81 protein-coding genes, 1 tRNA gene and 1 pseudogene (1 of these 83 running past the window's edge) are annotated in these 88,921 nt (G+C 39.0%); 46 read left to right on the forward strand and 37 right to left on the reverse strand.

Annotation, left to right across the window (positions count from 1 at the left end):
* The 7 genes in view from ACWPKD_RS14330 to ACWPKD_RS14360 are tightly spaced (at most 48 nt apart) and all read left to right on the forward strand, a layout consistent with a single transcriptional unit that may run on beyond the window.
* Positions 1-111, forward strand: the 3' portion of a protein-coding gene (locus ACWPKD_RS14330; RefSeq protein WP_455413377.1) for a lysylphosphatidylglycerol synthase transmembrane domain-containing protein. It extends 804 nt beyond the left edge of the window; only the last 111 of its 915 coding nucleotides appear in the window; its start codon lies off the left edge, out of view; it ends in the stop codon at positions 109-111.
* 48 nt (positions 112-159) lie between these two features.
* Entirely contained in the window at positions 160-1,422 is a 1,263-nt protein-coding gene (locus tag ACWPKD_RS14335) for an alpha/beta hydrolase-fold protein (protein WP_455413378.1), read from the forward strand.
* Position 1,423: 1 nt separating this feature from the next.
* Positions 1,424-2,785 (forward strand): DNA repair protein RadA, encoded by a 1,362-nt coding sequence (radA, locus tag ACWPKD_RS14340; protein WP_455413379.1) that lies wholly within the window; start codon positions 1,424-1,426, stop codon positions 2,783-2,785.
* Positions 2,786-2,810: 25 nt separating this feature from the next.
* A complete protein-coding gene (locus tag ACWPKD_RS14345; RefSeq protein WP_455413380.1) occupies positions 2,811-3,155 on the forward strand; it encodes a hypothetical protein in 345 nt (114 codons plus the stop codon).
* Positions 3,127-3,591, forward strand: a complete 465-nt coding sequence (locus ACWPKD_RS14350; protein ID WP_455413381.1) for a gliding motility lipoprotein GldH family protein — start codon at positions 3,127-3,129, stop codon at positions 3,589-3,591. The genes ACWPKD_RS14345 and ACWPKD_RS14350 overlap by 29 nt, the downstream gene beginning before the upstream one ends.
* Before the next feature lie 7 nt (positions 3,592-3,598).
* The gene (locus tag ACWPKD_RS14355; protein WP_455413382.1) at positions 3,599-4,114 is read left to right on the forward strand and encodes a hypothetical protein; all 516 of its coding nucleotides are present in this window, start codon (positions 3,599-3,601) and stop codon (positions 4,112-4,114) included.
* 20 nt (positions 4,115-4,134) lie between these two features.
* Complete coding sequence (locus ACWPKD_RS14360) at positions 4,135-6,099, forward strand: transglycosylase domain-containing protein (protein WP_455413383.1); 1,965 nt, start codon at positions 4,135-4,137, stop codon at positions 6,097-6,099.
* A gap of 89 nt (positions 6,100-6,188) precedes the next feature.
* Here the strand turns inward: ACWPKD_RS14360 and ACWPKD_RS14365 are convergent, their stop codons facing one another.
* Positions 6,189-6,935 carry a LytR/AlgR family response regulator transcription factor gene (locus tag ACWPKD_RS14365; RefSeq protein ID WP_455413384.1) on the reverse strand — a complete coding sequence of 249 codons (747 nt, stop codon included), beginning with the start codon at positions 6,933-6,935 and terminating at the stop codon, positions 6,189-6,191.
* A 51-nt stretch (positions 6,936-6,986) separates the two neighbouring features.
* Entirely contained in the window at positions 6,987-8,825 is a 1,839-nt protein-coding gene (locus tag ACWPKD_RS14370) for a tetratricopeptide repeat-containing sensor histidine kinase (protein WP_455413385.1), read from the reverse strand.
* A 149-nt stretch (positions 8,826-8,974) separates the two neighbouring features.
* Here ACWPKD_RS14370 and ACWPKD_RS14375 point away from each other — a divergent pair, with 149 nt between their 5' ends.
* From ACWPKD_RS14375 to ACWPKD_RS14390, 4 genes are all read left to right on the forward strand, one after another.
* On the forward strand, positions 8,975-10,315 hold the full coding sequence (locus tag ACWPKD_RS14375) for a hypothetical protein (RefSeq protein ID WP_455413386.1): 1,341 nt from the start codon (positions 8,975-8,977) through the stop codon (positions 10,313-10,315).
* Positions 10,316-10,333: 18 nt separating this feature from the next.
* On the forward strand, positions 10,334-11,509 hold the full coding sequence (locus ACWPKD_RS14380) for a VWA domain-containing protein (protein ID WP_455413387.1): 1,176 nt from the start codon (positions 10,334-10,336) through the stop codon (positions 11,507-11,509).
* 81 nt (positions 11,510-11,590) lie between these two features.
* A complete protein-coding gene (locus ACWPKD_RS14385) occupies positions 11,591-12,970 on the forward strand; it encodes a PQQ-dependent sugar dehydrogenase (protein WP_455413388.1) in 1,380 nt (459 codons plus the stop codon).
* Positions 12,971-13,024: 54 nt separating this feature from the next.
* Positions 13,025-13,939: a hypothetical protein gene (locus tag ACWPKD_RS14390; protein ID WP_455413389.1), complete on the forward strand. Its 915-nt coding sequence runs from the start codon at positions 13,025-13,027 to the stop codon at positions 13,937-13,939.
* 4 nt (positions 13,940-13,943) lie between these two features.
* On the opposite strand, the gene ACWPKD_RS14395 is transcribed toward ACWPKD_RS14390, so the two are convergent.
* From ACWPKD_RS14395 to ACWPKD_RS14405, 3 genes are all read right to left on the reverse strand, one after another.
* Positions 13,944-14,981 carry an aldo/keto reductase gene (locus ACWPKD_RS14395; protein WP_455413390.1) on the reverse strand — a complete coding sequence of 346 codons (1,038 nt, stop codon included), beginning with the start codon at positions 14,979-14,981 and terminating at the stop codon, positions 13,944-13,946.
* A gap of 104 nt (positions 14,982-15,085) precedes the next feature.
* Complete coding sequence (locus ACWPKD_RS14400; RefSeq protein ID WP_455413391.1) at positions 15,086-16,051, reverse strand: OmpA family protein; 966 nt, start codon at positions 16,049-16,051, stop codon at positions 15,086-15,088.
* 70 nt (positions 16,052-16,121) lie between these two features.
* Positions 16,122-16,883, reverse strand: a complete 762-nt coding sequence (locus ACWPKD_RS14405; protein WP_455413392.1) for an exodeoxyribonuclease III — start codon at positions 16,881-16,883, stop codon at positions 16,122-16,124.
* A 193-nt stretch (positions 16,884-17,076) separates the two neighbouring features.
* Here ACWPKD_RS14405 and ACWPKD_RS14410 point away from each other — a divergent pair, with 193 nt between their 5' ends.
* Entirely contained in the window at positions 17,077-18,885 is a 1,809-nt protein-coding gene (locus ACWPKD_RS14410; protein ID WP_455413393.1) for a GNAT family N-acyltransferase, read from the forward strand.
* A 32-nt stretch (positions 18,886-18,917) separates the two neighbouring features.
* Complete coding sequence (locus tag ACWPKD_RS14415; RefSeq protein WP_455413394.1) at positions 18,918-19,283, forward strand: DUF805 domain-containing protein; 366 nt, start codon at positions 18,918-18,920, stop codon at positions 19,281-19,283.
* Between the two features lie 48 nt (positions 19,284-19,331).
* On the opposite strand, the gene ACWPKD_RS14420 is transcribed toward ACWPKD_RS14415, so the two are convergent.
* The 4 genes from ACWPKD_RS14420 to ACWPKD_RS14435 are packed head-to-tail and all read right to left on the reverse strand — an operon-like array spanning position 19,332 to position 20,899.
* Complete coding sequence (locus ACWPKD_RS14420) at positions 19,332-19,610, reverse strand: TM2 domain-containing protein (RefSeq protein WP_455413395.1); 279 nt, start codon at positions 19,608-19,610, stop codon at positions 19,332-19,334.
* Positions 19,611-19,634: 24 nt separating this feature from the next.
* Complete coding sequence (locus ACWPKD_RS14425; RefSeq protein WP_455413396.1) at positions 19,635-20,039, reverse strand: DUF805 domain-containing protein; 405 nt, start codon at positions 20,037-20,039, stop codon at positions 19,635-19,637.
* A 35-nt stretch (positions 20,040-20,074) separates the two neighbouring features.
* A complete protein-coding gene (locus ACWPKD_RS14430; RefSeq protein ID WP_455413397.1) occupies positions 20,075-20,473 on the reverse strand; it encodes a VOC family protein in 399 nt (132 codons plus the stop codon).
* Positions 20,474-20,497: 24 nt separating this feature from the next.
* A complete protein-coding gene (locus ACWPKD_RS14435; protein WP_455413398.1) occupies positions 20,498-20,899 on the reverse strand; it encodes a hypothetical protein in 402 nt (133 codons plus the stop codon).
* Between the two features lie 436 nt (positions 20,900-21,335).
* On the opposite strand from ACWPKD_RS14435, the gene ACWPKD_RS14440 reads away from it, so the two are divergent.
* On the forward strand, positions 21,336-21,827 hold the full coding sequence (locus ACWPKD_RS14440; RefSeq protein ID WP_455413399.1) for a TlpA family protein disulfide reductase: 492 nt from the start codon (positions 21,336-21,338) through the stop codon (positions 21,825-21,827).
* Between the two features lie 236 nt (positions 21,828-22,063).
* Here ACWPKD_RS14440 and ACWPKD_RS14445 read toward each other — a convergent pair whose 3' ends face one another.
* Entirely contained in the window at positions 22,064-22,441 is a 378-nt protein-coding gene (locus ACWPKD_RS14445) for a nuclear transport factor 2 family protein (protein WP_455413400.1), read from the reverse strand.
* 93 nt (positions 22,442-22,534) lie between these two features.
* Between ACWPKD_RS14445 and ACWPKD_RS14450 the strand changes: the two genes are divergently transcribed.
* The gene (locus ACWPKD_RS14450; protein WP_455413401.1) at positions 22,535-22,876 is read left to right on the forward strand and encodes a winged helix-turn-helix transcriptional regulator; all 342 of its coding nucleotides are present in this window, start codon (positions 22,535-22,537) and stop codon (positions 22,874-22,876) included.
* A gap of 234 nt (positions 22,877-23,110) precedes the next feature.
* Here the strand turns inward: ACWPKD_RS14450 and ACWPKD_RS14455 are convergent, their stop codons facing one another.
* The 4 genes from ACWPKD_RS14455 to ACWPKD_RS14470 all read right to left on the reverse strand — a co-directional run bounded on the left by ACWPKD_RS14455 (position 23,111) and on the right by ACWPKD_RS14470 (position 25,337).
* Entirely contained in the window at positions 23,111-23,755 is a 645-nt protein-coding gene (locus ACWPKD_RS14455; protein ID WP_455413402.1) for a cation transporter, read from the reverse strand.
* 688 nt (positions 23,756-24,443) lie between these two features.
* Positions 24,444-24,890: a hypothetical protein gene (locus ACWPKD_RS14460; protein WP_455413403.1), complete on the reverse strand. Its 447-nt coding sequence runs from the start codon at positions 24,888-24,890 to the stop codon at positions 24,444-24,446.
* Between the two features lie 188 nt (positions 24,891-25,078).
* On the reverse strand, positions 25,079-25,225 hold the full coding sequence (locus ACWPKD_RS14465; RefSeq protein ID WP_455413404.1) for a hypothetical protein: 147 nt from the start codon (positions 25,223-25,225) through the stop codon (positions 25,079-25,081).
* Complete coding sequence (locus ACWPKD_RS14470) at positions 25,212-25,337, reverse strand: hypothetical protein (RefSeq protein WP_455413405.1); 126 nt, start codon at positions 25,335-25,337, stop codon at positions 25,212-25,214. Before ACWPKD_RS14470 ends, ACWPKD_RS14465 begins: the two co-directional genes overlap by 14 nt.
* A gap of 375 nt (positions 25,338-25,712) precedes the next feature.
* On the opposite strand from ACWPKD_RS14470, the gene ACWPKD_RS14475 reads away from it, so the two are divergent.
* Positions 25,713-26,165, forward strand: coding sequence for an Hsp20/alpha crystallin family protein (locus ACWPKD_RS14475; RefSeq protein ID WP_455413406.1), 453 nt, complete (start codon positions 25,713-25,715; stop codon positions 26,163-26,165).
* Positions 26,166-26,462: 297 nt separating this feature from the next.
* Entirely contained in the window at positions 26,463-26,744 is a 282-nt protein-coding gene (locus ACWPKD_RS14480) for a hypothetical protein (RefSeq protein WP_455413407.1), read from the forward strand.
* Between the two features lie 344 nt (positions 26,745-27,088).
* Here ACWPKD_RS14480 and ACWPKD_RS14485 read toward each other — a convergent pair whose 3' ends face one another.
* The gene (locus ACWPKD_RS14485; RefSeq protein ID WP_455413408.1) at positions 27,089-27,418 is read right to left on the reverse strand and encodes a YegP family protein; all 330 of its coding nucleotides are present in this window, start codon (positions 27,416-27,418) and stop codon (positions 27,089-27,091) included.
* A gap of 199 nt (positions 27,419-27,617) precedes the next feature.
* On the opposite strand from ACWPKD_RS14485, the gene ACWPKD_RS14490 reads away from it, so the two are divergent.
* The 3 genes from ACWPKD_RS14490 to ACWPKD_RS14500 all read left to right on the forward strand — a co-directional run bounded on the left by ACWPKD_RS14490 (position 27,618) and on the right by ACWPKD_RS14500 (position 29,602).
* Complete coding sequence (locus ACWPKD_RS14490) at positions 27,618-28,010, forward strand: hypothetical protein (RefSeq protein WP_455413409.1); 393 nt, start codon at positions 27,618-27,620, stop codon at positions 28,008-28,010.
* Between the two features lie 71 nt (positions 28,011-28,081).
* On the forward strand, positions 28,082-28,384 hold the full coding sequence (locus tag ACWPKD_RS14495; protein ID WP_455413410.1) for a hypothetical protein: 303 nt from the start codon (positions 28,082-28,084) through the stop codon (positions 28,382-28,384).
* Positions 28,385-28,600: 216 nt separating this feature from the next.
* Positions 28,601-29,602, forward strand: a complete 1,002-nt coding sequence (locus ACWPKD_RS14500; RefSeq protein ID WP_455413411.1) for a hypothetical protein — start codon at positions 28,601-28,603, stop codon at positions 29,600-29,602.
* 181 nt (positions 29,603-29,783) lie between these two features.
* Here the strand turns inward: ACWPKD_RS14500 and ACWPKD_RS14505 are convergent, their stop codons facing one another.
* From ACWPKD_RS14505 to ACWPKD_RS14515, 3 genes are read right to left on the reverse strand one after another with little or no spacing between them, the layout of a single operon-like run.
* Positions 29,784-30,587, reverse strand: a complete 804-nt coding sequence (locus tag ACWPKD_RS14505; protein ID WP_455413412.1) for a helix-turn-helix domain-containing protein — start codon at positions 30,585-30,587, stop codon at positions 29,784-29,786.
* Positions 30,588-30,647: 60 nt separating this feature from the next.
* Positions 30,648-31,376: a glucose 1-dehydrogenase gene (locus tag ACWPKD_RS14510; protein WP_455413413.1), complete on the reverse strand. Its 729-nt coding sequence runs from the start codon at positions 31,374-31,376 to the stop codon at positions 30,648-30,650.
* A gap of 19 nt (positions 31,377-31,395) precedes the next feature.
* Complete coding sequence (locus tag ACWPKD_RS14515; protein ID WP_455413414.1) at positions 31,396-32,394, reverse strand: SDR family NAD(P)-dependent oxidoreductase; 999 nt, start codon at positions 32,392-32,394, stop codon at positions 31,396-31,398.
* A gap of 397 nt (positions 32,395-32,791) precedes the next feature.
* Between ACWPKD_RS14515 and ACWPKD_RS14520 the strand changes: the two genes are divergently transcribed.
* The 3 genes from ACWPKD_RS14520 (at position 32,792) to ACWPKD_RS14530 (ending at position 34,989) form a co-directional block, all read left to right on the forward strand.
* Complete coding sequence (locus ACWPKD_RS14520) at positions 32,792-33,760, forward strand: S41 family peptidase (RefSeq protein ID WP_455413415.1); 969 nt, start codon at positions 32,792-32,794, stop codon at positions 33,758-33,760.
* 9 nt (positions 33,761-33,769) lie between these two features.
* Positions 33,770-34,288 (forward strand): hypothetical protein, encoded by a 519-nt coding sequence (locus tag ACWPKD_RS14525; RefSeq protein ID WP_455413416.1) that lies wholly within the window; start codon positions 33,770-33,772, stop codon positions 34,286-34,288.
* 68 nt (positions 34,289-34,356) lie between these two features.
* Positions 34,357-34,989 carry a hypothetical protein gene (locus ACWPKD_RS14530; RefSeq protein ID WP_455413417.1) on the forward strand — a complete coding sequence of 211 codons (633 nt, stop codon included), beginning with the start codon at positions 34,357-34,359 and terminating at the stop codon, positions 34,987-34,989.
* A gap of 167 nt (positions 34,990-35,156) precedes the next feature.
* Here the strand turns inward: ACWPKD_RS14530 and ACWPKD_RS14535 are convergent, their stop codons facing one another.
* Genes ACWPKD_RS14535 through ACWPKD_RS14550 form a run of 4 tightly spaced genes read right to left on the reverse strand, consistent with a single transcriptional unit; the run spans position 35,157 to position 44,328 of the window.
* Positions 35,157-35,675: a hypothetical protein gene (locus tag ACWPKD_RS14535; RefSeq protein WP_455413418.1), complete on the reverse strand. Its 519-nt coding sequence runs from the start codon at positions 35,673-35,675 to the stop codon at positions 35,157-35,159.
* A 2-nt stretch (positions 35,676-35,677) separates the two neighbouring features.
* Positions 35,678-39,190, reverse strand: a complete 3,513-nt coding sequence (locus ACWPKD_RS14540; RefSeq protein ID WP_455413419.1) for a DUF6443 domain-containing protein — start codon at positions 39,188-39,190, stop codon at positions 35,678-35,680.
* Between the two features lie 13 nt (positions 39,191-39,203).
* Entirely contained in the window at positions 39,204-42,686 is a 3,483-nt protein-coding gene (locus ACWPKD_RS14545) for an RHS repeat domain-containing protein (RefSeq protein ID WP_455413420.1), read from the reverse strand.
* A 4-nt stretch (positions 42,687-42,690) separates the two neighbouring features.
* Positions 42,691-44,328 (reverse strand): T9SS type A sorting domain-containing protein, encoded by a 1,638-nt coding sequence (locus tag ACWPKD_RS14550; protein WP_455413421.1) that lies wholly within the window; start codon positions 44,326-44,328, stop codon positions 42,691-42,693.
* Positions 44,329-44,632: 304 nt separating this feature from the next.
* Between ACWPKD_RS14550 and ACWPKD_RS14555 the strand changes: the two genes are divergently transcribed.
* From ACWPKD_RS14555 to ACWPKD_RS14565, 3 genes are all read left to right on the forward strand, one after another.
* A complete protein-coding gene (locus tag ACWPKD_RS14555; protein ID WP_455413422.1) occupies positions 44,633-45,538 on the forward strand; it encodes a helix-turn-helix domain-containing protein in 906 nt (301 codons plus the stop codon).
* Positions 45,539-45,643: 105 nt separating this feature from the next.
* Positions 45,644-47,152, forward strand: a complete 1,509-nt coding sequence (locus tag ACWPKD_RS14560) for a MauE/DoxX family redox-associated membrane protein (RefSeq protein WP_455413423.1) — start codon at positions 45,644-45,646, stop codon at positions 47,150-47,152.
* A gap of 75 nt (positions 47,153-47,227) precedes the next feature.
* On the forward strand, positions 47,228-47,503 hold the full coding sequence (locus ACWPKD_RS14565; RefSeq protein ID WP_455413424.1) for a hypothetical protein: 276 nt from the start codon (positions 47,228-47,230) through the stop codon (positions 47,501-47,503).
* Between the two features lie 45 nt (positions 47,504-47,548).
* Here the strand turns inward: ACWPKD_RS14565 and ACWPKD_RS14570 are convergent, their stop codons facing one another.
* Genes ACWPKD_RS14570 through ACWPKD_RS14580 form a run of 3 tightly spaced genes read right to left on the reverse strand, consistent with a single transcriptional unit; the run spans position 47,549 to position 54,567 of the window.
* Positions 47,549-50,164 (reverse strand): prolyl oligopeptidase family serine peptidase, encoded by a 2,616-nt coding sequence (locus ACWPKD_RS14570; RefSeq protein ID WP_455413425.1) that lies wholly within the window; start codon positions 50,162-50,164, stop codon positions 47,549-47,551.
* Positions 50,164-51,585, reverse strand: a complete 1,422-nt coding sequence (locus tag ACWPKD_RS14575) for a RagB/SusD family nutrient uptake outer membrane protein (protein WP_455413426.1) — start codon at positions 51,583-51,585, stop codon at positions 50,164-50,166. The genes ACWPKD_RS14570 and ACWPKD_RS14575 overlap by 1 nt, the downstream gene beginning before the upstream one ends.
* A gap of 15 nt (positions 51,586-51,600) precedes the next feature.
* On the reverse strand, positions 51,601-54,567 hold the full coding sequence (locus tag ACWPKD_RS14580) for a SusC/RagA family TonB-linked outer membrane protein (RefSeq protein ID WP_455413427.1): 2,967 nt from the start codon (positions 54,565-54,567) through the stop codon (positions 51,601-51,603).
* A gap of 460 nt (positions 54,568-55,027) precedes the next feature.
* Between ACWPKD_RS14580 and ACWPKD_RS14585 the strand changes: the two genes are divergently transcribed.
* Positions 55,028-55,249, forward strand: a complete 222-nt coding sequence (locus tag ACWPKD_RS14585; protein ID WP_455413428.1) for a helix-turn-helix domain-containing protein — start codon at positions 55,028-55,030, stop codon at positions 55,247-55,249.
* A gap of 54 nt (positions 55,250-55,303) precedes the next feature.
* Complete coding sequence (locus tag ACWPKD_RS14590; protein ID WP_455413429.1) at positions 55,304-55,480, forward strand: hypothetical protein; 177 nt, start codon at positions 55,304-55,306, stop codon at positions 55,478-55,480.
* 318 nt (positions 55,481-55,798) lie between these two features.
* On the opposite strand, the gene ACWPKD_RS14595 is transcribed toward ACWPKD_RS14590, so the two are convergent.
* From ACWPKD_RS14595 to ACWPKD_RS14615, 5 genes and pseudogenes are all read right to left on the reverse strand, one after another.
* A complete protein-coding gene (locus ACWPKD_RS14595) occupies positions 55,799-56,479 on the reverse strand; it encodes a hypothetical protein (RefSeq protein WP_455413430.1) in 681 nt (226 codons plus the stop codon).
* Positions 56,472-57,173 carry a hypothetical protein gene (locus tag ACWPKD_RS14600; protein WP_455413431.1) on the reverse strand — a complete coding sequence of 234 codons (702 nt, stop codon included), beginning with the start codon at positions 57,171-57,173 and terminating at the stop codon, positions 56,472-56,474. Before ACWPKD_RS14600 ends, ACWPKD_RS14595 begins: the two co-directional genes overlap by 8 nt.
* Complete coding sequence (locus tag ACWPKD_RS14605; protein WP_455413432.1) at positions 57,173-59,689, reverse strand: ATP-binding protein; 2,517 nt, start codon at positions 59,687-59,689, stop codon at positions 57,173-57,175. Before ACWPKD_RS14605 ends, ACWPKD_RS14600 begins: the two co-directional genes overlap by 1 nt.
* Entirely contained in the window at positions 59,690-60,919 is a 1,230-nt protein-coding gene (locus ACWPKD_RS14610; protein ID WP_455413433.1) for a DNA cytosine methyltransferase, read from the reverse strand.
* Between the two features lie 95 nt (positions 60,920-61,014).
* Positions 61,015-61,407 (reverse strand): annotated as a pseudogene (locus ACWPKD_RS14615) (very short patch repair endonuclease); the annotation flags it as partial.
* 193 nt (positions 61,408-61,600) lie between these two features.
* Between ACWPKD_RS14615 and ACWPKD_RS14620 the strand changes: the two are divergent.
* The 5 genes from ACWPKD_RS14620 (at position 61,601) to ACWPKD_RS14640 (ending at position 66,249) form a co-directional block, all read left to right on the forward strand.
* The gene (locus ACWPKD_RS14620; protein ID WP_455413434.1) at positions 61,601-62,452 is read left to right on the forward strand and encodes a restriction endonuclease; all 852 of its coding nucleotides are present in this window, start codon (positions 61,601-61,603) and stop codon (positions 62,450-62,452) included.
* A gap of 472 nt (positions 62,453-62,924) precedes the next feature.
* Complete coding sequence (locus ACWPKD_RS14625; RefSeq protein WP_455413435.1) at positions 62,925-63,683, forward strand: hypothetical protein; 759 nt, start codon at positions 62,925-62,927, stop codon at positions 63,681-63,683.
* Positions 63,684-63,726: 43 nt separating this feature from the next.
* Positions 63,727-64,500 carry an Mbeg1-like protein gene (locus ACWPKD_RS14630; RefSeq protein WP_455413436.1) on the forward strand — a complete coding sequence of 258 codons (774 nt, stop codon included), beginning with the start codon at positions 63,727-63,729 and terminating at the stop codon, positions 64,498-64,500.
* Positions 64,501-64,697: 197 nt separating this feature from the next.
* Positions 64,698-65,225, forward strand: a complete 528-nt coding sequence (locus ACWPKD_RS14635; protein ID WP_455413437.1) for a murein L,D-transpeptidase catalytic domain family protein — start codon at positions 64,698-64,700, stop codon at positions 65,223-65,225.
* Positions 65,226-65,406: 181 nt separating this feature from the next.
* Positions 65,407-66,249, forward strand: coding sequence for an RteC domain-containing protein (locus ACWPKD_RS14640; RefSeq protein WP_455413438.1), 843 nt, complete (start codon positions 65,407-65,409; stop codon positions 66,247-66,249).
* Positions 66,250-66,301: 52 nt separating this feature from the next.
* On the opposite strand, the gene ACWPKD_RS14645 is transcribed toward ACWPKD_RS14640, so the two are convergent.
* Positions 66,302-66,982, reverse strand: a complete 681-nt coding sequence (locus ACWPKD_RS14645) for a hypothetical protein (protein WP_455413439.1) — start codon at positions 66,980-66,982, stop codon at positions 66,302-66,304.
* A gap of 444 nt (positions 66,983-67,426) precedes the next feature.
* Between ACWPKD_RS14645 and ACWPKD_RS14650 the strand changes: the two genes are divergently transcribed.
* The gene (locus tag ACWPKD_RS14650; RefSeq protein WP_455413440.1) at positions 67,427-69,073 is read left to right on the forward strand and encodes a helix-turn-helix domain-containing protein; all 1,647 of its coding nucleotides are present in this window, start codon (positions 67,427-67,429) and stop codon (positions 69,071-69,073) included.
* Positions 69,074-69,156: 83 nt separating this feature from the next.
* Positions 69,157-69,471 (forward strand): hypothetical protein, encoded by a 315-nt coding sequence (locus ACWPKD_RS14655; protein WP_455413441.1) that lies wholly within the window; start codon positions 69,157-69,159, stop codon positions 69,469-69,471.
* A 244-nt stretch (positions 69,472-69,715) separates the two neighbouring features.
* Here ACWPKD_RS14655 and ACWPKD_RS14660 read toward each other — a convergent pair whose 3' ends face one another.
* On the reverse strand, positions 69,716-69,991 hold the full coding sequence (locus tag ACWPKD_RS14660; RefSeq protein WP_455413442.1) for a hypothetical protein: 276 nt from the start codon (positions 69,989-69,991) through the stop codon (positions 69,716-69,718).
* A 24-nt stretch (positions 69,992-70,015) separates the two neighbouring features.
* Entirely contained in the window at positions 70,016-70,771 is a 756-nt protein-coding gene (locus ACWPKD_RS14665) for a hypothetical protein (RefSeq protein ID WP_455413443.1), read from the reverse strand.
* 259 nt (positions 70,772-71,030) lie between these two features.
* Between ACWPKD_RS14665 and ACWPKD_RS14670 the strand changes: the two genes are divergently transcribed.
* Entirely contained in the window at positions 71,031-71,234 is a 204-nt protein-coding gene (locus ACWPKD_RS14670) for a hypothetical protein (RefSeq protein WP_455413444.1), read from the forward strand.
* A gap of 250 nt (positions 71,235-71,484) precedes the next feature.
* Here ACWPKD_RS14670 and ACWPKD_RS14675 read toward each other — a convergent pair whose 3' ends face one another.
* Positions 71,485-71,853, reverse strand: a complete 369-nt coding sequence (locus ACWPKD_RS14675; protein ID WP_455413445.1) for a cupin domain-containing protein — start codon at positions 71,851-71,853, stop codon at positions 71,485-71,487.
* Positions 71,854-72,243: 390 nt separating this feature from the next.
* Between ACWPKD_RS14675 and ACWPKD_RS14680 the strand changes: the two genes are divergently transcribed.
* Positions 72,244-72,486, forward strand: coding sequence for a type II toxin-antitoxin system ParD family antitoxin (locus tag ACWPKD_RS14680; RefSeq protein WP_455413446.1), 243 nt, complete (start codon positions 72,244-72,246; stop codon positions 72,484-72,486).
* Positions 72,487-72,780: a type II toxin-antitoxin system RelE/ParE family toxin gene (locus ACWPKD_RS14685; RefSeq protein WP_455413447.1), complete on the forward strand. Its 294-nt coding sequence runs from the start codon at positions 72,487-72,489 to the stop codon at positions 72,778-72,780.
* A gap of 31 nt (positions 72,781-72,811) precedes the next feature.
* Here ACWPKD_RS14685 and ACWPKD_RS14690 read toward each other — a convergent pair whose 3' ends face one another.
* Positions 72,812-73,792 carry a 2-hydroxyacid dehydrogenase gene (locus ACWPKD_RS14690; protein WP_455413448.1) on the reverse strand — a complete coding sequence of 327 codons (981 nt, stop codon included), beginning with the start codon at positions 73,790-73,792 and terminating at the stop codon, positions 72,812-72,814.
* Between the two features lie 106 nt (positions 73,793-73,898).
* Here ACWPKD_RS14690 and chrA point away from each other — a divergent pair, with 106 nt between their 5' ends.
* From chrA to ACWPKD_RS14715, 5 genes are all read left to right on the forward strand, one after another.
* The gene (gene chrA / locus ACWPKD_RS14695; protein WP_455413459.1) at positions 73,899-75,002 is read left to right on the forward strand and encodes a chromate efflux transporter; all 1,104 of its coding nucleotides are present in this window, start codon (positions 73,899-73,901) and stop codon (positions 75,000-75,002) included.
* A 58-nt stretch (positions 75,003-75,060) separates the two neighbouring features.
* Positions 75,061-78,465 (forward strand): hypothetical protein, encoded by a 3,405-nt coding sequence (locus ACWPKD_RS14700; protein WP_455413449.1) that lies wholly within the window; start codon positions 75,061-75,063, stop codon positions 78,463-78,465.
* Positions 78,466-78,528: 63 nt separating this feature from the next.
* Entirely contained in the window at positions 78,529-79,065 is a 537-nt protein-coding gene (locus ACWPKD_RS14705) for a hypothetical protein (protein ID WP_455413450.1), read from the forward strand.
* Between the two features lie 106 nt (positions 79,066-79,171).
* Positions 79,172-82,435 carry a PAS domain S-box protein gene (locus tag ACWPKD_RS14710; protein WP_455413451.1) on the forward strand — a complete coding sequence of 1,088 codons (3,264 nt, stop codon included), beginning with the start codon at positions 79,172-79,174 and terminating at the stop codon, positions 82,433-82,435.
* Positions 82,436-82,446: 11 nt separating this feature from the next.
* Positions 82,447-82,839, forward strand: coding sequence for a response regulator (locus ACWPKD_RS14715; protein ID WP_455413452.1), 393 nt, complete (start codon positions 82,447-82,449; stop codon positions 82,837-82,839).
* Between the two features lie 51 nt (positions 82,840-82,890).
* On the opposite strand, the gene ACWPKD_RS14720 is transcribed toward ACWPKD_RS14715, so the two are convergent.
* Positions 82,891-82,967, reverse strand: a tRNA-Ala gene (locus ACWPKD_RS14720).
* A gap of 225 nt (positions 82,968-83,192) precedes the next feature.
* Here ACWPKD_RS14720 and ACWPKD_RS14725 point away from each other — a divergent pair.
* Both ACWPKD_RS14725 and ACWPKD_RS14730 read left to right on the forward strand, forming a co-directional pair.
* Complete coding sequence (locus ACWPKD_RS14725; RefSeq protein ID WP_455413453.1) at positions 83,193-86,672, forward strand: T9SS type B sorting domain-containing protein; 3,480 nt, start codon at positions 83,193-83,195, stop codon at positions 86,670-86,672.
* Between the two features lie 7 nt (positions 86,673-86,679).
* Complete coding sequence (locus ACWPKD_RS14730; RefSeq protein WP_455413454.1) at positions 86,680-87,444, forward strand: enoyl-CoA hydratase/isomerase family protein; 765 nt, start codon at positions 86,680-86,682, stop codon at positions 87,442-87,444.
* A 38-nt stretch (positions 87,445-87,482) separates the two neighbouring features.
* On the opposite strand, the gene ACWPKD_RS14735 is transcribed toward ACWPKD_RS14730, so the two are convergent.
* Positions 87,483-88,106 carry a 2OG-Fe(II) oxygenase gene (locus tag ACWPKD_RS14735; protein ID WP_455413455.1) on the reverse strand — a complete coding sequence of 208 codons (624 nt, stop codon included), beginning with the start codon at positions 88,104-88,106 and terminating at the stop codon, positions 87,483-87,485.
* A 77-nt stretch (positions 88,107-88,183) separates the two neighbouring features.
* Here ACWPKD_RS14735 and ACWPKD_RS14740 point away from each other — a divergent pair, with 77 nt between their 5' ends.
* Positions 88,184-88,636 (forward strand): 6-pyruvoyl trahydropterin synthase family protein, encoded by a 453-nt coding sequence (locus ACWPKD_RS14740; protein ID WP_455413456.1) that lies wholly within the window; start codon positions 88,184-88,186, stop codon positions 88,634-88,636.
* Positions 88,637-88,921: the final 285 nt, after the last annotated feature.

Consider the following 88,921-nt stretch of genomic DNA (forward strand, 5'->3'; position numbering starts at 1 on the left):
GAAGCCGGAACTGCTTTCGGATGGATTTTATGGTCCTCACAAACCGCTTTGGTATTTCTCTTAGGCGTACTTTCCTTTTTACTTTTACCGATACTGCAACGCAAAAAATAATTTACTATATTGCTGTTCTATTTTCAACAGCTAACTAAAGTAAATTATATGAAGACGAAATTACTGTTATTGTTCGCATTCTTAACCAGTTCAATGTTTGCACAGCGTTTCGACGAACCGTTCGAATCCCAGAAATTAAACGGTCCGCGTAACGTTACCATTGTACTTCCTCCTTCTTACGAAACCAATAAAGAAAAGAAATACCCGATTTTTGTGGTCTTGGACAACGAATACCTCTTGGATCCGGTGATGGGCGTGATGAAATACGGCGCCTATTGGGACGACCTTCCGGAAGTGATTCTTGTCGGAATCAACCAAAATGCGGCTAACGAGCGTGAATACGATTCCCAGTTCGACGAAAACGGCTTACCGACCGAGCAAGGGGCAAAATTTTTCGAATTCCTGGGTATTGAACTTTTACCGTATCTTGAGAAGAAATTCCGCGTGGCACCTTACCGTTTGATTGTTGGGCACGACTTGACCGCAGGTTTTCTGAACGCTTACTTATACAAAGACAACCCTGTGTTTAACGCCTATTTGTGCTTAAGTCCGGACTTACCGGCTGAGATGGAAACCCGTATCCCGGAGCGTTTGAAAATCATGCAGAAACCGATTTTCTTCTACCTGGCCACGGCAGACGGCGACCTGAAAAAAGACCGCGAGCGCATCAAAGTACTGGACGAAGGTGCTAAAATCGTAAAAACCGATTTCGTAAAATACAGCTTCGACGACTTCAAAAACTCTTCGCATTATTCCCTGGTTCCGAACGCTATCAACAGTGCTATTTACGCAATTTTCGACGGCTACCAACCCATTTCCATGAACGAATTCCAGGAAAAACTGGGCAAACTGGACAAAGGCCATACCCAATATCTTGTAGACAAATACACGGCTATTGAAAAGAAATTAGGCTTTATGCCGAAAATCCGTCTGAGTGATTTCAAAGCTATAGAAGCGGCGATCATGAAAAACAAAAACTACGAAGATTTCAAACCTTTATCGGATTTAGCCAAGAAACATTATCCGAAATCGATGTTGGCCAACTATCATTTAGCGATGATGTATGACAATACCGGAGAACCTTCCAAAGCACAAAAAGCCTTTATGGCAGCCTTCAACCAAGAGGCAATCCGCGACCTGACCAAAGACATGATGTTAGAACGTGCCGATGCCATCAAAGGACAACTGAAAAAAGGAAAAGACAACCGTAAAAAAGCAGAAGAAGAACTTCAGGAGCAACCTGCGGAAACGCCAACCGATGCACCGGCAGAAACCCCTGCAGAAACGCCAAAAGAAGAACCAAAACAGTAAAATGGCCAAAATAAAAACCTCCTTTTTTTGCCAGAGCTGCGGCACTCAGTTTGCCAAATGGCAAGGCCAATGCACTGCCTGCAAAGAATGGAACACCATAGTTGAAGAAATCATACAGAAAGAGGAAAAAGTCGCCTGGAAAACCGAAACATCAACGGTAAAAAAAGCGACCAAACCTTTACGGATAAAAGAAATCGATTCTGCTGAAGAAATCCGGTTGGACACCAAGGATGGGGAGCTCAACCGGGTTTTGGGGGGCGGATTGGTTCCCGGCTCACTTACCTTGTTAGGCGGAGAACCGGGCATTGGAAAAAGTACGCTGTTGCTTCAGATTTCTTTGAAATTACCCTACAAAACCCTTTACGTTTCGGGAGAAGAGAGCCAGAAACAGATTAAAATGCGTGCGGAAAGAATTACTTCCGACACCGACAATTGTTACATCTTAACCGAAACCAAAACCCAGAGCATTTTCCGTCAGATTGAGGAAATCCAGCCGGAAATCGTGATCATCGATTCCATACAGACACTACATACGGATTATATCGAATCGTCCGCCGGAAGCATTTCTCAAATCCGCGAATGTACCGCAGAACTGATCAAGTTTGCCAAGGAAACCAATGTTCCGGTGATCTTGATCGGGCATATCACCAAAGACGGCAACATCGCCGGACCTAAGATTCTGGAGCACATGGTCGATACCGTTTTACAATTCGAAGGCGACAGAAACCACGTGTACCGCATCTTGCGTTCACTTAAAAACCGGTTCGGCTCTACCGCCGAATTGGGGATTTACGAAATGCAGGGCTCCGGTCTGCGCGAAGTGGCCAATCCGTCCGAGATTTTGATTTCCCACAAAGACGAAGAACTTTCCGGAACCGCAATCGCCACAACTCTAGAAGGCATGCGACCGTTAATGATCGAAATACAGGCGTTGGTATCCACTGCCGTTTACGGAACACCGCAACGCAGCACAACAGGCTACAATGCTAAACGTCTGAACATGATTTTAGCCGTATTGGAAAAACGGGCCGGCTTCCGCTTGGGGGCAAAAGACGTATTTTTGAACGTTACCGGTGGTATTTCCGTAGACGACCCGGCTATTGATTTGGCGGTGGTGGGTGCTATTTTATCTTCCAACGAAGACATCCCGGTGGGTAAAGACGTTTGTTTTGCCGGCGAAGTAGGGCTTTCGGGCGAAATCCGTCCGGTGAACCGTGTGGAGCAACGCATACAGGAAGCGGAAAAATTAGGTTTTTCAACGATTTTTGTATCTAAATACAATAAGATTTCCCTAAAAAACACGTTAATAGAGATCAAAATGGTGGCGAAGATTGAAGACGTGGTGGAACAATTGTTCGGATAAAAATCAGAAGAAACAATAAAAGCGAATGATAAATAATATCGGTAAAATACTGTATGGCATCTGGTTTTTCTTTTATTCCTTTTTAGTCCTAAGCGAAATTTTCGTTTTGTCCACGCAGAGTCTGGGGGAAAGAAAACTGGGGATGCTTTTAGTTACTGCCTTGCTTTTACTGATTGGAATCGTTTTATTCCTGTCTACCGTTTTTATCGTAAAAGGGAAAATGCAACTGGCTTTTATCATTTCTTTCGTTGTTAGTCTCTTTTTTACTTATCTCTTTTATATCTATTTAAAAGAAAATGGAGCCATTAAAGAACATCCTTATTCTCTAAATCAATTTAGCCATGAAAGCAAAAGCAATTTTATTTCTTAGTTTACTATTTGTATCTGTAGCCTGCGACAAATCTTCCGTTTACAGTAAACTGGACACGGATTTTGAAAATAATCGCTGGACAACCGAAAATGTGAAAACGCATGAATTCACCATTGAAGATGCTTCCAAAACCTACAACCTGAACCTGAAATTCAGCCATGTATACGGTTATCCCTATGAAAGTGCGCCCTTGTTGATAAAAATAGTTGGCCCTGACGGAAAGGAAGAGCAATTACCGTTCAATCTGAAAATAAAAGACGCCAACGGTAAACAACTGGCCGATTGCAGCGGTGATTTTTGTGATTTAATCAGTCCGATCAAAGAAAACGTAAAACTTCTGAAAGGAAAGTATACCGTAACCCTTTCAAACGCGCTTAAAGGACCTTACTTACCCGATGTTCTTGGCGTGGGTCTCGAAGTGGAAGCTGTAAAATAAACGATAAATGAAATCCCAAGCCGATATCCTGCAGATCATCAACAGTTTTCACGAGCTGGGCGAAACGGCGCAGGCCTGCGAATTCCTGATTAAGGAATTCGGTTTGGAACATCCTAATTTTAAAGGTTTTGAATACCGTGAAGGCGCTAAACCGGATTTTATCCTGATGACTGCCGAAGGTGAAATAGGGCAGCCGCAAATCATCCGTATTCCGGAAAATGCCTTTGCTTTCCCTTTTGAAATGATCATGAACCTGATTGCCCACGAAATGGTACACGTGGTACAGAAATCCAAAGAACAGATGGTCCTGGACAAGAACGAACGCGAATGGCAGGCCTATTACGAAATGCTGTTCCACAAAATCTTTCCGCGGATACCGGAATGCTCCGATTTCCATAAAAAATTCTTTGCCGGGAAAGCCCTCGAGTACTACAAACGCATGGGCGAAGGCTCGGCACTGCAACAAAAATACGCGGAGCAGAAATTAGAAGTCGAAAATTTAGTAGCTTCGTTGCCACAATAACACAACAATTTTTAACTGGAATGAGAACCAAAAAGCAAAAGTTATTTCTGTTTCTGAAGGTATTCGGAGTGCTTTTAGTGCTGTTTTTCGGAGGCTTATATTACTTCCGTGATTCCCTGTTACAGCAATTAATTGCCAAAGCCGAGACCAAATTTCAAAACGATTACGACTGTACTTTTTCGGTAAAAAAGGCCAACTTTAACGGGATTTCCGAATTGGAAATGCACGACCTTGTCCTGGTGCCGAAAAACGCCGACACGCTTTTGGCTGTACAAAAAATAAAAACCAGTTACAACTTTCTGGAGTTACTTACCGGAGACCTTCAGTTGAAAAACCTGGAGATGAACAACGGTTTCATCCAGTTGGTCAAAAATAAAAACGGTCGTAATTTTGACGCCTTTCTCAAACGCGACGACGAAGAAAAATCGACCGAAAAACGCAATTACGCCAAACTCGCCTACCGCATTTTAAACCGGGTTTTAAACTTAGTGCCTTCAGAAATGCAGCTTGAAAATCTATCGCTCCGCATGGACGATATGGGCCGAAAAGTAACCTTGCACCTGAACGATTTGCGTCTGGAAGACCATCAGCTGCAATCGGCTATTCACGTGAAAACGAACACCTTTGCGCAGCACTGGAAAATCAGCGGTTTTGCCGATCCTCGGGAAAAGAAAGCCGATCTTAAGTTTTTCAGCAGCGATACCTCTAAGATCCAACTCCCATATATTGATGAGCGTTTCGGCTTAAAATCGAGCTTCGACAACATCCACGTGAAACTGGACAAACTCGAAATGGAAAGCGGCGAACTGCATATTGACGGTTTTACCTCCATCCAAAACTTCACGCTCAACCATCCGAAAATTGCCAGAAAAGACGTGGTGATTGCCAACGCGCGCTTCGACTACCGTTTCCTGCTAGGTAGTGATTTTATTGCCATCGACAGCAGCTCATCGGCACAACTGAACCACATAAAGATTAAGCCATTTGCCCAGTACAACACCGAAGAAGACACGATTTACAGGCTGAAAGTCGCTATTCCGAAGATGAAGGCCCAGGATTTTATCACCTCCTTGCCGAAGGGGCTTTTTACCCATTTTGAAGGCATGGAAGCAGACGGGCTTTTCGATTACCACCTCAACTTCGAATACAACAAAAACAAACCGGACCAACTGGTTTTCGACAGCAAGCTCAACAAAGAAAACCTGCGCATCACCAAATACGGGGAAGCGAATCTGGCGATGCTTAACGAACAGTTTACCTACCGCGCTATTGAAAACGGCGTCCCGCAACGGCCTATTTTGGTTGGATCTGCCAATCCGGATTACACGCCTTTGGATCAGATTTCACCGTATCTGGAAAAAGCAGTGCTGACCAACGAAGACCCTTCCTTTTTCCGTCACCGCGGGTTTATCAACGAAGCGTTTAAACAATCGATTGTAAAGAACATCCGTACCAGGAAATTTGCCCGTGGCGCGAGTACCATCAGCATGCAGTTGGTGAAAAACGTCTTTTTGACCCGTGAAAAAACCCTGTCCCGTAAACTCGAAGAAATCCTTTTGGTGTATATTTTGGAAAACAACCGCATTGCAAGCAAATCGCGCATGCTGGAAGTGTATTTCAACGTGATTGAATGGGGACCGAACGTGTATGGGATTGCCGAAGCTTCGCAATTTTACTTTCAGAAAAGACCAAGCGATTTAACGTTAAACGAATGTTTGTATCTGGCCTCCATTGTACCGAAGCCGAAGAAATTCATGTGGCAGTTTGACGATCAGGGGAACCAGAAACCGTATGCGCAAAAGAACCAGAAATACATCAAAAACCTGATGCTGCGCCGTGCTTTGATTACGGATCAGGACACTGTCGGGCAATCTGTTCCGATTTACATTTCGGGAAGGGCGCGTTCGTTTTTAAAACTGAGAACCGTTGTGGATTCTACCGCTACCGATTCCATAAGCTTTGATCCGGAGGAGTTTGATTTTTAAAGAAAGGAGAGGTTTTCGAGTCTCTTGAATGATCCGTTTAAATCCGCCAAAATCAGCATCATCCGCGTGCCATTTCTTACAACCCTTCTTTATTTAAAATTACGTAGAAACTCCTCTTTATACGTGGGCGATATTTCGATTTCCGCGCCGTCGTTCAGCATGATGTAACCACCTTTGTTATAGGATTTCACAAAGTTGATGTTGATGATGTGCGACTTGTGCACGCGCAAAAACGGAAACGGCAAAATCTCTGAAAAATGTTTCAGAAATCGGCAGACCATTTTTTTGCTGCCATCGGCTAAGTGCAAATCGGTAAAATTGCCGTTGCCTCTCAAACGGACGATATCTTCCATTTTTACCACTTCAAAGCCTTCCAGTGTTGGCAAAATAACCTGCTTTTTCTCGGGCTGGGTTTCGCGGAAATTCTCCACGATGATTTTGTTCCGGTTGAAAAGTTCGTTGTTCAGGATATGCTGCTGCACCTTGTTTACGGCTACAATCAGTTCTTCAATACTAATGGGCTTCAGCAGATAATATGCCGCACTCTGGTTCAAGGCTTTCAATGAATATTCTGAAAAAGCGGTAACGAAAATCGTCTCGAACTGCAAATCTTTACAGGCTTCCAACACGTCAAACGCATTCCCGAAAGGCATTTCCACATCCAAAAACACCAATTGCGGTGTTACTTCGTGCAATAACGGTACCGCTTCTTTGATGTTCTGTGCTTCGCCAATCAATTCCACCTGCGGGCAATACTTGCTAAGGTAGTTTTTGAGCACTTCGCGCGCGGCGGCTTCGTCTTCTACGATTACGGCTTTTATTTTTTGCAAAGTCATTTTTATTTATTTAAGAAACCGGACAGGTTTTAAAAACCTGTCCGGTTTACATCATACTTTATCAAGCAAAGGAAAAATCAGGATTACCAGTGTTCCGGTAGTGCCGCTGTTCTTTTCGGTGATGGAAAAATCGATATTCGTTTTGTATAATTCGTTCAAAAGGCTGATACGCTCTTTGGTATTGGTAACGCCTCTGGACTGATGGACTTTCTGGTTACGAGTTTTCAATGCAGCGCTTTCGGTCAGGCCGATGCCGTTATCATCCACAATTACTGAAACTTTCCCTCTGTTCAGTTCGAATTTCAGCAGCAGCAACCCTTTGGTTTCCCGGTAGCGCAAACCATGCCAGATCGCGTTTTCCAGATGCGGCTGGATGAGCATGTTCGGCACCAGAGTCGTTTCCGTATCCAGTGAATCATCGACCACAATCTGATACTCGAATTTGTCCTGAAAACGCAAATGCTCCAGATCCAGGTATTTTTTTAGTTGTTCAATTTCGTTGCTCAGGCTGATAAAATCCTTATTGGAATTTTCCATCATGTTCCGCATCAGGTGGGAATACGAGGTCAGGTATTTGTTGGCTTCCAGCTCTTTGTTCTGCGAAATGAACTGGTTCACGCTGTTCAGGCTGTTGAAGATAAAATGCGGGTTCATCTCACGGCGCAACGACTGCAACGCAATTTCCTTGTTCTTGGTTTTGATGGAATACAGCGCTTTTACAATCAAACCAACTAATAACAACAACAGTAGCAGTGAACCCATCAACACATAATTGAAGGTGTTTTTCTTGGCAATAAGCTCATCTTTCAATGCTTTTTCCTGCTCCAGCTGACGGATTTTCTCTTCGGTGACCTGAAACGCTTTCTCGTCAAGCAAAGAACTGTCGTTGCGGATGAGCTTGTCGAAATTCTGAAAGAAATCATCATACAGCGCAATACTCTCCTTGTCTTTGCCGTGTGTTTTATAATACTGTAGCAATTGCAGTAAGCTGTTTTTTACCTCATCCGTTTTGCCTTGCGCCAACGCCAACTGATACGCTTGTTGCAGGCACTGAATGGCTTTTTCCGGTTCGTTTTTCTTAAAATAAATGGTCGCGAGGGTTTGCAACTGTTTGATTTGCGTATCGAAATCGTTAGTGGTTTTCGCTTCGGCCAACAATTTTTCACTGATGCCCAACGCCTTGTCAAACTGATTGTCGGAGGCGTATACTTTCGCGATTTCCGTTTTCAGTTTGGTTACTTCTTCGGGTTGGTCTTTTACATAGGTAATCGCCTTTTCATAACTTTGAATGGCAATATTATTGTTTTTCTGCTGCAGGCTCATTTGCGCCTGCTGTACATAAGCATCGGCTACTTCTTCTTTTTTGGCCTCTTTTTCCAAAAGCTGGATGTTCGAATTGGAATAGCCCATTTGTGCTGCCGGGTTATCCGCGTTGCGCAAACGTTTGGCATCATTTAAATTTATTTGTTCGGAGTTTCTATCCGGGGCCACAGCTCCTGCCGCTTCATAATTCTGAATGGCCGAACTGATCTTGTTTTGCGATTCCTGCACTTTGGCCAGGCTTCGGGTCACTCTGGTCCTGTCGGAAGTTCGTTTTAGTTTAGTATAGGTTGCCAGTGCTTTTTTCAGGTATTCTTCCGCTTTTACTTTGTCGCCTTTTTCCAGGAACCCGTCCGCTACCTTCTCATAATTTTTGGCAATTTTCACCTCATCGTTCGCATCCAACGATACTTTCAGATCGTCTGCCGCTTTACTGATTTTAGAAGGTGCCGCTTTTTTACTTCTTACGGCATTAGCACTTGGCAGAATAGTATCCTGCTGTGCCGAAGCCTCAAAAGAGAAGTTCAGCAGTAAAAAAAGTAGCGTAAAAATGGCCTTTATCCGTGGCATAATAATAGGTTTCTATGTAAATGTAAAGTAAATATTTTAAAAACGGTTCCACAAGGTAATTCACCAAGTCAAAACCCGGTTTCACCCATTCTGTAAAAAACGTGCGGTTTCTCAGGATAATTTTGGGATAGAATCATAAACCAAAAATCATGAAAACGCAAAATTTAATCGCAGTCTTGAGCGCTTCTGTCTTGATTACAGGAGTGGCGTATACTTCCCTTTTCCCGGGTGAACCACAAACATTTCTTCCAACGAAACTAACAGTTGTCACTGAAAAACCGACTGTTGAAGAAAAACCGGTTGCCGAAGAAAAACCCTGTGTGTTTATGTCGGTGATGGGCGAACAATCCGTAACCGATTATGCTAAATACAAAAATGATTCCAAAACAGCAGCGACCATAGAAAAAGGAGAACGATGGCTGGCAGAAGCCCAAAACCAAGACGGCGGTTGGGGTGCCGGCTCGCACAGCAACCAAGGGGAAATGAACCCGCATGCGGTGGCTTCCGATCCGGCGACTACTGCAATGGCTTCCATGGCCTTGTACCGTATGGGGTATTCGATCGAAAAAGGAAAGTACAAAACCCAATTAAAAAATGCGTTGGATTTTTTGTTGTCCGAAATAGAAAAAAACAAAAACAACGAGTTCATCACCCAGGTGCGCGGCACACAGATCCAGACCAAATTAGGCCAAAATATTGATGCCGCTTTAACCCTGCAGTTCTTAAATCAAGTAGTACCTTCTTTATCTGACGGAAGCCTGAAAAAAAGAGTGGAAAATGCCATCCAGATCTGTGTGGACAAAGTGGAAAAATCCTATGATGCCAGCGGAAAAGTTTCCGGTGCGGGATGGGCAGGGGTACTGCAATCGTCTTTTGCCAATGCAGGACTGGAGCAGGCTTCCAAAAACAAGAACATCAAAGTAAGCAAAGATAAAATCGATGCTGCGCGAAACTATCAGAAAAGCAACTACAATGCGGATACCAAAACAGCCAAAACCGATGACGGCGCCGGGATCATGCTGTATGCGGTAAGCAGCTCGGTACGCGGCAGTGCCGGGGAAGCTAAAGAAGCCGAGGAAGTGTTCAAAAAAGCCAAAGCCGAGGGCAAAATCAGCCAACGCGCCGAAATGAACCGTGAAAATCTTGAGAGAATCGGCGTTACCCGTGAAAAAGCTGCGTCTTACGAAGTAGCGAGCAAAGTCTACAACGCTGCCAAAGTACAGGCGATGGACAATAACGTCATGAACGGTTTCGGGAACAACGGCGGCGAGGAATTCATGAGCTTTCTGCAAACCGGAGAATCCTTACTGGTCAAAAAAGACGACGACTGGAAACACTGGTACGACAACGTGAGCGGGAAAATCATCAAGATCCAGAACGAAAACGGCAGCTGGAACGGCCACCACTGCATCACCAGCCCGGTGTTCTGTACGGCAACCTGTTTACTGATTTTAACCATTGAAAACGATATCAAAACCCTTCAACAATAATCTAAAAAAATAAATACCATGCGAAACACATTCATCACCTCCGCCCTTTTTGCAACCGCTTTAACTTTTGCAAACTGTACGAACTTCAGTCACAAAGAACCTGCAACTGCCTTAACAGCCACACCGGTTATTGAAAAGCCGGTTAAAGTGGAGAACACCAAAATCCAGGTAGCCATTTTGCTGGACACTTCCAACAGTATGGACGGCTTGATCGAACAGGCGAAATCGCGTTTGTGGAACATCGTCAATACGCTAACAACTTTGAAATACCACGGTAAAACGCCGGATATTGAGATTGGTTTGTACGAATACGGGAACGACGGTTTATCACCGCAATCGAATTTCATCCGTCAAGTTGCCCCGTTAACTACCGATTTGGACCTGATTTCCGAAAAACTGTTCTCCTTAAGAACCAACGGCGGTTCAGAATATTGCGGGGCCGTAATTGCCGATGCCACCAAACAGCTGAACTGGGGCAATGACGCCTCTAACATGAAACTGGTATACATCGCCGGAAACGAGCCGTTCAACCAGGGCGGTATCAACTACAAAGAAGCGATAAGTGATGCCTTGAAAAAAGACATTTACATCAACACGATTTTCTGCGGGAATCAGGAAGAAGGCGTGCGTACGTTCTGGAAAGACGGTGCCGATGCCGGAAAAGGCAAATACTTCAACATCGATTCCAACAAAGCTGTGCTTTACATTGCCACGCCTTACGATGTGCGTATTTCGGAATGCAATACTAAAATCAACGACACCTATATCGGTTACGGCTACCTGGGAAATTCCAAAAAAATGAACCAGGTTGCACAAGATGCCAATGCACAAGGGGTTTCGGCAGCGAATTATGCGGAACGCGCGGTGAGTAAATCCAAAGCGGCCTACAAAAACGAGAGTTGGGATTTGGTAGACAAAGTTAAAGACGACAAAGGCGCGATTGAAAAGCTTAAAAAGGAAGAATTACCGAAAGAGCTGCAAAACAAATCGAAAGAAGAAATCAAAGTATATGTAGACAAGAAAGCCAAAGAGCGTGAAACCATTCAGAAGGAAATCGGCGAACTGGCCAAAAAACGTCAGGCGTTTATCGATGCGGAAATGAAAAAAACCAATGCACAGGATGATTTAGGCGGTGCAATCAATTCCTCTGTGATTACATTTGCGAAAACAAAAGGGTATACGGTTGAAAAATAAACTGCAAAAAAATCCTAACAAACTTCCCGGCCAAAGTGTCGGGTTTTTTTTATAATTTTATGACAACCAAATAATTACCCCATGAAATACTTTTCACTATTAATTGCTTTGGTTTTCATAAGTTGCGAAAGCCAATCCCAAACCGGAACAGTAGGTTTACAATCCTTTGCCACAGGTTTTGCTTCACCCGTTGAGATTACCCATTGCGGGGACAGCCGGCTGTTCATAGTGGAACAGGATGGCCTTATAAAAATCCTGAACGCCAATGGTTCTACCAACGCGACACCTTTCCTCAACATCACCACATTGACCAATCAGGGCGGGGAACGCGGTCTGTTGGGACTTGCCTTTCATCCCAACTATGCGGCCAACGGTTTTTTTTACATCAATTATACCCGTGTGAGCGATGGTGCCACGATTATTGCGCGGTATTCAGTCAACCCCGGCGATCCTAATCTTGCCAATCCTACGGGAACCATATTGCTGACCATTGCCCAACCGTTTGTCAACCACAACGGCGGTACGCTGAAATTCGGTCCGGACGGCTATCTGTACATCGGGATGGGAGACGGCGGAAGCGGCGGTGATCCGGGCAACCGGTCGCAAAACATCAATGAGTTGCTGGGCAAAATGCTCCGTATCGATGTCAACTCGGGCAGTCCGTACGGCATCCCAGCCAGCAATCCTTATGTGGGCGTGGCAGGTGCCGATGAAATCTGGGCCATTGGTTTGCGAAATCCCTGGAAATTCTCATTCGACCGGCAAAATGGCGATTTATGGATAGCTGATGTGGGGCAGAATTTATACGAAGAAGTCAACCGGGCAGGCAGTACCGAAGCCGGTCTGAACTACGGCTGGCGCTGTTATGAAGGCAATGCCGCTTATAACACTACGGGCTGTCCGGCGCAAAACACTATGAAATCCCCATTATTTATTACAACGCATGCCGATAGTTTTTGCTCCATTACCGGAGGCTATGTCTACCGTGGCACCCAATTTCCCAATTTTCAGGGCAAGTATTTCTTTTCGGATTATTGCAAGGCGCAGATTGGCATGAGCGACAACGCGGGCAATGTCACCTTTACCGGAACCTTTACGGGGAATAATTTTGTGAGTTTTGGGGAAGACAGCAGCGGAGAGTTGTATGTAGCTTCCATTAGCAATGGGGTGATTTACAAAATCGTTGACAGTTCGCTTGGCACGGTTAAACCGGAGGAAACGGCTTTTATGATCTATCCGAATCCGGCAAAATCAGAGGTGTTTATTCAAAATCCTGACGAAAACACTTATGCCACCGAAATTGAAATTTCAGACCTTAACGGGAAACGACTGCTTTCCAAAAAAACAGAAAACATGCCAATCCGTTCAATAGACACCGAAACTTTGGCTACCGGCCTGTATTTATTGAAAATAGGAACAAATCAAGAGACGTTTGCAATATTCAAAGTTTTAATACGTTAATTAAAAACAATTATATTTGTAAATAATCGACTACTAAAACAATCGTTCTCATCCATGAAAAAGAGCCTATCCCTGGTTTTACTGCTTGCAGCTGTAGTGTTTTCTTCTTTCAGATATGCTTCCCCAATTCAGGAGAAGGCAAATAAAACCGAATCCGTTAATTACATTCCCTATTATGTTAAGGTGAACGAGGCAAAGTCTTTGTATGAAGAAAAAAAATATGCTGAATGTTTTACTTTACTCGACAACTTGTTCAAGAAATATGAGCCTATAGAAACAACCTTCATAAGCGAAATGGATTTGTACTGCAAATTGGCGAACGAGCAGCAAAACTATTCAGCGATAAGACAAGTCCTGCCCATCATGATTAAAAAATACGGCAAACAGCCTTATATTTATGAGAAATACGGAGACATTTATGAAGGATATGGTGCAGGGTGGAAAGATATTATAGCGCATTCTTCCTATTCTGTCGAGGAATTGAACGCGATGTATAAGGAACACCTGTCCAAAATAAACTATACGCTGAAAGACTCCATTACGCAAATGATGAAAAGCGATATGGCGATCAGAAGACAAAACATTCCTTCAAAGTTAGATTCGGTAAACAAAGCCAATGGTAAAATGATGCAGCATATTTTAACGAAATATGGCTATCCCAGAGAATCATTAGTAGGCGGAATGGGATTGGAAAACCCGGTAAAACAAGTCTATTTTTCCGTGATGATGAAACACCTCGATTATGACTTGTGCCTTATCTTACAACCTTTGCTTTACGAGGAAATCAAAAAAGGGAAATGCCCTCCTCTTGTTTATGCCGGTATGCTGGATCATCTCAAAGTAGTGCGCAAAATCGCATCCCCATTTCCTTATTACGGATCCTATAATACTAATATCCCATTGGATTTATCTGGGGTTGATGCCGCAAGGTTATCCATAGGTTTACCTCCGCTAAAAAAAGGAAACTAACCGATTACGGCGCCGGATTCGGGATTTTCTCCTGGATTTTATTGATTTCCGCCAGCACCTCATCAGTCAAACGGACCTCGAAGGCATTGATGTTTTCTTCCAGCTGATCCATCGTGGTGGCCCCGATTATGGTCGAAGTCACAAAGCTTTGATGGTGCACAAACGCCATGGATAATTCCGTCAGGGTCAGGCCTAAACTGTGTGCTAAATCCTGATACATTTTGGTTACTTTGAAACAGTTCTCATTGGTATATCTTGTGAAATGCGGAAACAACCCTAAGCGCGATTCCGGAAGGATACCGTTTAAATGTTTACCGGTCAGAAAGCCGAAACCAAGTGGCGAATACGCCAACAACCCTACTTGTTCACGCATACAGATTTCCGATAAACCTACTTCGAACAAACGGTTCAGTAAGGAAAACGGGTTTTGGATGGTGGCGATTCTCGGCAGATTGTGCTTTTCGCTTTCGCTTAAAAACTTCATCACGCCCCAAGGGTTCTCGTTGGACACGCCGATATGTTTGATTTTTCCTTCTTTGATCAAACCGTCGAAAACGGTCAGTACTTCTAAAATATTATCCTGCCACTGGTTGTCGATCTCGGAAACACCTCGTTTGCCGAACATGTTCATCACACGTTCCGGCCAATGCATCTGGTACAAATCGATATAATCGGTTTGCAGGTTTTTCAGACTCAAATCTACCGCTTCGTGCAGGCTTTTTTTGGAGAAATCCAACGGCTTACGGATATAGGCCATTCCGCGGTTCGGTCCTGCAATTTTGGTCGCTACCACCAAATTCTCACGTTTGTGCCTGTTCTTGGCCAACCAGGTACCGATATGACGTTCAGTGCTTCCGAAAATATGCTCGTTGCCACCGATAGGATACATTTCGGCCGTATCAATAAAATTGATGCCTCTTTCGATGGCGTAATCCAGTTGGGAATGGGCTTCGGCTTCGGTGTTTTGGTTCCCGAAAGTCATGGTGCCTAAACAAATTTCACTGACTTCCAATTGGGTATGGGGTAACGTGGTGTATTTCATCTTTTAAATAACAAAGCGGCAAAGATACGAAGTTGCAAAGTTAAGATAAACAAAAAAGGCTCAGAGTTTAGTCTGAACCTTTTCTTATATGCTTTTGAAATGTCTTAGATTTCATTCAACATTCTGGTGATCTCATCCAATTTCGGTGTCAGGATGATTTCGATACGACGGTTTTTCGACTTTCCTTCTGCCGTTTCGTTGGACATCAAAGGAGAATACTCGCCACGTCCGGCTGCCGTAAGGTTTTCTTTTCTTACCAAAGCGTTAGACGTTAAGATGTTTACGATAGCCGTAGCACGTTTGGTAGACAAATCCCAGTTGTTTTCCACACCGCCTCCGATGGCGCCCGTGATCTTGTCGTTATCCGTGTGGCCTTCGATCAATACGGAAATATCAGGATTGTCGCCCAATACTTTCCCCACTAAGTCTACCGCTTTTTTACCTTCCGGATTTACTACCCAGCTTCCTGATTGGAACAACAATTTGTTTTCCATGGAAACATATACTTTTCCGTCTTTTTGTTGTACGGTAAGCCCTTTTCCTTCAAACGCTTTTAACGATTTGGATAAGGTTTCTTTCAGTTTGTTCATCGCCGCTTCTTTGGCTGCGATCATGCTTTCTAATTCGTTCACGCGGTCGGAACGGTCTTTTAAGTCTTTGTTTAATTTGTCAAGACGCGCTCTTTCTGCTGCCAAAGCTTTTTCCTTTGCCTCTAACTGCGCCAACAATTCACGGTTTTTGTTCATGTTCGTCTGTAACGCCTCATCGCTGTTTTTCTCCAGCGCGTTGTAAGACGACTGCAGCGTTTTCAGGTTGTTGCTTGCCGCCGCGTAATCCGACGCTAGTTTGTCTCTTTCGGCTTTTAGCTTATCCAATTCCGCCTGTAAGGTCGTTTTGTCTAATTCCAACTGGTTTTTGCCTGTTTTCAAAGCTTCATTTTCATCCGCTAACGTACGGTTCTCCTTCTTCAAATCGGCAAATTTGGTTTCTAAATCCGTGTACATCTTTTTTGACACACACGAGGTGGTTAAGGCCAAAGCCAAAATCCCTGCAGATACTTGTTTTATCATTTTTTGTGGTATTTAGCGTTATTCAATTCTCTTATTTCTTGTCTCTTGCTTCTTGCTTCTTGCCTCTCTCCTACATCATCTCCAGCAACACCGGGCAATGGTCGGAATGTTTCGCCTCCGGTAAAATCACGGCGCGTTTCATTTTGTCTTTCAGCGGTTCGCTCACCAGGTTGTAATCGATCCTCCAGCCTTTGTTGTTGTTACGGGCATTGGCGCGGTAACTCCACCAGCTGTAATTGTGCGGTTCTTTGTTGAAATGACGGAAGCTGTCGATGAAACCGCTTTTCATAAACCCATCCAGCCAGGCTCTTTCTTCAGGTAAAAAACCGGAAACCTTAGCATTGCGGATCGGGTCGTGAATGTCGATGGCTTCATGACAGATGTTGTAATCGCCCCCGATGATCAGGTTCGGCACTTCCTTTCTCAGGTTGGTGATGTACTGCTGAAAATCGTCCATGTACTGGAACTTATGGCTCAGACGGTCAATATTGGTTCCCGAAGGTAGGTACAGGCTCATTACCGAAAAATTTTCAAAATCGGCACGCAGGTTACGGCCTTCTTTGTCCATGTATTCGATTCCGGTGCCGTATACTATGTTTTTAGGGGCAACCTTGGAAAGAATCGCCACCCCGCTATAACCTTTCTTTTCTGCCGGGAAATAGTATTGGTACGGATAGCCTGCCGCTTCGATTTCCATTACGGGAATCTGTTCGTGCAACGCCTTAATTTCCTGAAGGCAAATAACATCCGGGTCGGCACTTTGGAGCCATTCTAAAAAACCTTTGGTGATGGCCGCGCGGATTCCGTTGACGTTATAGGAGATAATCTTCATTTTAGTGTTTAATTTTTCCAAAAATAACCAAAAAACGGTCACTTTTGTAACAGTTTCCCGCAAATGTTATAAACAATTCACTGTCAATTACCTGCTGAAAATAATCGTCTGAAAAACCACAATAATATGCATTTTTACTTTGGTCATTCAACAGAATTACTATCTTTGTTTTTATCGCATAAACGAATAATAAATGGGGTTAGTTACCGCTAAAGAAGTTGCAAAAGCCATAAAAACCGACAAATACGGAATGCTGGGGACATTTTCCGGCTGGCTGCTAATGAAAGTGCTCCGAATCTCTACCCTCAATGACATCTACAACAGGAACAAACACTTACAGGATTTAGAGTTCCTGAATGCTATCCTCGACGAATTCCACATCAAATTCGAAATTCCGGAAGAAGACCTGAAACGTTTACCCAAAGAAGGGCCTTACATAACCATTTCCAACCATCCGTTGGGCGGGATTGACGGGATTTTATTGTTGAAGCTGATGCTGGAAAAAGAGCCGAATTTCAAAATCATCGCCAATTTCCTGCTGCACCGCATCGAACCGATGAAGCCGTACATCATGCCGGTGAATCCGTTTGAAAACCACAAAGATGCCAAATCCAGCGTTATCGGCCTGAAAGAAACCTTTCGCCATCTGAGCGACGGAAAACCCTTGGGTATCTTCCCGGCCGGCGAAGTATCAACCTACAAAGACGGCAAACTCGTGGTGGACAAACCTTGGGAAGAAGGCGCCATCAAAGTGATCCGCAAGGCTCAGGTTCCGGTGATCCCGATTTATTTCCACGCGCAGAACAGCAAATTGTTCTATTTCCTCTCGAAAATGAACGACACGCTGCGTACCGCGAAATTACCTTCGGAACTCTTGACCCAGAAAGACCGCGTGATCAAGGTGCGTATCGGAAAGCCGATTTCGGTAGCCGAACAGAACGAACACCAGACCATTGAAGAATATTCGGAATTCCTACGCCGAAAAACCTATATGCTGTCCAATGTCTATGAAACCGACAACAGCAACAAATTGTTACAGGCACCAAGCCTGAAAGCACCAAAAAGCCCGAAACAGATTGCCAAACCGGCCAATCACGAGCAGATTTTACAGGAAGTGAACGAGTTGCGTGAAAACGATTACCGCTTGCTGCAAAGTAAAAACTACGAGGTGTTTTTTGTAAAGGCCGACAAAATCCCGAACATCCTGCATGAAATAGGGCGTTTGCGCGAGATTACTTTCCGCGAAGTGGGTGAAGGGACCAACGAATCACTGGATCTGGACAAATACGACAGTTACTACTACCATATGTTCCTGTGGGACGAAGACGCGCAGATGATTGCCGGTGCCTACCGCATGGGACTGGGAACCGAAATTTTTGCCGCACACGGGATCGACGGGTTCTACCTGCAGGAATTGTTCCGTTTTGAACCGGAATTGTTTGACATGATGAGCAAATCCATCGAAATGGGCCGTGCGTTCATCATCAAGGAATACCAACAAAAACCGATGCCGCTCTTCCTGCTTTGGAAAGGTATTGTGCACACCACTCTACGCTATCCGGAGCATAAATTCCTGATTGGCGGGGTGAGCATCAGCAACCAGTTTTCGGATTTCTCCAAATCGCTGATGATCGAGTTCATGAAATCACACTATTACGACCCGTATGTGGCGCAATACGTGAATCCAAAGAAAGAATACAAGGTAAAATTAAAAGATGCCGACAGGGATTTCGTATTCAATGAAGCGGAAGCCGATCTGAACAAATTCGACAAGATCATCGACGAAATCGAACCGTCAAGCCTTCGTTTACCGGTGCTGATCAAAAAATACATCAAGCAGAACGCGAAAGTAGTCGCGTTTAACGTAGACCCGATGTTTAACGATGCGGTAGACGGGCTGATGTACATCCGTATTGCCGACTTGCCCGAAAGCACCGTACGTCCCGTAATTGAAGAGTTACAGGCTGAACTGGAACGCAAAGAAAAAAGAATGAACCATTAACCAATTTAATAAATAACCAAAAACCAAAAATTATGAATTATTATTTAGAGGTACTGAAAAAGTACGCACAGTTTTCAGGAAGAGCCCGTCGTAAAGAGTATTGGATGTTTTTCCTTTTCAACATCATCGCGATTTACGGATTGATGGCTTTGGGAATGTTTGTTTCCTCGTATTTCATGGTTGCTTACGGCATCTATGCTTTAGGGGTATTAATCCCTTCTATTGCAGTAGGTGTTAGACGTATGCACGATGTGGGCAAAAGCGGATGGTTCCTTTTAATCCCTATTTACAGTTTGATTTTAGCTGTAACCGAAGGGGAGAAAAAAACCAACCAGTACGGTATGGACCCAAAAGGTAACGGAAATGAGATGAGCGAAATTGGTGTTGCTCAGGAATAATAAAAAAGAGTACAAATAAAAAGTCCCGATGGTATCGGGACTTTTTTATTAAAACCAAGGTCTTTTGTTTACCTGGTAGGTGTCGTAAAACTCCTGATCGGATTTGGTCAGGTAGATGATCCCCTCGATAAAACCGATAAGGCTTCCTACTCCGCAGGTTACCAAACTGATTACAATCTGCAGGATGCCTTCTTTAGTATACCCTAAAATGAATTTGTGGATTCCGAATCCTCCGAAAAGAATCCCCATGATTCCCGCTAATATTTTTTTGTTCTCCTGTTGGGGCTGTGGGTTGTTCCAATCTTCTGTTGGTCTTGTCACTTCCATAGTTACTGTTTTTGGTTGTTATATTTAATAAATTATTGTTCCGATTTCGTCGATTTCATCAAAAGGCTGTTTCGGGTCCCTTCCGTACTGATTTGCCCCTCTATTACCTTCGGTACACATCATGATAAAGAACCAGATGGGACCGATAATAGGAATGAAACGAACACAGTAGTACCAACCGCTTTTTCCAATATCGTGAAGACGTCTGCAAATAACTGCCAACGTTGGTATTACCATCGCCATAGCATACAATCCTAAAAAGGCCAGAAACCACGGACCAATCTCATCAGAGAAATAAAGTACCGGTAGTACTACCACCGCTCCTATTATCATATTCATCAAAAGGAAATACCAGTATTCACTTCGTCTTGCCCTTCCGTTGAAATTGGCATAGTTCTCAAAAACGGCTTTCTTGTAATATTCGATCATTTTATCTTATGTTAGGTCTGCGAAAATACTAATTTTTACAGAAAAGTCTTATCGACAGGTTCCCAAAGTTCAATTTTATTACCTTCAGGATCCATTATCCAGCCGAATTTTCCGTAGTCATATGTCTGCATATCCCCTACAATTGTTACACCTTCTTCCTTTAAAACTTCCAGAAGGGCTTCCAGGTTCTCTACCCGGAAATTCATCATAAACTGCTTTTGGCTCGGTTCAAAATACTTTGTATCGGCTCCAAAAGGCGACCATTGCGTCATACAGTCCTTGCCTTCCTGGTCTTTCCACCAGAACGACCATCCGTACTGATCCACGGGAATACCCAATCTGTTTTTATACCATTCTTTTGCCGCATTCGGGTCTTCGCATTTAAAGAAAAAACCGCCTATGCCGGTAACGCGTTTCATATCTTCTTTACTCATTGTTTTGCTGTTATAATTCTGCTTTTATTTTTTTCTGTTCGTATTAAAGAAAACCGTCACCGCCAACAGCAACAGTATGCCTTCCACCGTAAAAAAGAACAAATGATTGATAAGAGTTTGTGCGATATAACTGCATCCCATCCCAAACCCGATAAGTCCTAAAGCAAGGAACAAGCCCTGCAAGCGTGCGGAATGATCGCCCATTTTAACCGGTTTGGCCAAAAACAGCATCCAGACTCCGGACAACAGCATCATAATCGAGGAATATAGCCAGATCATCTGCATACCCTGTGCGGCTGGCTCCCGGATCTCCCCTTTTGCAATATGGTCCAATACGGCGGGATAGCCCAAAAAAGCGTGCGGGATAAATTGCAGACAGGTCACTACGCCCACAAACAGAATCAGGTAATAAGCAACTTTGTTCATTTTTTTTGGTTTTGGTTTTATAAATATAATAAAATCTTTTAGAAATTGGGGTTGGGGTAAACCTTCTTAAACTCGAAATACCTGACAGGTTTTGAAAACCTGTCAGGTATCCGGCAGCGTGGATTTACTTCGTCAGTACGGCTAAAGCATCGGGTGCAATTCGTGGCCGCCATCATCTTCAAAACAACTTTCAAATCATTAGTTAAAACAAGCCCAGGCATATTATCTGTCTGATTTTTAATTTGTTTCATTAAAGAAACATCATTTTACTGTAACAAAAACCAAACTAAATCAACAAACTATATAAAACTAAAAAACAATTAACTATGGGAAAAAAGACAAGTTTTGTTGTAGGTTTAGCAGCGGGATTCATATCGTTGCTTATACTAGTTGCGGCAATATTATTAATTTCAGGAAGCCTTAAAGTAAAATAATTATGGAAAAAAAATCATTTTGGATTGGATTTGGAATCGGTTGTTTACTATGTGTTGTTTCATTAGTTTTTATTGCTAAAAAAGTACTAGTTCAACCCGATATTTCATTAAGTCAAATCGAGGTATATAATTTGAAAGGAGAAAAAGATGACCTTAAAAACTATATAGGAAAACCACTTGTCGTTAATTTTTGGGCTACTTGGTGCGCCCCTTGTCGTAAAGAAATGCCATCTTTTGAAGAAGTAAAAAAAGAGATGGGAAACGATGTTAATTTTGTACTGATTTCAGATGAGGATTCGGATAAAATAATGAAGTTTTCCAATTCAAAACCCTTCACTTTTACGTATTTACGAAGCGAAAAAAAGTTGAGTGACTATGGTATAAATGCCAGGCCTACAACGTATTTTTTTAATGCTAAAGGAGAATTAGTCACAAAGAACACCAGCGATTTAGACAGCAAATCGTTGCGGGAATTAATTGCTAAAATAAAATAACCGCTGTCCGGTGATGCCATAAAAGTAAGGTTTACGCAATACTGAAACACTACCTTAATTTTAAGGCAAACATCTTACTACCCAGGCATAAACCTATTCCAATCGTCGGAATAGGTTTCCTGTTTTAAAGGCATATCGATACTGACTTTTGATTGGTTTGGGTTATGCAGAAAAAAAAGATGGACACATGTTGCGCCCATCCCTATATCAATTCGCTCCTACAATATCCGTTTTTTTTAAGGTAAATCAATTGGAAACATTGGATTACCATTAGCGGATTGTGCAGCTGGCACCTCTTCCTGCATTACATCCCAATGCTCTGAAATCTTACCCTCTTCAATTTTAAAAATATCAACCGCGATCATATTTTTCCCATTCCAATTTTCATAGCGACCGTGTATCATTACAAAATCGCCAGTTTCTGCTACTATTCCGGATTCATATTTAAAATCACTTGGTAAAGTTGGTAAAATTTGTTTCAGCACTTCAGTTCCATTAGGAAGCTGTGGATTGTGTTGTTTGTAATTTTCTGAAAAATACTTGTCAAATGCTGTGTCATCTCTGTGTACAAACACAGCGGTGATTGCTTTTAAAGCTAGTTCTTTATTGCTCATTTTTTATCAATTTTTATTACAGTAAAATTAATAACTTAGCTATAATTAAACTATTAGTATTGAAAAACACACTTAGTACATTTTTTAAGACTTATGACAAATAAAAGGAAGAACAAAGATTTTAACCCTAACAGTTGCCCCGTCACTCATTTTATGAATTTGGTTGGTGGCAAATGGAAAGTATTAGTACTCTACGGTATTGAAATGGGACATAACCGATTCAGCATGCTGCAAAAAGTAATACCCTCCATAAGCAAGCAAATGCTGATCAACCAACTAAGAGAACTTGAAGAAGACAAAATAATTGAGCGAACCGTGTTTCCTGAAGTTCCCCCAAGGGTAGAATATACCATCTCTGAATATGGTAAATCGCTATTGCCTGTTATTACAACAATTAAGGAATGGGGTGTGAAGGATATGGAAAAAAGTTATTGAGTTGGGGACAACTTAGCTTATCACAAACTTATCATAAAAACCATTCAAACAGTGTTTTTGCTTTTATTAGTTGTATCTTTATAAGATCTGAATAATTGATGGTTAATCTTTCTGATTATTTTGGTTTTAAAGAGCATATAATTTATTTTGTATGCTCTTTTTGGTTTATTGGGATTACTAGCGTTGGATTGTGGTTCATCGCTGTACTAAGCCTCCCAACTTTGCGCGTTTAAATCAATCTTCACACGAACAGCTTTTGTTATTCTTCGCCTTCTCAAAACACTCTTTCCCTTCCGTAAAGGCAAAATACGAAAGCCCCAGCGTTCCGATACTGTCTATATACGCAAAACCGGTCCACTCATAAATGCCGCTACTCAAAAGTAAAATAACAGACATGTAAATGCAAACTCTAGTACATTTTGCATCGGAAAGTATGGCCTGCGAATTTAATTGCTTTCCAACACTTGTTTTCCCGAGAATCAAAAGCCACATGACAAGTATGGAAACTACCGCAATCACAATGCCCCAAAACGTGGTTTCGGGTTTGTGCCCCGTCCAGATGTTGTAAACACTGCTACTTACCAGTCCCAAAACCAAGGCATAAAAGGAAAAGCCTGTAATCCGCAAGGCAGCGCGTTCAAAAGCATCCCGATTACTTTCCGGTGCGCGCTGGATACGAAGCACCATATGCGCAATCCCAAGCCCTGAAATGACTTCTATAAAGCTGTCTGCCCCAAATCCAAATAAAGCGAGGCTTTCATCTTCATAACCAAACCAGGTCGAAATAAGGCCTTCGGCTATATTGTAGAGTATGGTGAAAACCGCAAGTCCGAAAGCCAGCTTGTAGAGTTGTGGGATGTTGGGGGTAGCTGTTTTCATTTTTGATTATTCCCTACGTGTAAATCGTTTATCAAATTTAGGGAAAACCGGGCTTGTATTTACTGAAAAAGCTACAACATTGCGGTTGTGGCTTTAATTAATTTATTACTTGTAATCAAAGTTGGGAGACTTTGCGCAGCGGAAGAACGGATTGCATCCAAGACTTTAGCCGAACTGACGAAGTAAATCCGCACTATCGGGATTATTTCTAAAAACCTGGAGATTTTATTTAGCATTCTTGTGATCCTTGACATCCATTTTATTACTAATTTTAACAATCCTTAAAGTTGCTAAAAGAAATAGTACTATATTCAAAAAAAACAAAAAAGTCTCAAATCTAAAATCAAAAATAAAGATATTAACAAATATTATAAATAAGTAATTGAATAAATTAGGTTTAAAAAAAACTAAATCTCCTTGAAACTCATAATTTGATATTGTAAGTAATTTTAAATAATCTCCTTTTTTGAAGATTCGTATTATTATACAAAACACCCAAAGTAAAATAAAAAAATATTTAATCATAAAATTTAAAATTAAAATTAGTTCCTGTAAATTTAATAGAACCATCACTCATTACATCATAGTATGCACTATTACCAGTATTATCTCTGTAATTTCTCAATTTATTGACACTCAATAACTCGGATTACACCTATAGAGCAAATACCTTTTAAAACATTAAAAACTACCAGCAATCATTAAAAAAAGGATAACTTTCCCTTAAAAATGAAGGATAATAACCCTTCACATCCGAATAATCAATAGTCTCATTATTGATTTTATGTTTCCAGTTCCGCAATGAATAATCTGAATAGAGCGTGTCTACTTTCGGTCCCTTTTTTATTAAAAGAGCGTATTGATACTCTAAAAAATCTTTACCATCAGTCTTCTTAAACGTTAAAATCTCATCCTTAAAAGTTTTCGCTTCCTTATCAATCTTTATCTTAAATTTTGCAAGTTCATCTTCATTACTCCAAAATATATCTTCATCAACAGATCTTGCATAAGTGTTTAAATTCATGAATTTTATGACTTCTATTTCATAAACATCATTGTATACCTGATTTTGTTTTTCTTTATCGCAAGCACAGATAAAAATCAAAAGCATTATAGTTACAGCTATTTTTCTCATTTTCGTTTAATTTTGTTTGAAAGCACTCCTTGTGTATTTACACCAACTCCAATAGCGCTAATTTACACTTGTGCATAGCGAAAGCCGAAGTAAATCCGTGCTATCGGGCAAATAAAATTATTTAGTATCAGTACAGTCAATAAAAAAACTCCCGATTGGGAGCTTAACTTATATTTATAACCTAATGTTTACGGTTTAATTCTAACGATTTTGCCATCTTTTAGGATTACCAAATCGCTATTCGTTTTTCTTTTGTACTCGATTAACTTCTCGTAAACCTTATCCATGCTTTCCAAAATCTTGGTCTGGGTCGATGTTCTTTTATACGCTTTCATTGTAATATGCTTTTAGTTTATCGAATTTTATTTCATTGATAACGTCAATATCGGTTTCCAAAGTCTTTTCTGCCAATAAATCAGGCATACCGCCCGAATTGTCAAAAATCATAACTTCATTAACTATAGGCAAATATATAGTAAATAAATTTCTTATTCCCTATAGCGCGGATTTCTAATCCGGGCCCACAACCAACTTCAAAACAAAAACCCCGATACTAGTTTACTGATTGGTTTGGATTTGGTGGAAAAGGATGGACACGATTATGCGCCCATCCCTTTATCCAGAATGCCGTTAATTTGAAAAACAATATCTTAACTTACTTTCTCCTTTGGTTTGTATATTAAAATGACAATTTTTCATTTTTAAATCTGAAAAAATGTCATTTTAATGGATTGGCACAGTTTTCGATTTTTATGTAATGTATCTGGGAAACCAGAATAACGTTCATAAAATTAATGTCTAACAATTTTAAAGTAAACAGTTATGAATCTAATTAAAAGAAACGAAAGCCAAATGCTCGGCTTTCCACGTATGCTTTTTGATGATATCTTTGGCCGTGAGCTTTTCAATTGGGAAAACACCAATTTCTCATCCACAAGCACTACTTTGCCATCGGTAAATATCAAGGAAAATGTGGACAGTTACGAAGTAGAAGTAGCTGCCCCTGGGATGGACAAAAATGATTTCAACGTCACCTTAGACGGGAATCTACTAACCATTTCGTCTGTAAAGCAACAAGATGAAATATCAGAGGAATCAAACTTCACACGTAGGGAGTTTAGTTATCAATCTTTTCAACGAAGCTTTGAGTTGCCTAAAGATGTGGTTGACGATGAACACATTACCGCACGCTACGAAAACGGCCTACTGCTTTTAACTGTTCCGAAAAAAGAGGAAGCTAAGCAGAAGCCGCCAAGAATGATTGAGATTTCTTAATCACAGGTTATTTCACAGTTAAACATAAAAGCTGTCTGAAAGGACAGCTTTTTAGATTGTAAAATTTTCTTTTATGTCATCGCAATTATTTTCAGGGATGGCTGTGCTGTCCATTTTTGATTTGTTGCTACGCAAATTAAAGCAGCTCTATTTTATTACTTATATTTTTCTGGTTTGGCACTAAGCCCTGCAGTCCTGAATACCATTAACGAACCGAATGTTGTTTCGGTGTTTGGGAAAATAGTTATCATCTTTTAATGTTTACCATTACATCATGATGTTTAAAAACGAAAAAAAATGGAAAGTTTATATTATATATCACTCAATATCAAAACGGTTTCGGGAATAGATTCCTATGCAACTTATAATTTAGGAGAGGATAGAGAAAAAGCTATAGCAATCTTTAATCTACTCAAGGGTTCTTCTAACTTGTCTGAACAATCTATTTTGACCATGGATTTTACTGAAATGAGAGATGGAATCCCATTTCCTATAACCATGTTGGATTGTACCTTCCAAGAAGTTGTTTATAATACTAAAGTTATAACCCGTGAAATATTTAAAAACCTTAATCTTTAACTTTAATCATTTTAATAATGGTTAACAGATTTAATAATTTTTAACTTAATTAATCATCTATAATAATACCGTTGGAAACAGCTTAGCTTACCACAAACTTATCACAAAAACCATTCAATCAGTGCTTTTGGTTTTATTTATCGTACCTTTATATGACATAAAGGATTGGGAAGTTCATCTTTCCTATAATTTAGTCTTTAAAGAGCGTGCAATTTGTTTTGTATGCTCTTTTTAGTTTATTCTAATTCAACCTCGGATTATGGTTCGAAGGTCTGTTTCTGTTACCATAAAAAAGGGATGGACACGTTGTGCGTCCATCCCCTTATAATCATATTTGAAAAAAATTATGCTAAATCTTCGATAACGGTTGTCGTTCCGTTATTTTTAACGGAAGTAATCCCCCCATCTCTACCTGCTTTACTTTCGTACATTTCGCTTGTCCCAATTATCTGTCCATTTGCAGATTTTAGGTTAAAATAAAATTTCCCGTTAGTTGATTCTTTCTTATCATATCTTGAATCAATTTGAGAATTGGTTTGTACTGATTCTATTCCATTTTTGCAATTTGCTTTCGTGGAATATCCTTCACTTGATAAAATCACTTCACCATTTCCTGCTTTAAGATTGAATTGAAACTCTCCGTTTTTTCTTTTAGAAATTACATATTTTCCCATAATGTATTGATTAAGTTAAAAGACTAATATAAGGAATTTTACCATACTTTTAAAACTTGAGTTTTGAAAGGAAAAACAAAGGATGAACACGTTCTGTTGCGTCCATCCTGTATCCAAATTATTTATGTAATGGATAATTTTATTTAGTTTTGTTATTCATATAGGTAAGTTACCAGTGATTTAACTAAAAAGCGGAAAATTGAAAAACTTAGGAATATTACTTGCCATTTTAATTTTCTTAAATTGTCAAAAAGAGAAAACTAAAGAATATAAATTCTTTGGCAAGGATTTATGTAATGACAAAAATGGAATTCCAATTAAATTTCTAAGCGAAGATTCTATTTCAAAATTTGGAATTAGAAAAGTTTATGGCAAAAATATTATATCTCAAAATGATACTATAAAAATCACTTTCAGAACCATCAGTGATTGCTGCCTTATACCTAAAGAAGAAATATTATTTTCTGAAGACAGCATAAAAATCAATAACTCTTTCACTGGAAAAAAACCGTGTGATAGCTATTGCGAGTATGAATTTGAATATAAAATACCCCTAAAAAAGATTAAAAATAAAATTATTCTTATAGAATAAGAATAACAAAATAATCAAATAAACATCGCGGGATATTAGCGACAATTGTTCATCATCATGCCTAAACCAAAATGGATATAGAAAATTATAATTTGCTTTTAAAAAAACCTATCAAATCTGAAAATGGAGTATTAGTGTTCACATTTTCATTTTCTAATTCCGAAAACGGTATAGTAAATGCATATGACAAATTACTCGAAGTCAATATATCAACAACATGGAATTTTGTCAAAACTGGAGATAATTTACTAATAGCAATTCAAGGTTTTGATATCTTAAAGTTTGGACGGAAAGGACTTATTTGTGATATTAATGAGCTTGAGAGAGAACTAAAATGTTTAGAATCTGCTTACGACCTTTGTTTTGGCAGTTAAGAAAATAATGCTGTCATAACAGTGGTCAAGCTGAATATATCCATAAAACTTCACTTTAAAACATAAATTTTTCAAAAAAGAAAAGGATGGACACGATTATGCGCCCATCATCATAAAATTCACATATCTGACTTACTTTCAATAATTTTACTTAGTTTTATAATTTGCGTTAACTAGTCTTAAGAAATTAATTCGACAAACAGCAACATAAATAAAATGAAAAGAATAGCGGTTTTGATTATCTTCATCTTGGTCTCATGCGAAAGTAAATGGGAAAACAAAAAAATTAATGAATTCCTTTCAAAGAATGTTATCGATACAACAGAATATAATACTTACGAGGAGTTGTTCTTAAATGGGAAAATAGATAGAATAGTAACATCAAACTGCCAAGAAAATATATTCATTGAAAATCCAATAGTGTCAGAAAATAAATTTATTTATATTGAAAAAAAACATAATTCAGATAATAATAAAATAGTTTTTTTAAAAATTGACAAAAATGGTAAAACGATAGATTCATTAATTATTGATAGGGATATTGCAATAATTAATGACTATATAATTAACAAAGACTCATATTGTAGTTGGTTTGTTGATAATGATAAAAATATCAAAAAAATAGAAAATGTTAACTTTTTTTCAAAATCAGACACAACTAAAATTAAATCACTTGTAAAAAATTTCAAAAAATATAACTTAAAATTTTACTCTACTTCAGGCTACTTTAATAATGACAAAAGTATTGATACTTGTAATTATATAATCTCCTTTAAAAAGGATAAGCTTGTGAAATACAATTTTTTAAATACAATTCACCCTGAAAATGATTTAAAAATTGAGAGTACAATTTCATTGAATTTTTCAACAAAATTTAAAGAAGTAGAATCAGTAAGTAAAGAAGATTTATTTAAAGTTGATAATTTTTATGTCCATTCTTTAGATATGCTAATTCGTCAAGGTATAAGTGGCGGTAATTTGTTCAGTAATACGGGAACTAGTAGTTCTACATGTAATATTTATACTGGAACATATTTTATCACAATATTAGGTCAATCGAATATGAAACTTAAACTTATGAATGTGGAAATATGTGAAAATGAAGATATATACGAATATGCAAAGCAGGCATTGTTTTACGATGTGTCCACTGAAGATTTTTTGAATTTTTATCTAATTCACAACGATATATATCATTTTTACATTGTGAAAAAATAACAAATCCCGATGACTAAAATTTGTAATCCATTCTCTTAATCAAATTCAAAAGAAATCTAACTATTTTAATAAAAAAGGAAAGATGGACACGTGTTGTGCGCCCACCCCTGTATCCCGAATGCCGTTGGAAACGGATTCTACTTTAATTATTTTGAACATATCTTTTTATGTTTATTGCCTCTTAGAGCAATTGTGTTGGAGAAACACCATATTGTTTCTTAAAAGCAAAAGAAAAGTGAGATAAGTCTTCAAAACCAACTTCAAGGTAAACATCAATAGGTTTTTTCTTTTTCTCAGCTAATTGGTAATAGGCTAATTCTAGTCTTTTATGAGTCAGCCACTTTTGGGGTGTCGTGTTGAAATGTTTCTTAAAATCTCGATTGAATGTTGATAAACTACGACCTGTAAGGTAACCAAGTTTTTCCATAGGCATATTGAACATAAAATTCCGCTCCATGAAGCTAATTAAATCTACCTTTCCAGGGGCATCAAAATTTGCTAAAACGTTATCTACATTTTTATCAATTTCTCTTAGAATACTTATAGCTTCAGTAATTTTTAACGAAGCAATGTTTTCAGGAAATTCACCTTCTAAATCAAAATATGGTACCACTGAAGCTAAACAACTTTCTAATAACGGATGGTTATTGAAACTGTATATTTTCTGTTCGACAGTATGTTTTTTATCAATATCAATCTTCTCATAAAATTTTTTCAAACGCTCTATTGATAAATGCATTACCACTGTTTTGTGAGGTTGTCCGTTTTTAGGATAGTTGATTATTGTAGCCAGAAGGTTTCTAGGAATTAAAAATATATCTCCTGTTTTAAAAAAGAAAGTGGTATCAGCTTGGATTATTTTTGTTTCACCCGAAATAAACCAAATCAACACGTGGTCATCAAACATCAAGTCTGATTTAAACAATTTATCATCATAGCTGGAAAGTTTAATATCTTTTGTCAAATACTTTGAAATATGTTCCATCTGGAAAAGTTATTTTGGTTAGACTAATTTAATAAAAAGAGGGTTTTAGTCCCCTTTTTATTAAATAGATTGCCCACCGTCAATTAAAAATTCAGAACCAGTAATAAACAACGCTTCATTACTTAATAAATAAGTTATTAAACTGGCTACTTCGTATGGTTTTCCAAAACGCAATAACGGAATACTATTTATCATCTGATTCTCCATATTTTCATCAAGACCAAGTTTATCCATAATTTCTGTAGCTACAGGACCAGGACTTACAGCATTAACCCTTATTTTTCTTGGAGCTAATTCTGCTGCTGCAATTTTCATTACAGCATTTAATGCTGCTTTGCTTGCGGCATAAACTGATGCGTTTGGTGGTGAAATTGTAGCTGATGTTGATGAGAGAAATACGACTGAGGCTCCATCATTCAGAATGGGAATAAACATACTTAAAGTAAAAAATGCACCTTTAAAATTTACATCCATTACTTCATCAAACATTTCTTCAGATGTTGATTCTATTGGAGCAACTTTAGTTATTCCAGCATTGATTAGCAACATATCTATTTTACCAAATTGTTTATGGACTGCTGATGCTAAATTATTGATGTCTTTAAGATTGGATTGGTCAGCTATCATTCCAATAACACCTAATTCTAAAGCAGCTTTTTCTACTGCTTCTTTTCTTCTTCCAGTTATAACAACCTTAGCACCTTTCTCTTTAAGTTCTTTCGCTGTAGCATATCCAATTCCGCTATTACCACCCGTGATAACAGCGACTTTATCATTAAAATTTTTCATTTTTAAAGAAACTGTTGATTTAAGAAAATTGGAATTCTATACCTGTCATTTGCTCACTTAAATCCCATAATCTTTTAGCATTTGCTTCATCCAATGAGTAAAGTTCAACACCGTATGTCCCAACACTATTCTCATTAGCAATTGGAGTAATATCTACATCTTCACAATAGACTCCGCCAATGTTGTCAAGTGCAGGACTTGTGGCACACCACACGGTTGTAGCTGCACCTTGAGGGATTGATTTTAACCTTGCTGCTATTTCAGGTAGCATATTGCCATTTGCATCCAAGAAACCCATTTTTTGAAATAATTCTAACGAAGCCTCTCTTGCTAATTCAGTTCCTGCGATTGAACCAGGATGCAATGAATAGGCTCTTACGTTGAATTCTTTAGCACGGTTATCAAGCTCAAGGGAAAATAGATTACTGGCAGTTTTTGATTGTCCGTAAGCTTGTAAAGTTTCATACTCTCTGTCAAGGAAATTAGGGTCATCAAAATTGAAAGGAGCCATTTGATGGCCAAGAGAAGATACATTGATTACTCTTGCACCATTAGCCTTTTTAAGCGCAGGAAATAATCTTGCAGTTAAATGAAATTGTCCTAAATAATTAGTTGCCAATTGTGATTCAATACCTCTGCTGTCTCTACGCAATGGTACCCACATAATACCAGCATTGTTAATAAGCAAGTGCAAAGGTCTGTTTGAAGCCAGAAATTTTTCTGCAAATGCATCGATAGAAGCAGGATTCATAATGTCCATTGTTTCTAATTCCACATTTTTAACTCCTTCAAGATTTTTCTTGGCTTTTTCAACATCTCTCGCTGGTACGATTACTGTAGCCCCAGCATTTGCAAGTGTTATAGTAGTTTCAAGGCCAATGCCTGCATTTCCACCTGTTACAATTACAATTTTTCCTTTAAGGTCAACTCCTTTGATTACATCATTTGTTGTTGATGTTGCGTTAAATCCTGAACCTATTGGTTGTTGTAACGCTCCCTGATAATTACTCTGTCTCATTTTATTTTTATTTAAAAGTTATGAGACAAAATTAGACACATCATATCTGCTCGACTTTGTTAAAAAAGTCAATTTACTTTGTTCAAAATGTCATCTGAATATAATTTCTTTAGAATAACATTTGGAGCTTCTTTCTTAGGATTTGGTGAAAAAACAAAGGATGGACAAATGCGCCCATCCCTGTATGCCGAATGCCGTTGGAAACGGATTAATCATTACGAAATACTATTCTTAATTATTATTATATTAGCAAGCGAGTGTAGCTCTTGACGTACATATCTAACAAACAGATGTATATGTACACATTATCAAACATGTTAACAAGTTAGCAGCAATTAACAGAAAACAATATATAAATCAATTTTTTAACTAAGTAAAAGAATAGATACTATTTAAAATGAAGCATTTTATTTATAAACAGCAATATTTTCATGTATCATTCTTGATACTTTTATTGTTACTTATTTCCTGTAAACCCCCTAACACTTACAATATTTCTCCTAAAGCAGAAAAATATTTAACAGAAGTAATAACTTTACTAAAGAGAGAATCTGTAAATAAACACACAATAAACTGGGACAATTTTAGAAATGATGTGTTTCGTGTTGCTCAAAACAGTCAAACTATAAAAGATACTTATCCTGCCATTACTTATGCAGTAGCTCAATTAAAAGATAGTCATAGCTATTTTGCTAAGGCAATACAAGAAGAGGAAAATTCCGAAGAAAAACAATTGCCAACGGTAGAAGATGAAAAAACACCTGCTGGTATTGGATACATCAGAATACGTTTTTGTATTGGTGATGAACGTCAAACGGAACAGTACATCAAATATATTACAGATAAAATCCACCAACAAAACAGTCCTCAAATTAAAGGTTGGATTATTGATTTGAGGGATAATTTTGGGGGTAATATGTGGGCAATGATGGTAGCAATAGGACCTTTTTTAGATACAGGAACACAGGGTTACTTTATAGATGCAGACAATAAAGCATCTGAATGGCGGTTTGAGAACGGAAAAGCATATGCTGACACTGTAATGCTTGCTGAAAACAAGCAAAGGATTGATTTGTTTGGTAAAAACAGGATTGCAGTATTAACTAACAACAAGACAGCAAGTTCGGGTGAAGCAATGGCTGTTTTATTTAAAGGATATAGTAGCGTAAAGATTTTTGGAACACCAACTTTTGGTGTTTCTACAGGTTGCGAGTCTTTTTCATTATCAGATGGTTCACGTATAAACTTAGCCACCAGTATTTTTGCAGATAGAAACAGAAGAAAATATGGAGCTTCAATTGTTCCCGATTTCCCTTGTTCCGAAAAGGAAACCTTATCAACAGCTATCAACTGGCTTTATAATTAAAAAACGAAAATGAAACGTTACATTTTTATATTACTTGTATTTTTTTATAGCGCTCATTTATTTGCACAACAAGACAATTATTCATTCCTCAAATTAATGGTATTCAATAGTGAGGGTAAAATAATGCTAGTAAAATGGAATGGCGCTTGGGAAATTCCAGGTACAAGATACAACCAACCTATTACTCTATCCAAATATGTTGATACATTAGCTGCTGAACACGGCATAAGCGTCCAAAATAAAAAACTAAATGGTTTGTTCACTTTTGAATACGAAAACCGACCAACCTTAACAATTATGTATTATTACACGGCCTTATACGAAAAAGGTAAACTTACTGTTCCTGAAAGTTGTGAAGACATAGGTTGGTTTACAATAAAAGATGCTTTGAAAAATATTCCTTATGAAGAAATGAAATTAATTGTTTCCAAAATAACGAAAAGTCCAAATAATCTATGGGGTGGAGCTATTAAAAAATTAAGTGATAACGGAATTCTATTTGTAGAAAACTTTTATAAACTAAAATAACTGCTGTTAACAGCGGTTTGTCGAATGTACTGTAAACTTAAAATGAAGACACCTAAAAGAAAGAACGAATGAAATACTTAATAACCATTTCCCTTTTTCTATTTAATTCAAGCATTAATGCACAAGAATTTAAACGACTAACTTCCGAAAGCGCAGAAGACTTTATAAAAAGAAATACTCCAAAATCGGAAACAACTGTTTTGGAATTATCTGGTAAAGTATTAGAAACAAAACATTGGGACAACAAAACTGAAACGATAATCTGTTTTTATGTTGGTGCCGATTATAATAACAACACTATTAATCATTATTACCTATTAGGGTGCCTTTACGTTCAAATAAAACCGAATGTATACAGAAGAATTTTAATTGATGATAAGGATTTAGTTTTCGAAAATGAACCTATCAAAGTAGAAAGTGTTTTCTTTACAAATGTTGACAAAAGTGATTCAACCAAAGAATTAGCAATCTTATATAGTCATAAAGCAGACACAAATAGTGAAGTGATTGGAACTTATTATTTTACTCATTTTTATGATAATATAAACTTCACTAATCCACCAAAATCATTAACTGAAATAACAACTTTCAAAGAAATTTTTCATGAATTAGAAGGAAGGGTTGATGATAGTGATTTTAAAAAGGCAAAGTTTAAAACGGCTTCAGATGTAAAAAAAGCACTTAGAGGGCTTGGATACTAATTAAACTGGCAAACATTGGTTGTTTCTATGTAAGATAAAAAAGGAAAGGATGGACACGATTATGCGCCCATCCTTTGTGTATCCCGAATGCCGTTGGAAACGGATTAATTGATTAATCTCTTTATGGGCACGCAATATAAATCCGTACTATCGGGGTATCTGAAATTTTAAGGAGTTGTTTTTACGCTATTAATAGCATAATTGTAATCCTTAACGTTTTCACTCTTAACGTTAATATACATGATAAAAAAATTAACATCTAATAAAATTATTCCAAAACGTCTATTTTTATTAAACTTGACACTTTCTAATTCATATTGAATTTCTAATTTATTAAGTTCTTTCTCAAAATCTTCACAAGAAAGGTCTAAAGCTTTTTTTTCTGAATGAAATTTTTTATCTGGAATATATAGTAATACTATTTTTTGCTTTTTGTCAAATTTTAAATCATGTAAGAAATAGGAACTAATCTTAATTTTCTTTTCAGATAAAGAATTTGGAATTTGTAAATTAAAATTTTTGTCCTTTATAATTTCTCCATCTCTTTTGATTGTAGATTTATTTTCATTTACAAATTTCACAAAATCACCCTCGATAATAGAATTATTTTGGTCTATTGATTTAGTCGAAGAGCATCCTACAACAAGTAATAGTACTAAACACTTAATATATTTTTTTATTTGCATTGTTATTGATTGTTAATTTTATCTACCGCTTTTTTAAAATCTTTGTAATTTACTGGTTGTCCAACTTGTCCACTTCCATTATAGAAACCTATTTTTCGAGTCACTGTTGTGTCTGTTCTTGTTGTACCACCTATTTGAGATGTTGTAGTCGTTTTTGTTACATCATAACCAAGAACAACACTTGGACTATCATTAGGACCATCTTTGCCATAACTTCCAATATCTTTTGTGCCAGTGCCATCAGCTCCAATCGTCCCAGATGGATTAGGAGCTCCTACATCAACAATTTCGCCATTAGCATCTGTACCGTTGGGATGCGTATGAACATCATATGAACTTGTTTTTCCTGCTTCTGCTAATTCATCATATTTACTCCCTAATCTAACACTTGCTTCTCCACCTTCTTTCATTGACGAAGTAGTCCCGTCTGTTGCTACTACAAAACCATTTTCTTTACCGCTTTTTTCTGTCGCGGCATATGCTGCATCCATTTTAGAAATAACTTCATTTGAAGGAACATTTATAACTTGTCCTTTATCAATGGCGTTATTAACATCACCTTCTTTTTTACTAGTTGTCAAAACCAATTTTTTATCAGTTTTACCATCCTCAACATGTTTAACTTGTTGACCTTTCAAGTTATAAAAATCAGTAGGGGGTGTGGCAAACATTCCATCATAGTCAACAAAAATAACTGGATTATCCCATGCATAAGTATATGGTGAAAATCTACGCATTTTTTCAGTTAATGGGTCAATATTCATCCATCTACCTAGTGCTGGGTCATAATTACGTGCCTGATAGTCGTACCAGTTCAGTCCCAGCTCGTCTTGTAGCTCTTTCCCATTATACTTATACTTATAAACATTATCAGAACCCTGAGGGATTTGTGATATGTTTATATAATAATCATTACCGTTCTCTACCTCTACATATTCGTATTCATTAGAATTATAGTAAGCGTGTTTCAAACCAAACGGATAGTAATGGTTTTCTTCCATAATAACCAGCGGTATTGGTTCTCCCGGAACTAAAAAAGCATCGGGGTCTTGAGTATAATTTAGTCGGTTATTTCCTAAATGGTCTTTGTACTGGAAAACATAATTATAGAACAAATTCCCTCGTTTGCTTACTGTTACATTAACATATCCCTCTGCATGAGGAAAGAAATTCAATACTCCGTTAGTATATTGGAAACCTCCGCTCATGTAATTAACTGTCTTACCGGACTGACCATACTCGTTTACTTCTTTTTGTACTTTTTGCCCGGCTGCATTGTAAAGGTAATAAATACTGTTACCATTTGAAAATTCAATTGATACCGGTAGGTTTAAATGATTATAAACGATAGCGGTAATCTGTTTATTATCATCTTTAATCATATTACCAAAATCATCATACTGATAATCATCATCAGTATCAGTAATCCCATTACTGTCGTCTTTAAAACCTTCAGGGTGGTTGCTGCTGTCCAAGACTTTTACCAATTTGTTTTTGTTGTCAGCATCATAAGTATACTGCAGATTATCTATTTCAATGGCAAAATCATCAGCATCTAAATCTCCGTTACGCTTTAAGAAAGTAATATTCCCGTTTTTATCGTACTTCAATTGTTCCAGATAACTGTCCATATAGGTAAGCCCCGGTTTTTTATAATTGGCTTCCAATAAACGGTTTAATTTATCATAATGATATTCGTACTTACGCAACACGTTATCGCTGTTACTTTTCCAATAAGTTTCCGAAATATTACCATTATATTGTGGATCGACCCCATCGTTGTATTTAATCTTAAACGCAAACAAATCGTTTTGTACCGACAAACTGTCTACATTGTTGATTTCCTTTAACCAGCCTCTGATATTATATTTATAATCAACGGTCTGAAGGCTGTTTACTCCTGCGACATCGGTTCCTCCTATATTCTTCTTAACAACCTGACCTAACTCATCATAGAAATTTTTCGCAATCAACTGCTCGTTCAATGCGTTGATTTTGTGTTTGTGTATATTCAGTTTGTCTTGCGGTGTATAACTAAAGCTATCCGTAGTTGTCAAAACTGTTGAATTGGAACTATATTTATGTGTGGTTATCGTTTTCTCGGTTTTACCCGCCCAGTCTAACTTTGTGTCAATTTGAGTATAGCCTCCCTGAAAATTGGTTGAATGCACCCTTATAGGCCTATATTTATTGTCGTATACAGTATAACTTACTTCTGCCGTACTACCTCCAGGACCGTCCAAGACCCTAACCCAGGATCCAGTTTGCAATCCTCTTACATTGGTAGCTGAAGTTTGTCCTTCAATGGTTAAGGGAAGTGAAGGTGCTCCTGCAAAACTATAATTGTCATAATAATTCTTGGTTAGAATATCACTCTCATCAAGTGTGAAAGGTGACGAAGTCGAGTCTACATTATCCTGGTTGCCTTTTCTTGCATTGGCATCAACGTCCATTTTTTTCCAACCAGTTTGGGTCACTCTTCCAAAAGCATCGTACTCGGTAATTAACCACCCTATGTCATTATTTCCATAGGGGCTTAATGCTGGTCCTGTTGCCACTACCCTGTCCAATTTGTCATAAACAATAAACTCCCATTGTTTGCCTGGTAGTTTCTTCTCAACTAAACGGTTTCTGTAATCGTATTTATATTGATAACATAAATTATCCAATGAAATCTGGGTAATTGTACCATTTGCCAGTGGAGGGATTACATAAGTAAGGTTCCCGAATTTGTCATATACGTAATATGTATCATGTGCTACCCCAAGGGAGCTTCCAATATCATTATAAGTCCTCTTCAAAACCACATGGCCTTTCTTATCCTTAAACTCTTCGGTGGTGTTGTTCTTTCCTGATGTCCAATTTTCGTCTTTGGTAATGGTTTTGTAAAGTTCATTGGCCGAATAGTTGGAATTCTGGCTAACACCTATATCGTAAAGTCCTTTGGTTGCATTCCACGTAGCAGTAACAGCAAAAAGTTTTACACTATCTCCACTCACATTGGCACGATATTCAAATTTAATTTCCTTACCAGTACCCATTCTCCAAACCTCGCCTGGTGCAGCCTGCTTTAAAACACGGTTTAGCGGTGAATCCTCTAACTGTTTCTGACTATAAGGGTAATCAGTTGTCTCAAAATAAGGATTACCAGTTGTAGCTGGATCCTCCGAGGAATAAAAAGAAAACACTTCTGCATTGCTCTTTATGTTCAACGAAGCCGCTGAAGTGGGTACAAACGGAAGATACTCTTTCGCCTGCCTTCCAAAACCATCATATTCAACCGGCGTTACAATATCTTTTCCGGTATTGGATTGTTTATGTGCCAATTGCTGGATAGGGCGTCCCAATCCATCAAAATAACCAACAGTAATAACTGCTTTGCCCGGATCGTTCACATCCACAGTTCCTTGGGTAGTTGGCGCTTTATAAGTTGTGGTTTTTACCCAGTTTTGGTTTGTATTTTGCGCTAAAACCAAAGCAGGTAGTATAAATAAAATATAAAATAGCTTTTTCATCCTGTGTTATGGTTTATGGTCTGTAGTTATAGGCATTTTCACTTAAAATATTCCCCTCGTGGTCTCTCACTTGCTTCAAACGATTGAATTCGTCATACTCGTAAGTGGTTTGCAAACCTTTTGGATCAGTCACGGTACTAATTCCTATCAAAGGCTTGTGAGTATAGGTAGTAATCATGGTATTAGGCAAACTAGTTCTCAAGTTGTTTAAGGCCATTATCAGGTTTTGCTCATTTGTTCCGTTGGAAAGTGTTTGAAGATTTCCTACATATGTCTCAATCTGGGCGTACGTTGCATTCTCAATTTTAGCAATTGGTAAAGTTTGGTTATAACCCCAGATAATTGCAACAGGAATATTATCTTCTATCGTATACTCTTTTATATTTCCTTTATCAGTGTAATTGTAAGTAACTTTTTTCTCCGAAGTAGTTCCTTTACCAGCATAAATGTATTGAGGTAAAAACAATGGTTCACTTGCGTTACCTGAATCAAAAGACCCATATTTTGTGATACGCCCTGAAATTTTCTCCTGACCATTAAAAGTCTCAGTTATCAAAGGAATTCCAATCATATTTCTGGCTATTAAAGACGCTCTGTTTGGTTCGCTTACAGCTTGAGCACTTTGAGGATAATAATATTTAGTTTCAACGATTTCATTATTACTTAAGTAATCTTTTTGCGACGTTGGTTGTTGATGATTGGAATCAGCATATTCATAAACCGAAGTAGCAACAATCTCTTCATTACCATTATCAAAAAACTCTTTTGAAATAGTTGAATTCAATTTTTGCGAATAAAATGTAGCTATTTCATACTTAGCACGATTAAAAGCTTCGAAATCTGACATTGGCGGCGTAGGCTCATCAAGATATGACACTTTATTAAAAATATTTAATCCCTTAATATATTTCGGCTGAACATTTTGATAAGGGTTAAAATAACTATTATTTATTTTTTTCTCATTTCCTATTATGTTCTCATATAAAAGCCCATTTGAAGGATCACCTGCGCATGGAAAAATCCCAGTCCCAAATGAATTGTAATACATATAACAATTTTGAGGATTTGGTATGAAAATATACTTATACACATTTTGAAGTATTTTGTTTTCAGCTATCAAACTCTCCTTAACATAGCTATAACCAACAGGTTGTCCGTTAAAAAATTGAAGCGGGTAATAATTGTCAGAGGTTTTATATCCTTTATGAGAATATACGTATGTATTTGACATTTTAAAATTAACATATCCAGACTCGACACCTTCTTCATTTTTATATGAAAATGATTTATGCGATGTTAAATTCTCATCATCATAAACCTCTATAGACTTTATTCGCTGGCCACCCAAAGGAATATCATAAGACATCCCAATTTTAGAAACCCTGTTTTCATCGTAAATATCCCAAGTCATGTCAACTACAGCAGTGTCAGTTATACTGAAAAGATTCGTGCCCTGATTTTGATTCCCTGTAAAAATTTCTAGTTCAAAAACTAAATTTTGCGCTTCGACAATATCATTGGCCCCTACTTCAATTTCAAGAAATATATCCGGGGTGTCCGTTACATATTTGGTATATAGAGCTACACCATTTTTAATTATTTTATACTTGATATAGCAATCATCATTATTTGGTAAGCTGTTTTCCGGAAGTACACAAGAACTGCAATTCGGGTTAATTCTAACCGGTAATTGAATATTTGCCTGAGTTGTGGAATTTGAATAACCTATAATATTAGTATTTAACAATAAGGGGATTTGATATTTTTTTAATTGTCCGCCATTAATATTGGTAACTGATATAGGTGTATTTTCTGCCAAATCAAAAACAAGACTTGTTTTTTTAGAGGGTACTAAGCAAACACCCGTTTCAATTTTTGGCGCTACATTTCCCGGTATTTGATTCAAAATAGCTTTATCCAGAATACCCCTGTTACTCTCATATTCATATTCTGCACATGCCCCCGTTGGATAACATACTTTTGTAAGTATCCCGGCTTTTGCAAAATTAGGATTAACATCCCTGTTTGGCATCTCAGGATTAATTCTTAAAACGGTTGGAACCAACGAAACATTATCCGAAACTCCATTATAATAACCCCACCAGTCTATCCCATATGAGAATCGATGTGGCAAAACAATGTCATTGTAAGTAAAAGTATAAGATGGTTTATTGATTGTTACCTCATTTAAATTACCCAATACAGTTATTTTGTCCAAGAACATTCTTTTAATTAAATCCGCAGGATCATGAACCGTCCCACAAGTATATAATGGGGTAACTGGGGCATCGCTCGTTTTATAACTATAAGACAACGTGTACTTGCTTATCAATTGATTATTTAAATTTAATACCGATATGGAATTTAATTTCTTTCCATAAGCATAATCCTCTCTTGCATCTGGAGCAAGTGTAAAAACCACTTTCCCAAAACTGCCTTCAATGGATTTTAAATAAAAATTCAGCCCTTTTGTTTTCTGATAATTGGTTGTTATCTGATTAAGATTAACTGGTTGATTATCTCCATTATAATCGTCAATCTCTCTGGTTTGATTTGACAGATTACAGTCTTCATAATAAAAATTATCATAATAGAAATTTAAAACCTTATTTTGAGGACTTATAATTTTATTGAGCATCCAGGAAGTATAATAGTTCGCCATAGTTGAACTACCTCTATGTTCAGGCAGGTCTGAACCAACCAATGAATAGGATTGTGTACCGATAGTCTTGTTCCCTAAACCATATTCATATGTAAAACCGCTAATATCTACAACCTTCCAGCCTACAAAAGATTGACCTGAAAACAAAGGCGTTATGATATTTGGTGTTACCGGCATCTGCACTATTTCTCCGTAAGGATGCTCAGTAGATCGCTCTTGGTTAAAATAAAATCGAATATTTTCACCGTTAGGCAATACAACCCTATATTCATCGGACTCTAAATCAATAACGCCTCCAGCTGCCGAATCAAAAGCCTCTTTAAAAGGTCTTTTGTGACCATAAGTTTGATTATATTCTTCCAAATAATTATTATATTGAGTAATTGTCCCGTTAGGATTTTCCTGGAGCCATTCAGAATATGATAATTTCAGTGATTTGAACCAAATATTTTCATACAAATATTCATCTTCATAGATAAAGCCTCCAAAATCATCAGGCTGTCCCTTTACATTTCGGGTAACCTGTGGCTGGTTAATACTAAAACCCATTCCAACCCAACCGGCTCTTTCATTCACATTAACGCCAGATGAATTATAATCTATCGAAATAGGGTATTTAATGTCGCCTTCGCTTATCTCATAAATTGGCACCGATAGGTTCACCAGACCAGTGTTATAACTCACAGGAGTCTCAATAAACTTTAAAAGCGACCCTACCTCTGGTGTTTTGGCATTAATATCTGGAACAAAACTCTCCGTCTGTCCATTGCAAACTATGAAATTCCCAAATAGTAAAGCTGGAATTACTTTTTTGATTAATACACTTATTTTCATTTCCCTATTTTCTTTTAATCACTTTAACTGAATTATCATGCGTGTTTGTTCTTACCTCTACGATGTAGACACCTTCCGGGTATTTACTTAAATCTACCGGGATGGTTTTCTCATGGATTTCAAACTGTTGTAGTTGACGTCCTGCTAAATCGTAAACCGTTGCGGTACCATTGTCGAATTCAAAGCCTACAATTACATTAGTGAATGTTTCCGCCGGGTTTGGAATGGCCTCGATTGGGGCTTTTGGTTTTTTCGGTTTGTCTTTGTCTCTTAGTTTTACGATCCAAAAATCATAACCGTTGCTGTTGGTTTTCTTGTTTCTTGAGAATTGTCCGTTGGAAGTTCCGGCTAAGATGTAACCGCCGTCTCGGGTTTCAAGTAGTTTTTTAAGCACTTCGTCTCCTTTACTGCCTACCACCTCACTCCATAGTTCTTTACCTTGTGCATCTGTCTTTAAAGCGATGTAATCGTTAACCCCTTCCTTATCGGCAGCCGGTTTTCCTTTTCCTAGTTGTAACCCTGATTTCTTTTGGGATGTAGCCTCACTTTGTGCATAAGCGCCAATAAGCAGCGTACCATCCTGGTTTTCTATAATGGAGCTCAACATATCATGCTTACCATAATTATGGTTTTCCTGCCATAAAATATCACCTTTCAAGTCTGCTTTTAGCAACCATATATCAGTTCCGTTTGCACTCGATGTGGATTTATTGTTGGTGGCTCCCGAGGCAGAGTATCCTCCTAGTACAATATTGTTGTCTTTAGTAAGGATTAAAGAAGTCAAGATATCGTCTTTATCACCACCATACGTTTTTTGCCATTGGGTTTCTCCTTTTTCATCCAGCTTCACAACCCAGTAGTCATTACCTCCAAAGCAAGATTCGGTTTTATCACCGGAAACCGGTGAATTGGAATACCCCCCTAACACATAACCTTTGTCATCGGTTTGGATGATGCTTCTTAATTCATCATTATATTTTCCACCAAGGGTCTTTTGCCATTCTATCTTTCCGTCAGAATCCAGTTTTTCCACCCAATAATCAAGGTTACCTCTGCTGTTTTCGTTTTTGCCATAAGGATCGATTACTCCTTTTTCATCAGCGCGGGTTTTGTCTGAGGCTGAAGTACCTCCTAAAATATAACCTCCATCCTTGGTTTGAAGAATACTGAACAATTTTTCCTGGGCCATTCCGCCAATGGTTCTTTGCCAGATCTCACTGCCTTTTGCATCCAGCTTGATTATCCAAAAATCGTCTTGTCCTTTAGAATTGTCTTTCTTATCCTGCCCTTTGTTCGAAGCAGAAGTCCCCGCCAAAATAAAGCCGCCGTCTTTGGTTAGTCGAACGGTGTTCAGCATGTCGTTTTCATCGCCTCCGAAACTTTTTTGCCAGTTAAGCGTCCCGTCTTCATCCAGTTTCCAAATCCAGTAATCAAAATTCCCTTTGTTAGAATCCTGTTTACTTCCATTCTTTCCGGATATGGAACTTCCGGCCAGAATAAAACCATAATCCGGTGTTGGAATGGCATCAAATAAATATTCGGCGTGTTTGCCTCCAAGTGATTTCTCCCATAAGATGTCTTGTGAAAAGACTGGGGAAATACAAAATAGTAATGCCGTTAGAAATAAATTTCTAATGGACATAGATGTGAGAGTAAGCATATGTATAGGTTAAAAATGATTCTGGGCAAAATCTGATTCAAAACATAAAAAAGCTTGTTTACAGCCAGTTATTTTTAAATCGGGTCAAATTTAAGATGTTTCATCGGATCCCTTTATCACCAAATTAGGTGATTGTTGCATCACTGAATTTGGTGATTTTTTAAATAAAAAATTACTTCGGCAAAGGTATTCAATTCCGGAATTGAACACTACACTTTTAGTTTCAAAAATCTATTGTGTATAGTTTTGTCCAATCCTCATTTCAAATTTCCCCAACAACACAGCTATGAACATGCCTTCAAATCAGGACAGGATTAAAAATATTTACCAGATGCTTTTTGAAATGGCTTCAGGTAATTTTAATTATCGCCTTCAAGTCAGCAATTATGATGATAGTCTACTCCAAATTGCTCTTGTACTTAATTCAGTAGCCATGGAACTACCAGATGCTATTATTGCATCTGGGCATGTAAAACCACATTACAGCTACCAAAACCTTGCACAGGTAATTATCCTGTTAGATTTAAAATCTACTGTCACGAGTTACAACAATGAAGCTTTAAAAATCATAGGGGATAATATGGTGCAACCCATAAAAATAAATTTCAGGGAAATGCTAAACCCCCAATCGCGACAGGTATGGGACAACATCAAAAAAGAAGTCGAAATAAATCAAAATTATCACACTACAGTTCAACTTATCTTTCAAACAAAAAACAAAAAAGTCGTTCCTATCTTTTGTACTATTTCAAGAATACTGTACAATGATTCCATTATAATAACTTCAGTTACTACTATTCTTGAGGACTTATATTCAGAAATTACATTTCCAGTCAAAAAGATTTTACCCAAAAAAACAGATGCAGCTATAATGCAGGACGTCTACGACTATATCCTTAATCATCTTGAAGAACCTCAACCTACAATTAAAGAATTCTCAATATTATTTTGCATCAGTGAATACCAACTAAAAACAGCCTTTAAACGCTATTTCAACATCTCTATCTACAATCTATATACCGAAGAACGCTTAAAAAGAGGACATCAGTTAATACAGCAAACAACCATTCCATTAAAAGAAATAGCCTATATGATCGGTTTCAACGATTATGTAATATTTTCAAAAGCGTTTAAGAGAATATACGGTTACTCTCCTAGTGAACTTATTAGAAATGAAAAGGATGAAAATTAAAAATTAAAAAAAAACTACTTTTAAGACAAGCTAATTTTCTAATTAAACAATAGTTTGTCCTTACATAGTCAGAATTTTACACCATAGAAAATAAATAATTAAACTATGGTACTACAAACAAAATTCAGGAACATTATAGTACGTTTAATAAGCTCGCTATATATAGCTTTATTCATGTACGCAGCAATAAGCAAATTGCTTGATTTCGAAAATTTCAAAATTCAATTGGGTCAGTCTCCATTGTTAAGTGCCTTTGCAACCGAAGTAGCAATAGCAATACCACTCATTGAAATCATTATTGCCATATTGCTGATACTTCCCCGGCTGATAAGAATTGGCCTGTACGCTTCCTACTTACTAATGGTAATGTTCACCACCTACATCTACATCATCCTCAATTACAGTCAATTTATTCCCTGTTCCTGCGGAGGGATCTTAGAAAAAATGACATGGGAGCAACACATGGCATTCAATATCACATTCCTTTTTTTAGTAATAATAGCAATACTCTTTTCCCACGAAACCACGAAACCCACCAAAATAGAATTTGCAAATAAATACATCCGTATCCCCTTCTTCACAATACTAGGTTCTGGAATAGTTACCTTACTGTATGTTGCTTCGGAAAACATAGTACAATACCACAACACCTTCATCCGAAGGTTCCCGCAGCATTTAGCCAGCCCGCAAAATGAAATAGACTTAAAATTCAACTCCTATTATTTCGCAGGGAGTGGAGACGGGAAAATATATTTAGGAAATAGCACCGCTCCATTGCAAATGATGGTTGTGGATACAGCATTGCAAAAACAGGAATTGTTCCGGATTACATTAAAAGAGAAAAACCTGCCATTTCAAACGCCACATATCAAAGTGTATCCGCCTTATTTCTCTTTGTATGAAGGAACTGTTCCTTACTTTTTTAAAGGATCGGTCCAGGATTGGAAAGGAAAACTACAAACGCAATCCGGCACGTATTTCTCGCAGGTGGAACCAATCGATTCCGTAACAGTAGCAACCCGCTATATCAAACCTAAAACCGGGGAAAATCTAATAGGAACAAAAAACCTAAAAACCAATTCGGAACAATTCGGAAACCATCTGCTCCAAAAACAAATCGACGGCGTGTTTGATACCGATGGCAGCCTGCATTATAACGCCGACTTAAAAAAAATAATCTACGTCCACCGCTACAGGAATGAATTTATTGTAGCAGATAATGATCTAAACTTGGAATACCGGGGCAATACTATTGACACCGTCAGCCATGCGCAGATAAAGTTGTCGACAAACAAAGACAAAGTCAAAACATTTACAGAACCACCTTTAATAGTAAATAAGGCAAGTGCAACAAGCGATAATTACCTCTACATAAATTCAGCGCTTCCTGGTCAATTCGAAACTACAGAAATGTGGAAACAAGCAAGCATTATTGATGTTTACGACTTAACCAAAAAATCATATTTAGCCAGTTTCTACCTCTATCAGGATAATGGCAAAAAATTACGAAGCTTTTACATAGTAGGCAAAAACGTTTTTGTATTGATTGGCAATAAAATAATTCGCTATCAGCTTCGCGCAGATATTATAAAAACCAAGCAACAACGACATTAAAATATACCGGCCAGTATCAGGGAAAAGATCGAAAACCTGAAATAGAGTAGATCACAACTATTAAATTTAGTAATTATGAGAACAATTTTCAAAAAGATGGTTATGCCAGCAGCAGCCATCACTCTTGGAGTTGCCGGGGCTTTAAGCACTCAGGCAATGAACAGTGGTTCTAAAACATTGTCTAACCAAACTGGTTATCGCTTTGTTTCAGCGCAGGACCCATGTCATGCTGAAATCATGTGTAGAACGGAAGAAGGTGACATTTGTAAACTGGGAAGCAATACCCTTTGGGGTAAAGTAACTCCTGGCGCACCTACTTGTCCGGTTACATTGTACAAAATCCCTAACTAAGAATTAGGAATTTTAAATGGGCAGCTCCGTGAAGGAGCTGCTTTTTTATTGAGGTAACATCCACCCCTGTGATTTACCCTCTCCAAGGTAATAATCAAACCATTCCATAACCCTTTTAGAAAGGTCTTTTTGATGATTCTCATTAACAAGGGCATGGTTTTCGTTCGGGTAAACCAATAAAACTTGCTCTTTCTTCATCCGTCGTAAAGCCTCATACCATTCAAAACTTTGGTAATTATTCACCTGAGTATCTTTTTCTCCTGTCCATGACAAAAGCGGTGTCTTGACTTTCTCAGCATGCTGAATTGGGGAATTATTCCTAAACCCCTCCTTATCCTCAAAAAAGGATTTGCCCATACGCGTTTGGTCTTGCTCAGATCGCCAAATATTGTCTTTAGCATAACTCCATCCAATCGATAAATAACAGCTGGTCAGGTCAGACACTGCCGAACCGGAAACCGCCGCCGCAAACAGGTCCGTTTGGGTGATTATGAAATTGGTTTGATAACCCCCAAAAGAGTGCCCCATTAAACCTATTTTCTTAGGATGAATCGATGCTCTTCCCATCGCCGCTTTAGTAGCGGCAACCACGCAATCCACTGCCGAAAATCCAGGCTTCCCTATCTCATAGGTAATATCAGGAAACAATACAAAGTAACCCCTTGAGGTATGATTTGTTTTATTAAAACCTGCACCATCCAACAGGCTTGGATTAGTAAACTTATGAAGCGTATGTAATTGCCGCTCATATATCTTCACTATCATGGGATACTGCTTGTTCGGGTTGTAATCAAAGGGGTAAAACAGCACCCCCTTAAGATGGTTCCCATTGGCAGTGCTATACGCTATTAATTCCGATTTACCCCAATTGTATTTTTGATACTGGGGATTACTTTGAAAAATCGTAGTCGCCTTCCCGGTGCTTCGGCTATATATTGCTATTGTAGGCGGCTCATTATACTGCTGCTGCAAATACAAATAACAATGTTTCGCGTTCTTAAGTCCGTTTATCTTTTTACTGTCAAATACCAACGGACGTACTCCCATACCCTTTTTAAAAGTAAAATACCCCGACTTGGAAAAATCAACCATAAGGGCTTCCATTACCAACTCCCCTTCGAGGTTTACAGTTTTCACCGCTTCGGAAAAGGGAGCAGTAGCCGCTGGTGCCGATTGCTTTTCAATCCGATAAATAAGGCCTTGCTCCCTGCCACCAGTTAGCTTTTTTGCACTATTATTTTGCAAATCCAGTTGCCATAAATCATATTTATCATAAAGCAGCAACGCCTTCTCGTCTTTTGTCCAACCCGCTATACCATAGGGTGCGGCGGCTTTGACAATATCATTGTCTTCATCAAAAAAAGTAGTCTTTGCGTTGTATGTGAGGTTACGATGGCTGTTAATTGTCACATCATACAGCCACCAATGCCCCTCTTTAGCATAAACGATATAGTTCCCATTCGGTGAAAATTCAACATACTCTCCATAACCTTCATGCTTTTTCAGCAAAAAAGTTTTCTCCCCTGTGGTAACATCAAGCAAGTAATAATCAGAATCTGCCGTATGCTTGTTCGTTGGCTTATAAACTGACGTGTCCTCCAATACGACCTTCTTCTGATTAGGTAAAAGTGTTGCAAACGGCATCGAAGCAGTACTTAGAATAGCAAACTTATTGCTATCGGGATACCAAACGGCAAGGCGTTGTTGAGAAGTTAAATCTCCGGATCGTCTCCTATGCTCATACAAATCCTTGTCAGCTGCATTCCACACTTGCACAGGATTCTCCTCTTTTGGCTTTGTTTCCTTCTGCTTAACTCTAAAATAAACAGCCGCACCATCATCCGAAACACCCAATGCCTCAGTGATATATGATCTGATAAGCATATCCTTCGGCCAATCTGGTACTTTTTCAATATCAAAACGCTTAGTAATCCTTGTTTTTGCATCAAAAAAGAACAACGAAGTGGAATAAGTGGCAGCGTCCGGAACCTGGTTAACAAATACCAGTAGCTGACCTCCTTTATGCCACACAAGGTTTTGATAAGTTTCTGCGCTACTTGTAATAACAATAGACTCTTGCAAACCCTGTTTCAAATCAATATACCCCACCTTGCTTACATCATTTTGTACAGCGATATAGGCCAAGGCTGTTTTGCCGGGATTTAGCAAATAAATGCTAACCGAATCCACTGTCTTTAACAAGTTCAGGTTTCGATCCCTAATTTCCAGTTTAGTTTTACTGCCTTGCGTACACAAAAGCGCCAATAGTTTATTATCATCACCATAGTCAAATTGCTGTATGGCATCAATTTTTTGAAGCTTATGCGTTTTCAAATTCAGTATCTGAAAAGTGTTATTCTCTCCTAAAAAGCTAAAATTTTCTTCCTTGGTAAACCTGCCATTGTACCCTTTCGGGAAAGAAAACGTCTTTCTAGAATAGGTGTTCCTGACAAACAAGGTATCATGACCCGATTCATAGCTTAAGGCATAACTCACCCAATTGCCTTTATCCGATAGGTCATGGTGCTCAAGCGTACTCCACAACGAATCATTTGCTATATCCAGTTGGGGCGTTTGCCCAACCTGCCCCATTACAGGGCAAGTCAAAGCAAACAAACTACTCAACCAAATTACTTTTGTTATATGTCGTATTGTTTTCATTAGTATCCGGGATTTTGAGGTGCTAGATTAGGGTTCAATAACAATTCGGTTTCAGGAATCGGGAATAAGGCATCCGTAGTATCCCATCCAATTTTCAAAGGAGCAAGCACAGCATCAAGCCTACCCATCCGTTTCAAATCAAAGAAGCGGTGCCCTAACTCAGTAAACAGTTCTACTCTTCTTTCCTGCAGGATGGCATCTAATAATTCCTGCTCGGTAGTGGCTGTTGTGTCTCCAAGTCCTGCCGTGTTCCGGATGACATTCAAATCCGCTTTCGCAGCATCCAAATCACCCAAACGGGCATTAGCTTCCGAGCGGATAAGGTACAGTTCAGCCAATCGCAGCACAATAGAATATTCCACCGACGCACCCGAATTAGTCTGTTGCTTGTATTTATAAGGATGATGCCAAGTGGTAGTGCCATCAGTCACAGCATTTACCCAATGTGTCTTTCTAAGGTCACCAACCTCAAAGGCTATCATAAAATTATTTGTCAAAGCAGAAAGCGGTGGCGGGCCACTATCAAAAATAAACGTGCCTCCTTCCTGCGCATTCCCGCCACTCTCTGCCGGAGCAAACTGCCAAATCGTAGTCGTGCTTTCCTTTAAGAAGACATCGTCAAGATTATTTTCCCATGCATACAATGCTGTATTAGAAAGCACGTCAGTAGCTTCATCTTTTGCTTGCTGCCAATTCCCATTATACAAATACACCCGCGCCAAAAGCGCCTGCACAGCATACTTGTTTGGGCGGACTCTTTCAGCAGTACTATAATCTTCCGGAAGCAAGTTTTTAGCCTCCTCTAAATCAGCAATAATATTATCATAAACTATAGTAGTCGGCATTCGGGTCACAATACTGTTTTGGCGGTAATCCGTAGTAGTGATATAAGGCACATCCCCATAAAGGTTGACCAAATAAAAATGCAGCAGTCCTCGAACAAACAAGGCTTCGCCCTTTAATTGGTTCTTGACCGCTTCAGGCAAGGCAGCAGACTGCCCCACTCCTTCAATTATGGCATTGGCACTATATATTTGATTATACGTAGCGTTCCAAATCCCCTTCACGTCCGCATTGGATGCAATAAGCGAATTATTATAAAATGCCACCGCCCCGTTTTGCGGGTTCCCATAAAATTGTAATTCGTCACTGTAATTGCCCAATAAGTGCGAAAGCCCACTCGGTGAACCCGTAAGCACGCCCCCATGCCTCATCTTAGCATAAATATTCACCATCGCCGCATTGGCAGTAACCGGGTCTTCAAAAACAGATTGTGCAGTTAATTGTGAATTCGGAAGTTCCACTTCAACAAATTTTTCACACGAACACAGCACCATCAAAACGGCTGTCGCTCCAACAAGCGCTATGCGCCTAAGCATTAGCGTTACCTCAGCATCCTGCTTGTACATATAATTTTTCATAGTTGTAGTTTTAGGTTAGAAACTAAGCTGCATCCCCGTAGTCCAGACTTTCAACGGTGGCAAATACCCACTCGATTTAAACTCAGGATCAGCACCGCTGTAATTAGTAAAAGTCAAAAGGTTCTGACCTTGCACGTAAATACGGCAGGTAACATTCTTCAACAAGCGTTTAGGCACATCCCACGAAAGCGAAATATTCTTAAGCCGGACATACGAAGCATCCACAACAGCCGCATCACTTTCAATGTAGCGGTAAAAGGCATCCACAGCCGAGCCATTGGAACCATCAGTATAAATCTGATGAGATCCTGCTACTTCAATCGGTTGATTAGACATCGTTCCGGGAACACTGGCATTGACAAGCGGACTCCAATTCAACTGCTTCACAAACTGGAACAGGAAATCCAATTGCAGTTGCCTATAGCGAAACTGGTTCTGTACCCCACCAAAAAACTCCGGATTGAAATCCTTAATCACCTGCTTATCATCCTGGGCTGACAACACCCCATCACCATTCACATCCTCAAACTCATACACACCCGTCACCGGATTAATCCCCGTGAAATGATATACTTTCTTAATGTTAAGGGGTTGACCAATTATGTATTGCGAACTATAAGTAGAGTTCTCCAAATCGGGAAAGGCCAATAACTTATTACGCGATTGCGTAAAATTCACATTCGTAGTCCATCCAAAATGCGTGTTCTGGAAGTTCACAGTTCGAAGGCTCAACTCCAATCCCCTGTTCTGCACTGTAGCGTCCAAATTGGCTTGCAAAGAAGTAAAGCCCGTAGTGCCCGGAAGCGGAATCCCAACCAACTGGTTCGAAGAACGGTTGCTATACCATCCCGTAGTTAAAAATAAACGGTCATTAAAAAATCCTGTTTCCAAAGCCAGTTCCAGTTTCTTATTTGTCTCCCAACCAAAATCAGGATTAAATAGCCGCGTCGGTTCCAATCCAATAGTTCCCTGATAAATAACCCCCGAAGAAGCATAAGTATCCAAATACTGGTAATCCCCAATCTGGTCGTTACCCGTAATCCCATAACTCCCTCTCAGTTTTCCAAAGCTCAACACTTTGTTACCTTCAAGCAGCCTTTCCTTAGAAAACAGCCAAGCCGCCCCAACAGCCCCAAAATTGGCAAACTGCTTACCCGGGCCAAAACGGCTCGACCCATCACGGCGACCGGTAACATTCACAATGTATTTCTCCTTGAAATTATAATTAACACGCCCAAAAAACGCCTGGTACTTATACACTGTTTCTTCCGAACCTAATAGGTATAAATTCGATGCCGAAGCCAAATTATAAATCAAGCTGTTGCTAGGAAATCCAAATCCCAACTGCACCAACTGGTTCCCTTTTTGGGATTGAAACGTTGTCCCAACCAATACATCCAGTTTACCGGAAGCAAACTCCTTCTTCCAGTTCAGCTGTGGCTCAACAATCCACGACTTGCGGTTCGCCTCGCTAATAAACAATGCCGAATACTCACTTCCCAAGCCATAAGCCGGATCATACGTGGTCGAAGGCGAAATACTGTTCGCATCATTCTTAGTTTCCGTAAACCCAAAACTCGATTTCAGTTCCAGATTATCCATCAGCTTATATGACAAAACGGTAGTAGCTATCAAATCTGAAGTCTTGGCATGGTAAACAGAACGCAAATCCGCCAGCGGATTATTCCACGTACTGCCCTCCCAGTTCAAATTACCTTCACTATCATACAAGGCCGGTGCATTCGGCGCTAAAGACAAGGCGGTCAATGTAGGGTCAACCCGCGGCTGTAGATTATCCTGCGCAGTATAGCCTGCCGAGAAAGTAATGGTAAACCGTTTGTCTTCCGATTCATGGTTAAGGTTTACATGCACATTCCCTTTTTTATAACCAAAATCCCCGGGGAACACCGTAGTTTGTTTGTTGTAGTTGGTACTCACCAAAAACTGGGTACTTGCCGTACCGCCGGAAATAGACCCCTGAACATTGGTAAAACTAGCATTCTTGCCTAGTAATTCCTTTTGCCAGTCAGTGTAACGGGTTTGATCCCAGGTACCATTAACATCATAAGCATAAAATGGATAAGGACTAATACCATCGTTCACAAACGCTTCATGGCGCATTTGCAGATACTGCTCTGTATTCATCAAATCGACAAAGTTGGTTACCGTACCGATACCGCTGGAGATATTGGCCGAAAAACGGGTTTTACCCTGTTTCCCTTTTTTTGTGGTAATCAGCACCACCCCATTCGCTCCGCGGGAACCATAGATGGCTGTGGCATCCGCATCTTTTAAAATCTCGATGCTTTCAATCTGGTCGGGGTTAATACTGTTTAAGGGGCTGGGTTGTGTGGGTAATACCGGAGAAGTAACACCTGTACCAATTGGGTCGGAGCTGTACGGAACACCATCAATTACATATAGCGGCTGGTTGCCGTTGGCCCGCAAACTGTTTATCCCCCTAATCTGGATATCAAAGCCTCCACCCGCAACACCTGTGGTTTGGGTAACACTTACCCCTGCCATCCTTCCCTGCATCGCTGCCAGTACATTGGTTACCGGTTGTTTTTCGAGGTCTTTAGAGGAAATTTTGGCAATACTGCCTGTGCGCTCTTTTTCCTTAACAGAATAGTAACCGGCGTTTACCTTTACTTCCTGTAATTGCGTAGCATCTTCCTGTAAGGTTACATTAATTTTTGATCGATAGTTTACAGCAATAAGCTGTGTTTTGTAACCCATAAAGGAAAACACCAAGGTATCGGTAGGTTTAGCATCAACAGTGTAAGTACCGTTACCATCTGTAAGGGTTACTGTTTGCGTGTTTTTAATAGTGACACTCACACCAGGCAAAGCACCATTAGTATCATGCACCGTTCCGGTTACTTTATGGTCTTGGGATTGCGCCAGTAAGGCGGGCGGCAAGGCTAAAAAAATAAGGCAAAATAGTTCCAGCCTATGCCTACTAAATGAAAAATTTTTCATAGTATTGGATTGGTTAAATGAAACGAAAGTTTTATTGGCTCTTGGTCCTCTAGTCAGTCGTCGAAAATTGGTAGAGGGCCATTTTTGTCTGTAATTATTACATCATAGGCTCATTGTTTTACGGATTAGCATTTTGCGAGTCCAGAAGTGAAGTTTTGCTTTGAAAAAGGAAAGTATAGCGCATGAAAAAGCGTGGTACTCAACATATCCGCTATTGAGGCACTGGTATACCCGTACACAGATAAGTGAGCCCACGCCATGGTCGTGAGCTTCATGCTTATCGTCCCGTGTACTTAAAAATTACCAGTTTTCAATAGCGAGATTCAAAGCGAGAGCTTCAAATATTGTTTATTTAAAGAATCGCAAAAATATGTTATTCATTACAAATATAAGAAAATATATCTAAATGCGGATTTCACTCCGAATTATTTTTCTCATTTAAGATTTCATTTGCAAAATTATGACAGAAATTAATCGTAAAATAGTTGATTTTATAGCAAATGAATGGGTTAGCAAAGCTAAATCCCAAAGATCTTTTGCTTTAGATCATGGGATTGACGAAAAGACTGTTAGAAGTATTAAAAATGATGAAAACTACAAAATTAGCTTAGAGACAATCATTAAAATTTGTGAAGCTAGAAACATTAAGCTATCAGATTTTTTTAAGATCATCAATTTATAAAAGGTGTACAAAAGCATTTTTTTTACACCTTTTTCGACAAGTAAAACTTCCTATTTGACAACAATACTTTCCCAAAATAGATTTTCTTTGAAATCAAAAAATTATATGGATTGGTATAAAATTGTAACAGGTATTCCATTTTTTATTGCAGGTGTTTTTATTTGGGGCAAAGCTCGTGAAAGTTTAAGAAACATCTCCTATAACGATAGTTGGAAAAATAGAAAAAAGTAAATTTTCAGCTACAAGAAATAGATGGTTTGGCATCTTATGAACCCAAAAATTCTTGAGACATTACTGTTTTAAGAATTAATATCTTATAAAACTTCTTTTGAAACCTATCTCTTACGAGAAAGAGAAATCATACTCCTCTTCTAATGTGTTACAATATAAGGATTATATGTTTTTTCGATATTTTAAAGTATTGTTTTTACCTCCCAATTTTGATTTGTAAATTTTAAAATCTTATAGAACAAATATTAAGAAATAAAATTACAATTAAAAAGGTTGAAATAAGATGTTCAAACATTAAACATCTAAATAAATCATGATTTAATTTAAATGATTATTAAAATAATTCAAATCGTTAGCTATATCATGAAGCATTTTGCCTAATGGAGTTTTATCATTGGTTACATTCCTTTGATAAAGATTTACTATTTTCCTATTTAATCTTAGTTTTATTCTGTTAAAGATTTGAAAAACCGTTAAATCACTATTGACAAAATCCACTAAAGAAAATTTCACAATTTCTACTAATGCAATTTTGAAAGCCTCAACATCATCTTCAGTAATATCTTCAAGTCTAGATGGATCATCATGATGAATAACTTCTTCAAAATCAGTAATTAAATTTGGAAAACCTATTGCTGATTTCAATTTGCAATCTTTAAAATATGATTTTAGATATTGATTCGACCTACATGATAATAATATCAAATTTTTATTCTCAAAAACTTTCAATTGTTTTTCAGCAATAAATACTTGTTGCTCGCACTCATTAGTGCTACATCCACTTAATCCAGTTGATGTACCATGGCCTAAGAATAATATTAATTCATTTTCTTTAAAGGTTTGTACCGTTTCGAAAAAAGACAAATGGTCATCTTTAGTTGCTAATCGCAATATAACAATCTCAACAACTGTATTTTCCAATAAATAACTTGTAATTTCCTCAAGAAAATCAGTAGTTTCATCCTTTGGATGAATGATGACAATTTTTTTATTATTCATTTTGCAAAAAACTAATATTTGAAATTGCCAATTGAATGAGTTTTTTTTTAAAATTTATTGATTGTGAATCATTTTCCAAAATTTTACCCGCAATTTCTTCAAAAGTTAAGCCCTCATAAATTTCTACTGAAGGATTAAAAGTTAAATCAGAATTATATAATAACTCTTCTATTATAAAATCGTCTTCTTTTTCAATAATCTTTTCGATTTTATCTACTATATGTTTTTCCACATCATCTCTCAATAAAAAATCTAAAATATTTAATCTTATTAATGATTTGAATTTTGTCCAGGCTCCGTCAAAATTTCCATCTACTTTATAAATTTTCAAATAATCTTCAACAATATCTATTAGCTGTGAAGAATAAAGAATCCTTTTTGCATTCTTAGCATTTACTTGAGAGTCTAAACTACTTAACATTTTTATTCCATCAACACCTTCAGCATCATTTAAATTAAAATCAGAAGCTATCAAATGAAATCTTGTATTGCCGTACAGGCTTTTCAATTTATCATAAACAAGAGACATTTTTATTTTACCAGTCTCCTCATCAACTACATCATTACCATCAGGTAATCCAACATATAAAGGATGGCAAATGACTTTAAATCCTTTTGCCCTTGATAATTTTTCAATTGTTGCAATTGATTCTGTTAAATCTTCATTATCTATTAATAATAATTTTTTAGCCATTATTTATAAGATTTTGATATTAGCACTTCAAAAGCTGCGCCTTTTAAAAATTTATTATTACCAATAAATTTTATTTCACCTTGCATTTTTGCTAATGTATTTCTAACGTAATTTAATCCAATTCCTGATCCATCCGTAGTTGTAACTCCTAAGTCAAAAATTATATCTTCATTATTATCAAATTTCGAATCCAGTCCAATTCCATTATCAGAAAAGAATATTTTTAAATTAGAATTTTCATCTCCTGAAATAAAGACCTTAACTTCATTTGCCTTTGCTTTATACGAATTTGAAATTAAATCATCAATCACCAGTGAAATATCTAAAATGCTAATTCTTTTCCAAAAAGACTCGATGGATGATTCAATCGAAAAAGTAATATCATTATCTTCAAACATTACATTATACAAGTCTAAATACTGTTCGATAAATTTTACAATATTTACATCCTGATAATCTGTATTTGCTTTAAAATTAGCTCTTGTAATTAAGTTTGAAATTTTTAAAGCTTTGTCAGAATTGTAAATTATTGTACTTAACCATTTAAGAGCCTGAGATTTTCTAACATTATTATCTAAAAAGGCATTGTAAAGACTTTGCGCATTTTGTTTAGATTTTTTACTAGTTTGTTTAACATTATGAATTAACCCCTTAGCATCTTCACTCAAAGTCCTTTTCGAAGTTAACAAATAAGTATTCTTCTCCTTTTCTAAAGCTAATTCATCCGCTATTTTTTTAGCTTTTTCTTCAGCCTCTTTTCTAATTTCTTCAGCCTCTTTTAATCTACTCTCTAATTCATTTTTTTGAAGTTCAATAATATTTAATTTGTCTTCAAGCTCAAGTTTTAAATTAATTAAATCTTCATTAGTTCCAACAATTTTTTCGAAGTCGTCCAGCTCTTGTTGTGATTTATTTATTTTTTTTAAAAAATCTTGTAGCTCCTGTTGAGATAAATTCTTATTGTTTAAATTATCTAGAATAGAGTCTAACTCGTTATTTATTTTTTCTTTCTGTTCATCTATTAAATCTGAAACAAAATTCTGGTTTATAGATAACTTAACAAGCTCATCCTTTCTACTATCAATTATATTATTAACAACATTATAAACCCTTTTATTTCTGGTCAAAGAATCTTCTACATATTTTTCTTTAGACTCATCCCATTTTGGGCTTAAAACCTCTTTCTCTAATTTACTATAATCTTTATCAACTGTACTATCCCAATTAATTCCCTCAACAACAAACCTCTCTATTCTTCTAAATGTTTTATAATAATATCCGAAAGGACTTGTGCTTTTGGTCAACTGCTGGAAAATATCATTATTAACAACACCAGACCTGCTAGATATAATTTTAAAAACATTACTCTCATCTTCAATCGAAATATCATCATTACCTTTTACTTCAATTCGACCAATTACTTCCCTTGTGCCTAAGTATCTGGTTCTACCTTGTCCTTTCCTGTTCTCCATACCTAACCAGTCATCTCCATAATCGCCATATGGGGGTATTCTAAACCCATTAATAAAAAGCGAAATTGAACCAAAATCATTTGGCCTAATACCTGTTTGTTTTGTAAAATATGCTTTTGAATAAGTACTCAAATAGTAAATATGGATTTTGATATTCTTTAATAAATCGAATCTGTTTTTCTCGATTAAAGTAAAAATAACATTTCCCCTATCCTTAAGAATTGTAATTATATATAACCCATCACTAGTAATTTTCGATTGTATGCTAGTAACTTTAAAATCTAATTTTTCAAAAATCTGGTTTTTGACAATACCATTAATTTTTTCATAATCTGACCTTTTTGATTCTTCATTTAGTAATTCTTTAACTTGAATCTTTATATCAAATTTTGAAGAAGTAAAATTTTGGTTTGGATTTACTAATTTTTCGAGCTGTCTCTTTAATTCAAGTATTTTATTATAATCCCATTCTTCTCTTAATGAGGCTATTTCTAAAACTGTTCCTGATTTAAAAGGCTCAATTCCGGTTTTAGTAAAAAAATCGTCACTATTTATTTCAATAAGATCAAATTCAATATCTTGAATATTTAAATTAATATCGTCTTTTCTTTCAAATTCAAGCCAATTAATAGTTAACTGAATAAAATCTAAACTTCCTTTTTTCTTTGTGTAAATTGTTAAGTTCTTTCCTAATCTGTCGCATGAAAATCTCCCTACACCTTTATTACCTGCCAATATTCTTCCATATTCTTCTTTGTTTTCTTTTTTCTCAGAATACGCAATATTTAACCATTTATTCTCAATATCATATTGAGACATTCCTTTCCCTAAATCGTAAATTATTATTTTGGAATTATTACTTGTCTTATACTGTTTTAAATCAGTATTACGAATTATATTTTCAAAAATAATATCAACTTTTTTAGAACCAGCATCAAAAGAATTCTTGACAAGTTCTAAAACGGCAATATTATCATCGGTAATTAAATCCTTACCGATAATACTCTTGAGTTCTGCATTTGTCCTGAAGCTTACTTTAGTCATTTAAATTAATTTCTTTAAAACCAATCCACTCTGTTCTCCAAATAGAGGTGGAATGGCATTTCCAATTTGTGAATATCGAGGCACCTCTTGAGTCCTTCTTTTACCACCGGTAGTATACTTACCTTTAAATTGATACCAATCATTAAAAGATTGGATTCGTGCATATTCTCGGACTGTAAAAATTCTCGGTTCACAATAATGAATATAATCGTCAGGAAGCGTTGTGATTGTTGCTGTAGGTGTTTGACCTGAAAGTGGAATAATTGTCCTCTTTTTTAAATCAAACAATTCTTTAATATCATCTGATAAAGTTTTATTCTTCTCAGCATAGTTTAATATATACTCAAACTTCTGTAATGTTGGGACATTATGCTTTGCAAACCTATGGCTATCAGGAATTATAGATTCGTCAACACCCTTGCGTAGCAACTTTTGATAGTTAGATTCTGCTAAACCATAAGTTCCTGCCTTAAACCCTTTAGTGTCTGGCGACTGTACTTCTTTTCCTTCACGCAATAAATCTGATATTGCTTGTTCCAGGTTAGTAGTCACCCCTATATTTTTATTTATCAAAAATGAATCCTTATTATCATCTAAAGCTTTGAAAAAAGACATAGCTTTATTTTTATTCGAACTCTCTTTCTTAATTCCTACCAAAATAAATCTAGTTCTTTTTTGGGGTACACCATATAAAGAAAAATCCACCAATTTTCCATACACATCATATCCAGGGAAATCACTGGTTTTGGTCCGTAAAGCCTTTAAAACATATTCCGAATACGCTTTTCCTTTACTTTTGTTCTTATCAAATTTTTGAGTAAAACCCTTAACATTTTCGAAGAAAATCATTTGTGGTTGCACCAGCCTAATAAAACTGATATAGGATCTTATTAGTTTATTCCTTTCATCAGTCTCTAGCCTCTTTCCTGCTGTAGAAAACCCTTGGCACGGCGGTCCTCCTGCAACTAAATCTACCTTACCACGCAAATCCTTCAATTGGGACGTGAAATTTTTTAGCACATAATTAATATCATGTTCTTTGGTAGGAAGCCAAGTTGGCCAATCAAAATGGTTTTGATTTTGAATTAAATTATGGTTCAGGGTTTCAAAAGCATCTTTGTTTTTTTCTATTGCAAATAAACCCTTCCATTGTCCTGAATTATATAATCCTAAAGAAAGGCCTCCACATCCTGCAAATAAATCTATATATAAGGATTTGTTTATATCCATAGTAATATTTTCCCTTTTATACAAAAATATACAAAAGGAAATAAATCGAATTACTTTTTTTGAGATAAAAATCTGTCAATATACAAAAAAGCAAACTAAATATTGAGACTAATAATAATCGTATTAATTTTAAACAAGCATCCCTCTAAATTTTTACGAATCTCCTGTTCCCAGAAACGCAGCACAATATATCCTTTTGCTTCAAGGTCAACAGTATTCTGTATATCTCTTTGCATATTTTTTTCAATTTTAGGAATCCAATAATCTTTGTTTGCTTTTATCCTTAATTTCTTTTCATCCCAATTAAACCCATGCCAAAATTCACCATCTATAAAAATTGCCATTTTGTATTTTCCAAGAACAATGTCAGGTTTACCAGGAAGCTTCTTGACATTTAAACGATAACGCAATCCAGATGCCCAAAGCGCCTTACGCAGGATTACTTCCGGCTGGGTGTCCTTACTTCGTATATTCCTCATACGAAAAGAACGCTCAGGGGTAGTATTAAAAACATACCGCTTGGATTCTTTTTTTGCATAATATTATCATTTAAACGATAAGTTACATAGTTTTCAAATGACTTCCAAAAAATTAATTAGGGACTCTTGAGAAATAGATGTAGCTTTTCTAAATTGCAGTATATTAAATTTCTTAACCAAAAACATTAAAATTCTAGACTGTATGACTTGGCAAGAATATCAATTAGCTGTAGGGAAACTTTATGAGAATATGGAATCAATGGCAGCCGTAAAGCAAAATATTTTCCTGCCCGATAAAGTTACTGGGCAGAAAAGGCAGATAGATGTTTGGTGGGAGATAAATGTTGAGGGTCACCAAATAAATATTCTTATCGATGCAAAATACCGGAAGGGTAAAATCGATGTTAAGGACGTAGAAGAAGTTGAAGCTTTGGCAAATTCAGTTAAAGCAAATAAGGTTATTATTGTTACAAACAATGGCTGGACAGAACCTGCATTGGAAAAAGCTCAATTCTCTAATGCAGATTTAAGAATACTTACTGTCGAAGAAGCCCTAGATTTAATAGTTCCAAATAAATGGTTTATGTGCTATGAATGTCCCGATGAATGTGTAGTGATGGATAGTGATGGTGTACTTTATAGGGAAGAAACCGGATTGTTCTTCGATTGGTATGCTGGTAAATGCAGGAAATGTGGAGATACATATTTTCATTGCCCAGAATGTGGGAACAGGAAAATATTAGAAGATGGTGATAGATATAAATGTTATTGTAAACATACTTGGAAGAAAGAGAAAGACAAATTACACATAAAATTTAATAATCTAAAGAGCTATCAAAGAATTGACAATATACCTCCAGTTCCTGTTGAATTCCTTTATTGGTTACTACGTTATCCAAGGATATATTGGGCTAATTTAGCTTTAGCAACCTGCAATATTCCTACAGATAATGGCGGTACTTTTACTTTTATGATCCATCCTGTAGATGGAAGCATAATAAAACCTGATTATATTGATGATGATGGCCCCGCTTTTTTCTTAGGGCTAGGATAACTAGGCATCTCAAATTTGTTATAATTTCTAACATAAATTACCATATAAAATGTTCTTTTCTATAGAGTTGTTGTTAATTTGATAAACAGTTACCCAAAACGCAACATTTAAATCTGCTATAACCCACACTAACTAACTTACTGTTTTTTGGTTATGAAATGGCATGAGATTTCAAGATTAATAGCAATTGTGTTTGCCGGGTTTGGGTGAAAGCCAAGGTCTATGACGGCCTAAAGTATCCAAGATATTATAATGACAGTTGGAAATAGAACGCAAAAGGCATTTTTGGGTATCATTCTTTACAATCTTATGCTACAGAATTTCAATAACTTTTAAAATTCTATAAGTTGCCATATAATTTTGATCGAAAATTATTACATTATAACTATTTAAATTACCGATTGTCGATTAAATGTAAGCAAAAGACTGTTATTTTTTAATTTAACTGTATGGAAAATTAAAAAATTCAGTTATGAAAACTAAACTTACTTACCTATTGATATTAATATCAACTACCGTTTATTCACAAACGGTAAAAATTAACTGTCCATCCGAGATAACATTAAAAAAAGACATTAGTCTAGGATATTTAAATTATCGTAGTGCCCAAATAGGAGAAATATATGCTACAAAACTGAATGGAACAAAAATAAAAAGAATATCACCTCTTGGAAAGAAAAATGTTGAAACCTCAAACGTTGATGAGAGCACGGTTACAGGTTTAAAAGAGTATAAAACAAAAATCGGTTTTACTTTAGATGCATCGGCAGACATAAGCCCAACATTACTTGCTGATTTAAAAAGCGAATTAAAGAAAGAAGTAAAATTTGAATTGGTCAATTCTCGGATAAAAATGATTAAAGATCCACTTAAACAAATCGAATATTATGATCCAAATATTTTCCCAATAAAATCAGGAGAAGTGTATGTGTTAATTAACAGAATAATTGTTGCTGACAGCTTAAAAATTACAACCAATACAGGATTAGATATTGACACAAATTCAAAAGTCAAATTAGGAGAATATGAAATAAGCATAGTTAATAATTGTAATTTCCTATTACAAATAAAAGGGAATATGACCCCTGTTTTCTTCGAATTTTTAATATTCAAAGCAAATGTCGTAACAACAAAAAAACAAGTAGTAGGGAATTTAAAATCTGGTGAACCTAAAACTGTGGAAGTAAAAAGAGTTATATGGCAGCAATTAACTGGAATTGAGTTAGAGTAAATTTCTGAATATTAAAATAAGGCTATTATTTAACAAAACGCATATGAAGCCAACTTGTCTAATCAAAATTATTGCTTTGCTTACAATAATTTCGATAAATTTTCAAAGCTGTATTTCATACACAAAAGTCCCATTATCAGATTGCGACCACACTTCTGGTTGGTGTAAAGAAATTAGGGACATTGCTGTAAAATCATGGAAATATGCGCAGTTATCAAAGAATGTTTACAATAAGACATTTCAATTTAAAACTGATAAATACTTTGAAAAAATTGAAAATTTCGAAAATGAAAGCATTAATTTTTTCGCTGTTCTTTATAAAGAAAAACAGGAGAATCAATACGTACTCGTCTTTAGGGGGACTGATTCATTTAATGATTTTAAAACTGGAAATAATCCTTTTAAGCAAGAACAAAACAAATATGCTTTAAAAATTTATGATTTAATTAAAAGGCGTTATAATTTCCAGAATTGTATTGTTGCTGGACATTCATTAGGAGGAGGGATTGCAATACATGTATCATTAAATAGAGAAAACATAACGGCTTTTACTTTTAATGGAAGTCCTGTTTTTAAAAATAAAAACAACATTTCAAATGAAAGGTATAGTATCGTTGAAAATGGTGAAGTATTAAAAATAGCGAGAATTTTAGGGCGAGAAGCAGACCAACTATACACCTCTATTGACTGTTCATCTGGAAATACCATCAAACAACACGATATGAAAAATTTAGCAATATGTTTAACTCAAATTGCTGCAGTAGAAAATAAAGAAGCAACTGAATCATTAATCTTAAATGGCATCATTAAAAATTAGTTATGACTTCTCTTATAAGAAAAGAGTTGAAGAATTAGAAAATGAAAATGAAAGACACTTAAAAACAACACCACACACAACTACTTTGTGATTGATTTTAAATAATATTCAGTTTATAAATCAAATAAGTTTCAAGCAAAATCACATTGATGTTTTTTTTTTAATAATAAACATTTAATCTCAAATAAAACATAATCATGGATTCTAAAAAAATAAAAGCATTAGATATAGCATCACAAGAAGGGCAAGATAAAGTGCTGAAAGAACTATTTGAATTTGCCCAAAACAGCAAAGCTAATTTCTGGGGTGTAGTTGATTTTAACAAACATAGTTCAGAAGAACGTTTTTATATATTCGATTTAGAAAATGAAACATTTAAAAAATTTTTAGTTGCCCACGGGAAAAACTCAGGCGATGATTATGCTGAAAATTTTTCTAACGAAATCGGCTCTAATTGCTCAAGTCTTGGAGTTTATAAAACTTTAAGCATATTTCCTAGCAACCACCATGGTTATGCTTTAGAAATTATAGGCAAGGAGGAAACTAACTCAAATGCACAAGATCGTGAAATAATTATTCATGAAGCAGATTATGTTGTTCCCAATTATAAAGGAACTGGTAGAGCGGGCAGGTCTGAGGGTTGTTTTGCTGTAAATCCGTTAGACATAGAAGAAGTAATGGACTGCTTAAAGGATGGTTCTTACTTTATTGCTTGGCATGAATAAAAAAACAGTTCTAATCTGAACAAAATCAACATCAAATTACACCTTCAATAAATTCAATATTCCATATTAACTTTACAATTCAGGAATTTCACTATTCAATTCGGGAATCAAACAATCTGTTAGTTGCCTACTCTGCAACTGCCAATTACTTTTACCGTCTAAATGTAAAATTGTTCATTAAGTGAATTCGTTTTCAAAATCCCTATTAGCCAATGTAAACCTTCAAATAGAAAGTGTTCACGGGGAAAGCACCAACCTTATTAGCTACTCACAAAAGGCTGTCAATGTTATTGTTCCAGTCGTAAAGGAATTACAAAAACAGGTCACTACATACGGGTTCAAAAGCAATACCGAGGAAGTCGAATTTTTCAGGGATATAAAACCGCAATTGGTAAGCAAACTAATATACTACAGCGAAATCCTGAATATAGAACTTCACAAACCACGGGGCTCCAAAAAAGCAATCCGCAAATACTACCTCATAGAACTTTCCAAACTTAACCAAACCGTTACAGATAACAAAGAGTTTTATAAATACTATCATTCCGGGAACCATCATCTGGATAGCCTTTACTTCTTGCGTGAAAATTACAATCCAGCTTTCCTTCTCGATAATTGCTGTTTCCATACTGATTCCGGTTTTAATACCTTACACGATCACACAATAGCCAAAATAATCGCGATCAATTCGCTATCCACCTACCTCGAAGCAGCTATTGAAAAGCTCAAAAAGGAAACAGGCTCAAAACACCTTCTTTCAAAATCCCAAAAAGCTCAAAGCTGGACAGGCTCAAAAGCTGGCCTTATAGAACTGATATACGCGCTCCAAACAGAAGGGGTTTTCAATCACGGTACTTCAGATTTAAAGGAAGTAGCAGCCTTTTTCGAAACAACCTTCAACATCAGCCTGGGGCAATACCATCGGGTTTTCCTGGAAATAAGAGCTAGGAAGTCAGATCGGGTAAAATTCCTAAGTTCATTAAGTGAAAAACTGCTCGGTCGTATGGACAAAACGGACGGATAAAAAAAGGGACTGCGCTTTGCAGTCCCTTTAAGAATAGAATAATTAACTCCTATTAATTATAACTATTCTCCGCCACTCCAGTAACAAATGCTTTTATAATCGCTTCCGCAGTCCCGATGCAAGCCCCTTCTGTTCCACTAACAATATTACCTACAAAAATTGTCCAATCGGCATCAGTGTTCTGCTTCGGCTTCTTTCTTCCCATATAAGTAGAATAGCGCGCTATCGATGATGTCGTAAGCATAATCCTCCTATCAGTTTGTGTTAACTGGCTATTCTGGATAATACCCGCCTCATAAGCAACAATAAAAGTATATATAGTCTCATAGTTGTCTTCTGTAGCATATAATGTAGTAAGGTCACTAATAAAATCTATAAGGCTTAATTTGGCTGTACTCGATAAAGGCGAAGCATCCATAATTTCGGCCATACTTACACTCTGGTGGGAAACAATATAATCCACACGGCTAGCCGAAACAGGCACATAGCCTATTCCTTTAAGGGCATTAAATTCATTGTTGGCAGTCCCAATTGACTCTGCCAAATCAACAATAGAATCAGTGGTAGTAGGCAATTGGCTGTTCGAATAGTAAGCCTCAAACAATTCGTTATGCAACCGCCCGGCATTGTCATAAGCATTTGCAGGATTTGCAGGAAATACAACACCACGTTGCGTGCTTCCGTATGTAAGTGCTGTTACAGGTAATTTTTCTTCATTTCGTATTACGTCCACATCAGGGGTACAGGAGGTTAAAGCTATTAAAAGGATTAAAAAGGAATATAAATTCTTCATGTTGTGTAATTGTTTTTAAAAATTTTACTGATTGTTCTCATCAGTTCATTTCTCCCGGGATAACCTGAACAAAGGTTTGGCACAAAGCCTTTCGAATTCGGGGCAAAACTACTCGCACCCTCTTTCTCAGGCAAACAGTCAAATCCCCAATTCAGGAATCTCAAATACTCAATTCAGGAATTAAACACTCCTATAAGCACCTGTAAAACACCACTATTCAAACAAATGTCCTTATATCCCAAGTATCGGATTTACATTTTCATTCTTTTGTATTTTTTAGGAATTTATTTACATTTATTGCGTGAAAAATATGCGCCATTTCCTTAAAAATAATTTCCCAAATCCACAATGACTCTAAAAAAACACCTACTGTTAATTATACTAATGTATAATTACGCTGCCTCTCAAAACATCAATCGTTCATTACCAGACAGCCTAAAGTCCAAAAGCTTTGAATACTTTAATCAAAAAATTATCACATCTAAAAATGATTCTGTCAAAAGAAAACTGTACTCAAATTGGTGGCTTTTAAAAGCCAAAACAGAAAAAGATTTCAGTCAGATGGCGATGGCCTACAAAGCCTTAATCCATAATGGTCTAAAAAAAGAAAGAATCATATATGCGGACAGTATGATATATGCAGCTAAACGCAGGGCATCTTTAGAACTAATTGGTGCAGCTTATATGACAAAAGGGATTGTGCACTACGACCGTAAAGAACACAAAAATGCACTGGACAATTACCTCTTGGCAGACAAATACATCTCTCAAACAGATGACAGTTACAATGCATACAAAATAAAATATGGGATTGCACATTCAAAATATTATCTCGGTTATTATAACGAGGCTATAACCTTGTTCAAACAATGCCTGGAGTATTTCAAATACGAAAATGACAGGGCATACCTCAACACACTACATTCATTGGGCTTGTGCTACAACAAAACAGGCAAATACAAGCTGTCATCAAGCATTAACGCATTAGGAATCAAAACGGGTCTCGAATTGGGAAATAACGAAATGGTTCCATACTTTGAACATTCCGAAGGGATAAATAAATATTTCCTGCATAAGTATCCGGAAGCAATCAATAAACTTCAGGGTTCTTTACCTGTTATTCGCGGCAATAAGGATTTTGCCAATGAAACCTTGGCCTATTTATACATTGGCAAATCATATTGGTCACTAAACAAAAAGGAAAAAGCAATAGGCTATTTTAAAAAAGTAGATGCTGCCTTTCAAAAACACAATTACACCAGTCCCGATATAAAGGAAGCTTATGAAATACTTTTTGGCTACTATGCACAAAAAAAGGACCTGACTTCTCAGTTATACTACATCAACAAATTATTAAAAGTAGACAGCACCCTGCTTCAAAACTTTAAACACTTATCAATTAAAATACATAAGGAATACGACACTAAAAAACTGCTTCAGGCCAAAACGGATATCGAACAAGCAATGCGCTTCAATAAAGCAGTTAGCATCACGGTAATCATTGCAATGACACTGATTATTATAGTCCTGATAAAAAGGCATTATCGGAACAAACGCTTATTCAAAGAATTAATGAACCGTACGCCGGAAACTGTCAATCCTCCTGTCAAAAACCACAATAATAAAGAACCAGATTTAGACATTAACCCCGAAGTGGTCAGCACAATCTTAAAAAGCCTCGAAAAATTCGAGCTTAATAAAAAATACATCGAAAAGGACATAAGCTTAATAAAAATGGCAACAGTATTAAACACCAATACAAAATACCTGTCTAAAATTATAGCCCATCATAGGGGCAAAAAATTCATCGAATACATCAACGATCTAAAAACAGATTACGTTGTCGAATTACTAAAAAACGAAAACAAATACCGCAATTACACCAATAAGGCGTTAGGCGAAGAGGCAGGTTTTGGCTCAACACAAAACTTTACCCGTTCTTTCAACAACCGTACGGGTATTTCACCTACCTACTTCATACAGCAACTCAAAAAAACCTGTAACGAAAACACAATCAACAATGTTTCATGAAATAGGTTTTTTCTTCACAACTTGTGATGCGATACCATTTGCAACCAACAATTTCGTGCCATAATTTTTCAAAACATAAATTTATGGTCGAACAAATAAATTACACAAAACAGCTAAACGATTTTTTCAAAAAAGCAGAACAGGACAAAGCACTAAACCCAACCCACATCAGTCTGTATGTAGCTTTATTCCAATCATGGATTGATAACAGGTTCAAAAACCCAATCAGTATTTCACGCGATGAAATCATGAGCAGCAGTAAAATAAAGGCAAAAGCAACCTATCACAAATGCCTCAAAACACTACATACATTAGGCTATATTAAATACGAGCCCTCATACAATCCTTTCAGGGGTAGTAATGTCCATTTATGTAATCTGTCAAAAGATTTTACATAAAAGCCCTCCATAAAAAAAGCCCAATCGAATTGATTGGGCTTTAACATCCTTCAGATAAAAGGATTAATCAAAAACGGTTTACTCCTTTTTAGGTTGCGTAATCGTTTTCAACAAAATGGAAACCACAAAACTCACTAGAGCTCCTATAACTGCCAAAAACACAGTCCGTAAAACATCTTCAGATGTTATTATAGGAATAATGCTCAATAGCGTACCGCTTGCAGTGCCAACATGCAATCCATTATTAGATTCCATTCCTTATTGTATTTACGTTTTCTTTACGCAGTCGCTTCACGATATCAAATTCACGCTTCGCATCATCATCAACCGTAACTTGGCTAACTGCCGATAGCACACCTCCAGCCAAAGTAACATAACCTGCAACAGTAACAACAACTGCCGGTAAAGCAACGGGAGCGGCAACGATAGTACCTCCAACAGCCAGTAAAGACAATCCAATGGTTCTTAAAACCTTAAAAAACTTAGGGGTGGGCGCTTTTGCCCTTTCTAGTATAGTCATAAACTTTTTATTAGAAAATTAAAATTACACTCCGTTTACTCCCACTAATGCTAAAGGATTGAATGCCCCGTTGTTCAATGAATACATCTGTCCGTTCACCTGTTGAAAAAACTCAATTCCTAATGCAAGGAACAAAGGATGGGTACTGTTAGGGGTTACAGTATTCACATGGTTAATGGCCAGTGTAGCTACTGAATTCCAGGGCAAAACGGTTGTTTCTGAGTTTGCAGCTATAAAAGTTTCATTCTCAAAGTCAATCTCCGCTCCAGCTGAAATGATCTTAAAATGTGTTGTCCCACTAGGCGCAGCAACCATTTGAGCAGGAATAAAAGGAGCTAGGTCAACCTTAATAGCTCCCGCCACTCTATCAAGAGTAGGCACATAAGGAGCAAACAAACTTGTCCCTAGTTTTCCTCTAATGTTAAACTCAAAACCGGCTAACAGTTCTGCTTCCCCATCAATAACGTTTCGCAACCCGCGTGGGCTGGTCACATCTGCATGGATAACTTTCATCATCTGCTGGGTCAGTCGGCTCACCATTTTACTGTCAGCCGAATTCATAAGCAACCCTCTAAAAGCCATCCGTAAAACTTTACCGGATTTACCAGCTCTTCCAAATTCAGAACCGTTTTCACGTGTACGCTGGAAAGCAGGGTCGTTTGCAATTCGCTTCCCGTCAATACCGCCTTTTTCCCTAACTAAGTATCCGTCCTCAGATTTGTAAAAGGTAATATCCCCGATAGTACCTTTAATTTTTATTATGCCTTTCTGTCTTGCCATAATTTTTAAATGTTTTTTTAATTAAAATTTCGCTTCTCATCTCGAACAATCGTTGCAACTAAATCCCGAATGATTAAAGCAAAGGTTGCAGTAACGAAACCACATTTCAAAAGCACTGCATTCATAACCGGTTATAATCAACTATAATCGGCTATTTTCATCTACTACATTTTTATTAGAATTGAACTATTTTGCACCTGTTTTTAACAAAGGCAAAGCCATGGCAAAAGCATGGATAATGTACTAAAAGGGTAAGAAAGTGATAACAGGCAACGGAAGAGTCTGCATATATCCAAAAGATGTACAACGCATAATGGGTAAAACCTATACACAGGCAAGGCTGTATTTAGTAAAAATCAAAAAGTCCCTGAAAAAGGAGGAGCATCAGTTGGTGTCCATTCAGGAGTTTTGCAAATACACAGGGCTGCCTTTCGAAGAAGTAATGTGTTCCATCGTAGGATAAAACAAAAAGGCCAATCAGGCAGCTACTTTTCCGGAATTTTTAGGAACCAGTTCACGAAATAGTACAACAACCCAAAAAAGGTAAAATTAATGGTACACCTCCATAATTTAATTCAAAACAACCTGCATCAATTTTGCTTTGCGTCGTCCAATCTGCAATGTGCAGTGGAACGGCATAATAAAACCCCTAAAGCATGCAACAACTTTAGGGGATTGCGTTTAGTGAGTACTATGCGGTTGTGAATACCTTTCTATTTAATTTCAGACACTATGGCCGTAAAAGGCTTTTTACTGATGTTAGTGGTTTTATGGGTTACGGCGGGTGAATAGCCGGCCTGGCCTGCTTTCATTTCAAGAATAGCATCGTCTTTACCTTTTACTTCTACCTTCATTTTCACATCGGTTACGGCATAAACCGAATAGCGGGCGTGAGAGTGCCAATCTGCAACGGCTCCGGGAGCAAAGGTCACTTCCGAAATGTTGATTTTATCGTTATCGAGCAACACTTTTTTAGTTACTCCAGGCCATGGTTCGCTCTTTTCCTGAGCATTTACGCTTTGCACGCCTACGAATGCCGTAAGCACCAGTGCAAACACCATCATCAAAATTGATTTTTTCATCTTCTTCTAATTTTAATTTCGCCTACTCTGTTTGGTTTTCGGCTTTCCCTCATTTATATCCAGTTGAAGTATTTGAAATGTTTTATACTATCCAAAGGCATAGGATACCCTTTAAAGTCAGCTAAGTTTTGGGAAGAGGGAGGCAACTTAAGGAAAATCACTGTTAAATTTCCTTTTGTAAAAGCAACTTTAAAGGTACGAAAAAAACGTCATAAGTAATTGAAAACAAAATCTTTAAAATAAAAAAGGGGAGGAATATGGCAACTTCATTTCGATTACTCGCGAAATGCTTTAGTCAGATTCTTATATGTTATGTGATATTCAGAAAATTATGCACTAAAATTGCATCTGTTACCATATTTTGGTAACTTGCTTAAAATTTTTAACGTCATGGGAAAAAACACATCAATATCGTTAGGAAACCATTTTGAAAGTTTTATTGAAAGCAGCATTAGTAATGGTAGGTTTAACAATGCAAGTGAAGTGGTTCGCGCAGGCTTACGGCTTCTTGAAGATGAAGAAAATAAAATTATTGCTTTAAAAAAAGCTCTACAAGAGGGAATGGACAGTGGAATAGCAGAAGATTTTGACGCTAAAAAGTTTTTGGAAACCTTAAAGGCAAGGAAAAAATAAATGGCCAAATATCATTTTACCAATAAAGCGCTAGATGATTTAACAGCTATTTGGGATTATACCGTTGAAGAATGGTCACAAAATCAAGCTGAAAAATATTACAATTTAATAATGGCTTCGTGTACGGATTTAGCAAACAATCCTGAATTCGGAAAATCCTACGAAATCATTGCATCAAATGTACTGGGCTATAAATGTGGGGAACACATTATTTTCTATAAAGAAATTTCAAAGCATGAAATTGAAATTATAAGAATTCTGCACGGAATGATGGATCTGAAAAACAAAATATAGAACCTCAACTTATTAAATCGGTACGGGCATTTTAGATCTGGCTGTACATCGCCACGATCTTATCCACGATCACCTGCGCCAGTTTCACCTTACTTTCCACGGTCCAGCCTGCTATATGAGGGCTTAGCAGTACATTATCCTGTTGCAGCAAGTACTCGAACGCTTCGGGTTTTTCCCCTTCAAACAGAGTTTCAAAGGAAAGTTCTTCGTATTCCAGTACGTCCAGTCCGGCGCCCAGGATTTTTCCGGTTCGCAGGGCTTCGTTTAAATCGGCGGTCACTACGCTTTTCCCTCTTGCGGTATTGAGCAGCCAGAACGGCTTGGCAAACGCACCTATAAAATCCGCATCCACCATTTTATTGGTCAAAGGCGTCCAGGGGGTGTGCAAGCTTACCACATCGGCTTTTTCCTGCAATTCCTGTAAACTCACCTGACGCGCGTTTTCATCCCCTACCTCCGGCAAAATATCATAACACAACACTTCAACGTCAAAACCTCTCAGTTTTTTAGCAAAGGATTTGCCCATATTGCCATACCCGATGATCCCTACCGTTTTCCCGTCCAGTTCGTGCCCGCGGTTTTTCTCCCGGTTCCAGTGCCCGTCGCGTATCTCCCGGTCGGCTCTGTTCAGGTTGTTGAAAAGCGACAACAGCATCCCCAGGGCCTGTTCCCCCACCGCATTACGGTTACCTTCCGGCGAAGCGATAAGGGTTATCCCTTTGCTTTCGGCATACGCACAGTCGATGCTTTCCAGCCCTGCCCCTACGCGTGCGATAAATTGCAGGTTCGTGGCTTTGTCGAGAAAGGTTTTGTCGATGTTGAAACGGCTGCGGATCACCACGCCATGGTACTCATGGATAATCGCCTCAATTTCTTCCTTGGTGGAAACGAAATCTTCGAAATTCTGAAACCCGGCGGCTTCCAACTGTTCCATCAAAAGCGGATGGTTGCTGTTGATGTGAAGGATTTTTGTCTGGTCCGGCTTTTGTAAAGCGTTTTGCGTAGTAGTCATACCGTTTGGAAATAGACTATAAAAGTACGATTTTTCACGACATCTGCTTTATCATTTTGCAAGGCCGTACGCTTTGTGTACCTTTATGGAGCCTTTACCCATCCGGATGACCAAAAAAACACAACTGAACGAACTCGTTCGCCTGTTTCTGAAACTGGGCTTCATCGCTTTCGGCGGCCCGGCGGCCCATATTGCCATGATGCGTGATGAGGTGGTGCGCAAACGCCAATGGATGTCCGATGCGCATTTTATGGATTTAGTAGGGGCTACAAACCTCATCCCTGGCCCGAACAGCACGGAATTGGCCATTCATTTGGGAAAAGAAAAAGGCAGTTGGAAAGGGCTTTTGGTAGCCGGTCTGTGTTTTATCCTTCCGGCGGTTTTCATCACCTTGGGCTTCGCCATTTTGTATAAAAACTACGGGCAGTTACCCGAAATACAGCCCTTCGTCTATGGCATCAAACCTGCCACTATTGCCATTATCCTTTCCGCAATCTATCCGCTGGCAAAGACCTCGCTGAAATCAACTTTTCTGGTGGTTTTGGGACTGATGGCGTTAGCGGCGGCTTTCCTCGGCGTCAACGAAATCCTTGTGCTTTTCGGCTGTGGCGGTTTAGCGTTATTGGTGAAGTATTTTCAAAGCAATAAACAACAACTCAATAGTGTTTTGCCATTAAGCTTGATGACCGTCAGCAACACCAAACTGTTCTTTATTTTCCTGAAGATTGGTGCGATTTTATACGGCAGCGGTTATGTGCTGTTTGCTTTTTTAGAGGCCGAACTGGTTCAGAAAGGCCTCTTGCCCCGCCAGACTTTAATAGATGCCATAGCCGTAGGCCAATTCACGCCCGGCCCGGTTTTTTCTTCCGTAACCTTTATCGGCTATCAGCTGAACGGGGGCTTAGGCGCTTTGGTGGCGACTATCGGGATTTTTCTGCCTTCTTTTGTTTTTGTGGCACTGCTGAATCCATTGGTAAAAAAGATGCGGGGTTCCGAACTGGCCGCTGCGTTTTTAGATGCCGTGAATGTGGCTTCCGTCGCACTGATTGTAGTGGTTTGTGTTACCATGAGCAGGGAATCCGTCACCGATTGGAGAACCATACTGATAGCCGTTTTAAGCTTGGCCGTCACTTTCGGCTTTAAAAAAATCAACAGCGTTTGGGTGGTTTTGGGTGGCTCCGTACTCGGTTATCTGCTCAGCCTGCAGTAATCCGGCTAAAAAATCTCGATTAATTACACTACTTTTGAGTTTTCGGAGTTAGTATCATATGCTGAAAAAGGTCCTTTTTTTACTTGCCATGTGTTTGGGTACAGGCCTTTGGGCTCAGGACAACCCGCAGCTGTACCATACCCGGAAAATAACGGCCAACGATACCATTGTGGCCATAGACAGCGTAAGCATCAACCGCGAGTTTTTCAAACTGACCGACAAATCCGGCACCGAAATCGACACGTCTTTTTACAAAGTCGATTACCAAAAGGGCACCCTTACCTTCAAAAACAATTTTCAGGCTGCGGATACCCTAACCGTTTACTACCTGAAACTCCCGCAGTACTTAACCAAAAAATACAGCATTTACGACCCGAGCCGTGTAGTGAGCAATGAAGCCGGGCGCAATCTCTTTCAGGTGTCCCGCGAACCGGTGAGCACTTTCAAACCGTTTGACGGCCTCTCGACCTCAGGAAGCATTACCCGTGGTGTAACGGTGGGCAACAACCAGAACACGGTGGTCAACTCCAACCTTGATTTACAGATTACCGGTAAAATATCCGATAAAGTCAGCCTTCGTGCTTCCTTACAAGACAGCAACATTCCCTTACAGGAAGGCGGCTATTCGCAAAAACTGGATGAATTTGACCAGATTTTCGTGGAACTCTTCTCGGACAAATGGAGCATCCGCGCCGGGGATTTGTTCCTGGAAAACCGGCAGTCGCGCTTTCTCAATTTCAACAAAAAAGTACAGGGGCTCTCCACCCATTTTACCTTCGGGAAACCGGAAAACAAAACCGATGTCTTTGCCGCAGGCGCCGTAGTCCGTGGCCAATACGCCCGAAGCACCTTTGTGGGGCAGGAAGGCAACCAGGGGCCCTACAAACTAAAAGGCCCCAACGGCGAACTGTTCGTACTGGTCATCTCCGGTTCCGAGCGCGTGTATGTGAACGGCATCCTTTTGGAACGCGGGGAAAACAACGACTACATTATCGATTACAATGCCGGGGAAATCCGTTTTACGTCCCTGTTCCCGATTACTTCCGAAATGCGCATCAACGTAGAATACCAGTATTCCGACCGCAACTATACGCGCTTTGTAGGGTATGGCGGGGTAACGCATCAGCAGGAAACCTGGAGCATCGGCGGTTTTATCTATTCCGAAAACGATGTCAAAAACCAGCCCTTACAACAAAACCTCTCCCCGGAACAGGCACAGGTCCTGGCACAGGCCGGAGATGACCCAACCCTGATGACCGCACCCTCGGCTTATGAAGACAGTTATTCTGACAATAAGATCCTCTACAAAAAAGTCCTTATCGGCGGGGTGGAAGTCTTCGAATATTCCAACAATCCGGACAATACGCTCTATAACGTGAAGTTCCTGCTGGTAGGCAACAATCAGGGGAATTACGTACTGGCCAGCACACAGGCCATCGGCAGGATTTATGAATACGTGGCCCCGGTTTCCGGCATACCGCAGGGGAATTACGAACCGATTACCCGACTCATCCCGCCTACCAAAATCCAGATTGCCACCGTATTGGGGCGCTATAACCCAAGTATCAAAACCGATGTGGATTTCGAAATCGGCCTGAGCAACAACGACCTCAACCTGTTTTCTTCCCTGGACGATAACAACAACAAAGGCATCGCCACAAAAATCAATGCCAAACAACGCCTGTTCACCGGAAAATGGAACATCGACGGCTTTGTCAACCATCAGCTCATCAAAAAAGAATTTAGAACCATCGAACGCTTGTTCACCATCGAATTCAACCGCGACTGGAACCTGAGCAATCCGTTGGGCGACCAGAGTTTACTGGTTACGGGTGTGCGTTTCGAATTGCCGAACAAAGGAATTGCCAAATACCAACTCGAAAAGCTTGATTTCTCGGAGAGTTTCTCGGGCACACGCCACGTGCTGGAAGGTGCTTTCAAAGTGAGAAACTGGACGTTTGCCAACCAATCCAGTGCCCTGAAAAGCGACGGGGACTATGCCGAATCGCGTTTCATCCGAAGCCAGAGCCGTGCCAAATACCATTTCAGCAAAAACTGGGTAGGCGGCAGTTTCCGCATGGAAAACAACGAAGAAAAACTGAAAGCGACCAACGAATTTTCGGCCTTGAGCCAGCGTTACAGGGAATTCGGAGCTTTTGTAGGCCGTGGCGACAGCACCAAAGTTTATGCCGAGTTGGGCTACCTGAACCGCGTAAACGACAGTTTGCAAAACGGCATCCTCCGTAAAGTAAACACCTCGCATTCCTATTACTTAAAATCAAAACTGATCCAGACCGAAAAAAGCGATTTGTCCCTGTTCGTCAATTACCGCAACCTGATTTTCGAGGACAAAACCCGACCGGACGAGCCTTCTTTAAATTCCCGTTTGCTGTACAACGACCGTTTTTTCAACCAGCTTGTACAGACTACTACAGCTTTTGAAACCTCATCGGGAACCATTGCCCAACAGGAATTCACCTATCTCGAAGTCGAACCGGGCCGCGGGATCTACATGTGGAACGACTACAACGGCAATGGCATCCAGGAATTGCAGGAATTCGAAATCGCTCAGTTCCCGGATCAGGCCAAATATGTACGGGTGTTTCTGCCCAACCAGATTTTTGTCAAAACCCACCAAAACAAGTTCTCACAATCCATTATCCTGAATGCTTTACAATGGCAGAACGAGAAAGGCTTTAAGAAACTCCTGTCCCATTTTTACAACCAAACGTCCGTAATCATGGACCGCAAGATCTTACGACAAGGCGATAATTTCGACTTAAACCCTTTTTCCGGCAGCGATACCGATATGCTAGGCCTAAATTCGACCTTCCGCAACAACCTGTTCTACAACCGCGGGAAACAGACGCATTCCGTTACCTATACGTTCCTTACGGCGCACAACAAAAACCTGCTTTCTACCGGAAGTATAGAAAACACAAGCCGTTCCCATCAGTTGCAGTATCAGCATTTGCTCAAAAAAAGCTGGTTGTTCGACCTAAACGGAAAGACGCTTTTTTCGGAAACTACTACCGAGAATTACGCCAGCCGGAATTACAGGATCGAAGGCTTTATGGCCGGGCAGAAAATCTCCTACCTGTTCTCCAAAAACGCAAGTTGGGATGTGTTTTATGAATACCAGAACAAGGAAAACCGCCTTGGTGCTTTGGAAACCTTACAGCAACAGCGCCTGGGGACTTCCTTTACCTATTCGGGGCAGAAACAGTTTACCATGAACGGGGAATTCTCCTTTTACCAAAATACTTTTGACGGCAACACCTTGTCCCCGGTGGCGTTTCAGATGCTGGAAGGACTTCAGCCTGGGCAAAACCTTACCTGGCGCCTGCTGGTACAGAAGAACATTACGCAATACCTGGACATCAACGTAACCTATCAGGGACGCAAAAGCGAAACCAGCAACACCATCCATAACGGGAGTGTACAGTTGCGGGCTTATTTTTAAGGGCATGTTTTTTGAAAGGTTTTTTTCATAACTTTAATACTTGAAAACCAATAATTTAAGAAAATGAAGAAAATCTTTTTATTAGCAGTTGCCTTAATGCTATCGACAAGCATTTTCGCGCAGGAAACCGAAGTTAAGAAAACAGCGGTACGCAAGACCAAAACCCAAGCCGAGAAAAAGGTGGCCGAAACAGCGGTAAAAAAAGAAACAGCGACTAAAGAAACCAAAGCTAAAGCAGCAGAAAGCGCAACAAAAGCCAAAAAAGAAACGAAGGCTAAAGCGGCGGAAAGTACGGCAAAAGCAAAGAAAGAAACCAAGAGCGCTTCCACTAAAGTAAAAGAAACTTCGGCTTCCGTTAAAGAAGAGGCCAAATCAGGAACCGGAAAAGCAAAAGCTGTGGTAAACAAAGCAAACGCTAAAGTGAAAGAGGAAGGCAAAAGCACTACCAAAAAAGTGGTTGAAAAATCCAGCAACGAAAAAGCGCCGAGAGTACCCGACAAAGTAACCGGGACTTATAACGGGAAAAAAGTATACACCGGGCCCCGCGGCGGAAAATACTACATCAATTCCAACGGAAACAAAACCTATATTCAGGACTAAGCGCCGCAGAAATTTTAAAAAAGGCTTTACATTGTTGTACAGCCTTTTTTTATGTTAATAATATTCTTATATTTATATAACGCACAACCCTCGTAAACAAAGTGTTATGGGCATTAGATCAAATACTTCCATAATGTTGTACTTGCTGCTGGCACTCATGTCGGTTGTGATCCTTAGCACCGGAATCTACGGTATCAGTGAACTGAAGTTGCTCAACCACATCGCGGAAACCATGTATGCAGACCCTGTCCGGGTTTCCGAAGAAAAAATAAAGGCCTCTCAGGAAACCTACCGGGAAGCCAAAAGAAACTCCTACCTGCTGCTTACTGTTTCGCTAACCTTTTCGGTTTTACTGGCAGCTTACATCATTAGAAATGTCAGGCAGCTGATCAAAAGTCTGAAACAGACCAACAATCTGGTGCAACAGAGCGAAGGCAAATTCCAGGAACTGATGAAATATGCCGGAGACGCCATCTTTATGACCGATGCCGCCTACAGCATTATTGAAATGAACGACAGCGCCTGCAAGCTGGTTGCGTATTCAAGAGAAGAGCTTCAAAAGAAGAAGATATTCGAGCTGATGACCCCGGAGGACCAGAGCACCTTTGCCTCACGGGTTAAGATCATCGACACCGAAGGTGGTTCGCTGCATGAAAGGATACTGATAAAAAAGGACGGCAGTTTCGTGGCAACCGAAGTAAACGTGCGTCCGGTCGAAGGGATGGGCTATATTGCCATCATTCGGGACATTACCGAGCGCAAGGAGGCCGAAAACAAGATCCGGGAAAATGAAGAGCGCTACCGGTCCATCATCTCCGTATCCAACACCGGCGGATGGGAATACCATACCGACACCGGATTTGTCTGGTGCAGCCCCGAGTACTTTCTGATGCTCGGCCGCCAACAATCCGATTATGATATGTCGGGTGTGGGCAACCTGAAAGAAGCCTGGCTCGACCTGCTGCATCCGCAAGACCGGGAACGATCGGTCAATCATTTTACCGACTACTTAAAAAAAGGCTCCCAAGGGATGTACGAAAGCTATTTCCGCATGCTGCACGCCAACGGAAGCTGGGTATGGATCTGGTCGCGAGGCCAAACCTTACGCGACGCCCAGGGGAATCCGACCAACCTCACAGTAGGAACGCATATCGATATCACGGCGAGCCGCAAAGCCACGGAAATGTTCAAATACCAGTTTGAGAATTCCCCCGACACCATCCTGATCATCAACCGTGATTTCACCATCGAAACCATCAACCGGTCTACCGGTAGCGGCTACAAGGTCGAGGAGCTGATCGGTAAGAATGCCGTAGCGATTTTACCGGAAGAAAGCCGGGAGCCCTCCACAAAAGCCATTTTACAGTGCTTCGAAACAGGCCTCCCCAACGAAATTGAAAATGCCCTTACCGGCAACCGCTGGGTCCGTTCCCGCTTTGTCCCGATAACCATCGACGGGACCGTTACGCGCATCATGATCATTGCCACCGATCTTACCCAGATCCGGCTTTCACAGGAAAAGGTGAAACAGAGTGAAGAAAAGTTCCGGATGTCTTTCATGACCAGCCGCGATGCCTTTTACATCGGTTCCTTACAGGAAGGCCTTATCATCGACATGAACGAGAGTTTTTGCGAAATCTTCGGGTACACAAGGGAAGAAGCGCTCGACAAAACAGCCTTCGAGCTCAATCTGTATGCCTTCCCGGAAGAACGCACCCGTATCGTCGAGGAACTCAAAGCAAAAGGGTATCTGAAAGATTACGAATTAACCTGCCGCAAAAAAAATGGCGAACTGATCCTGGTTTCCATATCTGCCAACACTTTGGAGATGAACAACCAGCAACTGATTTTGGCGGTAATCCGGGACATCACCGAACGCAAACGAATTGAGAAAGAGTTGGTGGAAAGCGACCTTCGTTTCCGTGAGGTACTTGAGAATTCGATATCGGCCTCCTATAAACGCAACCTGGAAACCAATACGTATGAGTATCTGAGCCCGGTTTTTAAGAAAATTGCCGGCTATACCCAGGAAGAATTAAACACCATGCCGCTGGAGGAAGTGATTGAGCTGATGCATCCGGAAGACATCCAAGGCGTCAGAGACGGTATCGTCAAGGCCATAAACGAACTGGATGGACTGGAAAATTCGCTGGAATACCGCTTCAAACGCAAAAAAAACGGCGAATACCTTTGGCTCAAAGATGAATTTGTGGTGATGCAGGACGATCAGGGACAGCCCGTTTCACTCATTGGCAGCGTAAGTGATATCACCCAGCGCAAGGAATCTGAATTACAGTTCAAAAACCTGGTGGAAAAATCACTGGTTGGGGTTTACATTATCCAAAATTCGAAGTTTGCTTATGTCAATCCGAAGTTTGCACACGACCTCGGCTATACGCAGCAAGAATTACTGAACCTCGAGGATTACCGTCAGATTCTGGACGAGGGTTATGTGCCCGATGCCCTTGTGCAATGGCGGGAAAAAGCCGCTGAGGACATTATCGATGATTTTCATATCGAACTGAAATACAAAAGAAAAGACGGAAACATCATTTGGGCCGATATCTATTGCGGCGAAACCATCTACCAAGGCACGAAAGCCCTTTTAGGCTCGTTCCAGAACATTACCGAGCGCAAACGGATGGAATCCGAACGGCAAAAAATGCTCGATGAGATGCTGCAGCGAAACAGGGATCTGGAGCAATTCGCCTATATCGTTTCCCATAACCTCCGTGCCCCGGTGGCGAACATCATCGGCATCAGCGATTATATGCAAAACACGGAAGTGGAAGCAGAAGAACAGGAAGAGATGAACAGCGGGCTCCGGAAATCAGTGCAGCGTCTGGATGACGTGATCAAAGACCTGAACAACATCCTGCAGATGAAACGCGAAATAAGCGAGAAGAAAGAAACCGTGGTCTTTTCGGATTTGCTGGACAACATACGCTCGAGTATCATAAACCTGATCGAAAAAGAAGAGGTCACTTTCCGTTCAGACTTTACCGCTGTTGATGAAATAATGACGCTCAAAAGTTATCTTCACAGTATTTTTTACAACCTGATTTCCAACAGTATCAAATACAGGCGCCCTGAGGCTACCCCAGTCATTGAAATAAAGAGTGCCGTACAGGAAAATAAAATTGAAATTCTCTTTAAGGACAACGGTCTTGGGATCGACTTGGAAAAAAGAGGGGATCAGGTATTCGGGTTGTACAAACGGTTCCATACCCACGCAGAAGGAAAAGGAATGGGGCTGTATATGGTAAAAACACAGGTGGAAACCCTTGGTGGGACGATCGCCATCAAAAGTAAAATAAACGAAGGGACGGAATTCAAAATTGAATTTGAAATCGAAAAGAACAGCAATTAAACGCAACAGCTATGATCCAGGACTATAAACATTTTATTGTTATCGATGATGATCCGATCAATAATCTTTTATGCTCAAAAAACATCAAAAAAAGTGTTGAGGATGCCAATGTGATTACGTTCACCGAAGGGCAAACAGGGCTTAACTATATCATAGCCAATTTTAGCGAGCCCAATACCGGAAACACCATCCTTTTTCTGGACATCAACATGCCTACCATGACCGGCTGGGAGTTTATGGAAGAATTCGAAAAGGTCGGAAGCGCCATAAAAGATCAGGTTTTTATTTACATCCTTTCTTCCTCGATTAGCCAGGTCGACCGGCAAAAGGCAATAGGTCACCCCGACATTGTCGATTATCTCGAAAAGCCATTGTTACTGGACATTTTAAGAAACCTTCGTTAGTTTTTTCAAAAACAAAAAAGGCTTCACATTACTGCAAAGCCTTTTGGTTACTGGTGGAGAAGATGGGGCTCGAACCCACGACCTCTTGACTGCCAGTCAAGCACTCTAGCCAACTGAGCTACATCCCCGTGTTTTAACCTTGGCAAATATAGTATTATTTACCAAATCCCAGCAAAAATTTAACGCATTCCTAACGGCATCCTCTTATGTTTTGATAGTCAGGCAGTTCAAGAATACATTATTCGGATGCCAAACGTTAAAATTATACCTAAAAAACAAAAGCTTATCCCATTATTTTAAGCACTCTGCTTTTTTTCAACTATTTTTGCAACTGCTTAAACCTAACTAACTTAATGATGAAATTTTTAACCGCTTTCTTACTGTTTATCACCACCTGTGTTTCAGCACAGTTAAGCAGTAAACACTGGATTCCTCCCTTGCATGCCAGGGACGCTTCCCAGATAGAGGATTATTATGTGTACCTCTCCACTCCGGAAACAACCCCGATACAGGTTACCATAACCTACGGGGACGGGACACCTATCACCGGTTCACCTTTTACTATTTCACAATCCAGTCCGACTTCCATCAATATTGGTTTCGGACAACCTTCGGAAATGTTTTTGAATGTGTCGGATGTGAATTCAGTCGAAAGCAACAAAGGGTTGATTCTGAGTTCCACCAGAGATTTTTATGCCAGTTTCAGGATGCGGGCCCAAAACCATTCGGAGACCTTGATTTCAAAAGGAATCCCTGGAATCGGGACCGCCTTTCGTTTGGCGTGTTCCATTAATGAGACCGGCGACCCGCGAAAAAACTTCGTATCAAGTGTAATGGCCACTCAAGACAATACAACCATTACCTTGTCCGGTTATGATCCGGGTGTGGTCTTCGAATCCGGCTCGGGGCAGATTTTAGACGACAGTCAGACGTTTACGCTGAATGCAGGGGAATCAATCGTTTTTTCAGGCTACAGCAACAACCCGGCGAACATTTACGGTATCATCGGTGCTTTGCTGACAGCCACAAAACCTGTCGCGGTAAACACCGGAAATGCACTTGGCGGAATCGAAGTGAACAACGCGGATTTCTGTCTGGACCAGATCGTATCGGCTTCCCAAATAGGCAAAGAATACATTTTCATTGAAGGAAACGGCTTGCCGCAAATGGAAAAACCTTTAATCGTGGCACATGAAAACAACACTGAAGTGTATATCAACGGCAGTCCCACTCCCGAGGCCACGTTAAATGCCGGCGAATATCTTCTTATAGACAATTCTTTTTACCAGGGCGTAAACAACCGCAACCTTTACGTAAGGACGACAAAAGCTGTTTTTGCGTATCAGTTGATTGGGGGAGGTTCGGACACGGCTACTTCCGGATTGAATTTTATTCCGCCGTTGAGCTGCTTCTTTCAGAATTCGGTTACGGTTCCTTATGTGGACCAGATCGGTGGAACCACTTACAATACAGACCTGATGGTGCTAACCTATGCCTCGGCTACCCTATCGATCAACGGTGTCCCGGTAAATACCAGTCTGGCGCAAAGCGTTCAGGGGAATACCGAATGGGTTACCTACAGGGTTCCGAACATCAGCAACAATATCAATGTAACCTCTACCGGCCCTTTAGCCGTGGGAATCTTTGGTTTTTCAGGTAGTGCCTCCGGATATGCGGGCTATTATTCCGGTTTTGGAAGTACGCCTCAGGACACCAACGTTGCCGTGTGTACCAACCAGACAAAAAACCTATTTGAAGCCATTATCGGGAACCCCGGAACTGGCGGAACCTGGACACCTCCTGCGGGTGGCGCTCCCATAGTAAACAATATTTTCGACCCCGCGGTCAACCTACCGGGGGAATACACCTATACCTTTACCAAAGACTGTAATGCTTCTTTGGCGACCTTCAGTGTAAAAGTGATTGTTACCATTCAACCGGGCTTGAGTGCAGGAACGAGTACGACAAAAGCAAGCTGTCTGAACGATGCGCAATTCGATTTGTTTGCCCTTTTAGGCACTGCCGATGCCGGTGGAACCTGGACTCCGGCTTTAGCCAGCGGTACCAACATGTTCAATCCGGCAGTAGATACCTCCAACACCTACACCTATACCATTCCCGGGAATGACGTTTGTGAAAGTGTCTCCGCAACGGTTGAGGTAACCGTAAACCCTTTGCCGGCTGTTGTTCAGATTGCTGATTTAGAAATATGTGACGATAATCTGGACGGAAACGACAGCAACGGTATGGCGGACTTTACCTTAACAACAAAAACCACGGAAATCCTTAACGGACAAACAGACGTAACGGTAACGTATCACGTGCTGGAGAGCGAAGCCATCTCAGGCATTAACGGGATTACTACCCTTTATTCCGGCAACCGCACGATTTATGTTCGCCTTGAGAATACCACAACCCATTGTTTCAACACTACTTCTTTTAATTTGGTCGTGAATCCGAAACCGGTTGTAGCCAATGGTATTACCCTGAAACAATGCGACTTGGATCAGGATGCTTTTACCAATTTCAACCTGCACGAAGCAGATGAGTTGATCAACAACGGAAGCGATCTGACTTTCAGTTATTTCACCACACAGAACAATGCCGAAAACAACCTTTCGCCCATTACCAACGATACAGCATATCCATCGGGTAACGGCGTGATTTGGGTAAGGGTAACTGATAACATTACTGGCTGTTACCGAACAGGGCAATTTAACCTGTTAGTATCGGCAACACAGGTACCGGCTACTTTTACAACGCTTTTACTGGAGGCTTGTGACGAAGAAATCAGCACGGCGGGGACCGTTACAGAAGCGGCCAACAATGGCTACGATTTTTTCGATCTGGAAGCTACCCGAAATACGTTCCTGACCTTATTTACCAACCCTACTAACCTTACTGTGACCTACTATGTATCTCAGGCAGATGCAGAAGCGGAAACCGACCCGATCGACACCTCTGTTCCCTTTAGAAATACAATGGCAACTTTCCAACGTATTTATGTTAGGATTGACAGTAACACCAACAACGATTGTGTCGGCATGGGCAACTACATCAATCTAAAGGTTAATCCTTTACCAAACATCAACTTAGGAAACGATTTCATACTGTGTCTGAATCCTCAAACCGGTTTGGGCTCGCACTATATCAACGCAACGCCGACCAATCCGGGCACTTACACGTATACCTGGACACCCACAAACCCTGATGTGAACACCAGCGGTAATGAACTGGCGCAATTCGAAGTGGTTCAACCGGGTGTGTATTCGGTAACCGTAACGAATACCGTTACTACTTGTAGCAATACCGATTCGATAACTGTTACCGGCTCTTCAGAACCAATCTCGGTTACCGTGAACCTTACAACACCTCTTTTCTATGACGGATTAGCTGCCATCGAAGCAGTGGCTGTGGGCGGCTACGGACAATACGAGTTCAGCATCGACGGCATCAACTGGCAATCCAGCGGTATCTTTACAGGTCTTTCCCATGGAAGCTACATCGTACAGGTAAGGGATGTGAACGGTTGTGGCGCGATTATTTCTTCGGAAGAATTCCACACGGTGAGCTATCCTAATTTCTTTACCCCTAATGGTGACGGCATCAATGATACCTGGAGAATTGCCAACCTTCCGGCTTCCTATGAAGCTAAGGTTTTTGTTTTCGACCGTTACGGAAAACTCCTCAAACAGATCGATCCGGACGGAACCGGTTGGGACGGGACCTTCAACGGCAATCAGCTTCCGGCGACCGATTATTGGTTCAAAGTGGAGTACATCGAAAACAACGGCTCAAAAGAATTTAAAAGTCATTTCTCCATCAAAAGATAATTAAGACATGAATCCGAAACAGGGAACTTTACATACACAAATCGAAAACAAAATTGCCAGCGTAACCTTTGGCCATCCAGCGAGTAATTCGTTTCCGAGTGAGCAGTTACAGCGTTTGACGGACGAGTTAAATCAACTTAGTAAAAACAGCGATGTTTCGATAATCGTTTTGAGAAGTGAAGGAACGGGTGCTTTTTGTGCCGGTGCTTCCTTTGACGAACTCTTAGCGGTTTCCAACTTGGAACAAGGAGCTAAATTCTTTTCCGGTTTTGCCAATGTGATCAACGCGATGCGCAACTGTTCCAAACTGATCGTCGGCCGTATCCACGGAAAAGCAGTGGGTGGCGGTGTAGGATTGGCAGCAGCCTGCGATTATGCGTTGGCTACCAAAGAAAGCGCTGTGAAACTATCGGAATTGGCCATCGGGATTGGTCCTTTTGTGATCGAACCGGCTGTTTCAAGAAAAATCGGCAAAGGTGCTTTAGCAGAAATGACTTTAGCGGCACACGAATGGAAAAATGCACAATGGGCCAAAGAAAAAGGCCTGTTCGCCAACGTATTCGATACCCTTGAAGAATTAGATACTGAGTTGAACAGCTTCACTTCAAAGTTGGCTTCTTATAATCCGGAAGCGTTAAGCGACATGAAAAAAGTACTTTGGGAAGGCACCGAAAACTGGGACAAGCTCTTGTATGAACGCGCCGCCATCTCCGGTCGTTTGGTCTTATCGGATTTTACGGTTAACGCCTTAAACCAGTTCAAGAAAAAATAAACTTCACCATCCGGATTGCCAAAACAATCCGGATTTTTTTATCTCGTTTTTAGCCAGCCTGTGATACTCAATCGCGGTTGCTTTACGGGTTTTACTTCGTGTTCCAGCACCTGGCTTTCAAAAATGACCATACGTCCGGGATTCGGAAGGATATGCTTTTCGGTTTCTGTACCTGATTCGTTAAGATAAATCGTCAGTTCGCCACCGTAATCGGCTTTCCAGTCTTCTTCGTTCAGGTAACAAACCATCGATAATTTTCGGCGGCTGTCGTTCTGAAAGGTGTCCAGATGGCGCTTATAAAAAGTCCCTTCCGGATACAAAGCATAATGGAACTCCTTATCCTGAATCCCTAAAAAACAGGTTCGGTTGAGGTACTGCACAAAATCGTTGATCCGGTCGAAAAAGAGTTTTTCCGCGGCATCGGTTTGCGCTTCGTCCATCCACAAGATAAAATCACCACGCACAGCATCCACAATCTGCTCATTGGCCTGATTCCCAATGGCCGACTTCTTAAAATTGTTTTCCTCGAATTTCCGCAACAGGTTCTTACGCAAAACCGCCACTTCTTCCAAAGAAAAAAAATCATCCGCTACCGAATATTTCCGGTTCATCAGGTCCTCAATAATCGCTTCGTAACGGGGGTTGATTTCAAAATCACTCATAGCACAAAAATATCGTCAAAGATACAAAAGTTGTTCCTCGATTTAATTTAGTAAATTTGTCCTCTAATTTGAAAACGATGAGCAACATCCGAATCACCAAACAGTTTACTTTTGAAACCGGCCACGCCTTATACGGTTATGACGGGAAATGCAAGAATGTGCACGGGCACAGCTACAAACTATCCGTGACGGTTATCGGACAGCCTATTACCGATACCGCAAATGTAAAATTCGGGATGGTGATCGATTTTACGGATTTGAAGAAAATCGTCAAAGAAGAAATTGTGGATGTTTTCGATCATGCCACCGTTTTCAACCAAAACACACCGCACATCGAATTGGCCGCCGAACTGAAAAACCGCGGGCATCATGTGATTTTAGTCGATTACCAGCCTACGAGTGAAAATATGGTTATTGATTTTGCCGACAAAATCAAGAAGCGTTTGCCGGAAAACATTAAACTTCACTCGTTAAAGCTTCAGGAGACCGAAACTTCCTTTGCAGAGTGGCATCAGTCGGACAACTTGTAAAAAGCGCTTAAAACTCGAAAAAACATCCAAATAAAGCACATACCACAAACCTTCAGGAACAACTGAGGGTTTTTTTATGCCAATATTTTTTTAGGAGCAAGAACAATCGTTTTTCAGCACGCCTTCGGTTCCTGCTGTCCGCTGTATCTTTTTTCGGTGGCTTCGAGAGCCTCAGCCACCGAAAAAAGGATGCCACTCCCATCAGGGCTATCCTCACGAACCGTTTTTCAGAAGCCGTTTTGATTTAAAGCAAAAAAGCATCTCGTTACAGATAACGAGATGCTT

The organism is Flavobacterium pedocola (genome assembly GCF_053764385.1).

Excerpts from the sequence above, each read along its gene's own strand:
- ACWPKD_RS14375 (WP_455413386.1), top strand. The coding sequence starts at position 8,975 with ATGAAAACGCAAAATTTAATCGCAGTCTTGAGCGCTTCTGTCTTGATT.
- ACWPKD_RS14630 (WP_455413436.1), top strand. The coding sequence starts at position 63,727 with ATGAAGCCAACTTGTCTAATCAAAATTATTGCTTTGCTTACAATAATT.
- ACWPKD_RS14545 (WP_455413420.1), bottom strand. The coding sequence starts at position 42,686 with ATGAAAATAAGTGTATTAATCAAAAAAGTAATTCCAGCTTTACTATTT.
- ACWPKD_RS14585 (WP_455413428.1), top strand. The coding sequence starts at position 55,028 with ATGACAGAAATTAATCGTAAAATAGTTGATTTTATAGCAAATGAATGG.
- ACWPKD_RS14710 (WP_455413451.1), top strand. The coding sequence starts at position 79,172 with ATGGGCATTAGATCAAATACTTCCATAATGTTGTACTTGCTGCTGGCA.
- ACWPKD_RS14525 (WP_455413416.1), top strand. The coding sequence starts at position 33,770 with ATGAAACGTTACATTTTTATATTACTTGTATTTTTTTATAGCGCTCAT.
- ACWPKD_RS14410 (WP_455413393.1), top strand. The coding sequence starts at position 17,077 with ATGGGGTTAGTTACCGCTAAAGAAGTTGCAAAAGCCATAAAAACCGAC.
- ACWPKD_RS14690 (WP_455413448.1), bottom strand. The coding sequence starts at position 73,792 with ATGACTACTACGCAAAACGCTTTACAAAAGCCGGACCAGACAAAAATC.
- ACWPKD_RS14735 (WP_455413455.1), bottom strand. The coding sequence starts at position 88,106 with ATGAGTGATTTTGAAATCAACCCCCGTTACGAAGCGATTATTGAGGAC.
- ACWPKD_RS14450 (WP_455413401.1), top strand. The coding sequence starts at position 22,535 with ATGACAAATAAAAGGAAGAACAAAGATTTTAACCCTAACAGTTGCCCC.
- ACWPKD_RS14380 (WP_455413387.1), top strand. The coding sequence starts at position 10,334 with ATGCGAAACACATTCATCACCTCCGCCCTTTTTGCAACCGCTTTAACT.
- ACWPKD_RS14385 (WP_455413388.1), top strand. The coding sequence starts at position 11,591 with ATGAAATACTTTTCACTATTAATTGCTTTGGTTTTCATAAGTTGCGAA.
- ACWPKD_RS14365 (WP_455413384.1), bottom strand. The coding sequence starts at position 6,935 with ATGACTTTGCAAAAAATAAAAGCCGTAATCGTAGAAGACGAAGCCGCC.
- ACWPKD_RS14550 (WP_455413421.1), bottom strand. The coding sequence starts at position 44,328 with ATGTCCATTAGAAATTTATTTCTAACGGCATTACTATTTTGTATTTCC.
- ACWPKD_RS14610 (WP_455413433.1), bottom strand. The coding sequence starts at position 60,919 with ATGGATATAAACAAATCCTTATATATAGATTTATTTGCAGGATGTGGA.
- ACWPKD_RS14495 (WP_455413410.1), top strand. The coding sequence starts at position 28,082 with ATGGATATAGAAAATTATAATTTGCTTTTAAAAAAACCTATCAAATCT.
- ACWPKD_RS14730 (WP_455413454.1), top strand. The coding sequence starts at position 86,680 with ATGAATCCGAAACAGGGAACTTTACATACACAAATCGAAAACAAAATT.
- ACWPKD_RS14515 (WP_455413414.1), bottom strand. The coding sequence starts at position 32,394 with ATGAGACAGAGTAATTATCAGGGAGCGTTACAACAACCAATAGGTTCA.
- chrA (WP_455413459.1), top strand. The coding sequence starts at position 73,899 with ATGACCAAAAAAACACAACTGAACGAACTCGTTCGCCTGTTTCTGAAA.
- ACWPKD_RS14680 (WP_455413446.1), top strand. The coding sequence starts at position 72,244 with ATGGGAAAAAACACATCAATATCGTTAGGAAACCATTTTGAAAGTTTT.
- ACWPKD_RS14405 (WP_455413392.1), bottom strand. The coding sequence starts at position 16,883 with ATGAAGATTATCTCCTATAACGTCAACGGAATCCGCGCGGCCATCACC.
- ACWPKD_RS14500 (WP_455413411.1), top strand. The coding sequence starts at position 28,601 with ATGAAAAGAATAGCGGTTTTGATTATCTTCATCTTGGTCTCATGCGAA.
- ACWPKD_RS14575 (WP_455413426.1), bottom strand. The coding sequence starts at position 51,585 with ATGAAAAATTATATGTACAAGCAGGATGCTGAGGTAACGCTAATGCTT.
- ACWPKD_RS14580 (WP_455413427.1), bottom strand. The coding sequence starts at position 54,567 with ATGAAAAATTTTTCATTTAGTAGGCATAGGCTGGAACTATTTTGCCTT.
- ACWPKD_RS14650 (WP_455413440.1), top strand. The coding sequence starts at position 67,427 with ATGTATAATTACGCTGCCTCTCAAAACATCAATCGTTCATTACCAGAC.
- ACWPKD_RS14740 (WP_455413456.1), top strand. The coding sequence starts at position 88,184 with ATGAGCAACATCCGAATCACCAAACAGTTTACTTTTGAAACCGGCCAC.
- ACWPKD_RS14570 (WP_455413425.1), bottom strand. The coding sequence starts at position 50,164 with ATGAAAACAATACGACATATAACAAAAGTAATTTGGTTGAGTAGTTTG.
- ACWPKD_RS14370 (WP_455413385.1), bottom strand. The coding sequence starts at position 8,825 with ATGCCACGGATAAAGGCCATTTTTACGCTACTTTTTTTACTGCTGAAC.
- ACWPKD_RS14605 (WP_455413432.1), bottom strand. The coding sequence starts at position 59,689 with ATGACTAAAGTAAGCTTCAGGACAAATGCAGAACTCAAGAGTATTATC.
- ACWPKD_RS14420 (WP_455413395.1), bottom strand. The coding sequence starts at position 19,610 with ATGGAAGTGACAAGACCAACAGAAGATTGGAACAACCCACAGCCCCAA.
- ACWPKD_RS14535 (WP_455413418.1), bottom strand. The coding sequence starts at position 35,675 with ATGCAAATAAAAAAATATATTAAGTGTTTAGTACTATTACTTGTTGTA.
- ACWPKD_RS14705 (WP_455413450.1), top strand. The coding sequence starts at position 78,529 with ATGAAGAAAATCTTTTTATTAGCAGTTGCCTTAATGCTATCGACAAGC.
- ACWPKD_RS14485 (WP_455413408.1), bottom strand. The coding sequence starts at position 27,418 with ATGGGAAAATATGTAATTTCTAAAAGAAAAAACGGAGAGTTTCAATTC.
- ACWPKD_RS14430 (WP_455413397.1), bottom strand. The coding sequence starts at position 20,473 with ATGAGTAAAGAAGATATGAAACGCGTTACCGGCATAGGCGGTTTTTTC.
- ACWPKD_RS14725 (WP_455413453.1), top strand. The coding sequence starts at position 83,193 with ATGATGAAATTTTTAACCGCTTTCTTACTGTTTATCACCACCTGTGTT.
- ACWPKD_RS14620 (WP_455413434.1), top strand. The coding sequence starts at position 61,601 with ATGACTTGGCAAGAATATCAATTAGCTGTAGGGAAACTTTATGAGAAT.
- ACWPKD_RS14510 (WP_455413413.1), bottom strand. The coding sequence starts at position 31,376 with ATGAAAAATTTTAATGATAAAGTCGCTGTTATCACGGGTGGTAATAGC.
- ACWPKD_RS14475 (WP_455413406.1), top strand. The coding sequence starts at position 25,713 with ATGAATCTAATTAAAAGAAACGAAAGCCAAATGCTCGGCTTTCCACGT.
- ACWPKD_RS14555 (WP_455413422.1), top strand. The coding sequence starts at position 44,633 with ATGAACATGCCTTCAAATCAGGACAGGATTAAAAATATTTACCAGATG.
- ACWPKD_RS14355 (WP_455413382.1), top strand. The coding sequence starts at position 3,599 with ATGAAATCCCAAGCCGATATCCTGCAGATCATCAACAGTTTTCACGAG.
- ACWPKD_RS14595 (WP_455413430.1), bottom strand. The coding sequence starts at position 56,479 with ATGAATAATAAAAAAATTGTCATCATTCATCCAAAGGATGAAACTACT.
- ACWPKD_RS14360 (WP_455413383.1), top strand. The coding sequence starts at position 4,135 with ATGAGAACCAAAAAGCAAAAGTTATTTCTGTTTCTGAAGGTATTCGGA.
- ACWPKD_RS14625 (WP_455413435.1), top strand. The coding sequence starts at position 62,925 with ATGAAAACTAAACTTACTTACCTATTGATATTAATATCAACTACCGTT.
- ACWPKD_RS14700 (WP_455413449.1), top strand. The coding sequence starts at position 75,061 with ATGCTGAAAAAGGTCCTTTTTTTACTTGCCATGTGTTTGGGTACAGGC.
- ACWPKD_RS14655 (WP_455413441.1), top strand. The coding sequence starts at position 69,157 with ATGGTCGAACAAATAAATTACACAAAACAGCTAAACGATTTTTTCAAA.
- ACWPKD_RS14715 (WP_455413452.1), top strand. The coding sequence starts at position 82,447 with ATGATCCAGGACTATAAACATTTTATTGTTATCGATGATGATCCGATC.
- ACWPKD_RS14390 (WP_455413389.1), top strand. The coding sequence starts at position 13,025 with ATGAAAAAGAGCCTATCCCTGGTTTTACTGCTTGCAGCTGTAGTGTTT.
- ACWPKD_RS14460 (WP_455413403.1), bottom strand. The coding sequence starts at position 24,890 with ATGAGAAAAATAGCTGTAACTATAATGCTTTTGATTTTTATCTGTGCT.
- ACWPKD_RS14600 (WP_455413431.1), bottom strand. The coding sequence starts at position 57,173 with ATGGCTAAAAAATTATTATTAATAGATAATGAAGATTTAACAGAATCA.
- ACWPKD_RS14400 (WP_455413391.1), bottom strand. The coding sequence starts at position 16,051 with ATGATAAAACAAGTATCTGCAGGGATTTTGGCTTTGGCCTTAACCACC.
- ACWPKD_RS14560 (WP_455413423.1), top strand. The coding sequence starts at position 45,644 with ATGGTACTACAAACAAAATTCAGGAACATTATAGTACGTTTAATAAGC.
- ACWPKD_RS14345 (WP_455413380.1), top strand. The coding sequence starts at position 2,811 with ATGATAAATAATATCGGTAAAATACTGTATGGCATCTGGTTTTTCTTT.
- ACWPKD_RS14455 (WP_455413402.1), bottom strand. The coding sequence starts at position 23,755 with ATGAAAACAGCTACCCCCAACATCCCACAACTCTACAAGCTGGCTTTC.
- ACWPKD_RS14470 (WP_455413405.1), bottom strand. The coding sequence starts at position 25,337 with ATGATTTTTGACAATTCGGGCGGTATGCCTGATTTATTGGCAGAAAAG.
- ACWPKD_RS14635 (WP_455413437.1), top strand. The coding sequence starts at position 64,698 with ATGGATTCTAAAAAAATAAAAGCATTAGATATAGCATCACAAGAAGGG.
- ACWPKD_RS14425 (WP_455413396.1), bottom strand. The coding sequence starts at position 20,039 with ATGATCGAATATTACAAGAAAGCCGTTTTTGAGAACTATGCCAATTTC.
- ACWPKD_RS14480 (WP_455413407.1), top strand. The coding sequence starts at position 26,463 with ATGGAAAGTTTATATTATATATCACTCAATATCAAAACGGTTTCGGGA.
- ACWPKD_RS14435 (WP_455413398.1), bottom strand. The coding sequence starts at position 20,899 with ATGAACAAAGTTGCTTATTACCTGATTCTGTTTGTGGGCGTAGTGACC.
- ACWPKD_RS14660 (WP_455413442.1), bottom strand. The coding sequence starts at position 69,991 with ATGACTATACTAGAAAGGGCAAAAGCGCCCACCCCTAAGTTTTTTAAG.
- ACWPKD_RS14665 (WP_455413443.1), bottom strand. The coding sequence starts at position 70,771 with ATGGCAAGACAGAAAGGCATAATAAAAATTAAAGGTACTATCGGGGAT.
- ACWPKD_RS14685 (WP_455413447.1), top strand. The coding sequence starts at position 72,487 with ATGGCCAAATATCATTTTACCAATAAAGCGCTAGATGATTTAACAGCT.
- ACWPKD_RS14505 (WP_455413412.1), bottom strand. The coding sequence starts at position 30,587 with ATGGAACATATTTCAAAGTATTTGACAAAAGATATTAAACTTTCCAGC.
- radA (WP_455413379.1), top strand. The coding sequence starts at position 1,424 with ATGGCCAAAATAAAAACCTCCTTTTTTTGCCAGAGCTGCGGCACTCAG.
- ACWPKD_RS14465 (WP_455413404.1), bottom strand. The coding sequence starts at position 25,225 with ATGAAAGCGTATAAAAGAACATCGACCCAGACCAAGATTTTGGAAAGC.
- ACWPKD_RS14395 (WP_455413390.1), bottom strand. The coding sequence starts at position 14,981 with ATGAAATACACCACGTTACCCCATACCCAATTGGAAGTCAGTGAAATT.
- ACWPKD_RS14440 (WP_455413399.1), top strand. The coding sequence starts at position 21,336 with ATGGAAAAAAAATCATTTTGGATTGGATTTGGAATCGGTTGTTTACTA.
- ACWPKD_RS14445 (WP_455413400.1), bottom strand. The coding sequence starts at position 22,441 with ATGAGCAATAAAGAACTAGCTTTAAAAGCAATCACCGCTGTGTTTGTA.
- ACWPKD_RS14415 (WP_455413394.1), top strand. The coding sequence starts at position 18,918 with ATGAATTATTATTTAGAGGTACTGAAAAAGTACGCACAGTTTTCAGGA.
- ACWPKD_RS14565 (WP_455413424.1), top strand. The coding sequence starts at position 47,228 with ATGAGAACAATTTTCAAAAAGATGGTTATGCCAGCAGCAGCCATCACT.
- ACWPKD_RS14335 (WP_455413378.1), top strand. The coding sequence starts at position 160 with ATGAAGACGAAATTACTGTTATTGTTCGCATTCTTAACCAGTTCAATG.
- ACWPKD_RS14520 (WP_455413415.1), top strand. The coding sequence starts at position 32,792 with ATGAAGCATTTTATTTATAAACAGCAATATTTTCATGTATCATTCTTG.
- ACWPKD_RS14675 (WP_455413445.1), bottom strand. The coding sequence starts at position 71,853 with ATGAAAAAATCAATTTTGATGATGGTGTTTGCACTGGTGCTTACGGCA.
- ACWPKD_RS14350 (WP_455413381.1), top strand. The coding sequence starts at position 3,127 with ATGAAAGCAAAAGCAATTTTATTTCTTAGTTTACTATTTGTATCTGTA.
- ACWPKD_RS14530 (WP_455413417.1), top strand. The coding sequence starts at position 34,357 with ATGAAATACTTAATAACCATTTCCCTTTTTCTATTTAATTCAAGCATT.
- ACWPKD_RS14540 (WP_455413419.1), bottom strand. The coding sequence starts at position 39,190 with ATGAAAAAGCTATTTTATATTTTATTTATACTACCTGCTTTGGTTTTA.